Source organism: Streptococcus fermentans, assembly GCF_040888305.1.
In the GTDB taxonomy this organism is placed as follows: domain Bacteria; phylum Bacillota; class Bacilli; order Lactobacillales; family Streptococcaceae; genus Streptococcus; species Streptococcus fermentans.
This window is the reverse complement of sequence record NZ_JBFNFG010000005.1, coordinates 1-115,343: the sequence shown is the minus strand read 5'-3', so window position 1 is coordinate 115,343 and position 115,343 is coordinate 1. Positions and strand designations below refer to the sequence as shown.

Genomic DNA, 115,343 nt, shown 5'->3' with positions numbered 1-115,343 from the left:
ACTTTGATAGTCAAGATTTCGCGTGCACCGCTGTTGTCTGCGACTTTCAAACGAGTTTCTGTTTGAATCATTTCAGTTTTCTCCTTTCAGGTTTGATTAGATGATAACCGCTTCTTCAACGACTTCTACAAGACGGAAACGTTTTGTAGCTGAAAGCGGACGAGTTTCCATGATACGTACGATATCGCCTTCTTTGGCAACATTGTTTTCATCATGTGCTTTGTATTTTTTAGAGTAGTTAATACGTTTACCATAGACTGGGTGGTTACGTTTTGTTTCAACTACAACTGTGATTGTCTTGTCCATTTTGTCAGATACAACACGTCCAACAAGAACTTTACGATTATTGCGTTCCATTGAAATTTCTCCTTCCCTAGTCTATTATTTCGCTTCAGATTGAACTGTTTTGATACGAGCGATTTGTTTTTTAACTTCTTTCAAGCGAGCTGTTTGTTCTAATTGACCAGTAGCAGCTTGGAAACGAAGTTCAAACAATTCTTTTTTCAATTCGTTTTCGCGCTTCGCGAGTTCTTCTTGAGAAAGACCACGAAGTTCTTTAACAAATTCTTTTACTTCATTAAGTTTCATGCCTTCTCCTTATTCTGCTTCACGTTTTACGAATTTACATTTAACCGGCAATTTGTGGCTTGCAAGACGAAGCGCTTCGCGAGCGATCTCTTCAGATACACCTGCAACTTCAAACATTACTTTACCACGTTTAACTGGTGCTACCCAACCTTCAGGTGCCCCTTTACCAGATCCCATACGAACCCCGATAGCTTTAGCTGTGTATGATTTGTGTGGGAAGATTTTAATCCAAACTTTACCACCACGTTTCATGTAACGAGTCATGGCGATACGAGCAGCTTCGATTTGGCGGTTAGTGATCCAGTGGCTAGTTGTAGCTTGAAGACCGTATTCACCGAATGCTACTTCTTTTCCACCTTTAGCTTCACCGCGCATTTTACCACGGAATTCACGACGGTGTTTAACACGTTTAGGTACTAACATTGGTTATTTACCTCCTTTAGTGTTTTTACGAGCTGGAAGAACTTCACCACGGTAGATCCATACTTTAACACCAAGTTTACCGTATGTAGTGTCTGCTTCTTCCCAAGCATAATCGATATCTGCACGAAGTGTGTGAAGTGGAACAGTTCCTTCAGAGTATCCTTCAGCACGGGCGATATCTGCACCGTTCAAACGACCTGATACTTGAGTTTTGATTCCTTTAGCTCCAGCACGCATTGCACGTTGGATTGCTTGTTTTTGTGCACGACGGAAAGCAACACGTTGCTCCAATTGACGAGCAATTCCTTCACCAACAAGGTGAGCATCCAAATCAGGTTGTTTGATTTCGATGATGTTGATGTGTACTTGTTTTCCAGTCAATTTGTTAAGTTTAGCACGAAGTGCATCAACGTTAGCACCACCTTTACCGATAACCATACCTGGTTTAGCAGTGTGAAGTGAAACGTTAACTTTGTTTACTGCGCGTTCGATTTCAATAGTTGAAACAGCTGCGTCAGCAAGTTCTTTTTGAACGAATTTACGGATTGCAAGATCTTCATGAAGGTAATCCGCGTATTCTTTTTCAGCATACCATTTGGCATCCCAATCACGGATGATGCCGACACGCATACCAATTGGATGTACTTTTTGACCCACGATTTTACCTCCTTATTTTTCTGCAACAGCTACAGTGATGTGAGCTGTACGTTTGTTGATTGGTGAAGCTGAACCTTTCGCACGTGGACGGAAACGTTTCATAGTTGGTCCTTCGTTTGCGAATGCTTCAGATACTACCAAGTTAGCTTTATCCAAACCAAAGTTGTTTTCAGCGTTAGCTACAGCTGAGTTCAAAACTTTCAAGATGATTTCAGCAGCTTTGTTTGGAGTGAATGTCAAAATTGCGATTGCATCGGCTACGCTTTTACCACGGATGTTGTCAAGAACAAGACGTGATTTACGAGGTGAAACACGTACTGTGCGAGCCATTGCTTTAGCTGAAGTAATTTCTGCCATTTATGTTCTCCTTATTTTCTACGTGTCTTCTTGTCGTCTGCGGCGTGACCTTTGTAAGTACGAGTTGGTGCGAATTCACCAAGCTTGTGACCTACCATGTCTTCTTGGATGTAAACAGGTACGTGTTTACGTCCATCATAAACTGCGATAGTGTAACCAATGAAACTTGGGAAGATCGTTGAACGACGTGACCAAGTTTTGATAACTTTTTTCTTTTCGTCGTTAGCTTGAGCTTCAACTTTTTTCATCAAATGCTCATCGACGAAAGGTCCTTTTTTAAGACTGCGTCCCATTTTTATATTTTCTCCTTTAAATTTTGTACCACAGCGGCTTGCGCTCACAAGGAGCGCTACCGAGCTGGCGGAATTTCTAGTTGCTTAAGCGACTAGTTTTAAATTATTTCTCGTTGCGACGACGAACGATAAGTTTGTCAGATTTCGCTTTCTTGTTACGAGTTTTAAGACCAAGAGCAGGTTTGCCCCATGGAGTAGATGGTGCTTTACGACCAACTGGTGCTTTACCTTCACCACCACCGTGTGGGTGGTCGTTAGGGTTCATTACAGAACCACGAACTGTTGGACGGATACCTTTCCAACGGCTACGTCCTGCTTTACCAAGGTTTACAAGTCCATGTTGTTCGTTTCCGACAACACCAACTGTAGCACGACAAGTTCCAAGAATCATACGAACTTCGCCTGATTGAAGACGAACAAGAACGTATTTACCTTCTTGTCCCAATACTTGAGCAGAAGCTCCAGCAGCACGAACCAATTCACCACCACGACCTGGTTTCAACTCAATGTTGTGAACCAAAGTACCAACTGGGATGTTAGCAAGCGGAAGAGCGTTACCTACTTTGATATCAGCTTCAGGGCCTGAAACGATACGTTGACCGACTTCAAGACCTTTTGGAGCGATGATGTATGCTTTCACACCGTCAGTGTAGTGCACAAGAGCGATGTTTGCAGAACGGTTTGGATCGTACTCGATAGTTTTAACAACTGCTTCAACGTTATCTTTGTTACGTTTAAAGTCAACCAAGCGGTAGAAACGTTTGTGTCCACCACCTTGGTGACGAACAGTGATACGACCGTTGTTGTTACGACCAGCCTTGCTCTTCAAAGCAACAAGCAAAGTTTTTTCTGGTGTGCTTGTTGTGATTTCAGCGAAATCCAAAGAAGTCATATTACGGCGACCGTTTGTTGTTGGTTTATAAACACGAATTCCCACGATATTTCCTCCTTAGATTATTCAGCTTCAGCAGCGAACAACTCGATTGCTTTTGAATCAGCTGTAAGTGTGATGATAGCTTTTTTAGTTTTGTTAGTAAAACCAGTGTAACGTCCAACACGTTTAGCTTTAGGTTTTACGTTGATTGTGTTAACATTTGCAACTTTAACACCTTCGAAAGCAGCTTCAACAGCTTGCTTGATCAAAAGTTTGTGCGCACGTGTGTCAACTTCAAATACATATTTTCCTGCTTCAAGTTGAGCCATTGAGCTTTCAGTGATTACAGGTTTTTTGATAACATCATACAAATTCATTATGCAAGAACCTCCTCGATTTTAGAGATAGCTGCTTGAGTAACAAGAAGTTTGTCACTATTTGCGATGTCAAGAACACTTGCAGTTGTAGCAGTCGCAACTTTCACGTTTGGAAGGTTACGAGCTGAAAGAGCTGCGAATTCGTTTCCTTCTTCAAGAATAACAAGGACTTTAGAATCGATGCTCAAAGCTGCAAGAACTTTTGCAAATTCAGCAGTTTTTGGAGCTGTAAATTCAAGAGAATCAACGGCTACAAATTTGTTTTCAGCAACTTTTTCTGAGTAAACAGATTTTAGTGCAAGGCGACGAACTTTTTGAGGAAGTTTGTACGCATAGCTACGTGGAGTTGGTCCGAAGACGATTCCACCACCACGCCATTGTGGAGAGCGGATAGAACCTTGACGAGCACGTCCAGTTCCTTTTTGACGCCATGGTTTGCGTCCGCCACCTGAAACGGCTGAACGGTTTTTAACAGCGTGAGTTCCTTGACGAAGGCTAGCACGTTGGCTGATGATGACATCAAACACAACAGATTGGTTTGGTTCGATACCAAAGATTGCATCGTTAAGAACAACTTCGCCCGCTTGTTTACCAGTTTGGTCGAATAATGTTACATTTGCCATTTTGACTGTATTCCCCTTTCCTTATTATTTACCAGCTTTAACTGCTGATTTGATAGTGATAAGAGATTTCTTAGCACCTGGTACGTTACCCTTGATAAGGATAACGTTCTTTTCTGGAACAACTTGTACAACTTCAAGGTTTTGAATTGTTACACGGTCGCCACCCATACGTCCTGCAAGGTTTTTACCTTTGAATACGCGGTTAGGTGCAACAGGTCCCATAGAACCTGGACGACGGTGGTAGCGAGAACCGTGAGCCATAGGTCCACGTGATTGTCCGTGGCGTTTGATAACACCTTGGAAACCTTTACCTTTAGAAGTACCAGTTACGTCAACAACGTCTCCAGCTGCGAATGTTTCAACTGTGATTTCAGCACCAACTTCCAAGCCTTCAACGTTTTTGAATTCACGAATGAAGCGCTTAGGAGCCGTGTTAGCTTTTGCTACATGTCCTTTAGCAGGTTTGTTGCTCAATACTTCGCGTTTGTCATCGAAACCAACTTGGATAGCGTTGTATCCGTCTGTTTCAACAGTTTTAACTTGAAGAACAACGTTTGGAGTTGCTTCAATAACTGTTACAGGGATCAATTCGCCAGCTTCAGTGAAGATTTGAGTCATTCCCACTTTTTTCCCTAAGATTCCTTTTGTCATGAGAAAATAGTTCCTTTTCTATATTTTTTATTCAAAAAGTTTTTAACGAGCGTTTTTTATGCTCAAGTTATCAAGCTTTAGATTAAAGTTTGATTTCTACGTTTACACCACTTGGAAGATCCAATTTCATCAAAGCGTCAACTGTTTTTTGAGTTGGGTTAACGATATCGATCAAACGTTTGTGTGTACGCATTTCAAATTGTTCGCGAGAGTCTTTGTATTTGTGAGTCGCACGAATGATTGTGTAGAGGCTACGCTCAGTTGGAAGTGGGATTGGACCTGCAACTTCTGCACCTGTACGAGTAGCTGATTCTACGATTTTTGCAGCCGCTGTGTCAAGCGTACGGTGTTCGTAAGCTTTCAAACGGATACGGATTTTTTTGTTTGCCATCTTTTTCTCCTTTTCGTCTATTTAAGATAATAGGCTAGCTCCACAAGAAAACCGATGCGCGTTGCGTGGCAATGCAACCGAGCGTGTCGCAACCTCTTGCATCAAAGCTAAAGCTGTAATTTACAGCACCATAATAGAATAACACAAAGCCCCTGCGATTGCAAGGGATTTGACAGGATTTTTTTAATTTTTTAGATGAAACTGTTTTCTTATTCAATTTTAATGAATTTGCATATTTAAATGCTGGATTATCTGACTTTTCTTCTATATAATCTTAGTTTTAATTTGAAATTTATCATCTGATTGATCTATCAAGATATCTGCTCTTGATTCGGTTTCTTTATAGTATTGTAGATACTGCATCCGTCTCATCTGCTGACTAGCCAATATAAATTTTGTATCCCGATTTCTCACAGTCGTATCTCGAGCTAGTCGCCTTTTTAATTCGGTCTCCTCATCCGTGTAGAAACAAATGGTTTTGTCAAAGAATTCCTTGGGCAGAAAACCCACAGACATCCCTTCGACTATCAGAATTGGTTTTGCTCCCGATAAGACCTCACTAGCCTTCCAAGGTTCTTCTATTGTCAAGACATCCATACCCGCCTGCAAAGCGAGGATATCTCTTTGTAAACTTGCTAGCTCATGCGCTACTGCTAAACAAGCGGTCACTTTTTGGTTGGGAGTCTCCTTTGGCACCACTAAATGTCGTTCCGAAGTAATATAGGGATCTGTTTCTAGCAAATTTACTGTAGTAGAATCTAGGGATTGATATAATTCCTGAGCGAAAGTTGATTTACCTGAAGCCCCATGACCGTAGATCCCTAGCGTCCTAATTCTTCCCGAGTCTATTTCTGAGACCAGTTGCTCTATTAAGTCTTTTTTCTTCATTCTCTCTTCACCTGTTCATAGCTTTGCTTCCCATCATTAAGCTTGTCCCAAATAACTACTTTTCCACTTTGCAGAGATTTTTGCACATCTATAATCCGCTGATTAGAAGAGCCTCGGAACTGGAGCATGAGATTGCGCTTGCTTTTATCATAACGACCATCGACCAGGATATCAATCAACGACAAGAGTTCCAGTTTGTCTGGAGTCTCCAGCATCATTTCTTCCCAAGTGTAGCCCGTCCAGGACCAGATATCTTTTTCTGGCAATTCCTTACGAATGCGTTTTACGAGAGGTAAGATTATACCTGTATTGAGGAAAGGCTCTCCTCCTAATAAAGTCAATCCTTGAACATAGGGTTGGGCCAGATCTGCCATGATTTGTTCTTCTAACTCTGGCGTATACGGGATACCAGCATTGAAAGACCAGGTCGCAACATTATAACAGCCCTCGCAGTGAAACATACAACCTGCTACATAGAGAGAATTGCGCACCCCCTCTCCATCGACAAAGTTAAAAGCCTTATAGTCAATGATACGCCCTTGACTGAGTTCTTCACTCTTCCACTCGCCTGGTTTTGGTGTATTCCAAGTCATCCTTCTACTCCAACTCTATCCAATAGCGCTCCGTTCCATTACGAACATCCTCATAGACTCCACCGTTAGCTAAAATAACAGCTCGACTGGCAGGATTTTCCGTGCTACAAGTCACAAGCGCTCGTTTGATATTCTTTTTCTTAGCAATTTGTAGACCTTGTCGGAGGGACTCTTTGGCGTAGCCCTTGCCTCTTTCAGACGGGCGGATGGAATAGCCAATATGGCCTGCATGATTCAGCAAGCCCTCATTTAATCTCAGCCGTAGATTCAAAAAACCTAAAGCACGGTCTGATTCATCAAACAAAGCGAACTGAATTGATGGAACGCGATTTTCCAGCAACCCTATTCCCATTTCTTTATTTCGGCTAGTTTCTAGCCAGTCCTCGTAAGAGAAATTCTCAATATCCCAAAATCCGCCATTGTGGGTCGATTGGGTCTCTTCAAACTCCTCTATCATATCTACAACAGCTTCCTTATCCGCCAATGTCGGCCTGCGTAATATCATCTTTACCTCCAACTAAGAGAAAAGCGAGAGCGGACTCTCACTTTTTCTTATTCTTATTTAAAAATTGCTCTCTTAGGCTAGCCACTCGGTCTTTTTTATTGCCTCCACCTTTTGAATGTTTCTCGTGGAACCGTTGAACCAAGGCCTTGCCCTTATCGTCTAATTGATATTTTCCCATTCTATTTCTTTCTAACTTCTTACTTCATGTCCTGCTGTTTTAATAGTAGAACCGTTCATGTGTTTGACACGCGCAGCAATTTCCTTATGACGCCCATTAACCATCGGACGAGCTTGTGGATTCCCAAGATAACCACAGGTCCGTTTAACCACATCTACTGTTTTAGGATCGTTATTTCCACAGTTAGGACAAGCAAATCCTCTCTCTGTCGGCTCAAAATCTCCTTCAAAATCACACTTGTAACAGCGGTCAATTGGAGTATTGGTTCCGAGATAACCTACACGGTCATAAGCATAATCCCAAACAGCTTCCAAGGCCTTTGGATTTTGTTGAAGAACTGGATACTCACAGTAGTGGATGAAGCCACCTGATGCACCCGCTTCTGGATAAACCTTCTCGAAATCCAATTTTTCAAAAGGAGTTGGATTTTTGCGGACATCATAATGGAAGGAATTGGTGTAGTACTCTTTATCCGTTATATCTGGAATAGAACCGAATTTCTCTGTATCCAGGCGACAGAAGCGGTCTGTTAAACTTTCAGATGGTGTTGAGTAGATTGAGAAGTGGTAACCGTATTGGTCTGACCACTCTTCTACTCGATGTTTCATATCTCGAATGATATCAAGGGTGAATTCTTTAGCTTCTGGATTGGTTTCCCAATTGTTGCCAAAGAAGACTGTCGCTACTTCATAAAGTCCAATGTAGCCAAGCGAAACAGTAGCACGGCGATTCTTAAAGAGCTCGTCAACACTTTCTTCCTTACCAAGGCGGCGGCCAAAAGCACCGTATTGATAAAGGATAGGCGCATTAGCTGGAGTGGCTTCCTTGGTCCGCTCTACACGATAGACCAGTGCATCTTCTGCGATATTCATCCGCTCATTGAAGATTTCCCAGAACTTGTTCAGGTCGCCTTCAGACTCGAGGGCGATACGAGGAAGATTGACCGTCACGACACCTAGATTCATACGGCCAGAGTTAACTTCAACTCCATTTTCATCCTTCCATCCTTGAAGGAATGAACGACATCCCATCGGAACCTTGAAGGAACCTGTCAATTCGATAATCTTATCGTAAGACAAGACATCTGGGTACATCCGTTTAGTTGCGCATTCGAGCGCCAACTGCTTGATATCGTAGTTAGGTGAACCTTCCTCCAGATTAAGTCCTCTTTTAAGAGTGAAGATCAATTTAGGGAAGATAGCTGTACGGTGTTCTGATCCCAAACCCTTGATTCGAATGTTCAAGATAGCCTTTTGAATTTCGCGTTCAAAACGATTGGTTCCTAGACCAAAACCAAGAGAAGTAAAGGGTGTTTGCCCATTTGAAGTGAAGAGGGTATTGATTTCATACTCTAGAGATTGCATGGCATCATAGATATCTTTTTGGGTTTTCTTCCAGGCGTACTCCTCACGCTTGTCAGGTAGTACCCATTCCTCTGCATCTTTGAGGTGTTTTTGGTAATTTTTTTCTGCATAAGGAGCCAAGACTTCATCAATACGGTCTGCTGAACAGCCTCCATACTGACTTGATGCAACGTTGGCGATGATTTGCGATATCTGAGCAGTCGCAGTCTGAATAGACTTAGGACTTTCTACCTCTGCATTCCCAATCTTAAAACCATTTTCCAACATCCCCTTGAAATCAATCAAACAGCAGTTGGTCATCGGAGTGTAAGGGCTATAGTCCAAATCGTGATAGTGGATATCCCCTTTTTGGTGGGCATTAGCCACATGCTTAGGAAGCATTTGAAGACCGATTGATTTCCCAACAATCCCCGCCGTCAAATCACGCTGGGTATTAAAAACATCACTATCTTTATTAGCATTCTCATTGACAACTGCCTGGTCTTTGTTGAGAAGTTTATGGATACTGAAGTTGATATCTGTTGCTTTTGAGCGCTCAAAATCCCTTTGAGTTCGATAAGTGATATATTCCTCTGCCAAGGCATATTCTTTAGCTTCCAATAACTCATGTTCTACGATGTTTTGGATTTCATAAATTTTTACACCTTGAGGAAAGCGACTATGAATCTCAGCGACAATACGTTCAATCAAAGTACTTAGACGTTTTTCGACCAAAGGACTTACATCCATCACCTTTTCAGCAGCCTTGTGTAAGGCTTTATCAATCTTATCTACATCAAAAATGACGCGTCTACCGTCGCGCTTTTCAACAAATAAGGTTGGATCAGGGTTTGTTTTCTCTTCCAATACAATCATATCCAGGCTCTTTTCTTAAATATTCTTTCTTAAAGTATTATATCACTATAAAAATAAAAATCAATATCTAGTATTAAAATTCCTATTTTCATAAAATTTACACTAGATATTGATTATTTTATTTTAATTTGTAAAGTTTAAAGTCTTTGAATTCACTTTGAACTGGTTGGTAGCTTTCTGCTAGAAGCTGTTCCACTTCCGTCCAGAGAGCTGTTTTGGTATTGACCACAATCACTTTAGGCTGATTATCACGTAAATCATTGACAAGTTTGCTACGATTTGCATCAAGGCCAGTATATAATTTTGGTGATAGCAACTGACTAGCTGCTAAACGTTCACTAGTCTTATAACCATTAGTAAGATCATCCCATATATAAATACGATCGGTTGCCTGTGTTTGTCCTTTAACCGTAGTTTCCATACGAGCACGTTCTTGATATTGTTCTGAGTGAAAAACATAACGGGCTACCAGAGGAGTCAAAAATAGATAGGCCAAAGCTAAAACTGGCAAATAGACATTACCCTGAAGAAATACTGCCCATATTGAGGGTACTTCTCGATGTTTTCTACGACGATTAGCTCCTTCTAATTTCCCAGTTCGAATATGAGTCAATAAAAGAATGGACAAGAAAGGAAGAAACTCAGCTAGACGACTTCCATGGATCGGTTCGGTAGAGAAAATTTCTAAACAAGCTAACAATAGGATTGCTACTGAAGTAAAAATAGATAAGACGTATTGCTTGGTTGGTTTAGACTGGAAGAGTCCTGTAAATACGAGCCTTAATCCTCCAAGACCAATTGTTAACAATCCATAAAAAAGGAGGTTGTCCAGTAAGGCTGGATTGGACATAAATTTCAAACTATCTACTGGATAGAGGATCTGACTGATAGCATTCCCAAAACTCCCATTATAAGCCGTATAGTAACCAATTGGATAAAAGAAGAACGAGAATCCAAGACCAGCTGCAAAGAATTGATAAAGCCCATGAACCAAGCGACCACGCCCAATATTAAAGGCTAACAAAGCAAAGAATAAGACTAGAGCATATAAAGTTGTGACGAGAGGGGCAAAGAAGAAGGCAAGCGCCAAACTCATCCCGATACGTAAGAAACCTTTGTCATGATTATACTCTACCAAATACCTAGTTACTAAACTGAGAGCGTAAAACAGGAATGGAAGGGCCAAAATAGTGGCATAGCCACCGCCAAAGCTAAGTCCTCCAGCAAGAAGATAAAAGATGGTCAACACTTGTTGCGACTGCTTGTTCTCCTCCGTCAAGGTATAAGTTGAACGGAAAAGAAAAATCCCAGCACCCACTAGAGCAAGCCAAGTATAGGCTGCAAACAAAATACTACCCTTGCTTAGATACTGTAATAAGTAATAGAGAAGACCACTCGTTCCAAAATAGTCTGTGTAGATATCTCCCCCCTGGTGCATAGCCCATCCGATATAAAAATCTTGTGCCTGCTCTGGGCTAGTTAGTCCTAGCAAGAAAGGAAGAACTACAGATACAAGTACAACTAGAGTGCTCCAGATTAGGATCTTAAATAATGGTAAGGGAGCAAATGAACTAGGTTCATCCTCGAAGCGCTCCTCTTTCCCAACTAAATCATCCTGAATTCCCGTCCAAGATGGAGTTGGTTCCTCTTCTAATCTGCCATATACGTTCATTCATTCTCTCCTATGTTTTAATTTGTTCTAGTATATCAAAAAGTCTAAAGCTTGTCAGCCTGTGGTGGCCATTTGTCTAACTTTTGACAGAGACTAGCGAAGCGTTCAATCTCATAAAAACGATGATAGGAAGTATTTTTATAGTGGTCTAAAAAATTTTTTTCTTCTACCGTCAGCATGGTCATTCCTCCTTTTCTCTTTATTCGAAAATGGAGGACGATTCTATCAAAAAAGCTGAATTCCCAAAAGAGAATTCAGCACTTTGTCTTTAGTCAGCCTTTTTTTCTAAATTTTTTGAAATGCTTCGATTTTTACCTTCCAGATACACCATAAGAATGGAGATATCTGCTGGGTTAACCCCAGAAATACGGCTGGCTTGGCCGATGGTTTCTGGATTGATGAGTTTGAACTTCTGACGAGCTTCTGTCGCAATGGAATCAATGTCATCCCAGTCGATGTTGGCTGGAATGCGTTTTTCTTCCATGCGCTTCATCTTGGCAACCTGATCCATGGCTTTTGAGATGTATCCTTCGTACTTGATTTCCGTTTCAATCAATTCGATAATTTTGTCATCCAATTCTTCAGCAGCAGGTCCGATGAAGGCAACCACATCTTGGTAAGAAACTTCTGGACGACGGAGGAACTCCTTGGCAGTGACTGCATCAGTCAATGGTTTGAATCCCATCGCTTCGACCTTGGCATTGGTTTCCTTGACTGGCTTGAGTTTGATACTGTCTAGGCGTTTCATCTCATTGTCAAATTGGTTTTTCTTAATCTCAAATCGAGCCCAACGTTCATCATCCACAAGACCAATCTCGCGTCCCATCTCAGTCAAGCGCATATCAGCATTATCATGACGGAGAATGAGGCGGTATTCAGCACGACTGGTCAAGAGACGGTAAGGTTCAATGGTTCCCTTGGTCACCAAGTCATCAATCATGACCCCGATATAACCGTCACTGCGCTTCAAAATCAACTCAGGCTTGCCTTGGATTTTCAGAGCCGCGTTGATACCTGCGATAATCCCTTGGCCTGCTGCCTCTTCGTAACCAGATGTACCATTTGTCTGGCCAGCTGTGAAAAGTCCTGAGATTTTTTTGGTTTCAAGCGTTGCACGCAATTGATGAGGCAAGACCATGTCGTACTCGATAGCATAACCAGTACGCATCATCTCTGCATTTTCCAAACCTTTGATGGAATGTACCAAGTCACGTTGTACATCCTCAGGAAGGCTGGTTGAGAGACCTTGGACATATACTTCTTCTGTATTGCGTCCTTCTGGCTCTAGGAAGAGTTGGTGGCGTTCCTTGTCTGCAAAGCGTACAATCTTGTCCTCAATCGATGGACAGTAACGAGGCCCCACTCCCTTGACCACACCTGTAAACATAGGCGCACGGTGGAGGTTATTTTGGATAATCTCATGACTGGTACTATTGGTATAGGTCAACCAGCACGGTACTTGGTCTTTAACATAGTCCTCATCACGTGAAGTGTATGAGAAGTGATTAGGCGCTTCGTCCCCTGGCTGAATCTCTGTCACATCGTAGTTAATAGAGGAAGCCTTGACACGTGGAGGGGTTCCTGTCTTGAAACGACCGATTTCGAGACCAAGTTCCTTAAGATTGTCAGCGAGGTTAATAGAAGCTAGGCTATGGTTTGGTCCTGATGAGTACTTGAGATCTCCGATGATGATTTCCCCACGGAGGGCAGTCCCTGTCGTCACAATAACAGCCTTGGCAGCATACTCTTGATGAGTCGCCGTACGCACACCGACAACCTTGCCATCTTCCACCAAAATCTCATCAATCATAGTTTGACGTAGGGTTAGATTTTCTTGGTTTTCAACTGTCTTGCGCATTTCCTTAGAGTAGAGCTCCTTGTCAGCTTGCGCACGAAGGGCACGAACAGCTGGGCCTTTCCCAGTGTTAAGCATCTTCATCTGGATGTAAGTCTTGTCAATGGTCTTGGCCATTTCGCCACCAAGGGCATCCACTTCACGCACGACAATCCCCTTGGCAGAACCACCGATAGAGGGATTACATGGCATGAAAGCCAACATTTCAATGTTAATAGTCGCAAGCAAGACCTTACAGCCCATACGGCTGGCAGCCAAGGAAGCCTCGACCCCAGCGTGCCCCGCACCGATTACAATAATATCGTATTCTTCTGTAAAATTATAAGTCATTTCTTAACCTTTCAAAAATTTCTCGCAAATAGGGAACTAACTTCTCCTCCTCTAGAGCTTGATCCATAGTAACCCATTTAAAGTGTGTATGCTCTTCAGGATCTAATCTGATAATTGGCTTCTCCCCAACCCACTCTGCTTTATAAACTAAGCGAGTAAAGACAGTATCCTTAGAGGTATCCAGTTGACTATCTTCGTGAAGAAGTTTGAGCGAACTGCTGTCTAGCCTAACTCCCGCTTCTTCAACACATTCTCTAAGAGCTCCATCTCGCGGAAGTTCACCCTTTTCAACCCCACCACCAGGAATATCCCAGTAAGTCGGATAAACGTTGGGTTGTCCTCTTTTAATTTCCGAACGCTGAATGAGCAAATAATCACCACCACTATGAACAAGTACATGGGCAATAAGCTTAACCATCATTTTATCTCCTATTCATTAAGATGGATGTGTCGTAATTGTCCGTCCCAATTTGGTAGGGCTGTTTTTAAAAAGGCTGGAACCAGCTGAATACCCTCAAGTTTATCCAAGTCAATCCACTCACAGGGCTGCATTTTCTCATCTTCCTGCATGGTCAATGGGGCATCCTCAAGTAAATCCACTAAATAATGAAACTCGATGTTGTGATAATAAACGCCGTCTTCTTTAAAACGATTTTCAACCACGAAAGCTAGCTGCCCAGCTTGAGCTTTGACGCCCAATTCTTCCCTCACTTCGCGGACTACTGCATCTTCCGTTCTTTCATTGACTTGAATAGCGCCACCAATGGTGTAATACTGGTTCTTATCTTTGGTGACTAGAAGTTTACGATTTTGGACAATCAAGGCTGTCGCTCGAACACCAAAAACAGTGTTTCCCACCTTTGTCCGAAAGTCTTGTTGAGTCATTTTTGCCCTTTCCTTTAAACGACACAAAAACAGTCAAAACTCGTAAGAAGTGCAGAACAAAAAGCCTGCAATATCCATGAGCTTTGACCATCATGACTATTGTTAAAGTTATTTTATCAAATCAAATCGTTTTGTCAATGCAAATCACTATTTGAGCAAGGTCTGCACACTGACGATAATCATCTGTATTCCTATCGAGAATAGTAAAAGTCCCATCATTTTTGTTATAATTTTCATCAAATTTTCTCCCAAGAAGCCTGCAATTTGTTTTGCACTTCTTAACAGGAGATAAGTGATGACACATAGTAGAGCAAAAGCAACTACGGTCATCAGTTGATTCTGCAAACCTCCATTAGCCAGACTTAAAGCAGTTGTAATTGTACCTGGTCCTGCAAAAAGTGGCATTGCAAGAGGAGAAATAGCAATAGACATTGGATCTGAATTTACTGCTTGCTGCTCCATTCCTTTATAGCTGGGTGAATGATTACCATTAATCATATGATAACCGATAACGGCCACTAATATTCCACCAGCAATTCTGAAAGAAACAATTGTAATTCCAAATACTTTAAAAATGAAATCTCCTGAAAAGATAAAAACAGTTACAATAACAAAGGCAATCAAAAGACTCCTAAAAGCAATTTTTCGTGAAATTTTTTGACTATCATCTGCTACTAAAGCCATGTAAGCAGGAAGATTTGAAATTGGGTTCATTATAGCGAAAAATGCCATAAATGCATAAAAAAATTGAGAACTCATCGTTTTTACTTAACTCCAGTTAGACATACTGACAAACCTTGCCATCGCGGTAGGCATTATCAATCAAACCACCACCGAGACATTCTTCACCATCGTAAAAGACAACTGCCTGTCCTGGTGTAATGGCGCGTTGAGGTTCTGCGAAAATGACCTCTGCCTTGTCTCCTTTGACATGTACAGTCACCTTCGAGTCCGGCTGACGGTAGCGGAATTTAGCCGTACATTCGAGCGTAAATTCCTCTGGCATGTCACGAGTAAAGTGGACTTGACTCGCCTCTAGGCTAGTTGACATGAGCGAATCATGGTAGAAGCCTTGGCCGACATAGAGGATATTCTTGCTCAGGTCTTTTCCAACAACAAACCAAGGGGCATTGTCACCGCCGTGTTGTCCACCAATACCTAGGCCACCACGCTGACCAATCGTATAATACATCAGACCAGCATGTTCGCCCATATCACGTCCATCCACAGTCATCATGCGACCAGGCTGAGCTGGTAGGTAGTTGCTGAGAAATTCTTTAAAGTTTTTTTCTCCTATAAAGCAAATCCCTGTTGAGTCTTTCTTCTTAGCAGTTGCAAGGCCTGCTTCTTCTGCTAGTCTGCGAACTTCAGGTTTTTCCAAATGTCCCAAAGGGAACATAGTCTTTTGGAGTTGTTCTTGTGAAAGTTGGCTGAGGAAATAGGTCTGATCCTTGCCATTGTCCACGCCACGAAGCATGTGAACGATGCCATCCTCATCACGCGCCACACGGGCATAGTGCCCAGTCGCTACATAGTCTGCTCCCAAGGTCATGGCATAGTCCAAAAAGGCCTTAAACTTGATTTCCTTGTTACACATAACGTCTGGATTTGGCGTGCGTCCTGCTCTGTATTCCGCTAGGAAATACTCAAAAACGCGGTCCCAGTACTCTTTTTCAAAATTGACAGAGTAGTAAGGAATGCCAATCTGGTCTGCCACCGCAGCCACATCCTTGTAATCTTCGGTCGCCGTACAGACGCCGTTTTCATCTGTGTCATCCCAGTTCTTCATGAAGATACCGATCACATCGTAACCCTGCTCTTTGAGCAAAAGAGCCGTCACCGACGAATCAACACCACCACTCATCCCCACGACAACACGTGTTTTAGAGTTATCACTCATGGTAGTTCTCCCATCTATTCGTTTATTCACGATTGAAGGTCGTGTTTGCATCCACGATTGAAGGTCGTTTGAGCAGTTTTCATTATAACATGCTTGGTTGGAGAAGACAAGAAAGAGGCTGATAATCTACCAACCTCTGGTTTTATTGATAAAAACTTTAGTCATCATCGTCTCTATAAAAATATTTTCTATACACTCTTGATAATACCAAAATTAATGCCCATATCGTACTAAGAGCTATAATAATAGAATTTATTAGATTTATTTTAGTATGTCCAATCACTAGTCCAATAATTGGACTAGTAGACATGCTTAGATATAATAAAAATAACAAAAAATGACCTTCACCAATTCCTGCAAAAAAATGTTTCATTTTAAATATCCCAATTTTACCTTTCATTTTAATAATCCACTAGCAAATCTATTGACTTCTCTTTTTTTAAAAAAATCTTGACAGCAAATTTACTACACTTAATGCCACTAAAATTTCAATCGTTATAATTTCTCCAAGAGAAAAATGCAAACTGACAAAGTTCCTACTAAAACACTATACACCCAGCAAATAGAGAGTCAACAAAAATAAAACAACCGAAATTGGCAGAAAAGCAGCACGATTTGTTTTACAAAAAATGGCATAACAAAGACTACCTATCGAAAACGTCAGAATAACTTCAATAGTTATCTTTAGAGCAGGGTAATATATATTTTTAATAAAAAGAATTAAAAGGATAAAAAATACCAATGAACAAAGAACGGATTTGATATAAAATTTTAAATGAGTCATAATTTATTTTTTAGATTCTACCTACTATAGATAAAATCACCTTTCTTATTTTCTTCTCATGATATCCACTTTGTTTTCTATATTCTTATGATACAATATGTTTAATAGAATTCTATTAACTTTTTTCACGAAAAGGAGGAAATCATGCGCTATGATTTCGGGAAAGTATATAAAGAAATACGTGAGTCAAAAGGATTGACACAAGAAGAGGTCTGTGGAAATGTCCTTTCAAGAACCAGCCTTTCCAAGTTTGAAAGTGGCAAGGCAACTCCCAAATATGAAAACATGGAGTTTCTTCTCCGTCAAATCAATATGAGTTTTGAAGAGTTTGAATACATCTGCCATCTCTATAAACCGAGCCAGCGAACAGAAATCATGCAAACCTATCTCAATACGAGTTCCATCTTTGGTACCAGTAGTCTAGTCAATTTATTTGAAACATGCCAAGACTATCTTAAGATCCATCACGATCTCCCCATAGAGGAAATCAGAGATATGTTGGAAGTTGTCATTTATATCCGTCAACACGGAACAGGACAGCTTTCAATCCAAGTGGAACAAACGGTCAAAAAGCTTTGGGAAAAAATTGAAAAACAAGATACATGGTATGAAAGTGACCTAAAAATCCTCAATACCATCCTTTTCAGCTTTCCCATTGAACACCTCCATCTGATCACTGAACAAATCTTGCAACGCTTAGAAGTCTATAAAAACTATCAACATTTATATGAATTACGAATGGCAATCCTACTCAATCTGTCCACCATTTACTTGTACAATCAAGATAAAAATACCTGTCAACAAATCTGCTACACCTTACTAGAGGATGCTAAGAAAAAGAAAAGATACGATATTTTAGCTATCGCCTATGTTCGAATAGGTATTTGTACTAGTAATGATCATCTTATTCAAAAGGGCTTCTCCCTTCTGGAGTTAACCGATGAAACCTCAATGCTATCTCACCTCAAAAAGGAAGTAGAGACCTGTTATCAAGTAAAGGAAATATAAAAAAGTCGAGGAAATCCCTCGACTTTTGCATCTTATTCTGCTAGTTAGTTCTTAGTACCAACCGTTGTTAAGCCAGAAGTTCTTAGCAGCTGCCCATGAACCGTAACGTCCTGCAACGTAAGCATCTGCTACACGTTCTTGGTTTTCTGCTGAGTAGTCACCGTTCAAGTATGAATCTGTCAATTGGTAACGTCCGATGTAACGTCCGTTTGTAGCTGTGTAGCTACCGCCTGATTCTTTTTGAGCGATCCATTCTTTCGCTTCTGCTTCAGATCCGCTGACGGTTGAAGTTGATGCTGAAGTTTCTGTTGTAGCAACGGTTTCTTCTGCAACAGTTACACTTGCTGCTGGCGCTTCATAAGTTGTTGTTTCAGTAGCTGCAGGTGCTGCTACTGGAGCTTCTGCTGTCGCAGCTGAAGTAGTTGAAGTAGTTGAAGTTGCTGGTGCTTCACCATCAATAACCAATACTTGGTCTACATAGATCAAATGAATATCTTTAATCTTATTTTTTTCTGCCAATTTTTCAACAGTTGTATTGTATTTTTCAGCGATTCCTGATAGAGTGTCACCTGATTTTACTGTGTAAGTTGTTGTTTCTTGTGCAAAAGTAAGTGATGGTGCAAGGAAAGCAAGCGCTGCTGCTACTCCTACAAGTCCTGTTTTAATTTTGTTAGTTGTTGATTTCATATTAAAAGATTCTCCTTCTTTCTTATATTTCCATCATACCCTACTATTATTACTGTTTCTTGACGGTTTTATGTAGAAATGTTACAAGACTATGTTTTATTTCACTTAAATAGCCTCTTTTTGTTACAAAAGGCTTGATTTTATAGGCTTTATGGGGATTTTAGATATTTTATCATGGAATTGAGCGCTTGCATCTAATCTTTGATATAATAGAGTTAAGAATCTTTTTAAGGGGAAACAGATGCAATCACTTCGTTTTCAATCTGTCTTTGATATCATTGGGCCAGTCATGATTGGCCCATCTAGTAGTCACACGGCAGGAGCTGTTCGTATCGGTAAAATCGTCTCTTCTATCTTTGACGATACTCCAACCGAGGTCGAGTTCCAGCTTTTTAATTCTTTTGCAAAAACCTATCGAGGGCACGGAACTGACCTAGCCCTTGTCGCTGGAATCTTGGGAATGGACACAGATGATCCAGAAATTCCAAATAGTTTAGAAATTGCCCATAAGCGTGGAATCAAAATTGTCTGGACTATCCAGAAAGACAGTAACGCCCCTCACCCAAATACTACGAAAATCACTGTTAAGAATGAGCACAAGACCATCAGTGTGACAGGAATTTCAATCGGTGGTGGAAATATCCAGGTAACAGAGCTCAATGGCTTTGCCGTATCCCTCAACATGAACACCCCTACCATTATCATCGTTCATCAGGATGTTCCTGGTATGATCGCTCACGTAACAGAGGCCCTCTCTCGCTTTGACATTAACATCGCCCAAATGAATGTAACCCGAGAAAAAGCTGGTGAGAAAGCCATTATGATTATCGAAGTTGATAGTCGCAACTGTGATGAATCTATCGAAGAAATTCGCAAAATTCCTCATCTGCACAATGTCAATTTCTTTCAATAGGAGAAAATATGTTTTACTCTATCAAAGAATTAGTCAAACAAGCCGAACTTGATTTTCAAAGCAATGTTGCTGAACTCATGATTAGGACTGAGTTTGAATTGACTGGACGCGAGCGCGAAGAAGTCATCCTTCTCATGGAGCGCAACCTTGAAGTCATGAAGGCTTCTGTAGAACTCGGACTTAGCGAGAAGAAATCTCGTAGTGGCTTAACAGGTGGAGATGCTGCCAAGCTTGACCACTACATCAAAAAAGGAAAGACCCTATCAGACATCACTGTCTTGTCTGCCGCCCGTAACGCCATTGCCGTTAATGAGCACAATGCCAAGATGGGTCTTGTTTGTGCGACACCGACCGCAGGTAGCGCAGGTTGTCTTCCCGCAGTTCTCACTGCTGCTATTGAAAAGTTGGATTTAACTCATGAACAACAACTAGACTTCTTATTCGCTGCAGGTGCTTTTGGACTCGTGATTGCTAACAACGCTTCTATCTCGGGAGCCGAAGGTGGCTGCCAGGCCGAAGTCGGTTCAGCTTCAGCCATGAGTGCCGCTGCCCTAACTCTAGCTGCAGGCGGAACGCCTTATCAAGCGAGCCAGGCTATCGCCTTCGTTATCAAAAATATGCTCGGCCTAATCTGTGACCCCGTTGCAGGTTTGGTTGAAGTTCCTTGTGTCAAGCGGAATGCCATGGGAGCAAGCTTCGCCTTCATCGCAGCCGATATGGCTCTGGCTGGTATCGAATCAAAAATTCCAGTTGATGAGGTCATTGACGCCATGTATCAAGTAGGATCTAGCCTCCCAACTGCCTTTCGTGAAACTGCTGAAGGGGGGCTCGCTGCCACACCTACAGGTCGTCGCCTTCAAAAAGAAATCTTCGGCGAATAATTTCAAAATAACTAGGAGAGTATATGTCATCAATTTCCGCTATTTTTTTCGATTTAGATGGAACACTTGTGGATAGTTCTATCGGAATTCACAATGGTTTCACCTATACCTTTGACCAACTTGGAGTTTCTAGTCCTGGTGCAAAAACCATTCGAGGTTTTATGGGACCCCCACTAGAAACCAGCTTTGCTAGTTGTTTGCCGGCTGAGCAGATAGAGGAAGCAATCCAGCTCTATCGTTCTTATTATAAGGAAAAAGGTGTGTACGAAGCCCAACTCTTTCCACATATCAAAGATTTACTCGTAGAACTAGCTGAGCATTATCCTCTTTATATCACTACTACGAAGAATACACCAACCGCAGTTGACATGACTAGCAATTTTGGGATTGACCACTTTTTTGATGGCATTTATGGTTCAAGCCCTCAGGCCCTACACAAGGCAGATGTTATTCGTCAGGCTCTGGAAACTCATCATCTAGCGTCCGAAACGGTTGTTATTATCGGAGATACCAAGTTTGATATGATTGGTGCCCAAGAAACTGGCATTAAAAAACTAGCGGTAACCTGGGGATTTGGTGAGGAGAGAGACCTCATGGGCTATAATCCTGACTGGATTGCTCACCACCCAACAGACATTTTACACCATCTACAATTAAAACGTTAAACAAAAGACTCCCAGCCTAAAAGTTAGGTTTGGGAGCTTTTTGTCTGATCTTTAATGAGGAGAATGACATTCCCCGTATTCATCCAATTATTCAAAGGGGGTAGCTTCTTCGCTTTCAACTTCTTTAGGTCTATTGATTGTTACTATTTCTACTTCCTTACTTGGCATAGCTAGCAGAACTAATAGAGCAAGACGTCCAACCATTGGAACAAAGTAAAGGAAGATAAAGGCCCAGTGGAAACCTCCATCACGCAAACGGCGAATCCTCAACGCCAGAGTAGGCAATAGAAGGAGTAAAGCTAAAATGGCATAAATCATGCATATCAGGACAACTAAAGTAAAGTTCAGAGAAGGACCCTAGTTTATCTCTTTATTGAAGATAAGGATATACAGGAGTAGGAACAAGATATGATTCATCAACCAAACCCACCAGAAGTCAGGACGTGTTGAGCGTCCTACAAAATCTACATAACCTTTTAAAAAATTTATATAAGCCCTAAACAGGATATTTCTCCTTTTTAACAATGGTATACCAGCAAGCATCCACATAGTTTTAAAACACTCCCAAATCTATTTTTAGATATGGGAGTGTTAGATATTCGCTTAACAATATAGAAAAAACTCTAAAACAGATCCAATTGTAAAACCTGAACTTCTTAGTTTTTGTCTGATTCTTCGAATGGTGAAACTTCTACAATTTCTTCAGTTTCATTAATTGTTACTACTTCTACTTGTTTCGTTGGCATAGCTAACAAAGCTAAAAGGGCAAGAGGTCCAACCATAGGAATAAAAATGACAAAGATTAGAGCCCAGTGGAAACCAGCATCACGGAGACGACGGACTGTCAAAGCTAACATAGGTAACATTAAGGCTAGCCCGAAAATCATATAGATAATAGCAATGCCACCCAAGGCCATAAGAGCAGTCTCATTTCTTGGATTTGCTAGTGCCTTAAAATATGCTGAGTAAAAAGGGACAAGGAGGATCATGTTTGTTAACCAAATCCACCAATACTCTGAGCGTTTTGAACGACCTGTAAAATCTACATAACCTTTAAAGAAATTCTTATATGCGTTAATCATAAGTTACTCCCTAATTTTTTAATTCATACTCCATGAAAATTGAAAAGCAAATCAGAAAGTCAGTTATAAACCATATCTAAGTACAGTAAAACGACGCAGACCTTATTTACTTTGATTTTCAAATAGTATAAATTTAGTTTACCATAAATGTTCAACAATGACAAGTTCGTATAAAAATCGGTAAAGGACCATTCGTTATCATAAAAGGTATGATTCCACTTGCTTCTAACATGAAGCTAGGAATCATACCTTTTTCTTTTTTAATGAGTGTGAGTTGTTTCATTTGCAAAACCGATAATGGCTTGCTTCAACTCTGAACCTTGCAAGATACGGAATTCTTCAATCTTTTGATTGATGACTTCAAGTGGCATGACATTAACTTTACCAACAAAAATCTTATCCATGACTTGATTATCAACCAATTCAGTAGATACCAACAACTCCTCATAGAGTTTCTCACCTGGACGGATTCCCACTTCTACAATTGGAATTTCATTTTCAGTACGCCCGCTGAGAAGAACCATTTTCTTGGCCAAATCATAAATCTTAACTGGTTTGCCCATATCAAGAATAAAGACTTCTCCATCTTTAGCATAAGCTCCTGCATGGATCACCAAACGGCTAGCTTCTGGAATGGTCATAAAGTAACGAGTCATACGGAAGTCGGTCACAGTCACTGGACCACCCTCTGCAATCTGACGCTCAAATACTGGAATCACACTACCACGGCTACCAAGAACATTCCCAAAACGAACCGCACAATAGGTAGACTGGCTACGTTGGTTAAATCCTGTAACAATCAACTCTGCCACACGTTTGGTAGCTCCCATTACGTTTGGTGGATTAACAGCCTTATCGGTCGAAATCATGACCATCTTCGGTACCTTAGCAGCATCAACTGCTTTGGCAACATTATAAGTTCCGAGGATATTATTCTTAAAGGCTTCTTTTGGATTACGTTCCATCATTGGCACGTGCTTATGGGCAGCAGCATGGTAAACAATGGCTGGTTGGTACTGCTCAAATACTTGAAGCAAGCGATCGTAGTCTTGGATGTCTGCAATCACAGGAACATAGTCAATTCCTTGGAAGCTACGAATCAATTCATGATAGATCAGATAAATGGAGTTTTCCCCATGACCCAAGAGAACCACGCGCTCTGGATTAAAGCGACTAACCTGACGGCAAATCTCAGACCCGATAGAACCTCCTGCACCTGTTACTAAGATGGTTTTTCCAGTAATTTCTGAGCCTAGGCGTGACTCATCTAGTTGAATTTCTTTACGTCCCAAAAGGTCCGTAATATCGATTTTTTGGAAACCACCTACCTGAGGATGCAATCCTTGTACAACCGACTCAATCTTGGGCATCTTATAACACTTCAAGCCAAGTTGGTTACACATTTTTAGGATACGCTCATACTCGGATGGATCAAGAGAAGGAATCGCAACGATAACTTTTTCAATCTGATGACGTTTTGAGAGTTCTGGTAACTGTTCATAAGATCCTAAGACTGGGATTCCTCCTAGTTTTTGGCCTTTTTTCTTTTCATCATTGTCCAAAATACCCACTAACTCAAGATCACTCGTAGGATGCTGGTAGCTGTTCATAAAGAGAGCTCCACCGTCTCCCGCACCAATCAAGAAGGTACGACGATGTTCCCCTTCTCCATCACTCTTTTTACGTCTAGAATAGATCAACTGCCAAGTGATACGAGGGAAGAGAATTAAGAAGGTTGTCAATAAGATAAAGAGGACAATAAAGCGCACAGAAAAGAGTGGTAGAAAGGCGTAGCAAATAACATAAGACAAGACACTGCTGATACTTACTCCGATGAATATCTTCATAAAGTCTGTGATTTTGCTATAGCGACTAATACTAGCATTGAGACCCCAGAATCCAATCATGATTTGATAGAAAAGGAAGGTCAAGCTTGTATAGATGACATAGTCCACAGGAGCTGGATTGATCAATCCATAAAACAAGATATAAGAAACAATGATTGAGGAAATCATGCTGGCAGCATCAAAAATCCCCCAAAAGACTTGTTTTTGTTGTTTATTTAACACTTCAACCAGATCAATTACATAATCTGTCATTTTTTTATTCATGTGAATGGTATCCTCCTAGACAAAATCACATTTTCTAGTAATTACAAGATATTTTTTTAAAACTGATTAGCTATTTACTTTTTCTCAATAGTTTTAAAAAGATAAACTGTCGGACAAATCCTGGACAGAGGGCAACGACAACTTGGATTAACACACTTTTCAGATATTCACCATAAGAAATCTGTCCACGCGCGTGCATTCTTTGGCGTGCTTGGCGATAGAGTTTGAGATAGCGAAGGCCACCACGGCGTTCAAACATCCCCGCTCCCACGCGCACCTTACAAAGAATCTGATCCACATTTCCAGTCCGAGCACCAGCGCTAATCATATTGAGCCAAAGCAGGTCATCTTCCATATAAAGGCCATCCTCGTAGTTACCAGCCTTGAGAACCATTTCTTTTTTGAACATAACCGTCATATGATTAAAGGCACTTCTCATACGTTGGTAGGCAATGATATCCTCATGCTTAATCGGCACACGACGGTAAGACACAATCTCGTCAGGTTGGTCGATAAATTCTGCAATATGACCACCTAGCAGGTCCAAGTTTTCTTTTTCCATCAATTCGAACTGTTGTTCGAAACGGTCTTCAACAGCAATATCATCTGTATCCATACGAGCAATGACATCATATTGGCACTGTAAGACACCGTACTGAAGCGCCAAACCTAAGCCGCGATTTTGCTCAAGTGGACAACGTTTGATTGGAATACTTGACTGTGCTGTCAATTTATCCAAAACTTGATATAGTTCAGGTGTCAATGGACCGTCTTCAACGATAACCACTTCACTAGGCTTAAGCGTTTGATGTAAGATACTCTCTACCGCTTCTTCCAAAAAAGTAGGATTCTCTTTGATATAGACTGACATCAAGACACTAAATTTCCGATTTTCAGACACAGTTTTTCTCCAATGTATAGATTTTCTTCCACTATTTTATCACAAATTTTCCGACTTTCCTATTTTTATTTGAATCCCAGAAAAAAACTAGTAAATCTATCCTTCTTTTTTCCCCATGATTTCGCTCAACTAAGGAGCGGATTTTCTCACACCATCTTGACATCTATTGGAAAAAGCCTTAAAATAAGCTGTTATCAAAATCAGTTTGTTGAGGTTCACATGAAAAAACGATCACTCTTTTTTATTCTAGGAATTATCTTAATCGGAGCGGTCTTAAGAGCTCCTTTTACGGCCTTACCAACTGTTTTGGGAGATATTGCTCAAGGTTTAGGAGTTGAGGTCAGCTCGCTTGGGGTTTTGACCAGCCTTCCTCTCTTGATGTTTGCCCTTTTCTCCTCTTTTGCGACACGTTTGGCTCAAAAAATTGGACTTGAGCATCTTTTCACCTATAGTCTCCTCGTCTTAACCGTCGGTTCAGTGATTCGTATCTTCAATCTTCCCCTTCTCTATCTAGGAACCTTACTCATCGGAGCAAGTGTCGCTATTTTTAACGTACTTCTTCCTAGTATGATTCAAGCAAACTACCCGCAAAAGATTAGCTTCTTAACAACGGTTTATGTGACGACTATGGGAATCGCGACAGCACTAGCTTCCTACCTCTCTGTACCCATTACTCAGGCAACATCTTGGAAGGGGCTGATTCTCTGCCTGTCCATGGTCTGCCTGCTCACTTTAGCTGTCTGGTTCCCCAATCATCGTCACAATCATTTTCTAGAAGGGCATGAAGAGAAAAAAGAAAAAGATAATATCCTAAAAAGCAAGCAAGTTTGGGCTATTATTGTCTTCGGTGGACTTCAGTCCTTACTCTTCTATACCAGCATGACCTGGTTACCAACCATGGCCATCAGTGCAGGGCTAGCTCATACGGATGCCGGACTTCTGGCTTCTATCTTTTCTCTAATTAGCATTCCCTTCTCCATGACTATTCCAAGTTTAACGACGCGTTTGTCAAATCGTCACCGTCAAATCATGTTAACAATCATCTCTCTGGCTGGTATGTTAGGAATTGCCATGCTTCTATACCCGAGCAACAGTTTCTTGTATTGGTTGGTTGCCCATCTCTTGATTGGTACTGCCTGTAGCGCTCTTTTCCCTTATCTCATGGTTTGCTTCTCCATCAAAACCAGCTCTCCTGAAAAGACGGCCCAATTATCTGGTCTTGCCCAGACTGGTGGTTACATTCTAGCCGCCTTTGGACCAACTCTCTTTGGTTACAGTTTTAACATGTTCCAGTCTTGGGTTCCAGCGGTACTGATTCTTCTAGTAATTGATATCATCATGACAATCGCCCTCTTTATGGTGGATCGAGCGGATAAAATCCTTTAAAAAGTTTTTTAGAATTTGCTACAAATAAATACACTTTGAAAGCCAGATATCTGTCTGGCTTTTTTCTTTTAAAAAGGTTTGAAAGGCCTCCTCACAAGACTTTCGTTAAGCTAAAACATGCTATAATATACCTAGGGAGATTTATCGTTTAAATTTGATAAAGAAGACCATGATGGAAACAACTATACAATTTATCTCTCAATTGAAGGGGACTGTTTTGCCCCTAAAAACATCCCTGTAGATTCCTCTAACTTTTTAAATGATATACCATAGTTACGCTATTTCAACTTTTTTACTGGTATCCTAAAAAGTAAGGACGCAACTTCAATCATTAATCTGATAAAGCTAGAATATCTAACAATCAAACCTTCCAAGGAGGTTAAACTTTTGCATCATAAAATCCTTCAATTACCAAATTGAAGGATGGCTCAGTCATTGAGAAACCAGAAATCTATCTAAAATAAAATCTTAAAGAACTTTACTTGTTTTAACTCAATTACAAACAAGTATTTGTTTAAAAGTCTAAAAAGACTATTGAAAATGTAGTAACATTTAAGGAGAAATTTGTATGCTAGCAAAAGCAGGGGACGTCTATTGTGTTTACAATTTCCATCTAAAAAAATACATAGCTTGTCAGATAACCAAGATAGAAGAGGGGGAGAAAAAGCCACAGGCTGTCCTACTGTCATTAGACTGGTCAGGAGATCAACTTCTTAAAGAAGAAGAGCTAGCTTCTTTGAAGCTACTGTACATTGATTTTATGTACTGGGATAGAGGCTTGCATCTGAGTAATGTTGATATTCATGTGCCGTCAAATTATATTTTTATTGGGAATACAACACCATTAACAACTGAAAGCACCAATACTTATGCTATGTTTTGGGGGAATGGTTACGATATTTATAGGCAACTGAAATGGCAAGAAATCCCAAAAGAAAAAAGAGATTTATTTAAGAAAGCAGATAAAAGCAAGGAAAAGGTTTCATTTGTAGGAAATGAGTATCGTATTTCTAAACACAATATCAATGACGAGTGGACGCCTTTTGAAGACGCATTAGAATTAAAGGTCTTCCCTTGTTTATCTAAGTTAGAATTAACTAAATGGCACAAAAATATATATGAGTATTTGCAGTCGACTCCTTTTATTACTGAACTAGTTCTTGAAAATCATGGACAAACAAAACTGGATTTTTCTAAGACATCCATACATCGACTTTCCATTGATTTGACAGGTGTAGAGGAACTTAAATTGAACGATGATTTAGAGGAACTATTCTTATTAGGAGACATGAGCGACAATTGTCAGATACTTGTAAAAGACCATGGAGCCAGCTTACGATTACACCTTGATAACTCTCTACCCAAGGTGCTGGGATTAAAAGATTTAGGAGCTATCCATTGTTCTAACATCCTTGAAATAGACTTTGCACAAATCTTGAATAACTATCCAAATCTTAGGGAATTGAGATTGTGGGGGAAACCTGGTAATATTCTTAATTTCCATAAATTATCAGAGTTAAAAGAGTTAGTCAATTTTTCAACTGTTGATTTGTTTGGCTTTACTGCAGAGGATATCCCAAAACCAGAAGATTTACCTCAATTAAGCATGTTTTGGATGAGCAGCTTACCAGAAGATGCCGCTAAAGTAGCCAAAAAATATTATAAAAAACAGCAGGACAAGGGACTGAATCTTTGGATAACAAAACCTAGAAAAGCTGAATGGCTAGCCCAAAACCTAGATAATCCATTTCGCTCATGGGATGGACAAGAGAATATTTCAACCGCAAACGCAAAAAAAGCAGCCTCTCTGTATAGAAAGACTAGAGCAAGCCTTATAAAGCTTCTAGAAAATCCCAATGAGGATACTGTGAAACACATAGAAGTTCTCATAAGAGAATATACTCAAGGTTTCAATAAAATGGACAAACGTAACTGTTTTATTGAAACAATCGAGAGAGAGGATATCTATAGTGCCCTAGTTGAGATCTTAGATTTACTACCTGAAGATTTAGGAATGGACAAAGAAAAATTTATAGAAATCTTTGATGAGCTAAAGGATTTTTAAATGAGAAGCCTTTCTAGTTCATTCCTGAAACGGAGATTATCATGACTAACTTTATACAGACTATCACAGTAGAAAATCGGCAGGTCGACAAAGAAAATTACTTTACAATTGGCTACTCTCCTGAGATAGAAAAATCTTTACTGTGTGTTTATATTTCTTGGATTGCTGGTTACGAACGCTATTACGAGTTAGATGACGAAGATTTGGCTCTCTTTGAAAGGAAACGAGAAGAATTTCTCAAAAAATATGAAAAAGAAATCAAGGCTTATCGGACTGAAAGATTGATTGGTTCTGGGGCTCTGAGGGATTACAATTTCAGATCTTTGCCTGAGAATATCCTAGAAAACTTGGATAGCTATCCTCCATTTAACGGATATGTCTATCAAAACGGCATCCTCTGTGCCAAAATCAAGATTGAAGACAAGTATTTTTATCTTCCACCCATTTATGATGAGGATTGCAGATAAGCATTGCCTCAAAGTAATGCAAAACAGCCTCCAATCTTCTAGTTTTTACTAGGAGATTTTTTATATATAAAAATTTTACACATATTGCTTGACAAGGCTTACATTTAGATGTATGATGTATGTGTAGAATAATTATATATAAAATTTTTACATACTAAAAAAGGAGGTGCCCCATGTATTTTCCAACATCATCGGCCTTGATTGAATTTCTCATCTTGGCCATCCTAGAACAAGGGGATTCCTATGGTTATGAGATTAGCCAAACCATTAAACTCATTGCCAAAATCAAGGAATCTACCCTCTACCCCATCTTGAAAAAACTGGATACCAACCGCTATCTGACTACATACTCTCGCGAATACCAAGGTCGGATGCGCAAGTACTACTCCTTGACAGAAATCGGAGAGGAGCAACTCTTTGTCCTTCGAGAAGAATGGACACTCTACACTGACACTATCAACGGCATCATAGAAGGGAGCATTCGCCATGACAAGAACTGAATATTTGAATCAGCTTGAAGCCTATCTGATGAAGCTTCCTCAATCTGATCGCATCGAAGCCATGGACTACTTCAAAGAACTCTTTGATGATGCGGGTCCAGAAGGTGAGGAGGAGCTTATCGCTAGCCTTGGTAGCCCTAAAGAAGCTGCCCATGATGTCCTGACTACACTTCTTGATAAGAAAATCAACGAAGAAAATTCCAGTAAGAACGACCGCCATATTTTACGCATCGCTCTACTAGCCCTTCTTGCAGCTCCTATCGGAATTCCAGTCGGAATTGCTCTTCTCATGGCTATCATCGGGATTTTTATCGCTGCTGTCAGCGTACTTATAGCCTTCTTTGCTGTATCAGTAGCTGGACTAATCCTAGGAGGCGTTCTCCTATTTGAAAGCTTCTACGTTCTGGCTGAATCGACATCTGCTTTTATACTGATTTTTGGTGGAGGTTTACTAGCGATCGGAGCTTCGTCTCTAGTCTTACTAGCGACTTCCTATGTAGCACGTTTCTTTGGATTACTGGTCCTTCGACTTATCCAATGGATTCTTAATAGAGGAAAGAGAGGTGAAAGACATGCGTAAATGGACAAAAGGATTTCTTATCTTTGGTGTTGTTACTAGTATCATCGGTTTTTCTATGATGATCATCGGGATCCAAACAGATGGTGTCAGAAGCCTCCTTGCAATGTCTCAAAATCCAGTATTTGAAAGTCGAATGGAAGAGCTCGTTTTTGACCAAGATATTGAAAATCTAAACATTTCACTAAAAGAACATTCGCTCGTCATTACGGAGTCAAACGATGACAAGATTCACCTTCAGTATCACCCGACCATCTCTGAAAAAGAGAACCTTCAACACTCTATCAAAGAGAAAAGTCTTGAAATAACTGACACCAAGTCAACTACACGTCGCTCTATAGGTTCTAGTATCGAAGGTATTCTCTTTATCGCAAGCGGAATTTCTAGCCGCAATGATGAAGTTGTTCTCTCATTACCAAGAGGAAAAGACTTAAAAAATCTAACTGCCCAGGTAAACCATCGTATCCTTTCAATTGCTAATGCAAAACTCAGCAATGCCAAGATTCTGTCAAATGGATATCTCCTTCGTATCACTGATAGCGAGATTAAAAATAGCCAACTAACCACAGTTGGAATTGTCAATATATTTGAAACCAGTCTAACAGATAGCCGCATCCAAGCAGACCATGAACATATCTCTGCTGAGGATATTCAAGTACATGGTCGAGTGGAATTCGAGGCAAGAAAAGATATCTCACTCGAGTTATCTCAGAAGGAACTTGAGCGAATCAATGTTGAGTTTTCTGCTGAACATGGTGATATCTATCGCTGGCATCGAGACAGACGTGACATACATACGGGAGGTAGTAAAGGTGAAGCATTAGCGAACCCTTACAAAACAGAAAAAAAAGATACGCAAGATCTCCTCGTCGCAAAATCGAATCAAAGTATCTATTTCCCATAATAAGATCGCTTGCTTTCTTACAGAAATCATGAATAAAGACAACTAGTAGTTACTACTCAAAAATTAATCAAAAAAGGGAGGTCTATTATGACTCAAGAATGGTTTGAAAGTGCTGATTTCGAAAAAACAGCCAACAATGATAAAAAAGATAGCCCATCCGACTCAGTTCTCCTTGAAGAAGATGCAGAGACAAGAGAAGAGGCGCCAGTAGTTGAGGAAAATCCTCAAGCCAATCCAGAAGATAAGGAAACTAGTGAGGAAACTGTAGAGACTGAAGGGCTCGCTGAAAAATTAGAAAAGATAGACGAGTCAGAAGAACCTGTTAAAGAAGCTTCTCAGAAAAATCAATCTTTGACTAGCAAGTCTTTGGAAAGCCCATTTTTACCAGATTCTGCATCTACAAAAACAGCAGTATTTGCAGTTTTCAAAGAAGAACTGGCTGATCAGTGGGTTTGGCTACTAGGTGCTCTGAAAGAGCCGACAGCAAGCATTGATACAGATAAAAAACATAGTTATAATGCCTTTGCGCTACTGACTATCTTTTCTGCTCTTAGTTTCTTCTGTGCGATTTATCATATCAAGTATGACTACTACGGCCATATGGCGGCTATCAACTCTCATGCCGTCGAGCAGTTCCCTTCACTGAATCTCTTTTCTATCTTCTCCATCTTGGTAGCGACAAGCTTATTCTTCTTTTCTATCCTTATGGGTGGATTCGTGGTTAAACGTTTTGTCAATCAGGACAATGACTGGACACTGGAAAAAGCCTTGCAAGAGTACAGCAGACTCTTCGCCCTTCCTATCCTGCTCACGGGTATTGCGAGTTTCTTTGCCTTCTTTAATAGTCTACGTTTTGCGGCTCTTCTTTGCCTCATTAGCATTGGTCTGGTACTTCTTGCCAACCTTTATACCATCTCAAGACCAAGTAAAGATAGCCAAACTGACTCCTTCTATCGCCTTCTCTTAGCATTTCTAGTTAACGGTGGTATCCTATTTCTCTTCTTCCTAGCAGAAATGACTCTGGTTTTTGAATATCTACGAATCCTAGCTTTTATGTAAGATAAAGGTAGCGAGATAGAAAGATATTAGCTTTAGAGGATCATTACTATAAAATTTTAAAAACAAAAAAAGCGAACAAGACAGAATTCTGATAATCAGAAAACTAATCTTGTCCGCTTTTTAACTTTATAGAAACTTTTGTCACAGATTCCTTATTTATCTATTTGCTAAAGCTTCAAAATCCTCTCCTGAAACTGGTCCTACCTCTACTTGGTTGGCATCCAAATCCTGACAAAGTTCCTTTGGAAGAACTTCTAAAAAGGCTTGGTAATCCAGTCTAGCTACTGCTTCATAGTCTTCAGGCTTAGAACCATCTCCAGAGATTTTTACCAAGTCAATCTCCCAGATAAGTTCCTTGCCAGCCAACTGCTCAACATAAGGCACAGGAACAACAGGACCCTTTGGCAAAATAGTCTTAACCCCCTGAGCCAGATGATAGATGCCGTGAATCTTACCCTCACCATCTGGATAGAATTTGGCGCTGGCAGGATAAGCATCTGACTCTTGAACCTTTTTGACTAATGCTTCAAAACGTGCCAAGCCATCTTCTTCTAGGAAACTTTCTAAGTCCTTCTTATCAAAGTAAATAGTTGATAGAATTCCTTGACAGAAGACCAAATGAGCATCCTTATCAGCTAGATAGTTTTTAACAGTTTCTTGGAAATAGTCTTCCAAATCAAAGTCTGACAAACCTTCAACAGATTCACCAACCTTGCTAGACAAGGCTTGCAAGAGAGCTTCTACAATCACCCAGTCAGCTCTTGTAATTAAGTCAGGAACGATCACTTGATAGCCTTTTTGAGCATCTACATAACGAACTTTAAAGAGAAATTGAGATTTGCCTATGATTCCACACTCGATATACTCAAGGCGATTGAGGGGTTGACGAAGATAGACAGCATCATAACTATGTGACTCTAAGCCATCTACTAGGGCCAAGACTGACTTAGCTGTTAAAATCTCCTGTTGTCCTAAAATACTTTGTTTATTTGGAATAAAAAATGTTTTCACCATAAATGGTCTCCTTTGAAATCGTTTACATATAGTATACACCATTTTCCTGAAAGATGCAGAAACAAATTTAAGATTTTTTAGTCAAAAGCATAGAAAAACAGCCCGTCAGGACTGTCCTACTTTTATACAACTTCAGAATGATCCAAGTTCTCACCAATCGCTGCTAATCGCTCGATGACTTGATCTTGTGTCAATTCATGTTCCAAAACATAGCGATTACGTGGGTGAACACGGCACTCGTGCGAGCAGCCACGAAGGTATTTATCTTCGTTGTCTTCTGATGCCAAGATACGACGGTTACAAAATGGATTTCCACAGTTGACATAGCGTTCACATGGTGTTCCATCAAACCAATCCTTCCCTACAATGGTTGGATTGACATGGTTGACATCGACTGCGATACGCTCGTCAAAGACATACATTTTTCCATCCCAAAGTTCGCCTTGAACTTCTGGATCTTTTCCGTAAGTCGCAATTCCTCCATGCAATTGACCGACATCTTTGTAACCTTCACGTACCATCCAACCTGAGAATTTCTCACAGCGGACTCCACCTGTACAGTAAACAACGACACGTTTATCCATGAATTTTTCTTTGTTATCACGGACCCATTGTGGTAATTCACGGAAGTTGCGGATATCTGGACGAATAGCCCCACGGAAGTGACCAAGATCGTACTCGTAATCGTTACGTGTGTCAAGGACCACTGTATCTTCGTCTAGGAGAGCTTCTTTGAATTCTTTTGGAGACAAGTAAGCACCTGTTGTTTCAAGAGGATTGATGTCGCTATCAAAGTTCTCATCCTCTAAACCAAGGTGGACGATTTCCTTTTTGTAGCGAACAAACATCTTCTTGAAGGCTTGCTCACTTTCTTCGTCAATCTTGAACCAGAGGTCTTCCATACCTGGAAGGCTGTGAACGTAGTCCATGTATTTTTGCGTTGTTTCGTAGTCTCCAGAAACGGTTCCGTTGATCCCTTCGTCTGCGACTAGGATACGGCCCTTGAGCCCGATAGACTTACAGAAAGCCAAGTGGTCTGAAGCAAATTGTTCCGCGTTTTCGATTGGAACATATTTATAATAAAGTAAAACTCGAATATCTTTTGACATAAGATTGATTCTCTTTTCTAAGATTAAATTATCAGAATTTTTCATTCAACTATACCAGTATACTCCCCCAAGAAAGCGAATGCAATTTATTTGACTGAAAATTGAAAACAAGACCATTTTCAGATCTTGTTTTAACTAAATATTCGGTGAAGAAAGGTTAACAAAAATGGTAAGGTAGCTACGATATTATTAATCACATGGACTGCATAGCTAGGATAGATACTCTTGGTATAACGAGTTAATCCAGCACAACATACTCCAAATGTCGAAAAAACAAGAATATCTAAGAAATTTGGAAAGCTAGAAAAATGAGGAAGAGCAAACAAAACCGAAGGAAGAATCAGGTCAAGTCCAAGCTTCGAATCTTTAAAGAAGGCGTGTTGGAACAAACCCCTATAAATCAACTCTTCCATCAGAGGACCTAGGAAAAATAAGGTCAGGTAGAGACCCAACTCGGCAAAATTTGTCTCACTATAGCCGATTAGTACAGCCCAGCCCTCAGAGGTTGACTGTACATGTCTTGCCGTTTGAAAATTAAAAGATATGCAAAGTACAGTTACGAAAACCGTCAAAACTGTATACCATAGCCATTTTTTCTTTGGAATAACAAAAAGGTAGCCATATCCTGCCTTGGCTAAAATCCATATCATGAAGCCAATAAAGACAAGACTGATAAGATTTTTAATCCAGAAAAAATTGCCAATCTGAGAAGAAAATTGCCGGTAATTTTGAACCACCAGTGTTAGCTGAGAGAGTCCATATACGAAAAATAAGTAAGATAAGATTGCACTGATTTTAAAGAGTAGATGGTATTTTTTCATATGTCTGTATCCAATGTTATATGTAAGAGCAAATATCTAGATAGAGATACATATAATTATATGCAATTACCCTAAAAAGAATCACCACCTCATCTGGAAAAACCAGACAAGGCAGTGATCGCTCTTTTTAGGAATGAATACACGAAATCAATTGTTCTTAAGATTTTTTGTTTTTCAAGAATTCGTCGTATTGTTTTTGCATTTCATCCAATACTTTTTGGTAAGCACCTTCAGATTTAAGTTTTTCCATCAATTCTGGAATAGCTTTTTCTGGGTCTACAGTACCAGTGTTGATAGCTGTATCGAATTGTTGCATAGTGTTAGTGATAGCTGAGATTTCAGATTTCACGTTGTCAGTGTTAAAGATGAATCCAAGCGCTGGAGATTCTTTTGCAGTTTCCAAGTCTTTCTTAGATTGTGCAATTTGTTCATCTGTAACGTTTTCGTTGATGTAAAGGATCCAGTTGTTACCAGTGTTCCATCCTGACATGTGAGTGTTCCCTTTGTATCCATCAAGGACTTTAACACGGTTTTCTTTACCTGCTACTTTTTCCCAGTTCTTGCCTTCTGGTCCATAAACAAGTCCGTTCAAGAGTTCTGGGTTAGTGTTCAAGAGGTTCAACACTTCCATTGCTTTTTCTTTGTTCTTAGAGTTGTTTGAGATTACAAAGTTAGCAACTTGAGTTGTTTGGTTTTTCTTGATGAAGTTAGTAAATGGTTTGATTTGGATGTCTCTGTTAGCAACACGAGAAAGCAAGCTGCTACCGTAGTCAGCTGGTCCTACTGTTTCTTCACGAACAAGCCAAGTATCTTGAGTAAGGTCATATGTAGTTTCGCTTGTTGCTACGTCTTTTGGAATGTATCCTGCTTCATAGTATTTGTGAAGAGTCTTCAAGTGTTCTACGAAACGAGGAACTTCGTAACGGTTTACGATCTTAGTAGTGTCGCCTTCAAGGTCGATAACGAATGGAAGACCATTTGCAACTGGGTAGTCAAAGTTTTCTGATGGAATAAAGTTTTTACCAACAGCAAATGGCATTACATCTGGAGCTTTTTCTTTGATTTGTTTCAATACTGATTCAAGTGTTTCGTATGAAGTTACACCTGAGATATCGATTCCATATTTTTCAAGAAGTGGGCCGTTGAAGGCAAAGTTTTGTGAAGATGCAACGTTGGCTGCAACTGGTACAGAATAGATCTTACCGTTTACAGTGTTACCTTTGATGTAAGCTGGGTCAAGTGCTTTGTAAAGGTCAGCTCCTTCTTTCTTGTACAATTCTGTCAAGTCAGCATAAGCACCTTTTTGAGCGTTTACAACATAGTTATCTGCAAAGGCGATATCATAGTTTTCACCTGATGAAGTGATAACTGACATTTTCTTGCTGTAGTCACCCCAACCAAGGTATTGGATATCCAATTTAGCGCCAACTTTTTCTCCGATGATTTTGTTTGCATTTTCTAGCAATTCATCCAAGTTATCTGGTTTGTCACCGATTTGATACATTTTGATAACAGTCTTATCACCTGATGATGATGATTCAGCAGCTTTTTGGTTGTTTCCTTTAAGGTTTCCACAAGCTGCAAGGCTAGCAGCTAAAGCGACAAGGCTAGCAGATGCAAAAGCATATTTTTTCCAGTTTTTCATTATAAAAACTCCTTTTTTTATTTTTAAAGTTATTAACAAAATTAGATTCTTGATTTTCCTTTGCCAGAAAAATCAGAGTTAGAAAAGAAACATTGTTTCTTAAATATCCTTACTCTTTAACACCACCGATAGTCAAACCTTTTACAAAGTAGCGTTGGAAGAATGGGTAGAGGATCGCAATCGGAACAGTCGCAACTACGACCATAGCCATACGACCTGTTTCTTTTGGTAGGGCAACCGCAAGTTGTCCTGACATACCAACTGACTTAGCAATGTAATCCATGTTGTTTTGAATTTGCATAAGCAAATATTGCAACGGATACAAGTTATCACTCTTGATGTAAAGAAGGGCGTTAAACCAGTCATTCCAGAAGCCAAGCGCTGTCAATAGTGTGATCGTTGCGATACCTGGTAATGACAGTGGCAAACAGATTTGGAAGAAGATACGAGCTTCACTAGCTCCATCGATACGAGCTGATTCGAGGATTGCTTCCGGGATGGTTTTCTTGAAGAAAGAACGCATCAACATGATGTTAAATGGTGATAGAAGCATTGGAACAATCAAGGCCCAAATGGTATCACCAAGGTGAAGCAATTGTGTCACTACGATATAGCCTGGTACCAAACCAGCGTTGAACAACATACTAAGAAGAGCGAAGATTGTAAAGAATTTACGATACTTAAATGTTGAACGTGAGATGGCATAAGCGTAAGTTGTCGTGATAAAGACGTTTGTCAATGTACCGACAACTGTCACAAACACTGAGATAAAGAGTGCTTGTAAAATCTTATCTTTGAACTGAGCCAAAAACTCAAAACCATCTAAGCCAAACTGTGATGGGAAGAAGCTATATCCATATTGAACGATACTCTTCTCATCTGTAACTGAGATAATGATGACAAAGATGAAAGGCAAGATACAAGAGAAGGCCAGCAAACCAGAAATGATACTAAAGAAGATATCTGCTTTCTTGCTGAAGGAGTGTATGCCAACATTATCAATTTTTTCTTTTTGAATTTTTTTTGCCATATGCTCCTCCTTTCTAGAATAGTGCTGAGTTAGGATCAACACGTCTTGCAAGTAAGTTTGATAGAATAACCAGAATCAAACCGACGACTGACTGATAGAGACCGGCTGCTGATGCCATACCGATATCTGCTGTCTGAGTCAAACCGTTAAAGACGTAGACGTCCAATACGTTTGTTACGCTATAGAGCTGACCAGCGTTGTGAGGGATTTGGTAGAAGAGACCGAAGTCTGCACGGAAGATGTTTCCGACTGCAAGGATGGTCAATACTGTCACAAGTGGTGTTAACTGAGGGATGGTTACGTTGCGGATACGTTGCCATTTGCTAGCACCGTCCACTGTTGCTGCTTCGTAGTAGGTTGGATCAATACCCATGATTGTTGCATAGTACATAACACTACTGTATCCAAAGCCTTTCCAAATTCCTAGGAAGAGGAGAAGATAAGGCCAGATACTGATGTCAGCGTAGAAGTTAATCCCCTTCATGCCAAGAGCTTCTAAGGTGTGGTTAATAAGCCCTTTATCGATATTTAGGAAAGCATCTGTAAAGAAACTGATGATAACCCAAGATAGGAAGTAAGGGAATAACATAGATGTTTGGTAGATTTTAACCATTTGCTTAGAGCGAAGTTCACTAAGGATAATAGCGATACCAACTGACACGATCAAACCGATAAAGATAAATCCAAGGTTGTAAAGGACAGTGTTTCGAGTGATGACAAAGGCATCTTTGGAACTAAACAAGAATTTAAAGTTATCTAGTCCGACCCATTTACTATTTATAATACTGTGAACGAATCCTTCACCAGTCATATGGTAGTCTTTGAAGGCAACCACATTTCCAAATACTGGGATGTAGAAGAATAAAATCAACCATAATGTCCCTGGTAAAACCATTAAGAGAAAAATCCAATTATCTCTCAAAGTTTTTGAAAACTTGTTCATAATTTCCTCCCTTTTTATTTTTCTAAAACTTGATAATCTCACAATTTTTAGATTTGATAACGTTTACAAAAATAGTATACTCTTATTTTAAGGATAGTTTAAACTACTAATTATAGAAAAAACTCCACAAATTATTTTATGTGGAGAACTTTTTTATATAAGAATAGGTTTCACGAGAAACTTTCTTCCTGAATAGAGTTTTTCTAGGTTGTATAAATAGTCGAAGCTGTCGCAATAGTATGCCACTGGTTGGCTGTCGTTGCTGCGAAGTCCTTATCTGCGTAGAAGTCAGTAAATGGAAGAATTTCGACTTCTAATTCTTCGATGCGGTCAATTTGACCAGCCAAATAAGCCTCGATACGGCTTTCTGCTCGCTTAATTCGCTGCAAGAGCCCACCCATACGAATATCTACTGTATCCAAGCCAAAGACCTTGTTTTCTTTCAACCATTGCTGGCTAAAGAGCTTGTGGAAGTTTTCAATCTGGCTTCTGAGTTTTGGCAGTTCTTCTCTAGCGATTTGTTGCAAGCTGTCTTTATCATCCTCTTGATAAGCCTCACGAATGCGTCGTCCTACATCCACTTTACTGCTTAAAATAGCATTCAACTGGGCCTGAGTCTCAAAGAGATAGGCATAGTTCCCAGCTTTCTCTTTAATGTCAGAGAGAGTTTTAGCTGCTTGGGCAAAGTGAGGCTTGTCCTGTTCAGGAGTCATGTGCTTATCAAGAATTGGGCAAAGAACATCCTGATAAAAGACATAGCGGTTGGGGTTGATCCCGCTGAGATTACGTGGTAGGTCTGGTAAGAGGTTGGCAAGATCAAGTTGCATAAAGTCCTCAACTGATAGACCTGTATTAGTCTTGAAGTGATCTGACAAACGCTCTAAATCATTGCGATAGCTGAGTTCTGCCCAGATTTGTAAGCTCGGTAGGATCGAGAATTGGGCAGTTTCCCCACCATTGTCCCCCCAACCTGTCACGATGACTTCTTTGATCTGATTGGCACGGCAGGCTTTGTTTGCTTCAAGAGCAATGAGACGACTGAAATGGTTATGAGGGGTGAAACCAATCCACTTCCAAGCACCACCTGCAAAGGCGATATCCTGACTAATCTTGTGGTGATTACCGAAGTTACGGTTGTATTTTTCTTCGCTATCCTGATAATAATCCCAGTAAACCAAGGTCACACGGTCTTTTAGACGGTCTAGGTAAACGCGCGTTTCCTCTGGAATTTCCACATCACGGTCGTACTGGCCATCTGCTGACATGAGTTTGAAGAACATATCGCTCCACATCTGGCAGTGGAAACCATACTTGTCTGCAATATCCAGCACGCGCTCCAAATGTTGGCACATGAGGAGGCTACGGTCCACAACACCGTTTAAGATGAGATAGCGTCCCAAACCAACCAAGTGAGCTTCGTCCATGCCGATATTGACCTTGCGTGTTTGTAGCTTAGACAAAGTCGCAAACATTCCGTCAATCAAATCATAAACCTTTTCTTCACCGATGAGGAGAATGTCCTCTACATCACGAAGTTGCTGCACTTCTTTGACACCCCATTTGACAAAGGCTGATAAGTGAGCCAAGGTCTGGATGCATGGGACAAAAGTCATATCAAACTGATGAGCGTAGGCTTCAATTTCCTGTAACTCTTCAGCTGAGTATGCTCCACGGAAATAACCAAAGTAAGGTTGTCCCTCGATTTGATAAGTGTCTTCCATGTAGAGCTCAAAGGTTGAATAACCCATGAGAGCCAAGACTTCAATCATCTGTTTGGCAGATGCGACATTGAGCACGGCATTGCGCGAACAGTCCGCCATATAGGCTAAATCTTCATAGGCCGCCTGCTCTTCAATCTCTACCTTGTCCCCTTCTGCTAAAGCTGTTGCGAGCACAGACAAGGCACGGTAGAGTTGATGAGGTTTACGGTAGGTCAATTGATAGTGGCCACCCTCACCCTTGATAGAAATAGAAGCTTGGTCAGACTGAGCGACTGCCACTTCTACATCTGGTAGAGAAATGTGATTTTTTAATATTTCGATAGTTTGGACTTGTTTGGGACTAAGTCCTGTAAATCTTACCATTGGTTTTCCTCCTGTAACCAGTTGACAAGGGCACCGTAGAGATTAGCATCTGCGTGATAAGTGCAAGCTTGAATGACTGGAGCAATTGTATATTCTTCATATCTTTCCACAAAGGAGTCTACTGCTTTGTGCACACCCTTGATAAAATCAGGGTTCTGACTGATAGAGCCACCTAGGCTAATCACATCTGGGTCGATGAGATACTGGATATTGAGTAGCCCTTGAGCTAGATTACGATTCATACGCTCAATGGCTTCTTGGCAAAGGGCATTTCCTGCCGCAGCCTCTTGGTACACCTTGCGGCCATCCCAGTCAGATTGACCTGATTTTTCAATGACGTAACGAACCATATTTCCTGTTGATGCTAGTTGCGACCAGTTGTTGAGTTTTTCTGCTGGTTCGATGGTGGTCATGTAGCCAAACTCACCGCCCAAACCATGGCGACCACGGTGTAGCTTGCCATTGATAATCATAGCGCCACCGATTCCTGTCCCAATCACGACACAGGCTGCATTTTCAATCTCAGGATGAGCTAGCAGTTCACTAAGTCCAACACAGTTGGCATCATTTTCTAGATGGACAGGAAGCTTGTGATGAGCAAGCGCCTCATACCATGAAAAACCATGAATGTATGGAATAGCACTGATTCCCTCAATCACACCTGTTTCTTGATTAACGGCTCCTGGAACGCTCATAGCAATCCCACGATAGTCACGTTCTGACAAACGTTGGTCCACCCAAGCTAGCAACTCTTCCAGAGTCTCTGGAGTTGGTGTGCTAGCCTTATCTAAAATCTTTCCATCAGGAGTTAGACTGGCAAACTTAATTCCAGTCCCTCCAATATCAATGGTTGCAAGGGTCATGGCTTTCACCTGTAAAAAGGAGCGAATCAGCAGTTGGTTCTTACTTTTTCGCTCCTCCTTTCTGTTTATGTTTTCTTGTTGAAATTAAATTTCTTCTTTTTGAATGAATTCTGTACGAATTTCCTGTGATGCCAATAGTCCTGAATGAACTGGATATGGGCGTTCTAGCAAATCAAGAATAGTTTGTTGTTTTTCAGACACGCGGACATTTTCTTGACTCATATTGTAGTAACGAAGGACGTATCCTTCTTCATTTTCAGCAACTTTAAAGGCTGTTGGGCAGACTTGTGGCAAGTTCAGTGCTGCATGGTTGAAGAGACTACCTGTTGCAGCAACGCTACCTTCTTGTTTTGCAACTTGAAGAGCTGTAAATGGCACCTGGAAGGCTTTTGCACGACGGAAGGCTGAGAAGCGTTCCCCTGCTTGATGGCATTCTACTGCAAACTCAACTTCAATATCGCGCAAGCACTGGGCTTCTGGTGTTGGGAAGTAGCCCCAGTCACCTAGCTCACCTGAAGCACGGAGAAGGGTTACAGCCATGGTATCGTCCTCAAGGATTTCGTATTCGTGCAATCCTTTATTGGCTACTGTCACCCCTTTAACATCATCATACAAGCTGACAAAGGCTTGTTGGTGTTGTGGATTTTCAGGATTTTCCCAAGAAGCTGCTGGTTTATTTGGTCTTGTTACAACTTCATAGATGCTTTCAGAATCGTTACTTGGGCGTGTGTTATGAGTTTTGACCAAGAGACGAATGCGGTGGTCTTTGGCTGTATTGGTAAAGCGAGTCTTGAAGCGAATCTGTGGATTGTCCACAAAGACTGTCATCTCAGTTTCAAGAGGAATGGTTGTCAACTCTTCTGAACGACCTGCATCTCGTTTCATGAACTCGATGATACCTCTTTGCTCCGCATCCAATTTTTCATCTGCACTGACTGGAATGGTCAAGTCATGTTTGAGCAAAACCTTAGCATAGCGAGCATTGTTTTCTAAGACTTCATAACCTTTCAGTTGAGCGTAGATTGGCTCAGTTCCTTTCGGCTGGAAGTAAATGTACTCGTTACCGATATCTCCACGATCCTCAAATTGGATAAAGTCTTCGTAAGCTTCGTTTGTAGTCTTGTCGTAAACTGTAATTCCTTCATCTACACTCACAGTTACGAATGGTGTATCAATGACTCCATTTTGGTAAATACCATCACGGTGATTTACTTGACCTTCAACCAATTGGAAGCTTGTCCAAGAAAGCGGAGCAAGGTGGACTGGGATTGTCACGCGCACTTGACGTGCAATATATGGTTGGCGGAATTTATCCTTAGGTAAAGTATAACCAAAACTTGCTCCCAAGTCTTCAATCTTGGCTTCAAGGACATGGCCATCCAAATCTTCAATATGGTAGTCTGGCAAGGTCACAGCTGCCATCTTCTTGTAGCCTTCTGTTGGATGCAATTCTTTGAAATCACAAGTCACAACATCCACTACAACACTGACTGTATCAACCTTGTCATTTAAAGCTGTGTTGACAACGGTAAAGAGGTGATCACTTTGCGCTTCGTGAGTTGCTATTTTATGTTTCCACTCATTGAGAAGGTTACTCTTAACAAAATTCCCGACTTGATTAACCTTTGCAAAACGAGTTTCCATTTCACGGTGAACTTCGTCAATACTGCATCCACAGATACTATCATGTGGTGCATTTTGCAAAAGCACTTTCCAAGCATAGGTTAATTGATCCTTGTGGTTATGTCCACCAGTGATGATGGTCAAAGGTTCTACTACTTGCTCCAACAAATTGCTGTTTTCTTGGAAGGCTTGTTTGAGATAAATACGTGAAGAAGAGGTGTTAGCAAGAGTGTACCAACCATCTGTTTCTTGGCTAGTCAACTCACCTGTAACTGTTGATAGGTGTTCAGGAAGTGCACTTTCCACTGCTTGAACGTATTCATCAAAGGAGCTGTGAATAAAGGTCACGTCTGGGAAGAGTTCATTGGCCACACGAATAGCTTCACTAATATTTCTCTGTACTGGTTGGTGGTCACAACCATTCATCATCAACCATTGGTTAGTAGAAGCATAGTCACGTACGTCTGCCAATTTTTGTTTCCAGAAAGCCAAAGCTTCATCTTTATCCACTGGAATTTCGTTCCCGTTACTGTACCAGTTAGCAAAGAGAATACCAAGCACACGGCTACCATCAGCTCCCTGCCAGTACATTTCTGAAAATTGAGAGGTGAACTGCTCATCTTCAAGGACTTGGTTGTCAAATCCGATTGGCTTCACACCACGACCAAAGGCTGCTACGTGGATACCCGATTTTTGAAGGATTTGAGGTGCTTGCCCCATATTTCCAAAGGTATCTGGGAAGTAACCAATTTGAGTAGATTTGCCCCATTTGGCACATTCAGCTTGGCCAATCAAAGTATTGCGGACGTTAGCTTCGCTGGAGATCAAATAATCATCCTGCAAGATATAGAATGGACCAATCTTAAGCTTGCCTTCGTCGATATAGCGCTGCACCTTGTCGCGGTTTTCAGGGTGAATTTCTAAATAGTCATCAAGGACAATGGTTTGTCCATCCAAGTGGAAACTCTTGAATTCAGGGTCATTTTCAAAAAGATCAAACAGATTGTCAAAAAGTTCCACCAATTGCATACGGTGACTTTCAAACGGTAAATACCACTCACGATCCCAGTGGCTGTGAGAGATGATATGTACAACAACATTTTCCATGAGTAAAACCTCATTCTAACTTAAATTTTTAATGTTTTAAATATAAACTTGTAATTCTAACAAGAATCAGTGAAGCTAAAGCGTGCTCCTTATACTCAATGAAAATCAAAGAGCAAACTAGGAAGCTAGCCGCAGGCTGCTCAAAGCACTGCTTTGAGGTTGTGGATAAACTGACGAAGTCAGTAACCATACCTACGGCAAGGCGAAGCTGACGTGGTTTAAATTTGATTTTCGAAGAGTATTAGCGAATATCCAAGTAATCCAAAACCAATTCGCAGAACATCATGTTGGCCCATGAGAACCATTCGCGTGAGTAGAGGGTCGGATCATCTACGTGGAAGCTTTCGTGCATCACACCTGTTCCACCATCGCAGGCAACGAGCTGATCCAGCAAGAATTTTTTCTCAGCTTTATCGGTAGCTGTCAATCCTTGGATAGAAAGGGCAATCGGCCAGATATAGCGGTAGAAGGTATGTGAACTTCCGAGTCCACTTGCGTACTCTCCTTGGTAGAAGTATGGATTTTCAGGACTCAGAATGGTGCGACGAGTGGCTTGATAAACTTCGTCATTGACATCACAGTAACCCAGATATGGAGCAGCTAACAAACTTGGCACGTTAGGGTCGTCCATGATGCTAGCATTTCCTAAACCATCTATTTCAAAGGCGTAAATCTTTTCACCCTTGCTGTTAGTGGTGTAGGCGTAGTTTTCGATCCCTTCTTGAATCTCAGTTTGGAGACGTTTGGCATCAGCAATAATACTTTCGCTATCTACTAGATTTAATTCTGCAAAGATTTCCTGGACATAACCCAAGACAACCACTGCAAACATATTGGAAGGAATCAAGTAGCTATACTGACAGCAGTCATCACTTGGACGAAAGGCTGACCAGGTCATCCCTGTCACAGCAAAGTCTGGCCCAAAGCCGTCATTTACCAAGGTATCTTCCTTACGATCAGTATCACGGACGAAGCGATAAGGCGAATTCTTATGATCTTGTTCCACCGTCCAGAGATGAAGGATTTCCTTAGTCGCTGTAACAAAGGTTTCATCAAATTGACTAGTTTCTCCAGTTTCTTTCCAGAGAAGATAAGCCAACTGCAAAGGGTAGCAAAGCGAATCCACTTCATACTTACGCTCCCAAATCCAGCCATTGAGGTCTGTATGGTCTGTCTCGTGGTGCCCCTTCCAGTTCTCTTCAATGTTGAAGGAGTTGGCATAGGGATCTTTGAGAATCAAGGTCATCTGTCGTTTGACCAACCCAGCAATGGTTTGACGTAAACGAGGATCTCTTTTAGCCACATGGAGGTAAGGTCTCAGCTGAGCAGTTGAGTCACGAAGCCACATAGCTGGGATATCGCCTGTCAGTACAAAAGTTGAGCCGTCTTCCAAGATTTCAACTGTATTGTCTAAAGTGTCTGTATAGCAACGTTCAAAAATATCTACCCATTCAGGATGATCTTTAGCACGCTCTGCTACCTCATCTAGCCACTCTCTAACAATTTCTTTTGAATAAACCATAAACTATTTTGCCTCTTTCAAACAAATTTTCATTTTCAGTATATAGCTTTTAGTCCAGAAAATATATACACAAATGTTAGTCATTTTTCTACAAAATTGTTATATTTTGAAGTCGCTTTCTAAAAGTCTCCTTTTTCTGTTATAATGTAGAAAACTACTGAAGGAATTACTATGAAACCTATACTTGAAACCATTGATACGCGTTTTGGAACAGCCAGTAAACATGCTTTTTCACGGGGGAATACATTACCTTATACCGGTGTGCCTTTTGGCATGAATTACTTTGTACCCCAGACTAGTGACCAGGAAGGATCATGGTTTTTTGACCCCCATCTTCCTATCTTTCAGGGTATCCGACTAACCCACCAGCCTAGCCCTTGGATTGGCGATTACTCCTGGCTCTTGCTGACACCAATTACAGGAGAAATCAGCGGCGATACTCTCTTTCATCGTCAATCTTCTTATAATCTTGAACGTGCTATTTTTAATCCTCATTTTCTAAAGATTTTTTCTGAGCGTTATCAGATTGAAACGCAGCTAAGTCCTACTTGCTATGGAGCTTCTATTCATCTAAGACAGATACAAGGAAAAGCCCTCTCCCTCTATCTTCACGCAGCAGATGAACTGACAGTTGAACAAGTCGATAACCGAACTATGACCTTGAGACAAGAAGGTGAAACCGAAACCAATAAAAGCCCTCTCGTCATGTATACTGCTCTCGCATCCTCTAAGGATATTCTATCTATCAAGCAAGAGGGACAGGACTTGCGTATTGATTTCGCTGGAGCAGAAGATCAGGTTCAACTAGCAACTTCCTTTATTTCCAAAGAACAGGCCCTCTTTAATCTTCCTAAACAGGATTTTGAAGAAACAAAACAAGACGCCAAGACAAATTGGGAAAATCTTCTAGGTCGCTTTGATGTCGTGGAAACTGGTCCAGTAGACCGAACATTTTTTGACCACTGCCTCTACAGGCTTTTCCTCTTCCCGCAAACATTTTATGAGGTAAATGAGCAGGGTGAAAGCATCCATATGGACCTCGCTTCAGGAACAGTTAAACCAGGTCTTCTCTTTACCAACAATGGTTTCTGGGATACCTTCCGCACTTCTTTCCCACTCTTTGCCTTGATTATTCCGGAATACTATCGCCAATTTCTTGAGGGCTTCCTCAATAGCTATCGTGATACTGGATATCTGCCTAAGTGGCTTGCCCCTGACGAAAGAGGAATGATGCCTGGCACCTTGATTGATGGTCTGATTGCAGATAGTGCTTGTAAAGATATGGCGCCTGAACTTGAGGAGGAATTTCTCAAAGCTATGCTTGAAACTGCGACTAAGGCTGATCTAAAAGCTATCAACGGACGCCATGGTATGGCCCAATACCAAGAGCTAGGCTATCTATCTACAGATTTCCATGAAAGTGTCAGTCATACACTGGACTATGCCTATAGTGATTTTTGTATCTCTACTTGCGCAGCAAAATTGGGTCATGAAGAGCTAGCCCAAACCTATTCCCAATATGCTAAGAATTATCAAAACCTCTTTGATCCTGAGACAGGATATATGAGGGCGCGTGATGTAGATGGCAACTTCCGCCCTGACTTTTCTCCTTATAGTTGGGGCCGTGATTATGCTGAGTGTTCAGCCATCCAAGCCAGTCTCGGTGTCTTACACGATATTTCTGGACTTAGTCAACTAATGGGTGGAAAAGAAGTCTTTAGCAACTATCTCTTAAAATCTTGTCAAAGTTTACCGCTCTTTGAAACGACGGGTTATGGATATGAAATTCACGAGATGAGCGAAATGGCAACTGCACCTTTTGGTCAACTAGCCATTTCAAACCAACCAAGTTTCCATATCCCTTATCTCTTCCGCTATAGCAATTATCCTCAATACACCAGTCTCTTAATCAAGACTCTCCGTCAAAAAGCCTTTCGAGCTGGCTGGAATGCTTATCCAGGAGATGAGGATAACGGTAGTCTATCTGCCTGGTATGTCTGGTCTGCCCTTGGACTTTACCCGACCTGCCCAGGAAAAGCAAGATATGACCTTGGGATTCCACTCTTTGACCACCTTCGTGTCTATCTGGCAGATAAAAATCAGTGGCTTGATATTCGTACACAACAAAATCATGAACACTTCCACTTTGTAAAAAACTGTCAACTGGATGAGAAAGAAGTTCAGAGTATCCGTCACCAGGATTTGCTAGATGCTCAAACTCTCAACTTTACCCTCAGCTGGTTACCAAATCACTAATCGATCAAATCCCCTTGTCATGTACAAGGGGATTTTCTGATTTATAGTAAATCTTCCACAAAGTTATCCACAGATTGTGCATAACTTTCAATCAACTTTCAAATCAATTTCATGTACTTCCAAACGATTTCTCTCAACCATTTTTTTGACATTCTAAAGTAAAACACCCTCAATAGACTGTTCTATCAGTCTTTATAACCGACTAGCTTAGTACCCAACTCACACATTCTATCTCTTTTTTCTAAACTAACATTTGGAAAACAATTTTTTATTTCACAAAGTTATCCACAGATTGTGTATAACTTTTACTCAAGTACAAACTCCATCTGATAAATCCTCCTACATTTTTTATAGGAAATTTCGAATTATGTTAGGCGCTTTCAAAAAAACATGATATACTGATACTAATAGAAAAGGAGACATTATGAAAAAAGATCAACACCAACTTAATTGGCTGATGGTTTCTCTGATTGCCTTCAACATGGTTTGGGGGCTAGGAAACGTCGTCAACAACTATTCTCAACAGGGGATTTCAGTAGTCGTATCTTGGGTTTTAATCCTCGCACTCTACTTTATCCCATATTCACTCATCGTCGGACAACTAGGTTCTACCTTTAAGGAAAGCGGAAGCGGTGTTAGTGACTGGGTTGAAAAAACATCAACCAAACGTCTCGCCTACTTTGCCGCTTGGACCTACTGGGTTGTGCATATCCCTTATCTTGCACAAAAACCTCAAGGAATCCTGATTCCGCTTGGATGGGCCTTACAAGGTAACGGACAGTTTCTAAAACAGATTGACATCCACTGGATTGTTATTCTCTGTTTACTAATCTTTGGACTTTTCCTCTACCTTTCTACAAAAGGATTGACAACACTGAAAGTCATTGGTAGCTTGGCAGGAAGTGCCATGTTGATTATGTCTTTACTCTTTGTGCTTTTGGCTGTCGGTCTGCCTTTCATCAAGCCAGATATTCAGTTTGCGACACCACACATGGATCAGCTGAGCACCTACATTCCAAACTTTGATTTTTCTTATTTTACAACCATCTCACTACTGGTCTTTGCAGTTGGTGGTTGTGAAAAAATTTCCCCTTATGTGAATCAAACTCGCAATCCTGCAAAAGAATTTCCAAAAGGCATGATTGTCATGGCAATCATGGTAGGACTCTCTGCTATCCTTGGTTCAGTTGCAATGGGAATGCTATTTGATGGTAATAACATCCCTGAAGACCTCATGCGTAATGGTGCTTATCAAGCCTTCCAAATGTTAGGAAATTCTTGGGGAGTTGGAAATCTTTTCGTTGTGATTTACGCTCTTACAAATATGGTCGGACAAATCGCGGCACTTGCCTTCTCTATTGACGCACCATTACAAATCCTACTCAATAACGCTGACGAAAACTACATCCCAAGCTGGCTTCGTAAACGTACTGAAAAAGGTGTCCTCATTAACGGTTACCTCCTTACAGGTGTCCTCGTTAGCCTTATCATCATCCTTCCAATTTTTGGTATTCAGGAAATTGACGGACTTGTAAAATGGATGACCAACCTCAATTCTATCGTAATGCCAATGCGTTATCTCTGGGTATTCCTTGCCTACATGATGCTTAATCGCGCTTGGAAAACATACAAAAATGCCGAATACAAGTTTGTGAATAATCCTAAAATTGGCTTTGTTATCGGTACTTGGTGCTTCCTCTTCACTGCCTTTGCTTGTATCCTAGGTATGGTTCCAAAAATCAGCTATACTGAGAATCCAACTGCTTGGCAATTCTCTCTGCTTACAAATATCTTGACACCAATTATTCTGATTGGTCTGGGAGTTATTCTACCAGTACTTGCCAAAAAAGAACAAAAGAAACAAATCAAATAAATCCTACTATTAGCTAGATAGTTTCACTTTTGTCTTTCCCTGAAAGAAAAATCCCTTTGAACAGTAGCGTTCAAGGGGATTTCTTTTTGTCTAATAGTCTATTTTTTATTTGGCTTCATACCAAGTCACGCCTTCATTTTCATCAGCAATCAGGGGCACACTTAGTTGAATAGCTTCTTCCATGGTTTGCTTGACGAGTTTTTTGATGGCAGCTAATTCAGATTTAGGAACTTCAAGAACGATTTCATCGTGTACTTGTAGCAGCATCTTGGTTTTATAACCACCCTCTACCAAGGCTTTATCTAGCTGAATCATAGCGATTTTGAGAATATCTGCAGCTGATCCTTGGATAGGTGAGTTGATAGCTGTACGTTCCGCAAAACCACGAATGTTAAAGTTACGTGAATTGATATCTGGCAACTCACGGCGACGTTTGAAGAGAGTCTCTACATAACCTTTATCACGCGCCTCACGCACCACTTCATCCATGTAGTTTTTAATACCTGGGAAACGTTCAAAGTAGGTATCAATGTAAGCCTTAGCCTCTTTACGGCTGATGCCCAGATTATTCGATAAACCAAAGTCTGAAATTCCGTAGACCACTCCAAAGTTCACAGCCTTAGCATTGCGACGGTCGTTTGGAGTCACATCCTCAGGACATTCAATTCCAAAGACCCGCATGGCTGTTGAGGTATGGATGTCAGCTCCCTCTTGGAAGGCCTTAATCAAGTGCTCATCTTTAGAAATATGGGCCAAAACTCGTAGCTCAATCTGTGAATAGTCCGAGCTGAGAAGGACACTGTCCTCCCATTCTGGCACGAAAGCCTTACGAATGAGGCGCCCTTGTTCCAAACGAACAGGGATATTTTGCAAGTTTGGATCCACACTAGACAGACGACCTGTCTGAGTCAAATCTTGCACATAGCGCGTGTGAATCTTGCCATCAGCTAAAATCCAGTCCTGTAAGCCAATCACATAAGTGGATTGAATCTTAGCAATCTGACGGTAGTCGAGAATTTTCTTGACGATTGGGGCAATCGGAGCTAGACGCTCCAAGACATCTACTGCTGTCGAGTAACCTGTCTTGGTTTTCTTGGTATATTCTAGAGGGAGACCTAGTTTTTCAAAAAGAAGGACGCCCAATTGCTTAGGTGAATTGATATTAAACTCTTCACCAGCCAGCTCATAAATCTCTTGCGTCAGCTTTTCAATGACAAGCTCATTTTCAGCTTGCATCTCAAGAAGTGTTTCTTTTTTGACCTTAATCCCAGCGATTTCCATCTTAGCAAGGACAAAGGCTAGAGGTTGCTCCATGTCATAAAGGAGGTCCAATTGTCCGTTTTCGCTTAATTTTTCAAGTAAGACAGGCTCCGTCTCAACTAATACAGCAACCTTACGAGCCAAGTGTTCCAAGAGTTTCTCTCGCTCTGGGATAGCTTTTTTGACACCTTTACCGTAGAAGGTTTCATCATCGACTAGGTAAGTTTGACCATAGAGACTAGCAATAGTTGAAATTTCATTATTCTCGACAGTAGAGAGAAGGTATTTGGCCAAACGACTGTCAAAAGCAGGAGCCTGCAAGTCCAAACCAAAGCGATTTAAGAGGACTTTTGCTTTCTTAAAGTCGTATACTTTCAGAGGTGTTTTTTCTAGAAAATCCTTAAGAATCGGCTCCTGCAGAAGTTCCAGCTTATCTGTAGCATAGAGTTTGTCTCCGCAAGACCAGGCAAAGCCAATCAAGTCATCTGTATGGTAGTTTTCTCCAAAGAGTTCAAAGTGGAAGATGGAGTCCGCACTTAGCATATCTTGACTGAATTTGTCAACCATAGTAAAGTCCAAACTCTCAGCCACATCAGCTGATGATACATTTAAAGCCTGCTTGAGTTGTTTAAAGCCCATCTCATCGTAGAATTTCCCAAGATTTTCCACATCTGGACCGCTATAAACCAAATCATCCAGTCCAATCTCAATCGGCGCTTTCGTATCAATGGTCGCTAGTGTTTTTGACAGGAAGGCTTGTTCCTTGTCATTTATGAGATTTTCCTTCATCTTGGAAGCCTTCATGCCATCGATATTTTCATAAATACCTTCCAGCGATCCATGTTCAAGCAAAAGCTTGATCCCAGTCTTTTCACCAATCTTGGTCACCCCAGGGATATTATCAGACTTATCCCCCATAAGGGCCTTAAGATCAATAAACTGAGCTGGGGTAATCCCCATCTTTTCCATGAGATAATCCGGTGTAAATGCCTCAAACTCAGCTACACCTTTCTTGGAAATCTCAACCACCGTATGCTCATCCGTCAACTGAATTAAATCCTTGTCTCCACTGACGATAGTTACATCAAAAGATTCCTTTTCAGCCAAGCGACCCAGGGTACCAATGATATCATCTGCTTCATACTGGGCCAACTCATAATGGCGAATCCCCAGATGGTCTAGCAACTCACGGATAAAAGGAAATTGCTCCCGAAACTCATCCGGAGTCTTGGCACGACCACCCTTATAATCTGCATACATCTCTGTACGGAAAGTCGTCTTCCCCGCATCAAAAGCAACCAAGATATGACTCGGTTGAATACGCTCCAACAGATGATTTAGCATCAGGTGAAAACCGTAGATTGCATTGGTATGAAGTCCATTGTCATTTTTAAAACGATCCAGTTGCTGATAAAGCGCAAAGAATGCTCTGAAAGCAACTGAAGAACCGTCAATTAGTAATAATTTTTTCTTGTCCATACACCCATTATAAAGGAAAGCAGGGAAAAATACCATTAGGAAGAGCCCAAATGCTGAATAACACTTATGAGGCTGATTTTTCTACTCGAACTCCATCAGCATTAACTTGAAATCCATCGATAGTCGTATTTACTGCCAATTCTCCAGATGCATTTACATAATAATGTTTTCCTGAAACCTGGAACCACTGACTGGTTTTCATAGCTCCAGAACTTTCCAGATAATACCAAATGCCCTTATCCTTTAACCAACCTGTCTGCATTTCACCAGATGACTTCAGATAATACCAATTCGAACCATCTTTTAACCAGCCTGTCGTCATTCTACCATCAGCTTGCAAATGATACCAGTTCCCATTTATCTTCTTCCAACCGACTGCTTTTTGACCATTGTCATAGTAGTACCAACTTGTTCCCTCTTTTTCCCAACCATTTTTAGAACTACTTGTTTTAGTTAAGGGGATATAACGTCTGTTTCCACTTCGTGAAATATAACTAATCCATTTATATCCTTCTTTTTCAAAGGTTTGATCATAATGAACACTCATTCCAGCTTCGTAGTAATCAATGACAGTAGCTGTCAGTGTCGGCTGATCCATAATAGCTGATTTTTCTGTGAAGTGATGAGTATCACTGAATGCTAGTAGAGACTGATGATGCCCTACACTAGCATTCCCAACATCTTTAAAGTGAATAAAACCAGTCATAGAACTCGCCTTTACAATTCTACGATGATATGTTTCTGTATAATCATAATTGTACTCCTCGATTTCAATCATGTCTCCAATCACATTAGATACCCAGGCTACGTGACCGTACTGCCCTCTTGTACTCCAAGCAATCGCACCAATTGCTGGTTGCTGGTCCACCCGATAGCCTTCTTTTTGGGCTTGATAACCCCATTGATTAGCGTTCCCATAAGCAGCCGGTAGTTCAAAACCATTGACACTACTTAAACGAAAAGCAGCAAAAGAGGTGCATTGTCCCGAGTACATACGCCACTTATCAATTTTTTGACTTCCATTTTTATAATAATAGGGATAATCATCTCCTCGTGCCAGTGATCCATTGTTTGCCTGGTTGGCATGAACAGTTCCTCCACCAAACAAAAAAGCTCCTGCTAGTAATAGTGAAGCTGATCCTACAGCTGTCTTTCTGAGAAAAGTTCCCTTTTTATGTCCTGCTTTAGTAAATGTCATTCATTCTCCTTCAAATAATTAGATTTTTGAGGTTGACCTCATCTATATCATTCGAAAGAAAAAGAAAAAAGTGAGAAACTTCCCACTTTCATGATTATCCTTAATCTAAATAATGAATTAAGTTCTTTTCTGTTAAAATATCTGAATAGGTGAAAGATTCAACATAGACATTAGCCTGTTTGTCTCCTTCAACATTTCCAAACTCAACGATGAAGAGCGATGGATAAACCTCAATCAGTTTTCCTAAACGATTTTTTTGGCGTTTACGACCATTTTCTAAGGTCATTTCTACCACTTGTCCCTCATGCGCCTTAATTTCTTCTTTGATTTTTTTCATTTTAGCCACATCTGTAAATGCGTCTGTCATCTTGGTTCCTCCATCTTCGAAATACTTGAAAATTTATTATATTCTTTTTGGAAAATCAATTCTACCGTTCCGCGAGCACCGCTACGGTTTTTCTCGATAATCACTTCTACTTTATTATTTGGAATGCCTTCCTCTTCTTCACCACCACGCTCATAATAGTCATCACGATAGAGAAAAGCTACGATATCAGCATCTTGCTCGATAGACCCAGATTCACGAATATCAGACAAAACTGGTCTCTTATCTTGACGTTGCTCTACACCACGAGAAAGCTGACTAAGAGCTATAACTGGAACTTTGAGTTCTTTTGCTAAGATTTTCAACTGACGGGAAATCTCAGATACTTCTTGTTGACGATTTTCTCGACCAGTTCCAGTGATAAGCTGAAGATAGTCAATCAAAATCAAGCCTAGATTACCTGTTTCCTGAGCCAGTTTACGAGAACGAGATCGAATTTCTGTGATCCGAATCCCAGGTGTATCATCAATATAGATACTTGCATTAGCCAGATTACCCTGAGCAATCGTATACTTACGCCATTCTTCCTCGGTCAATTGACCCGTACGGATAGAATGTGACTCTACCAAGCCTTCCGCAGCCAACATACGATCGACCAAACTTTCAGCACCCATTTCCAGAGAGAAAATAGCAACTGTCTTATCGAGTTTGGTTCCGATATTTTGCGCAATATTCAAAGCAAAGGCTGTCTTACCAACCGCAGGACGAGCTGCCAAAATAATCAATTCTTCCTCATGCAGACCTGTCGTCATGTGATCTAAATCTCGATAACCCGTCGCAATACCCGTGATATCTGAAGTCTGTTGCGAACGAGCTTCTAAATTCCCAAAGTTGATATTCAATACATCGCGAATATTTTTAAAACCATTTCGATTGGCATTCTCACTGACGTCAATCAAACCTTTTTCTGCACGAGCAATAATTTCGTCAGCAGGTTGAGAAGCTTCATAGGCTAGGTTTACAGACTCTGTCAACTTAGCGATTAGGCGTCGAAGCATAGCCTTTTCTGCTACAATTTTAGCATAGTATTCCGCATTGGCAGAGGTCGGAACTGAATTGACAATCTCAACCAGATAAGACAAGCCTCCGATAGTTTGTAAATCACCCTGGCTATCTAGTATAGTCCGAACTGTGGTTGCGTCAATAGCATCTCCACGATCAGACAAATCAACCATAGCTTGAAAAATCAAACGGTGAGCATACTTAAAGAAGTCCTGTGAATCGATATATTCTCGGACAAAAACGAGTTTAGTCTCATCAATAAAAATGGCTCCCAACACAGATTGTTCTGCCAGAATATCTTGAGGCTGAACACGCAGTTCTTCAACTTCTGCCATCAGACTTTCCTTCCTTTTACAATATTGTCAACCAATCGTAAATTAAGCTTCCTTGACACGAAGATTGATTACACTTGTCACATCTTGATAAATCTTTACCGGAACATCAATCAAACCAACTGCTCGGATTGGTGATTGAACTTGAATGTGGCGTTTATCAATTTTAATACCAAATTGTTTTTGCAATTCTTCTGCAATTTTCTTGTTGGTAATAGATCCAAATGTACGTCCATCTGGACCAACTTTTTCAACAAACTCAACGATGGTTTCCTCTGCTTCCAGTTTCGCTTTAATTTCCTTAGCTTCTGCAAGCATCTCTGCATGTGCTTTTTCTTCTGATTTTTGCTTACCACGCAACTCACCAATGGCTTGAGCTGTAGCTTCCTTAGCAAGGTTTTTCTTAATTAAAAAGTTTTGTGCATATCCAGTTGGCACTTCTTTAATTTCACCTTTTTTTCCTTTACCTTTAACATCTGCTAAAAAGATTACTTTCATTCTTCTGACTCCTTTTCTTTTGTTTCATTAAAAATAACTGTTTTCAGTTTATCTCCTGCTTCTTGCAGGCTCATATCTGTCAAACGTGCCGCAGCTAAGTTAAAGTGACCACCGCCACCTAACTCTTCCATAATTCGTTGGACATTGATCTTACTTCTGCTTCGCGCAGAAATGGAGATTGCTCCTTGACTATTCTTAGCAAGTACAAAGCTGGCCTCTATACCAGACATAGCAAGCATAGCGTCAGCAGCCTTACTAATAACAACCGTATCGTACTCTTTATCCTCCAAAGCTTGAGCAACCAGGATTGATGGCTGCACCATTTGCCCTTGTAAAATTAACTCATTTACTAATCGATATTCTTCAAAATCAGTGGCCGAAATTTCCTGAATGACAATGCTATCACTCCCTCTCGTTCTGAGATAACTTGCAACATCAAAAGTTCGACTAGTTACCCGAGAGGTGAAATTTTTAGTATCCAACATCATTCCCCCCATAAGAACACTAGCCTGAATGCGACTCAAACGTTTCTTCTTAGAGTTTTGAAATTGAATCAACTCAGTTACAAGTTCACTAGCACTGCTTGCTCCACTTTCAATATAGGTAATAACCGCATTATCTGGAAAATCTTGATCACGACGATGATGGTCAATGACAATCGTCTGGGTAAACAAGTCATAAAACTCTTTGGATAAGGTTAAAGCTGTCTTAGAATGGTCAACCATCACCAGTAAGGAGCGTTTGGTAACCATTGTCATAGCCTGGCCTAAAGGAAGAAGTTTTGAAACACCCTCCTCTTCCAAATAGTTAACCGCTCGAGCAATATCTGGAGACATCTGTGTAGGTTCATAAATCACATAACTCTCTTCCAGTACATTACTCGAAAACAACTGCATTCCAACCGCTGATCCAAGAGCATCCATATCCAGATTCTTATGACCAACCACAAAAACTCGATCGACACTTTTAAGTTTATCTGAAATAGCTGTCATCATGGCACGAGTTCGTGTCCGAGTACGTTTAACAGATGCAGCTGAACCTCCTCCAAAGTAGATTGGATTTTTAGTTTCATCATTCTCTTTTACGACAACTTGGTCACCACCACGAACTTCAGCTAAGTTGAGATTAAGAAGAGCCACCTTCCCAATCTGATCATGATTCCCATCACCATAGGAAACTCCCATACTCATCGTTAGTGGTAAACTCCGTTGCTTGGCTTCTTCACGAAAGGTATCAATCACAGAAAACTTATCCTGCATCAAGTGACCAAGTACAGTGTAGTCAGTAAATAGATAAAACCGATCCATACTCACTCTACGAGAAAACATGGCATGTTTCCCAGCAAATTCTGAAACAAAATTTGCAACAAAACTATTGATATGACTAATGTCTGATTCAGACGTTTCATTTTCCAAATCATCATAGTTATCAACTGAGATAATCCCGATTACCGGTCTACTTGTCACAAGCTCAACAGTCGCCTCATACTCACCAGAAACATCAAAAAAGTATAAGACACCTGAATTTCTATCTAAATGCACTGCATAACGTTTCTCCCCAACAATGGCATAAGACCCTGGAGTAGAAATCGAACTCTTTAAAATCTTTTGAAATTGAGGAAAATCAATTTCTCCATCCTCAGTTGTCAAAATTAATTCCGCATAGGGATTGAACCATTCAATCTCACTGCTGTGCATATTTAATTTAACAACCCCGACAGGCATTTGCTCCAACAGAGCACTCAAACTATCCGTAGCCTGATGATTGACATACTGGATTTGCTCGATATCTGTTTTTTTGTAATATTTTTTCTGGAAATTAAATAGCAGAACATAGAATACAATAAATAAAAATAGACTTGCTATAGTGATAAGATTATCCTTTACTAACACAATCAAAATGGTCATAATCGTAAAGGTTACCATAGCAATCAGATACATAAAAAAGGGATTTATTTCATTTTTTTTCATTACAAACCTCTTGCGCATTATTATACCATAAATGTAGCCAAAATGCGACTTTTAAAGAGGAAACACTATTTTCAAATAATAGTAAAACATCCAAACTAAAAAGTGGTTTACACTAGTGTAAACCACTTTCAAAGACTAATTTTTTTGATTATTTAACTTCTAGAAGACCAATATCTCCATCTTCACGACGATAAATAACGTTTGTTGTTTCATCTTCAACATCTACATAGATAAAGAAGTCATGTCCCAATAAATCCATCTGTAAGATAGCTTCTTCCAAATCCATTGGTTTCAAATCAATTTGTTTTGAACGAACAACTTTTGGTTGTGCTACATCTAAGTCCTCAACTAAAGCATCTGTAAAGAGTTGACTTGTAGATACTTTATTTCTGTTCTTACGTTCAATTTTAGTTTTGTTTTTACGAATCTGACGCTCAATCTTATCTGTCACCAAATCAATAGAACCGTACATATCTTGAGAAATATCTTCTGCACGAAGAGTAATAGATCCAAGCGGAATGGTTACTTCTACTTTAGCAGTCTTTTCACGATAAACTTTCAAGTTAACACGCGCATCCAATTCTTGGTCTGCTTGGAAGTATTTTTCGATCTTTTCGAGTTTAGAAACTACATAATCACGAATTGCTTCTGTTACTTCTAGGTTTTCACCACGGATACTATATTTAATCATATAAGTACCTTCTTTCTAAACATATTTGTTTTTCTAATTATATTATAACGCTTTCATAAATTTTTTGCAAACTTTTTCCTCATCTTGCGAGGGAAAAAGTTTTAATATTCTGACAACCAGCCTCTAATAGCATACTTTTAAGACGATTCAAGGTAGTTCCAGTTGTATAAATATCATCAAAGAGTAAGATATTTTTGGGGGGCTTCACTCCATCTTTCAATAAAAATGGAAACTCTGTAAGTAAACGATCAGATCGATTTTTTGAAGAACTAGCCTCCACTTCTTTTTTAACCAAAATATCAAGATATGTTAACCCTGTCTCCTTCATCAGGCCTTCAACTTGATTAAAGCCTCTGCTTTTTAAACGCTGGTCACTCAGAGGAACAATCACAATCTGATAGTTCTTATACTTCTTTAACTCTTTTTGCAATATCTCAGAAAATATCTTTCTAAGAAGATAATCACCATCAAATTTATAGCGACTAAAATACTCTTTCATAGCCTGATTATAGGAATAAAGAGCTCTATGATCAACATTTACACCTTTTTTACACCAAAATTGACAATCTTGACAAATAGTTGACAAACCTTTTTTAAAACAACTCGGACAATGATTACCACCAATGCTCTCGAAAGACGAAATACAGGATTCACAGACTAGTTCCTCCTCCTTTTTAAAACAGAGCAGGTTAGTAAAGGTTATCTCTTTTTGCAAGTTTTTAGCACACAATAAACACTTCATACTCCTGCCTCCTGATTCATTTGTTTGATCTCCTTTATGGCTTTCTTAATGGACAGATTGGGTCCGTCATGGAAAAATATCAGTTCTCCAGTAGGACGATCCATGCTTCTTCCAACTCGTCCACCAATTTGTACTAAACTTGACTTGGTAAAGAGTTGATGATTGGCTTCCACCACAAAAACATCTACACGAGGGAAGGTAACTCCACGCTCTAATATAGTTGTGCTTATTAATATCGTTAACTTTCCATCTCGAAAGGCCTGTACCTGCTCTAATCGGTCTTCTGTGATTGAAGATACAAAGCCTATTTTCTCATTCGGAAACTTCTCCTGCAAAATTTCTTTTAGCTTTTCTCCCTTTTTAATCTCAGAGGCAAAGATTAGTAAGGGATAGGCCGTCTTTCTCTGTTTCTCAATGTAAAGTTTTAATTTTGGAGGTAAGCCATTTTTTTCTAAATATCTATTAAAATGCGATAACCAGATTGGCTTGGGAACAATGAGAGGATTTCCATGAAAGCGACGAGGTAAACTGAGACGCTTTAACTCCCCTTGTTTAACTTTTCTATCTAACTCATCTGTTGACGTTGCTGTTAAAAATATTCTCAATCCATTTTCCTTTACACAATTGTTGACAGCATGGTAAAGCACTGGATTATCAACATAAGGAAAGGCATCCACTTCATCCACAATCAATAAATCAAAAGCTTGATAAAATTTTAATAGTTGGTGAGTGGTTGCTACAACTAAAGGTGTACGAAAATAGGGATCCGACTCCCCATGTAGTAGCGCAATATCACATGCAAAATCATTTTGTAGTCGTTTATGGAGCTCTAGGCAAACATCAATTCGTGGACTGGCCAAACAAACAGCTCCACCTTGATCAATCACCTTGGCAACAACTTGGTAAATCATCTCTGTCTTACCAGCTCCTGTCACTGCATGTACCAAGGTAGCCTCCTTCTTATCTACCGCCTGAAGGAGTCCTTGTGATACCCGCTCTTGAAATGGAGTCAGTTGACCTGACCATTTTAGTACATCTTGCTGTGGAAACCTTTCTTGCGGAAAATAATAGAGTTTTTGATCACTTCTTATTCGCTTCATAATCAAGCATTCTCGACAATAAAAAGCACCAACAGGCAAATACCATTCTTCTTTTATCTGACTACCACAACGCTGACAATATTGTTGGCCCTTCTCTTTTTTTATGGATGGAATTTGTTTTGCTCGTTGTCTCTCCTCAAGACTTAATTCTTGTTCCGTAAAAAGGCGACCGAGATAATTTGGATTGACTTTCATATTTCTTTATTCGTAAAATGTAGAACTTTACGCTATTTTTTAGTACAATAAAATTATGGAATATAGAACTATAAAAGAGGACGGTCAAGTCCAAGAAGAAATTAAAAAATCACGCTTTATCTGTCATGCCAAGCGTGTCTATAGTGAAGAAGAGGCTCGTGATTTTATCACAGCTATCAAAAAAGAACACTATAAAGCTACTCATAACTGCTCTGCCTTTATTGTCGGTGAACGTAGTGAAATCAAGCGAACCAGTGATGACGGAGAGCCTAGTGGAACTGCTGGTATTCCTATGCTAGGAGTTTTGGAAAACCACAACCTTACTAATGTCTGTGTGGTAGTTACTCGTTATTTTGGTGGTATTAAACTAGGGGCTGGTGGTTTGATACGCGCTTATGCTGGTAGTGTTGCCCTAGCAGTTAAAGAAATTGGCATTATTGAAATCAAAGAGCAGGCAGGGATACAGATTCACATGACCTATGCCCAGTATCAAGAATATGGGAATTTTCTTAAAGAGCATAATCTCATAGAATTAGAGACAAACTTTACAGATCAAGTTGACACTATGATTTTCATTGATAAAGAAAAGAAAGACGGTATCAAGGCTGATCTCATTGAATTTTTCAATGGAAAAGTTACTCTAACTGACAAAGGTTTACGTGAAGTTGAAGTACCTGTAACCCTATCGTAAAGAAAGGAAATATCATATGGCTTTTGGAAGATTAATTCAGGGACTCGCTGGAAACTTCAGTGAGCAAAGTAAAGAAGCTCTTACCAAGGAGTTTGGACAATATTTATTAGAAAATGAAGAAATTCAAAGCGGATATAAACTCATTCGTGACTCAATTATCTTTACAAATATCCGAATCATCTTTACAGATAAACAAGGGGCAACCGGACGGAAGATGTTTATCAAATCAATTTTCCTCATGAACATCGTCAATGTTGAGATGGAAACTGCTGGACTTGGGATTGATGATAGCGAGATTACGATTACTTATTTAGAAAATGCCTTTTTAAAATCTCACAATGAGCATTTTAATTCTCACAAATTTGAATTTCCAAAGAAAACTGATATTGTACCTCTTTACACCTATCTATTTGACTTAGCTTATCATAATCGTTTGAATATGAATGGTTTGAATCACTGATATAAAAAAATCCTATCACTCCGATAGGATTTCTATATTTTACAAAAGTTAAAGTTAGCGTTATACTAGTAGCATCTTATATAAAGAGGTGCTAATATGGCAATTTATAACAATATCACAGAACTCATCGGTAGAACACCGATTGTTAAATTAAATAACATTGTACCAGAAGGTGCAGCAGATGTTTATGTAAAACTTGAAGCTTTTAACCCAGGATCGTCAGTTAAGGACCGTATCGCCCTAAGCATGATTGAAAAAGCAGAACAAGAGGGTAAACTCAAACCTGGTTCTACCATTGTAGAAGCAACTAGTGGGAACACTGGTATTGGTCTCTCATGGGTTGGTGCCGCTAAAGGTTACAAAGTTGTCATCGTTATGCCTGAAACAATGAGCGTGGAACGTCGTAAAATTATCCAAGCTTATGGAGCTGAACTAGTCCTCACTCCTGGTAGCGAAGGAATGAAAGGTGCGATTGCAAAAGCGCAGGAAATTGCTGCTGAGCGTGATGGTTTCCTACCATTACAGTTTAATAACCAAGCTAACCCAGAGGTTCACGAAAGAACAACAGGAGCTGAAATTCTAGCTGATTTCGGAGCTGATGGTTTAGACGCCTTTGTTGCCGGTGTTGGTACTGGAGGAACTATTTCTGGTGTTTCTCATGCTCTTAAGGCTGCTAATTCAAACATTCAAGTTTTTGCAGTTGAGGCAGATGAATCAGCAATCTTATCAGGTGAAAAACCAGGACCTCACAAAATTCAAGGTATCTCTGCTGGATTCATCCCAGAAACACTTGATACAGAAGCTTATGATGGTATCGTTCGCGTAACCTCAGACAATGCTCTCACACTTGGTCGTGAGATTGGCGGAAAAGAAGGATTCTTGGTAGGTATTTCTTCTGCAGCAGCTATCTATGCAGCAATTGAAGTTGCTAAAAAACTTGGAGCAGGAAAAAAAGTCCTTGCTCTCGCACCAGATAACGGTGAGCGTTACCTATCTACAGCTCTCTATGAGTTTGAAGTATAGTCTCCTAAATACACTAAGCCCTGAGTATGGGGCTTTTTGTTTACCTTCAAAGGGATTCCTCTGAGTTCCCCTCCAACAAAAGAAAAGGAAGCAGATTTGCTTCCTTACTTTTTATTAGTTATTCAAGGCTGCTGCCATTGTAGCTGCAACTTCTGCTTCAAAGTCGTTTGCAGCTTTTTCGATACCTTCACCAACTTCAAAGCGAGCGAACTCAACTACTGAAGCGTTAACTGATTCAAGGTAAGCTTCAACTGTCTTGCTGTCATCCATGATGTAAACTTGTGCAAGCAGTGTGTAAGCTTGGTCAACTTTAGTGTTGTCAAGCATGAAGCGATCCATTTTACCTGGGATGATTTTGTCCCAGATTTTTTCTGGTTTACCTTCTGCAGCCAATTCAGCTTTGATAGCTTCTTCAGCTTGAGCGATTACTTCATCAGTCAATTGAGCTTTAGATCCGTATGCCAAGTGTGGAAGAGCTGGTTTACCAACCATAGCACGGCTTTCATTATCTTGGTCGATAACGTGGTTCAATTGTGCCAACTCATCTTTAACAAATTGCTCATCCAATTCTTTGTATGAAAGAACTGTTGGTTTCATAGCAGCGATGTGCATTGAAATTTGTTTAGCAAGTGCTTCGTCTCCACCTTCGATTACAGAGATAACACCGATACGTCCACCGTTGTGTTGGTATGCTCCGAAGTGTTGTGCATCTGTTTTTTCAATCAAAGCAAAGCGACGGAATGAGATTTTTTCTCCGATAGTTGCTGTTGCAGACACATAAGCTGATTCAAGAGTTTCACCTGAAGGCATTGTCAAAGCAAGAGCTTCTTCGTTGTTAGCTGGTTTTCCTTCAGCGATTGCTTTAGCTGTTGCATTTACCAACTCAACAAATTGAGCATTTTTCGCAACGAAGTCAGTTTCAGCATTAACTTCAACAACTGCTGCAACGTTACCGTCAACATAAACACCAGTCAAACCTTCTGCAGCAACACGGTCAGCTTTCTTAGCTGCTTTTGCCATACCTTTTTCGCGAAGCAATTCAATCGCTTTTTCGATATCGCCTTCCACTTCAACCAATGCTTTTTTAGCGTCCATAACACCAGCACCAGATTTTTCACGCAACTCTTTAACAAGTTTAGCTGTAATTTCTGCCATTTTGATTCTCCTATATTTTTAAAAATAGGAGAGCCGGGCTAAGCCCCGCCCTCCTAGGTAATTACTATTTATTATGAATTAAGCGTTGTCGCCTTCTACAACTTCAACGATTTCTTCGATTGAGTCTGCTTGAGCTTCTGAAGCTGCAAATTCTGCTTCAACTGCTGCAACAGCATCTTCACCTTGGCGACCTTCAATGATAGCGTCTGCCAATTTAGCTGTAATCAACTTAACTGCGCGGATAGCGTCATCGTTCGCTGGGATGATTACATCAATATCGTCTGGATCAGTGTTTGTGTCAACCATCGCTACAACTGGGATACCCAATTTTTTAGCTTCTTTAACAGCGATTTGCTCTTTATGTGGGTCAACTACGTACATTACATCTGGGATACGAGGCATATCTTCGATACCACCCAAGAATTTTTCAAGACGTGCACGTTGTTTGTTAAGAAGTGCAACTTCTTTCTTAGGAAGAACTTCAAAAGTTCCATCTTCTTCCATACGTTTGATTTCTTTCAAACGAGCGATACGTTTTTGGATTGTTCCCCAGTTTGTAAGAGTTCCACCCAACCAACGGTGGTTGATGAAGTATTGACCTGAACGTACTGCTTCCTCAGCAACTGCGTCAGCTGCTTGTTTCTTAGTACCAACAAACAATACAACTGCATCGTTAGCTGCAGCATCACGCATGAAGTCGTATGCTTGGTCAGCGTATTTTACAGTTTGTTGCAAGTCGATAACGTGGATTCCGTTACGCTCAGTGAAGATGTACTTAGCCATCTTAGGGTTCCAGCGACGAGTTTGGTGACCAAAGTGCACACCAGCCTCAAGAAGTTGTTTCATTGAAATTACTGCCATGAGTATTTCTCCTTTTTGTTTTTTTCCTCTTCTTGATTTCAGCTTGCAAAACGACCCGAAGGCAACAGCTTCACAATTCATCAAGAATGAGTATTATCGTTTACACGACAAGTTACATTATAACATAGTTGAACCTTTTTTTCAAGTAATTGTGCTAGTTTTTATATTATCCAATAATGGTGTGATAGTTCAAATCGCCATTATAACAACATTTCTAAACTCAATAACTCTATTTCAAGGCTGTTTCTTACTGTGAATCCAGATTGTTTTATGTTATAATTATAGTGTAGATAATTAAACCGTATGTTGTTAGAGAGGTGTTTTATGGCTAAGAAAAACTTGAATTTAGATGAAGTTATGGCTTATATTGAGAAATTGCCGTTTACTCAATTCAAAAGCGTTGTAGAACATTACTCAAATACCCAAGACAGCGACTTCTCCGATACCCTTAACAAACTGACCGTTTCAAACTTTGAGCAACGGTTAGAGAGTTTAGAAGTAAATTCTTCATGTCCTACTTGCTCCTCTCACGATATAGTTAAAAACGGTCGTAAGAATAATATCCAACAATTCAAGTGTAAAGAGTGCAATAGGAGGTTTACTCGTTTTACAGATACTATCCTAGAAAAAACACGTTGGCATTGGGATATTTGGATTAAAGTCCTAGAAATGACAATTAACAGCTATTCCATACACGATATGATAAATGTTTTGACTAAAGACTATGGTTGCAAAGGTATCAACTACAAGACGGTATGGCTTTGGAGAATGAAACTAATACATACTCTAGCTGAAATGCCCATGCCAAAACTAACAGGCGTTGTGCAAGTTGATGAAACTTTTATCCGAGAAAGTCAAAAAGGAAGTCGGAAGCTAAAATCCACCATCGGAAATAGTGTCGAGCGTAAAGCTAGATATGGTCGCCAACCCTCTCAATATGGTGTTATGGGAGCAGAGTTTGCGACTGTTGTAACTGCTATTGATAATCGTGGTTATTGTGTTTGTAAGGTTGCTAGTCTTGGAAAACTGTCTCCTGAACTATTCTTTGATTTATTTGACCAACACTTTGATAACATCGCTTATTTATGTAGCGATGCCAATAGCGTGTATGAAGATTATTGTCAGTTAAGAAACACTCCACACTATGTTAGACCTTCAAATTTCTTAAAAATCATAGGTAACTACGGCTATATCATTCAAGCAACAGAAGAATTTGAAAAGAAAACCAACAAAAAGGTATTAGAACACCTCTACTATGAAGGGATAACAGACAAAATAACCAACCGTGGCGAAATCCTATTTGATACTTTTAACGATATAAAATACCAAAATGGACTTTCTCTTGCTCGTGTCAATGAACTGCATAATGAGATTAAGCAATATATCTACCGTGATATGACAAATGTATCAACAAAACACCTTCAAGATTATATTGGATTTTTCACTTATATCAGAAATTGGCGAACTACTAACGGTCATTACCCAACCTCACAGAATGATGCAGAAAATATCTTTATTGAGATTTTGAAAACAAAGAAAAACCTTACTTCAACCGAAGTAAGGCAAAAAGAATTATCATTACCAAAACCAAGTTCTCGCTATATGGAAGTATTGAAAGAAGAAACGGAAAAGGCTAGAAATGCCATTGATAACCCCTATTTCAAGTTTAACGAGGAAGATGGAGTATTATCATTCAATAAGCGTGAGTACCTCTTAGACTTGCCAAAAACACGCCTATACGCTATCGCTAAGGAATGTCGGATTCCTCGTTACAAGAAACTAGCTCATTGGTCGTTGGTATCAGTTATCTTGAAGCAGGATAATATTCAAGATATACTCTACCAACAACTCGCAAAAGACCGAAATAAACTCATAGATGAAGAAGATTTGGAAGTGATGCGGTCTAGTGGGTATGTGTTATAAGTTCTTGTCTATAAATGTAAGGGCTTCATCTTCCCCCTCTTCTATAGCAATTTCAACAGCCTTTTGTGCCAAACTATTCAATTCTATTGCTCGTTTCCTAAAACTAATACTACTCTTAACAGTATTTGAAATTTTTTGTTGACTGTGAGACTGGAGTTGTGGGATGAGTAGTGATTCTAGCTCTCCTTTTCCAATAGATGGCATTATAGTCCCTGAACATCGTTTTTTTAGAAGCGATTGCATTATTTCTGATTTTAACAATAATAATAGGTAGTAGGGAGATATATCTTCACTCCTTAAAACAAAGAAGCCTGTTGAACAGATAGCACCTTCAAATTCTTCTGTGATAACAGCACACTTTTCAATAGATCCTTCAAGGCTTGAAATCAAAACGTCACCTGTTCTAACCAACCTTCTCGCCCTACTTGGTAACTTAGAACCTATATCTTCTGTAAAGTCTTTTATCTCTCCATAATCTCCTATATTTGATAATTCTATATATTTGTATTTTTTCTGTGCTTCTGCTGAAAAAGATGCATCAATAATCTCGATATTACTATCAAAAATTGACCTTCCTAAAAAATTATCAAAAATATTGTTTTCGATTTTATCATATACAGGTTGATAATACTCGGCATCTAATCTATTAAAAGACTCAATCTCTTTCAAACTTTTAATAGATATTTGCTTTCTTTCTCTTTGTTTAGACAGACCACCAAATTCCAACAAATCTAGTAAGTTTCTTTCCGCATCTTTATATTTCTTTTTAGAAAGTTTTAAATAGTTATATGAATCAAAAATAATATCTTCTATTTTTTCTTGTAATATGCTACTAAATTGTGGTAACTTAATTTTCCTAAATTTTGCAGGACTAAAATTAGCTTGATTACTTACCAAAGAATATTTTTCAATTTCTTCACGCCCGTATTTAGAATTTAAGTAAGCGACTAATGTTGCTGAGTTTATAATTTTAGAATCAGGTCGAACTCTAAAAAGATAGGAAGCAAAGCCATAGTCATAATCTTCCGGAACAATCGAAGCCCTACCAACATATTTTGGATTTCCGTTTGTTCGACAAATTAAAACATCATTTTTTTTTAGCTTCAGATTAAAAAAAGTCTCTTGATCAATTTTGTCTGTATACTTTTGAGGTTCCCCAATAAAGAAGGAATCAAATTCATTAAGCCTTAAAATGGGAAAGCCCAATTTATCTTCATTTAATGTTTTAGAAGTGCCATATTGTGAAAAAGAAATAGCTTCACTAGCTTTTAGAGCTAATTTATTTTTGTTAGAATTCCAATATTCTGCTTCAATGCGGAAATCCTCATCACGACAAATTTTTTGAAAGTGTATTATTTTAAGTTTTGCCATTACAATCAACTCTCCTTTACAAAAGAGAGTCCTTCTTGTCTTGCAAATTCCAAAAAGGCTTCTGCAATACCATCCTGTGAGTAAAGATTATAAGGGTTTTTGTTCTCTAATTCTGGGTCATGATTGAAAAGGTCATGTTTTACAAAAATATGACCATGAGTATCTTTAATACGTTCTGTAAACTCATTGATTTCTTCTGAAACTTTATAATATTTCTTCCATTCGCTAGAGAGTTGATTGTACTCATCGTATGAAATAAGTTGATTATTGTTTTTCCCCAGAATAGGAGACTTCTTGTAATTATCTTTTTCAGATGAATCTAGCAACAAATATTCCTCAATAGAAAGCCTTTCAGGTTTCTCATCAGATTTTTTATTTTGCTTAATAACAAATTCAACATTCTCTAACTGCCAATGTCTATGGGTATTAAGGTCACCATATTCTTCTACAAATAAATCTCTTATGAAGCGTGTTTCGTCATCCTTGTTAGTTTTTTCTATTTTAGTAACCTTAGTCTCCGCTTGTATTTTATAATGCGATTTCCTAAAAGTCTTTTTACTACGTTCTATTTCATATTCTTGTTCTGAAATGACAGCACCATCACTTCTTCGAGTAATAACATTGATTGTTTCATACTCATAAAAAGTCCAAGTAACATAGTTTTCAGATACATAAATCTTATCTCCTGAACCATTTTTACTTGGTTCTTGCATGGTAGCAAAAAAGATAGGATAATCTATATTTCCATTTTCGTCTGCTTCTGGCTTAGGACAGATATTGGAATAACCACGAGTTTCATCAACCTCATTTGTCCACTTTTGAACAAATAATACACTTGTTTTTGTACTAGTATGTGGCTTGAATACATAGCCGTGTAAACCTACTACTCCTAAAAGTCGACAACGCTCTAAGATATAATTACGGATGTATTTCTCATCAGAATTATTGAATCGTCCCTGTGGCAGAACGACAGCCATTCTCCCACCAGGTTTCAAGAAATCAATATTTCTTTCGATAAACAAAACATCTCTACCGATAGTATTTTGCAAATCAGCTTTTTCATCCCCTTCTTTCCGTCCTAATAAATATTGTCTAAGTTGTTCTTTGTTTGTAAGTTTTCCAGCAAAAGGTGGATTCGCCATTACAATATCAAAATCAAATTCTTTGAATCGTTCACGGTCACTATCTGCTTTGGGATTGCGACTAATATTTTTTAGTCTATCAAAACCTTCTCTGTATTTATCAGACCATTCTTCATTTCTGACATAATCTTTTGTCCAATTTTCATAGTCCAAAGTATTTAATTCGATAACATTTGTGTGTCCATCGCCAGCAACGATATTTAACATACGACCAACACGGACACTTTTCTCGCTGAAATCCAGACCGAAGACATTATCTTTGACATAATCTTCTTCTCGCTGTGTACGTTTAGCGGTTGTAAATAGATTGTCTTTATTAGGGTTTAAGATGTTCCAAGAGTGGAATATCGTGTGCATCGGAAAGCCACAACTTCCAGCAGCTGTATCAATCATCTTTTCATCAGGGGAAGGGTTTAGCATTTTCACACACATATCAATAACATATCGTGGTGTGAAATATTGCCCCATATCTCCTTTTTGACCTTTGTTTACTAATTGCTCAAAAGCTTCATCAACCACTTCTAAATTTGAGTTGAACAATTTAACATTTTGAAGCTCCTTGACACACGACTTTACTGTTGCTTTCTGCATCTCTAGTTTTGAATTGGACGGAAAGACACCTGGCCATTTCTTCTTTGCTCGTTCATATAAGTCAGATATATTCTTGTAAACATCATCTGCCCTTTCTTGTTCTTTGGCTCTAAATTCCAAGGTTCGGAACTGTCTGTCATCAATTTCTTTGAGGCTTTTATTTCCGTAACGCATCTGATTTGAAATTGCATCTGCATCATCAGCAGATATTTTTTCATCATAAAGTTTTGTAAAAATTAACTTAAATAGCTCATCAAAAGCCTTATCACTAGAATCGTTCGCACCAAAACGCTGTTCTACTTCTGAAATAATTTCCTTCAATGTTTCATTATTTAGGCGGTCATAAATCATCAACTGTTTTAGAGTGAACCGCTGACCATTGACCCAATCGTCGATGCTTTCCTTATAACTAGGAAATGTAGTCAACGATAATTCATTATCAAAATCAGGAAATTTATAGAATTTTAATAAATTTCCACCATTTGCAATGACACCTATTTGAACTTGATTTTGCTTGCAATATGAAGCCATTTGTTCTTTAGGTGTTGAGAATTCATCTCCTTCAATTTTATTTTCATCAGTTACATTTGGTCGTTTAACTTCAATAATGGTTGAAATCTTCTTTTTCTTACTATTTTCATAAATCGCTATATCAATCCGTTTTTCTCTAATTTTTTCACGACCTGCAAATGTTGTCAAAACTTCAAAATCGAGTAATTCTTTTGGATAGCCATAAGTCTCAATGAGCTTATATGCGTATAGTTGTCTCACAATTTCTTCTGGTTTTAATTCAAAATAATCATTGTCCCTATTCATGCCTCGAACAATACACTCAACACCTGCTTTGCCGTCTTTACGGATTTTTATTTTATCATTTAGCCATTTAATTTCTTCTTTTGAAAAGTCTGTCAGCAAGTCATACTCGCCATTTTTTAGAATATCTTTAATTTCCACAATAAACCTCCTTAAACACTAAAAACAGAACTTACACGCTTAGTAGTAAATTCTGTCTTTCTTTTTGTAGCATAAAAAGAGGTTAAAGAAATAACCTTAATTTCTTGTCTTGTCTTGTCTTGTCTTGTCTTGTCTTGTCTTGTCTTGTCTAATGATTGTACCATCATTCTCTCCTTCGTCAAGCATTTTTCTTCTGAATTAGGCGTAAAACTTTTTGACCTTTTTCAGTAATTGCATACTTACCACGCTTATTTTGATAAGGGCAAACATAATCTCCCTCAATCAAGTCACGCAATAGTCTATTTGTTTTTAATTTTGACATGTGGTTGATGTCAGCTATCTCTTGTTGAGATAGGGGGATATAATAATCGCCTTTCACTTCGACTTGATTTTCCTTCAGCGACTTTAGCAGGCGGAAAGTATCATTTGCGAAAGGTTCAAGAGTAAATTCAACCATAAGTAACCCTCCTAACTTAATTATTATATCACAAAACAAAACCACATAAAAGGTCATATACATACACCGTAAAATATTTTGAAGTAAATTCTCAACGAGAAAACAACAAAAACTAGCCGTTTTTGGCATTTTCAGCTATCAATGGTTAGTTTTCTTGTTGTTATAAAGCCGTTTTAAGGCATCAGTTAGTTATCACTATCTAATTGGATAATATAAGCTAGTTTTTCCTTCATAACGTAACTTCCCAACTGAAATTTAAAAAAAATTTATCAACTTCAAATAAAAAACATCCCAACATAAATTGGTTACTGCTAAATGTGCAATAACCGCTTATGTTGAGACTCAGATAAATACAAAATATTTCGAGTTGATAACTTAAATATTTTGATATGAAAGAATCTACTTTATATTTTTTTATAGCAAGTATCATATCTTCATACTCTATGTTATCAAAAAAAACAATTACTAAAGATTGAACTTGCCAATAAGTCTTTGACTTTCTACTTGCTACTTCGAAGTTTCTTACGGATTTTATAGGCTATATTAAACAAGAAATACAATGAGCTAGTTGGGTAATTAAACTCACCAGCAAATTCCTCGATAGTGGGATTAAACTTAGATTTAAAATTAAATAACCCACCCTCTAAGTTGTTTTCAATTCCACCCATATTATGAGTTTCTGCCCCGCGTTCAAATGAATGTTGAGCAGTCTCAAACCATGTTGGAATAGCAGGTTGATAATGTCTAAATTCCTCATTCATTCCAGCATATAAGTTCTCAGAAGTTTTCCCAAATTCGATGGTCAAAGTTCCAGACAATGGAACAACACTGTTCCCTCTATCAATATGACTTTTAAGAAAAGAAATTTCTTCCTCTAATCGTTTTCTCTCTTGCTGATTCTCTTTTATTTTGCCTTCTTTCGTTTTATCAGTGAATTTCTGCGCTATTTTAAGATTTTTTTCCAGTTGCTGCTCAACTTCTTTCAGTCTATTAGGTAAATCTAAATAGCTCAGTGTGATAAAGGAATGATCAGGATAAGTAGTCAATAACTTCTGATAATAATCTTTTCCTCGTAAACTGATGTTCTTACGAGACTCTGTTTTCTTCATTAAAAATGAAAATTCATCTAATAAATCAAGTCCACCGAATTTCACTTCCAATCCTTTATTTCTTGCAGTTCGGATTGCCTGTCGAGTAGATTTGGACAGTTGATCCAGCGAGAAGTTTTCTTTATGAATATTAGCTTGAAAACGAGGTTGTATGTTTTCTGCCATATCCTTTGTCAATCCTGTCCAATGAACTTTATTTTTTTGCAATTCCTCAACAATTTCAAAAGTTTTAGAATTTTGAATAGTTTTTTGGTCGATCAGACTTCGACTGATAAAAAGGCTTGGATCAAATTTAACCATTATTGCATTGCTTTTTTTAGCAATTTTTTTCAATGTTAAAATCACAAATTTCAGAAGTTCTTTATCTTCATAATTAATAACTGGGCCTCTTGGAATATAGAACATGGAAAATCCTAATGGAAGAGGCTGAATTAAGATGTTCGCTACTCCAACTAGTTGATTCTCTTTATAAAATCCAACTCTCTCATTCCCCCAAGTATCCTTTATCTTGGCCCAATCACTACTCTGCAATAAATTCCCTTGAGGATGATTTTCTAAAAATAAATCCCACTCTTGAACATCAACATTCATTTTATAAGTAAACATAATTCCAGTACCAACTCTCTTAAAAACATATTATTTCGTTAGATAAACATACTTATCCTAGCTACATATCCGATAATTTTCATCCCATCTTTAATTCCATAATGACAAAAACATTCTGATGAAAATTTTTTATTAATACTATACAAAGGGTGAGATTAATAAAACCTCACCCTAAATTTAATAATAATTAATATATTAGTTTGGATAAATGTATCTTACAGTACCTCTTGATGCTGTCGGATTAAACCATCCACGATAATTTCCGATTGGTTGAGTTCCACTACCATCATAGTTACATTCAGAAACTTGAATACGAGTTGATGATTCAACTGCTGTAACAACTGCTACATGTCCGTATCCTCCATCATCCCATGAAGCAATTGCTCCAACTTGTGGTGTAGAACCTGTACGGAAACCTGCAGCCGCTGCACTTGCAGCCCATTGACCACCATTTCCCCAGTAATCGCCAGCCCATGGTGCTAAAGTTTTTGCTCCCCATGTACATTGACCTACTGGATAACTTGAAGCGTTTGAACTATAAGTTGGTCGTTGACTTACAGGAGTTGGTGCAGGTGTGTAACTTGAGTCATCATCTGATGATGAAGATGATGAAGAACTTGAAGTTGCTTGTACTTGTGCAGCAAAGGTTGTATTTGCTGAAGCAGCAACTGTTTGTTGTTGACTTGCTTGTTTAGCTTTATAAGCTGCTTCTGCCTCTGCTGCTGCTTTGGCTTCTGCCTCTGCTGCTGCTTTTTTCTCCAACAAGCTAGCTTTTTCATTTTCTGCTGTAGCTTTTTCAGCTGCAAGATTTAACTCAGCTACTTTCAATTCTGCTTGTTTTGTTGTCAAAGCTTGAGCATCGTCAGCAAGCGTTTGTTGGTTAGCAATGACTGTATTGATTGCTTCGTTGTTTGCAACTTGTTTTTCAGAAATAGCTTTCTTATCTTCTTTTTGTTGCTGCAACATTTTATTGTTTGCTGATACGATTTCACTCATAGCTGCTACACGAGAAATAGCTTCTGTAATTGAGTCAGAGTTAATAATCGTATTGATATAACTTGTAGCAGTTCCGTTCGTTTGTGCACTACGAGCTTGGTTTTCAAGTGATTCATTACGTGCTACGATATTTTTTGAAAGCTCTGCGATTTCACCTTCAAGTTTTTTAGATTCTTCTTGAAGTTTTTCGTTTTCAGATTGTAATTTTTCTTGCTCTGATTGAATAGCTGAAACTTTAGTTTGAATTTCGTCTACTTGTTTTTGAGCTTCTTTCTGTTGAGCTGTCAAGTTACTAATTTTACTATCTTGAGCAGCAATCTTTTCATCTGTTGTATTTGCTTTAACACTTGAAAGAACAGCTCCTTGTGAGACCAATACTGTACTTAACAAAAGTGATGCTAGGATTTTTTTCTTCATAAGTGTGAATACTCCTTCTTTTACGACAATACTAGTATATCAAAAAAAGGCCTAATAAATATTACGCCTTTATTACAGTTTTGTTTCTTTCTTATAGATATATTTTTTCAAAAATAAACTGAAAAATTAACATCCATAGACAGTTTAATATCATTGATGGAACTAGACCATAAACGATAAAAACTGTTATACTTTCAGCAGTTAAGCCAATCATTTGCGCTAGAAGAAAACTGCCAAATTCAAAAGAGAAAGTCATCATTAAAATAGCTAATAGTCGAGTCCATCTATTTGACAAAATAACTGAGTTGCTTTTATACACTATTGCTCCAATAATCACAAATAGAAGACTAGCGATTCCAATCAAATGGAAGAAATAAATATCGTATATAAGCCCTAGAACTAGGCAATAAGCTAAAAACAGATACTCCGATACTTCAATAGTTTCAAACAACAAGAAGATGAAGATAAAGTGGCTCACAATTTGAAAATGTGGAAAAAAACTATTTACAAATTGCCCTAAATGACTGTCTATTAAGACAACTATAGGCAAGAGTAAAAACATCCCTATCTGCTTCAACAGTCTCATGATGGATTCCCCACTAATTCTACGACTTTTAGGTTCATTGGATCAGCATTGAGTTTGACCATAACTTCTCTTGTTAGATAATCACTACTATGGGTAACTGATACAACCTCTCCTACGGGAATATCTGTTGTTTTAAAGTTGCCCAGACCTCCTGTTACTACCTTGTCTCCTTGACTGATATCACTACTACTATTTAACTGGCTTATTTTAAGCAAGTCTTTTTCTTTGTCGTACCCAATGATAATGCCATATATACTAGTAGAACCGTGTTGGATTTTAACGGATATTTTCTCCGTATTTTCCGCGTTGGTCAATAAGTTGACCACAGTAGAGTTATCTTCAACCTTTCCCACGCTTCCAATAAGTCCCCCACCAGCTATAACAAGCATATTGCTTGTCACGCCTTGTTGAGAACCTGCATCAATTGTCAACTCTTGTTTCCAGGTTGCAGGAGTTCTCATGATGACGTCAGAAGCAATTAACTTGGTTGCATTCAATTTTGACTTCATATCCAATAACTGACGTAGTTGCTCATTTTCTTCCTTCAGACTGTCTGCTTCATTCGTTTCCTTCTTCATCTGATAGAGTTCTTTTTTGAGAGTTTCATTCTCGTTATAGGTTCTGGTCAAACGACCTAAATCAGATTTTACGGAAGAAAGCCATTGAAAAGGCTTTTGCACTATTCTATCGACTAATGAAATTTCATCTCCAGCTTTTGTTACAACTGCACTTGATTGTGTTGTCACTAAAAAAACAGAAACTACTAGTATAACGACAAATAGAACAATGATATATTTTGATTTTTTAAAACGATTCATACCTCTACCTTATATTACATTCTAAGATTTTAGCAAAAATAGAATTGCACCCAATACACAAACAAATAATAGCGCTATACTGTCTCTGTTCATCCAATTCAACTGCCGGTACTGACTGCGTCCGTTCCCGCCTTGATATCCTCTAGCCTCCATGGCTGTAGCCAGAGAATCCGCTCTTTTCAAACTTGTAGCGAACAAAGGAATCAAAATAGGAATCATAGCCTTAACTTTTTGGATTATATTTCCTTCTCCAAAATCAACACCACGCGCCTTTTGAGCATTCATAATGCGAATCGTATCATCCATCAAGGTTGGTACAAATCGCAAACTCATAGACAACATGAGCCCAATCTCATGAACTGGAACCTTAAATCTTTTTAAAGGTCCAAGCAAGGATTCAACTGCTGTTGCCAAACTTAGTGGCATAGTCGTCAAGGTTAGCAAAGTTGAGAAAAAAATAATCAACACAAAGCGACAAAAAATGATTCCAGCCTGCTCAATACCATAGCTTGTGATTTTTATAAATCCCATCTCGAACAAGACGTGACCACCAGAGATAAAGAACAGTTGAAAAAGGGTTGTAAAAGCAATCAGAAAAAACATAGATCGCAAACCTTTTATAAAAAAAGATAAGGGAACTTCTGATAAAACAACAAATATGCCTGTTGCAATGAAGAGTATGAGATTTGTAATTGGATTATTGGCCCAAAAAGCGATAATGATCAATAAAATCATTGCTACTAACTTACTACGAGGATCTAGACGATGAATAATCGAATTTCCTGGTATGTATCGACCTAAAATCATATTATCCATTGATAAACTCCTTAAACTCCTCTATCGTTATCGGCAATTGTTCGAAAGAAATTCCTCTGTCAACTAGCCTTTGAGCAAATCGTGTGATTTTAGGAACACCCAATTGGATTTTTTCCATAAATTCGACATTTTGAAAGACAAGACTTGGTTTCCCACCCTTAACTAGTTTCCCTTTTTCCATCACATAAACTTGGTCAGCAAATTCGGCCACATCATCCATAAGGTGAGTTACTAAAACAATTGTTATGCCATCTTGATGAAGCTTTTTAAACAAGGTCATCAACTCTTTTCGACCAATTGGGTCCAAACCAGCTGTTGGCTCATCTAAGACCAAAATTCTTGGCTCCATTGCCAAAATTCCAGCAATAGCAACCCGTCTCATTTGTCCACCTGAGAGTTCAAATGGACTTCGTTCAAAGAGTGACTCATCGATTCCTACTAAAGCTAGTTTTTCACGCGCAATAGCTTCTGCCTCTTCTACAGAAACTCCAAAATTTTGAGGGCCAAAAGCCACATCTTTTAGGACAGTTTCCTCAAAAATTTGATTCTCTGCAAACTGAAACACCAACCCAACTTGTTTACGAATTTGACGAATTTGCTTATTGACAGATGTTGATGTAATCAATGTATCAAAGACACGAACACTTCCCTCTGTGGGAACTAGCAAACCATTTAAAAGTTGCAAAATTGTGGATTTCCCACTTCCTGTATGCCCAATAATAGCAGTATAGGAACCATCTTCTATGGTCAAACTGACATCTGACAAAGCAGCTGAGGCAAAGGGGGTTCCTTCCTGATAAGTATAACTAACATTGTCTAGAATAATTCCCATAAAGCCTCCTCAAGCTCCTCCTCGGTCAGGTAGTACTCTGGTAATTTCAAGCCACTGGTACGTAGTGATTCTTTTAATCGGTTTACAAAGGGTTGGTCTAAGCCAATTTGATCTAGATCCGCTCTAGAAAATAATTCTCTAGGGCTACTAGTTGATTCGATTTTCCCTTTTTTCATCACCAAAACTCGGTCACTCATGGCCACCTCGTCCAAATCATGTGTTATGGAAATCACAGTTATCTGATGATTTCGACGAATTTCCTGCACAATTTTAATTAACTCTAGCCGTCCCTCAGGATCCAACATGCTTGTAGCCTCATCCAAGATTAAAATATCTGGTCGCAAGGCAACAACGCCTGCAATGGCTACTCTCTGTTTTTGACCTCCTGACAAACGAGCAGGTTCTTTTTTAGAAAATCCAGCCATCCCAACTAAGGATAGGGCTTCTGTAACTCTACGCTTCATATCCTCAAGTGGAATTCCCTGATTTTCCAGTCCAAAAGCAACATCATCTTCCACAGTTGCTCCTACAAATTGGTTGTCAGGATTTTGAAAGACCATGCCAATTTTTCGGCGTTTGTCCCAGACGTTTTCTTCCGTCAAAAGATCTCCGTCTATCCAAATTTCCCCTGATTCGGCCTCAAGTAAACCGTCAATCAAGCGAACAGTCGTTGACTTGCCACTACCATTATGACCAACGATAGACAACCACTCTCCACGTTTCACGTGAAACGTAATATTATGAACATCGTAATGTTCTTGATCTGCCTGATATCGAAAAGACAGGTCTTTTATCTCAATAATCGATTCCATATCTAACGAAAGGTTCCTTTAAACAAATATGCGCTTCCCTTGAAATAATCATAACCAGAATAAACTGTGAAGAACAAGGCAATATAAAGAGTTATCTGACCAAGTACATTCCAGTGAAGTAGCAAGAATATTATCGCAAACATCTGACTAAATGTCTTGATTTTTCCAGGCATAGCAGCAGCTAGAACGGTACCTCCTGTTTCAACTAAGAGCAAGCGCAAACCAGTGACTGCAAGTTCACGGCAGATAATAACTGCTACCACCCAAGCTGGTGCCATCTTTAGACCGACCAACATGATAAAGGCTGACATGACCAATAATTTATCAGCCATTGGATCTGCAAACTTTCCGAAATTACTAACCACTTGCCATTTTCTAGCTAAATAACCATCTAGATAATCAGTGATACTGGCAATAGCAAAAATAACTGCTGCTATTTTATGTAACACTGGAGATGGTCCAACTGATAGAAGGAGAATAAAAATCGGAATAAATAAAATTCTACCAAGCGTAAGCATATTAGGAATATTCTCTTTTTTCATGTTATCCTTCCTTTAGTTTGAACTTAATGTTAGAGTAATCCAACCAGTTTGACCAGTTAATTTTGAAGTGTCAATTTCCTTATTATCAATTTTCACTGACACTCCCTTAACAACACCCAATGTTATGGTTACTGGAGATCCTTTAGAAATGGTTGTTTTAGCTGTTTTATTATTAGGTTCAAGAGTCACTCCTCCTGCTAAATCAGTATCCGAAACACTAATCCAGCTTGTTGCATCTGTAACAGATAATTGAAGCTCCGCAGAATCTTTAGATGTCTTATATTCCACTGATAAAGCATCTCCCTGGCCTGAAACAGTCAAAGTAGTTGCCTCGCTCGAACTTGATGAACTAGTAGCTTGACTACTACTTGATGCTACACTACTAGAGCTACTTGTTAAACTCACAACACTATAAGTTGCTGCAGAAGACGCAGTTGGTTGGGTTTGAATATAATTCCACACATAGTAGGTTACAAAAATTAAAATTGATAAAGAAAAAAGAACAAAGTAAAATAGCGGGAGAAATGAATTTTTCTTTCGATTAGACCGTCTACGTCCTGAAAGTTCAATCTCATCTACATCAACTTCTTCATAAGTAATCATACTTCCCGAATCATAGGCATCTAGAACGATATTTTCATCTAATTCAACAGCCCAAGCATACTTTCTCAAAAATGAACGAGCATAAAAAGTACTCGGTAGTTTGTCAAAATCATCTGACTCCATTGCCTCCAACAAATCCAGCTGAATATCTGTCTTTCTGTGCAATTCTTCTAAGCTCAGTCCTTGGTTAATTCTTGCAAGACGTAAGACCTCACCAATTGTTTTTTTTCTCATACTTAACATTCCTTCTTTCTAGTGTATTTTCTAGCGATTATATCGGGAAAATTGTACAATCAACCATATCGCTATTATCTATCAAATCATGTCCTGCTTCTAGAACATCTTCTAAAGTAATTTCCTGCAAAAGTTTAGGAAGGTCAAACAGGGTCGAGTCTGTCTCAGTTGGATGATACTGAGTAGCAATATATTCTAAGGAATCCATACTATGAAGAAATTCCCCATACATCTCAGTTTTTACAATATCCAAATGATCCTCTGTTACATCCTCATCTTTCATAAAATTGCGAATAGCTTTACGAAATTGATGAGAAAGTGCCACAGGTTCCTTTGTATCCATTGTCAACATCACAAAATGGAAACGATGATCTACTTCAATTTCTAAAGACAAGGAAGCATCCAGTTTACCAGACTCATATAATCTCTGAAATCTTTGTGAGGTCCAACCAAACATCATTGTGAATAACAATTTCAATAAAAGATGATAACGATACTGATCTCGATTTCCGATTTCTTTATTTCCTCTAATACCAATCGCTAATTTTGGAGAAGCCACGTCCATCCGTATACTTTCAGTAGTCTTTACAGGATGTAAAGGTATTTGTTCTCTTTTAAACTCATGTTTTTTCTCTTGAAGATAAGATTTCTTAGTAAAATAATCTTCAAGAAGTTCAAGTTTAAAATTACCGACCAAAAAGATATTACTATTGACAGGTCTGTAAAACTCTTTAAAGTTCTCTTTCAAATCCTCCAGGCAAATTGCATCAATTGAGTTTTCACTTCCAACAATATCTGAAGCTAATGGACTTTCTGGATAGAGATTTGCGAGAGTATTGAAAAATAGACAAGAATCTGGATCGTCCTGATACATTTCTCTTTCCTGTTGAATGATGTCCTTTTCGCGTTCCACTGATTCTTCAGTCATATTGAAGGTAGTGACAAGTTCATCAAGCAAATCTAAGCACTTTAGAACATTTTCAGAGGTCGAGAAAAGATAGCTAGTATTTGTAAAGCTCGTAAAGGCATTACTTTCAGCCCCTAGCTCTGTAAAAGCTGACATAACATCTCCAGAATCTTCTCTTTCAAAAAGCTTATGTTCTAAGAAATGAGCAAGCCCTTGAGGATATTGTTGCAAGCCCTTACCATCTACTATAAACCTTGTGTCAACAGAACCGACTTGGACACTCACAACTCCATAAACCTCGTTAAAATCCTTTTTAGGTAGTAAAGTAACTGTCAAACCATTTTCTAATCTAGTTTGATACAAAGTTTCTTTTACAGCAGGATAATATTTCTTTTGAAAAGTAGGTCTGGTCATTCTGCTCCTTCCATAAAATAAATAGCCTGCAACTTAAAACTATTTGCTGCTTCACAAATCGCTTCTCTATCAATTTGTTCAAGCTTATCGATTAAAGTTTTTGTATCAAGATTCGCTTTCCCAAAAAAAGTTGACAGATAATATTTATCGACAATAGAATCTTGATTATCCTGAGCTAGTAGTAAGGATCGACGAATCATTTGTTTGGTCTGATCAATTTCCTTATCTGTAAACTTGCCATTTTTTATGTCAATCAACTGATGATTCATCAATTTTCTTACTTTATTTCGATTTTGCCGATCGATTCCAGCAAACAATCGTAAAAATCCACTAAAAAGATCCAAATGACTCGATACAGTATAGGCCAGACCTTCCTTTTCTCGCACTTGGGTAAACAGTTTCGAATGAGGAAAGGCTCCTAAAAGACCATTGACAAGAAGCACTGCCATCTGTGCTTCATTACCATATGCCACTGAACTATGGTAGCCCATCTCTAAAACAGACTGTCCTAATCTCTTTCTAACAATACCTTCTCTAAGAATATTAGAATAGGGTTGTTGATATTGAATGTTTACAGCTGATTTACGACCTATTAAAGGAAATTTATGTAAAAACTCTAAAACTTCAATTTCATTAAAATCACCTAAGAAGAAAATATCTATTTGGTCTTCTTTTAGCATTTTATGATAGCTTGAAAAACATGTCTCTGGAGTCTCTTCTGAAATTCTAGAAATTAAATCTTTGGGAACTAGCTGCATTGATTCTTCTTGGAAAAACAATTGATCTAACTCTTTATGTGCAAAGAAGAATGGGTCTTCCAATTCTGATTCTAGCCTTGATAAGATCTGTTTTTTCTCGATGTCAAAAGCATTTTTCTCAAATCCATCCTCATCCGACAATGGTGTAAACAGAACCTGGTGTAGTAATTCTAAAATTTGAGAAGTTAATACGTTTTTCTTACTTAAAAATTCATCACGCACATAGGAAATACTCAAATCCACAAGATGACTTTGTCCTCTTCGATAGGCGTGCGCTGACAAATCAGTTCCATACAAGGTTGCTAAACGTTTTCTAAACAGTTGAGCAGTTGGATAACTTTGGTTGGCAGTTTCAAGCATACTGGCGCTTAACATGCGACTTGAAATTGAATCCAAAGACAATGGAGCTGTGAAACGCACAGTAATTTTATTAGTTTTAAATTTTTTTGATTGGATAAAATACACTGCAATTCCAGGTACTAACTCCATCGCTTACCTCCTTCTACATAGAGTTCTATTATACCATGAAAAGAGAAATTTTTCTTGTTCTCTTTATCCCTTTTAGAATTAAAATCGCTTTCATTTCTAACGAATTTACCTCTGCCATTTCAAGGTAAAATATGGTATAATACCAAAGATTGAGGTGAACAATGGAATACAAATTATTTGAAGAATTTATCACTCTCCAAGCTCTCTTGAAAGAACTTGGTATTATACACAGTGGCGGAGCTATTAAATCCTTTTTAGCTGAGCATCTTGTCTATTTTAATGGGGAATTAGAAAATCGTCGTGGGAAAAAAGTAAGAATCGGAGACTCTATCGACATTCCTGACATGAAAATCCAAATCATTCTGACGCAACCGAGCTTAGAAGAACAGGAAGAATATCTCCAAGAAAAACTTGAGAAAGAACGTGTGGCTAAACTTGTCAAAGAAATGAATAAGACGGTCAAAAAAAAGTCAACAAAAAAGACCCAGAAAGCTGAAACAAAAACTGCACCACGTTTCCCAGGTAGATAAGTATGTGGCTAAAAAACTTATCCATCAGGCAATTTAGAAACTATCAGGATACTGAGATTGAGTTTAATCCTAAATTGAATGTATTTGTTGGTCGAAATGCACAAGGCAAAACCAATCTTCTGGAAAGTATTTACTTTTTAGCTTTAACTAGAAGTCATCGAACAAAGACAGACAAGAATTTAATCCGATTTGAAGAAGAACAACTTCAAGTTTCTGGAATTCTTCAAAAACGAACGACTACTGTTCCACTTGAGGTTGACTTAACCCCAAAAGGTCGGATTACTAAAATCAATCACTTAAAGCAAGCTCGGCTATCTGACTATATTGGACACATGAATGTTGTACTATTTGCACCCGAAGATTTACAACTTGTCAAAGGAGCACCAGCTATCCGACGTAAGTTTATAGATATGGAACTAGGACAAATCAAACCCATATACTTGTCAGACTTGTCAAGCTACAACCATGTGCTCAAACAAAGAAATACCTACTTAAAGTCAGCGAATCAGATTGACGAAACCTTTTTATCTGTTCTGGATGACCAGCTAGTAGACTATGGTTGTCGAGTGATGGTCCACAGAGAAGAATTTATCAAAAAAATGGAGTCTTTTGGTCGTGAAAAACACTTTGATATTTCGAACCAATTAGAAGAATTGTCAATTTGTTATCAACCATCTGTAAACTTTACTGACAAGGAACACCTATCAGAATCTTTTTATGCAGCACTTCAAAAAAGTAAATCAAGAGATTTATTTAAAAAGAATACTGGAGTTGGTCCTCATCGGGATGATATGATTTTCTTAATCAATGGAATGGACGCAAGCTTTGGAAGTCAAGGGCAACATCGTAGTCTCGTTTTATCTATAAAACTTGCAGAAATAGAATTGATGGAGAGTATCACTAAGGAGTCTCCCATTCTTTTGCTTGACGATGTTATGAGTGAACTTGACAATACTCGTCAACTTAAATTATTAGAAACTATATCTCAGAATATTCAAACCTTTATTACGACAACTAGTTTAGAACATCTTCAAAACTTGCCTGATACCCTCAGTGTATTTACAGTAAACAAGGGTCAAATAATTGTAAATTAAAGTTTACAGTTTTATCAAAACAAAAAATCTCCTGTCAAACAGGAGATTTTTTTATTACATTGAGTAGTTTGGAGCTTCATTAGTGATTTGCACATCGTGTGGATGGCTTTCTTTTAGACCCGCACCAGACATTTCGATAAATTGAGCATTGTCATGCAATTCTTTAAGATTAGCTGCACCACAATAACCCATACCAGATCGGATACCACCAATCATTTGGAAGACGATATCAGCAGCAGCTCCTTTATAAGCAACACGTCCTTCAATTCCTTCTGGAACGAGTTTGTTTGCTTCATTAACAGAACCTTGGAAGTAACGGTCGCTTGAACCTTTCTTCATTGCTGCGATTGAACCCATACCACGGTAAGTCTTGAACTTACGTCCTTGGAAGATTTCAGTTTCACCTGGAGCTTCATCTGTTCCTGCAAACATTGATCCAAGCATTACTGCATTTCCACCAGCAGCAAGAGCCTTAACAATATCTCCAGAATACTTGATTCCACCATCAGCAATGATTGTTTTACCATATTCACGCGCCACTGCTGCAGCATCGTAAATAGCTGTAACTTGAGGAACTCCAACACCTGCGATTACACGAGTTGTACAGATTGAACCTGGTCCAATACCAACTTTAACAACGTCAACACCCGCATCATAAAGGGCACGTGCACCTTCAGCCGTCGCAATATTTCCAGCAATTAGTGTACGATCAGGGAAGTGAGCACGAATCTCAGCGATTTTGCGAAGAACACCTGCTGAGTGACCGTGAGCAGTATCAATAACAATGGCATCCGCACCTGCTTCAAAAAGTGCTTCTGCACGTTCAAATGTATCTGAAGTAACCCCTACAGCACCCGCAACAAGAAGGCGACCAAACTCATCTTTTGCTGCATTTGGGAATTCAATTACTTTTTCAATATCTTTGATTGTGATCAAGCCAGAAAGACGACCTTCTTCATCAACCAAAGGTAGTTTTTCAATACGGTGTTCTTGAAGAATGCTCTCAGCAGTTTTTAAGTCTGTACCAACTGGAGCAGTAACCAAGTTTTCACTGGTCATGTGTTTTGAAATTGGTTGGTTGTAGTCAGAAATGAAACGCAGATCTCGGTTGGTCAAAATACCAACTAACTTACGGTTTTCTAGAGTTTCAACCACTGGAACACCACTGATACGGTAACGTCCCATGAGTTCATCTGCTTCTGCAATTGTATGCTCTGGAGTCAAGAAGAATGGATCAATGATAACACCATTTTCAGAACGTTTTACCTTACGAACTTCATCTGCTTGTTGAGCAATTGACATATTTTTATGGATAACTCCAAGACCACCTGCACGAGCAATAGCAATAGCCATTTGGCTTTCTGTTACAGTATCCATGGCTGCTGTAATAATTGGGATATTTAAAGTCAAATTATCTGCCAATTTTGTTGTTAAATCCGCATCATTAGGCAATACATGACTCTCTGCTGGAATAAGCAATACATCATCAAAGGTAAAACCTTTTTTCAAAAATTTAGTGTCCCAATTAGACATTGAAGTTTCCTCTTTTCTTTCTTTTTGAGCTTGACGCTTTTTGTATTGTATCTATCATACCATTCTATGAAAATTTGTCAATTATATTGATAATAGATAATGTAAAAAAACTATCCCTTTAACTTTAAAGAAGAGATAGTTTTAGAGTTCATATTTTATCTATTAATGAAAGTAATTTAGCCCCATTGCTGCTTTTACCTCTGATAGTGTTTGGCCTGCAACTTCTCGAGCTTTTTCACTACCTTTTTGGAGCATATTATACACTTCACCCATATCTTTGGCATATTCAAGGCGACGTTCACGAATAGGACCAAGTTCTCTTTCCAAAATTTCAAGCAGGTAACGCTTGGTCTTAACGTCACCAAGACCTCCACGTTGATAATGCTCTTTCATGTCAGCAATTTCCAGAGAATCTTCAGAACGTCCGAAAACATCTAAGTAATGGAAGACCATATTTCCTTCAATCTTACCTGGATCCTCGACACGAATGTGATCTGGATCTGTATACATACTCATTACTTTCTTACGCAAAGTATCTGCATCATCTGACAAGTAGATACCATTATTAAGCGATTTAGACATTTTGGCATTTCCATCAAGACCAGGTAAGCGACCTGCTCCTTCATTTTCAGGATAAATCCCTTCTGGCTCTACCAAAACATCACAGTTGTAGGCATGATTGAAAGAACGCACAATCTCACGCGTTTGTTCAATCATCGGTTTTTGGTCTGTACCTACAGGAACATAATTAGCCTTGAAAGCTGTGATATCTGCTGCTTGAGCAACCGGATAAACTAAAAATCCAGTTGGAATGCTTTCTCCAAAGCCTTTCTGAGCAATTTCTGTCTTGACTGTTGGGTTTCGTTCCAAACGAGCCAAAGACACTAGATTCATGTAATACATAGACAACTCTGCCAACTCTGGAATCTGACTTTGGATGAAAATCGTTGATTTCTTCGGATCCAATCCCACTGCAAGATAGTCCAAGGCAACATTCCCGATAGATTCTACAATTGTTTGTGGATCTTTTGCATGGTCAGTTAAGGCTTGCTGATCAGCCAAAAAAACGAACATGTCATATTTATTTTCTTCTTGAAGGATAACACGATTTTTTAAGCTACCTACATAGTGTCCGATATGTAATTTCCCAGTTGGACGATCTCCTGTTAAAATAATGGGTTTATTCATCTTATTCTCCTTTGATATGGTCCTTTCAATTATAGCATTTTTTTGATAAAAAGACAGATAAATTTTTTTATCAAATAATTACGATTTCAACTACTCAGCTGTCAATTATTTGTAAACATCCTTTACAAATAATTGACAGATAAAAATTTGAATATTTGCTGATTTTCTAGTAAAATTAGAGTATTACATATAATAGGAGAAAAAAATTGCTAACAGTATCTGATGTTTCACTACGTTTTAGTGATCGCAAACTTTTTGATGAGGTCAACATCAAATTTACAGAAGGAAACACCTATGGTTTAATTGGTGCTAACGGTGCAGGTAAATCAACATTTTTAAAAATCTTAGCTGGTGATATCGAACCTACAACTGGTCATGTTTCTCTTGGACCTGATGAACGTCTTTCTGTGCTTCGTCAAAATCACTTTGACTATGAGGATGAACGTGTTATTGATGTTGTTATCATGGGTAATGAAAAACTATACAACATCATGAAAGAAAAAGATGCTATCTATATGAAAGCAGACTTTACTGATGAAGATGGAGTTCGTGCAGCTGAGCTTGAAGGAGAATTTGCTGAACTAGGTGGTTGGGAAGCTGAGAGTGAAGCTTCACAACTCTTGCAAAACTTGAATATCCCTGAAAATCTTCATTACCAAAATATGAGTGAACTAGCAAATGGAGATAAGGTGAAAGTTCTCCTTGCTAAAGCCTTGTTTGGTAAACCAGATGTTCTTCTTCTAGACGAGCCAACCAACGGTCTTGATATCCAATCTATTACTTGGTTAGAAGATTTCTTGATTGACTTTGATAACACCGTTATTGTCGTATCCCATGACCGTCACTTCTTAAACAAAGTATGTACTCACATGGCCGACCTTGACTTTGGAAAAATCAAACTCTATGTCGGAAACTACGATTTCTGGAAAGAATCTTCTGAGCTTGCTGCTAAATTGCTAGTAGACCGTAATGCAAAAGCAGAAGAAAAAATTAAGCAACTCCAAGAATTTGTTGCTCGATTCTCTGCTAATGCTTCTAAATCAAGACAAGCAACATCACGTAAGAAAATGCTTGATAAGATTGAGCTTGAAGAAATTGTGCCATCTAGTCGTAAATATCCATTTATCAACTTTAAAGCTGAACGAGAAATCGGTAACGATCTCTTGACAGTAGAAAATCTATCTGTCAAGATTGATGGCGAAACTATTCTTGACAACATCAGCTTTATCTTGCGTCCAGGTGACAAGACAGCTCTTATCGGACAAAACGATATCCAAACAACTGCTCTCATCCGTGCTATTATGGGTGATATCGACTATGAAGGAACTGTCAAGTGGGGAGTTACAACTAGTCGTTCTTACTTACCAAAAGACAATTCAGCTGATTTTGCTGGGGGTGAATCTATTCTTGACTGGTTGCGCCAATTTGCAAGTAAAGAAGAAGATGACAATACCTTCTTGCGTGGTTTCCTTGGTCGTATGCTCTTCTCTGGAGATGAGGTTAACAAACCTGTAAATGTCTTGTCAGGGGGAGAAAAAGTGCGTGTAATGCTATCGAAACTCATGCTTTTGAAATCAAATGTTCTAGTACTTGACGATCCTACTAATCACTTAGATTTGGAATCTATTTCAAGTTTGAACGATGGATTGAAAAACTTCAAAGAATCTATCATCTTTGCCAGCCATGACCATGAATTCATTCAAACATTGGCTAACCACATTATTGTCCTATCTAAAAACGGTGTAATCGACCGTATCGATGAAACCTATGATGAATTTTTAGAAAATGCTGAAGTACAAGCAAAAGTCAAAGAACTTTGGAAAGACTAAATAATACTTTAAAACTCAGTTGGATTAACCAACTGAGTTTTCTAACATTCTATGAGGTGACATGAAAACATTTTTCAGAAACTATTGGACCTATCTTATTTCTTTCATCATTCCCCTAGTGATTATGTTCGGAGTCTATCTTTCTCAAGGTATCTACTGGAATAGTGATACTTCACCTTTATTAGGGGATGGATTTCATCAATATGTTATTTTTGATCTTAATCTTCGTAATATTTTACATGGGAGTGATAGTCTATTTTATACTTTTACCAGCGGTCTAGGTCTCAATTTTTATGCCTTGTCCAGTTATTACCTTGGTAGTTTTCTATCTCCTCTTGTTTATTTTTTTGATGTGTCAAGCATGCCAGATGCAGTTTATCTTTCAACCTTGTTGAAATTTGGCTTGATAGGTCTGTCAACCTTTTTTAGCTTGAGTAAACTATTTAAAAATATACCAGCCCCACTTCGATTAGCTCTATCTACCTCATATGCTTTAATGAGCTTTACAGTTAGTCAACTTGAGATTAAAACCTGGTTAGATGTTTTTATTTTAATTCCCTTAATTTTAACTGGTTTACATCTACTCATAACGAAAAAAAAACGTATTCTATACTTTACAAGTTTGTCAATATTATTTATCCAAAACTACTATTTTGGTTATATGACTGCCCTGTTTTTAGTAGTTTGGTATTTTTGCCAACTTTCCTGGGATTTTAAAAGTCGCAAATATTCTTTCCTTGATTTTTTCCTAACATCCTTACTCGCTGGTTTAACAAGTTTCATCATGACACTCCCAACCTTGTTTGATTTAAAAACTCATGGTGAAAAACTAACCGCTATTACAAAAATAAAAACAGATGCCAGTTGGTATCTAGATCTATTCGCTAAACAATTTATTGGTGCTTTCGATACAACTAAATATGGTTCTATCCCAATGATTTTTGTTGGCCTCCTTCCTTTTATCTTAACAATTGTATTCTTTACATTAAAATCAATTAAGTTTCACGTGAAATTATGCTATGCAACTCTACTCATTATCATCATTGCTAGTTTTTATCTAGAAGCCTTAGATTTATTTTGGCAAGGAATGCACGCGCCAAATATGTTTCTTCATCGCTATGCGTGGATTTTCTCTACTCTTTTAATTTATATATCAGCAGAAGTTTTTAATAAAGTTAAAGATATAAAATTGTGGAACGTTTTATTCTCAATAACTTTACTTTTATCTGGCTATCTGGCAACCATTTATTTTAAAAATCATTATTCGTTTTTAACTAAATTAAATATACTCTTAACGCTTGAATTCTTAGTGGTATACTTACTGTTATTATTGGCACTTATTAAAAAACTGATTTCTCCAAAAATCTTTTCAATTCTTATTTTGATATTTACAATAAGTGAAATTAGTTTTAATACTTCATCTCAACTAAATGGAATTACTAAAGAATGGGGATTTGCTTCTCGTAGTACCTATGATAAAGATATTCCAAGTATGGAAGCTATTTTGGAGTATACCAAACAGCAACCAGATACATTTACACGAACTGAAAAGTTACAAACTCAAACTGGAAACGATAGCATGAAATTTAACTACAATGGCATCTCACAATTTTCATCTGTTCGTAATCGTTCTGCAAGTACAACGTTAGATAAGTTGGGTTTTAAATCTTCAGGTACCAACCTTAATCTTCGTTATGCAAATAATACTATCATTGCAGATAGTTTATTTGGAATCAGCTACAATATTTCTGAAGCCTATCCAGATAAATATGGTTTTCATCCAAGCTATCAAAAAGATAATCTAACCCTTTATAAAAATCAATTCGCTCTCCCAATTGCTTTTGCTACACAGTCTCTTTATAAAGATGTCACTTTTAATGACCATACTCTTGATAACCAAACTCAATTTTTAAATCAAATTGCTGGCTTAAATGAAGAGTACTTTTATCCGATAGATCATCATACAGACTCTGGTGACAGCGTGGTCAATCTAAACGGAACTGATACTGAAGATGCAACTATCAGCTACAGTATTGAAGTACCTGATAATAGTCAGGTTTACCTTTCCATGACCAAGCTAAATTTTTCAAATGATAAGAAAAAGCAAGTTGACATCATTATCAATGGTGAAAAAAAATCCTTTACCACAGATAATGCTTTTACATTTTTTAATCTTGGATATACAGAAAACAAACAAATTTTTGATATCCAGGTTAAGTTTCCAGGAAATGCTCAAGTATCATTTGAATCTCCAACTTTCTATCGTTTAGATACTAAAAAGTATACGGAAGCAATTAGTAAAATAAAAGAAAATCCAGTAGAAGTGAGCTCTTATAAAAATAAAGTCACTGTAAATTATAAGGTAAAGAATGAAACATCGATATTTTTCACAATTCCTTACGACCAAGGATGGTCTGCTTATCAAAATGGAAAAAAATTACAAATTCAACAGGCACAAACTGGATTTATGAAAATTGATGTTCCTGAAGGTGAAGGAACTATTACCCTTTCCTTTATACCAAAAGGATTTATTGCTGGTGCAAGTTGTTCTCTTATAGCCATTATTGTCTTTATTTTTTATGATATTCAAAGAAAAAAATATTCTAGATAAAAAAACTATCGACCGAATTGGTCGATAGTTTTTAATCTTCTTCAACTTTTTTAGGTTGGTAGGCAAGCATTCCTAAAGCAACAAAAATCATTATTGTAAAGATAAGAAAAATAATCTGACTATGAATATTGCCTGTCATAGAAATGGTTTGTCGTAAACCTGACACTGAATAACTCATTGGTAACCATGGGTTAATAGTTTTAAAGAATTGATTCGTTAAAGCTAAAGGATAAGTTCCTGCACTTGATGCTAATTGAAGGAGTAATAAAATTAAGGAGAAGAAGGCGCCTAGGCGAGAATTCCAGGTTGTCAATGCTGTTACCATCGCCATGAAAGCAAGACTGGTTAAAATAATCAAAGCAAAGGTCTTGAATTCGTGAACTGCAGTCAATCCGATTAAATGTACTCCACCATAAACTAATACTCCTGCCAAACCAGCAATGATACCGTTAATTTCAAAGCGAGACTTAAACCAAGCCCAGCGACTTTCTGGATGGCGCCCAGAAGGCAATTTAGCAAAAATCATATTAGTTGAAATAGCAGCAACAAAAAGAGCAACTGATATCATATATGGAGCCATGGCAATTCCATTAACTGCTACTTGATCCGTATCAGTTTTTGAAAGACTTAGAGGATCAGCTAGTAAATCTGCATTTGTTGGTTCAGTTGAAGCCTGTTTCAATTGCCCCTCAGCCTCTGTCAAACCTTGATTTAATTGACTTGAACCATCACTTAATTTTCCAAGTCCTGATTGTAGAATTTCTGATCCTTCAGCAAGTTGATCTGCTCCACTAGCTATTTTTTCAGAACCATTAGATAGTTGATTTGCACCAGAAACTAGCTGGTCTGATTTATCAGCTAATTGTTGAGAGCCCGCTTGTAATTGATTAAATCCAGCGGTTAAATCTGATGTTTTATTATTTACTTGGTTGACACCTGATGCAAGTTTATCAATTCCTGTTGCTAATTCTGGTGCATTCTCTGCTAATTTAGCAGTAGCACCTGTCAATGTTGAAGATTTTTCTGTCAACTGATTAGAACCTTGTAGCAACTTATTGAAACTTCCTGTCAAGTTCGAATTTTTCGAACTCAACTGACTTGCTCCTAAAGCTACTTGGTCTACAGATTTTGTATAGCTGTCAATACCAGATTCAAGAGTTTGACTAGCTGGCAATAACTGACCATCAATTGCTGTTTGAACCTGTGTTAATCCACTTGACAAACTTGTCAATGTTGAAGAAGCAGTTGGTAATAATTGACTTGAGTGATTCTTTAATTGAGTTAGACTATCTGTTTGAGTGGTTACATTTTCTAAAGAAGATTGTAACGTTTGAACTGTAGTTAAAATTGTTCGTGCTGACTCACTAGTAGAAGATGATGGATTAGAAACCACAGAAGTTATCTCTGCCTGTTTGTCAGGAGTTAAGCTTTGATAAGCACTAGTAGATTGAATAGCTGACAAAGTAGTTTCTTTTTCAGCTTGATTTGAAGTAATGATGCTTTGTGCTGAATTTGCAATCGTTGATAGACTACTAGAAAGCTGGTTTGTTACTTGTGTTATCTCTCCACTATCTGCTGTTTGAATATTTTGAATAGCTTGATTAAATTGCTCTAAACTAGTTGCTAATTGTTTAATCTGATCTTTTTGTTGGTTTGCCCCATCTAATTGAGTAGAAAGTTCTTGAATACCTTGATTAAGTTTTGTTAATCCTGTACGTAGAGTCTCTGATTTAGTAGAAATCTGATTTGCACCTGATGATAGACTTTGAACTCCATTTATATAAGTATCAATACCAAGTGAAAATTGATTTAATCCTGAATTTAATTGAGAAACACCACCTGTATAGGCTTGTGTGCCTGAATCAAGTTGAGTCAAACCTGATACCAGTGCCGGTGTCTGTGAATTCAGTTGGTTTATTCCATTGTCGATTTGTGAAATAGCGCTGGTATATTGATTTAAACCAGTATTAAAATTACCAAGACCAAGATTTAACTGATTTACACCAGCTGTATAGGTTCCTAAACCTGTAGATAATTGATCAGCACCATTAGAAAATGTGAGACTCGATTGAGCTAAGTTTTGAAGATTTATTGTTAAGGTTTGACTCCCATCCGAAAGTTGATTCGAACCATCAGCCAACTGTAAACTTGCATTTGCAGCTTGAGATAAACCAATTTTTAAATCACCCATCTTCTCAAATAAAGCTTTGGTATAAGATTGAGTAACATTAGTAGCCACAGTCTGTTTAATTTGTGTCATGGCAGAATCACTCATCTTGCTTGCAATAAAACTATGACCACTTGATGTCTGATAGTCAATCGTCATCTGTTCAGGATGATTTGTAAGGATAGAAGAAGATTTCTCAGAAAGATTACTTGGCAACGTTACGACCATGTAATAATCTCCATCCCGCAGTCCTCTTTCTCCCTCACCTTCATCTACAAAATGAAAATCCAGGATATTACTATCTTTTAAATTAGACACCATGTCTTCACCAATAGTGAGTTTTTCATCATTATAAGTAGCAGCTTGATCCTTATTAACAATTGCTACAGGTAACTCCGAAAGTTTACCATATGGATCCCACATTGATGATAAGAAAATGATATTGTAAAGAGCTGGAATTAAGGAAATTCCTATCATGACAACAATAAATGTCGGTTTTTTAAAGATTGCTTTCCATTCTTTAAACATATTGTCTCCTTTTTTAAACTACTTGTCTAAATTTTTGATATAATAGATTATACATAAAAAAATTAAAAAGACAAGATAAAAAAACTATTTTTGAACACATTGTCTAAAAATGTTCATATGGAGGGAACATGCAAGAAAGTAATAAACGATTAAAAACCAAGCGTATTATCGAAAATGCCATGGTAGAATTATTGATGGAACAACCATTCGATCAGATTACAACTGTTAAATTAGCACAAAAAGCTGGAATTAGCCGCTCCAGTTTCTATACTCATTACAAAGATAAATACGATATGATTGAACATTACCAAAGTAAACTATTTCATACCTTCGAATATATCTTTCAAAAACATGCTAATCAGAAACGAAATGCTATTCTAGAAGTATTTGAATACTTAGAATCAGAACCACTTCTAGCAGCTCTTTTATCTGAAAATGGAACCAAGGAAATTCAAAATTTCTTGAGAAATAAACTTCACATCCTACTGAGCACAGACCTTCAAAAACGTTTTATGCAACTCAAACTAAATGAAATAGAATTAGAATACAGTAGCGTCTACCTGACAAATGCTCTCTTTGGAGTCTGTCAAACCTGGATTGCCCACGGAAAAAAAGAAAGTCCACAAGAAATCACGGACTTTTTAATGAAAATGTTAAGGGATACAAATTAATAAAAAAGCTCTATAATATTTATAGGAAATTACCCCCCTATGAATATTATGGAGCCTATTTTGTTATTCTTATTAGGCTAAGGAAATACAATTTCCTTATACTCAATGAAAATCAAAGAGCAAACTAGGAAACTAGCCGCAGGCTGTACTTGAGTACGGCAAGGCGACGTTGACGTGGTTTGAATTTGATTTTCGAAGAGTATTAGTTTTATTTTCGGACACAAATCATTATTTATCCGTATGTTAGGTATGCCTCCCTTCATTACATCGGACAAAGAATCAAAAAAAGGAACACCAAATTAGTGTTCCTTTCATCTGACTCCGCCAGTAGGACTCGAACCTACGACATCATGATTAACAGTCATGCGCTACTACCAACTGAGCTATGGCGGATTAAATAGTCCGTATGGAATTCGAACCCGTGTTACCGCTATGAAAAGACGATTTCTTAACCAACGGACCCTCTACCTGTAGCAGATATAACCATTATATCAATTTATCAAAAATTGTCAATTACTTTTTTTGGTTTTTAGCCATTAGTTCTCTCAATTTTTTAGTTTTTAGGCGAGAGATAGGACAACGATGATCTTCATAAAATACAACTTCCATTTTTTTACGATCAATTTCTCTCACATTACCGATATTGACTAAAAATGACTTGTGAGCTAGATAAAAACGTTGGGTTTCCTTATCCTTTTCTTGAATATCTGTCATTGTTCCATAAAATTCTTTTGCAAAATTCTTACCTACAATTCGTAATTTATGAGAAGTTCCAGTTGTCTCAATGTAAAGAATATCATGATAAGGAATACAAAGATCATTTCCTTTATAACTATAATCAAAATAATCAACGACTGATTGGTTTTCAAGTAAAGTAGTTTTAGTGTAAAACACACAGTCGGCAACTCTATTTTTAAAAACTTGATCACTGGTTTCTTTATCAATGAAATCCAATGCTGAAACTTTGTATTTATAAGTCAAGGTAGCAAATTCAGATCGACTTGTAATAAAAACAATAATGGCATAAGGATTGCGGTGACGAATAAATTGAGCAACCTCAAATCCTTTTCTCTCAATTCCATTGATATCAATATCTAGAAAATAAAGCTGATTAACTTCATCATGCTCTACATATTCCATAAACTCTCTCACTTTTCCTGTTGTTTTATAAGAGATAGGAATATTTGTTTCCTTAGATATTTTATTCAAAGTTGTTTCCAACCTTACTTGGTGTTCTATAATATCTTCTAAAATTAATACTTTCATATCAGTTCCCTCTTAAATCTAATCACTTGTTTAAATACATCATTATCAATTTCTGTTTCTAAAATAACATTGTCATATTTTCCTAAAATTTCTTTAACATTATTGAGTCCAAGTCCTCTATGTCTTCCTTTAGTTGAAAATCCTAATTCAAATAAATCTTCAGATTTTACCTTTCTTTTTTTACAAGAGTTTTGGATAACAACTAGTGTTTCAAGATCCAATTTGATGATAGCTACCTCTAGTTGTTTTTGATAGCTTTCAACTGCCCCTTCAACAGCATTATTGAGCAGAACGCTCATCACGCGCACCAAGTCTAATAATTCCATAGACAAAGGTGTGATGATATCTTTTACCTCTAATGTGTACTCTACATCATTAGTTTTCGCATTGACAATAGATTGAGCAATCAAACTACGAAGTGCTGAATCCTCAATATTGTTCAAATCGAAATAGGTATACTTGTCTGAACGTAATTTTTGATTCGCCTTTACAAGAACTTCACTGTAAACTCTGTCAATTTCTTGTAAATCTTTACTTTCGATCGCCATTCTTAAGCTGACAAGCATGCCTGTATAATCATGGCGAAAACCACGAATTTCATTATATAAGGCAACAATCTCATCCGTGTAAGTTTGTAAGTGTTTTTGCTCAAACTTCTTTTGTTCCAATTCGATTTCTTTTTCTATCTGAACTTTGTGAGAATTCATGGAAAAGAAGGTCAAAAGTAGGCCAACAAAAACAATTGATGATAAAATACTTCCAAAACCATTTAAGTGACGAATCGTACTCACAATATCTGAAGTGAAAGAGACAACGTGTAGAAAAATAAATGCAAAGAGCACTTTCTTCAGAAAAGGATATAGATAGTCTTTATCAAAATATTTAAATTCGAGATGGAAATAAGACACAACAACTTTAATAACCAAATAAGTTAAGATCAGGATAAATAGAGAAAAATAATTGTTATACTTCAATGCAAACTCATCTCCTGTAATAGATGATAAGGTTACTGATAAAAAGTTATTAGTACTATTATATAAAAGAGAAAATAATAGACTGATAAAAATTCCCTTAGATTTCTCATACTTCTTAAATCCAACAAAGTAACCAAATAGGAGGAAAGGAAATAAAAATTTAGACAAACTAAAACTATCTAATTTCAAGAAATAGAGAATTATTTCCAATACTAATGGTATTAGAAATATATAAAGACTAAAAAAATATTGGTCTTTTCTAGTTGCTTTACAAACCCATTCATGAATTTTACTAATAATAAAAACATAAACAATAGCAATTACTAATCCGAATAAATTCATTATTTCCCACCTTTATTTTTACTTACTTTCTTTTTGGAAAAAGAAAATTATTTATTGTATATGGAGGTCTCCATTCCCCACCTCTGATTTTCTGCAATTCTTTTTCGTTCAATTCTTGGAAATCTTTCATCTGAGCAAAATCTGTATTCTTTTTCATAATATAAACTCCTATAATGTTTTTCTTGTAAATTAACTTACAAAAATATTATATAAAATCTACGATTCCTATAGAGAATTATTTCTCAAATGCTCAAATTTTATTCTGAAATGTCAAATTTTTACAAAAAAAGCTGGGATTTTTTCCCAGCTTACGATTTAACACTGATCCCAGCAGGATTCGAACCTGCGACCGTTCGCTTAGAAGGCGAATGCTCTATCCAGCTGAGCTATGAGACCTTACTAATCTATCTTATCAAAAAAAGCTAGCTTAGTCAATCATCTATTTATGATAGGGAGAGCCCTGTTGAATCGAAAACGCTCTATAAATTTGTTCTACTAAGACTAATCTCATTAGTTGATGAGGAAGCGTCAATCTACCAAAACTAATAGAGAGATTGGCTCTCTTTTTCACCTCTGGAGATAGTCCTAAACTCCCACCAATGATAAAAGTGATTGTTGAAAATCCATTGATAGAAGCTCTTTCAAGCTGCTTACTGAACTCTTCAGAAGAAAAAATTGTTCCTTCAATAGCTAAAACAACTACAAAATCACGTTCCCCTACTTTAGCAAGAATGCGATTTCCTTCCAACTCCAAAATCTTTTGATTTTCAGATTCGCTGGCCCGATCTGGCGTTTTTTCATCAGCCAACTCAATCATTTCTAGATTAGCAAAGCGTGAAATTCTCTTGGAGTATTCTGCTATGCCATCTTTGAGATATTTTTCTTTCAGTTTTCCAACTGTTACCACTTTAATTTTCATTCTTCTATTCTAACATATTCACACTCAATTTCACATCTTATTCACAGATAAGATTTTGAAAAACTTCAATAAATTCACAGTTTTTCGAAAGTTATCCACAGATTGTGAAAAACTTTTTTGTTTTTAAGCTTGGATTAAGCTAGCTATTTTATACTTTCATTGATAAAAAAACATGGAGGCTTCTATGAAAAACTTAAAAACTAGTTCCAAAAAATTGGGACAACTTTTATTAGTCATTCTCATTAGCTTTTTTAGTGGGGTTTTAGGTACTTTTACAACATTGCAGCTCAGTCAAAAACAAAATAGTGGTACGACAACTACAACGACTGTCAGCAAAACAGCTGTAAAAAATGAAAACTCAACTACACAGGCAGTCGATAAAGTTAAAGATGCTGTTGTATCTGTCATTACTTACTCATCAAACTCTCAAAATAGTTTACTCGGACCTGATGAAACTGATACAGATACCAATGCTGAACAAGTATACAGCGAAGGTTCTGGAGTCATTTATAAAAAGGAAGGGGATACTGCCTACCTTGTAACCAATACTCACGTTATTAATGGCGCTAAAAAAGTTGATATTCGTTTAGCAGATGGCACAAAAGTCCCTGGTGAAATTGTGGGTTCTGATACTTATTCAGATATTGCTGTTGTAAAAATTGCTGCAGATAAGGTCACTACAGTAGCTGAATTTGGTGATTCTAGTCAATTAACAGTTGGAGAAACAGCTATTGCAATCGGAAGTCCTCTTGGTTCTGAATATGCCAACACTGTGACTCAAGGGATTGTATCAAGTTTAAATAGAAATGTCTCTCTAAAATCTGAAGACGGACAAGCTATCTCAACCAATGCTATTCAAACAGATACAGCTATTAACCCTGGTAACTCTGGCGGTCCTTTGATTAATATCCAAGGCCAAGTTATCGGTATTACATCAAGTAAGATTGCCTCTAATGGTGGAACATCTGTCGAAGGTCTTGGTTTTGCCATTCCTGCAAATGATGTAATCAATATTATTAAACAATTAGAAAAAGATGGAAAAGTAACTCGACCTGCTCTTGGAATCCACATGGTTAACTTATCAAATCTTAGTACAACTGATCTTCAAAAACTAAAACTTCCTGGAAATGTTACTTCTGGTGTCGCTGTTCGTTCTGTTCAAAAAAATATGCCTGCCAATGGGCATCTGCAACAATATGACGTCATTACAAAAATAGATGATAAAGCTATTTCTTCCACTACTGAATTACAAAGTGCTCTATATAGTCACTCTATTGGAGACAGTATGACTGTTACTTACTACCGTGATGGTAAGGAAGAAACAACAACTATTAAATTAGATAAGAGTACTAGTGATTTAGATAAGTAATTTACAGATATGTAAAGTTGCTTTACAGAATATCTAAGTTGTGATAATGTAGAATTATGGAAGAATTTAAAATTGTTCAAATAAAAGATATTCAAAAAAATCCCTATCAACCTCGTAAGGAATTTTCAGAAGAAAAAATACAAGAACTGGCACAATCTATTAAGGAAAACGGCTTGATTCAGCCTATTATCGTTAGAAGATCTCCTGTACTTGGATACGAGATTTTAGCTGGAGAAAGACGATATCGTGCATCTATAGTTGCTGGTCTTTCCGAAGTTCCTGTCATTGTTAAGCAACTTTCTGATCAAGATATGATGCTTCATTCTATCATTGAGAATCTCCAACGAGAAAATTTAAATCCAATCGAGGAAGCTAAAGCATATCAGTCCCTAATTGATAAAGGTTTTACCCACACAGAAATTGCTGAAAAAATGGGGAAATCTCGACCTTATATTACAAACCTAGTTCGATTGTTAGGGCTACCTAAACATATCCTAACAGAAGTTGAAAGTGGGAAGCTTTCCCAGGCTCATGCTAGACTCCTCATTCAATTATCAAGTGATAAACAAGATAAACTCTTGAATCGTATTCAAACTGAAAATCTCTCTGTTCGACAAGTTGAACAAATACTACAAAAAACGAAGAAGAACAGCAAAAAAGAAAAAGATTACTTTGTCAAAGAGGAAGAGCAAACATTAAAAAAAATACTCGGATTAGAAGTTCATATTAAGCTACAAAAAAAAGATAGTGGTAAAATTACTATTTCTTTCCATAACCAAGATGAATACCAACAATTTATTAACAGCCTGAAATAAGGCTGTTATTTTAGTTTTCTTAACTAACATAGTTATCCACTGCATTTTAGTTTTTAAAAGCCCAGTATTTCAGAATTTTTCTTAGTTATCCACATTTTGTGGATAACATTTAAAAACATTGTTAATTGTTTTCCACAAGTTGTGGAAAAATAATCTTATCTATGGTAAAATGATTCTATCAATAAACCTTTTAAATTCTATAGTAAAGGAGGAGAAAATCATTGAAGGAAAAACAATTTTGGAATCGTCTTTTAGAACTTGCACATGATAAATTAACTCAGTCAGTTTATGATTTCTATATTTTAGACGCAAAACTGGTTAAAGTTGAAGAGAATACTGCAACGATTTTCTTACCCCGCGATGAAATGCAGATATTCTGGGAACGAAATATCAATGGAATGCTTTTAGCAGCAGGTTTTGAAATCTATGATACTGAAATAAAAGCTCATTATATCTTCACGAAAGTTGAAGAAGCTAGCTCACAAGTAGCTTTCGAGTCTGAAACTGTCAGCGACTATAAACCAAGTCAATCCACTATTCCATATTCTGAAACTGGACTCAAGGAAAAGTATACTTTCGATAATTTTGTTCAAGGGGATGGTAATGTTTGGGCTAAGTCTGCTGCTTTGGCTGTTTCTGAAGATCCAGGATTAACTTACAATCCTCTATTTATCTACGGAGGGCCTGGACTTGGAAAAACTCACCTGTTAAATGCCCTTGGAAATGAAATTCTGAAAAAGAGTCCAAATGCGCGTGTAAAATACATACCTGCTGAAAGTTTCATTAATGAATTTCTAGAGCATTTGAGACTTAATGATATGGAAAAATTCAAGAAAACTTACCGTAGTTTAGACCTCCTACTCATTGATGATATTCAATCACTTAGTGGAAAGAAAGTACAAACTCAGGAAGAGTTTTTCAATACATTTAACGCCCTTCACAATAATAATAAACAGATTGTTTTGACGAGTGACCGTAGACCTGAACACTTAGAAAGTCTGCCCGAACGTCTGGTCACGCGCTTCTCGTGGGGATTAACGACAGATATCACACCACCTGATTTTGAAACACGTATTGCGATTTTACAGAGTAAGACTGAACATCTCAACTATCATTTTCAGAATGATACACTCGAATATTTGGCTGGACAATTTGACTCTAACGTGCGAGAACTCGAGGGAGCACTCAACGATATCAGCCTAATGGCCAAAGTCAAAAAGATTAACGATATCACAGTTGATATTGCAGCTGAAGCTATTCGTGCTCGTAAACAAGACGTTAGCAAAATGATCGTGATTCCAATTGATAAAATACAGACAGAAGTTGGAAACTTCTATGGTGTTAGTGTCAAGGAAATGAAAGGAACTAGACGTGTTCAAAATATCGTTTTAGCCCGTCAAGTTGCCATGTATCTAGCCAGAGAAATGACTGATAATAGCCTTCCTAAGATTGGAAAAGAGTTTGGTGGTAAAGACCACACAACGGTCATTCACGCTCATGGAAAAATCAAATCCATGCTTGAAACAGATGATAATTTACGTATAGAAATTGAAAACATCAAAAAGAAAATTAAATAACTTGTGGATAACTTTTAAAAAAATCTCTTATTTATCCACATCTTTTAAACAAGGCTCTGTCCTTGAGTTTTCTTGATTACAAGTGTTTTTCCACAGATTTCACACACTCTATTATTACTATTATCCTTCTAATAATAAAAAGAATAAAGGAGAATCCATGATTCATTTTTCAATTAATAAAAACTTATTTTTACAAGCCTTAAATACAACAAAGAGAGCTATTAGCTCAAAGAATGCAATTCCTATCTTATCGACTGTAAAAATTGATGTTACCAATGAAGGAATTACCTTGATTGGATCAAATGGTCAAATCTCAATCGAAAATTTTATATCGCAAAAAAATGAAAATGCAGGTCTCTTGATTAACTCTTTAGGTTCAGTTCTACTGGAAGCTTCTTTCTTTATCAATGTTGTTTCAAGTCTTCCAGATGTAACACTTGATTTTAAAGAGATTGAACAAAAGCAAATTGTCTTAACTAGTGGAAAATCAGAGATTACTCTTAAAGGAAAAGATAGCGAGCAATATCCACGTATTCAGGAAATTTCTGCAAGTAATCCTTTAGTTCTTGAAACAAAACTTCTTAAAAAGATTATCAATGAAACAGCTTTTGCAGCTAGTACCCAAGAAAGCCGTCCTATTTTGACGGGGGTACATTTTGTCTTGAGCAATCATAAAGAATTAAAAACAGTTGCGACAGACTCTCACCGTCTTAGTCAGAAAAAGTTGACTCTTGAAAAAAATAGCGATGATTTTGATGTTGTCATCCCAAGTCGTTCGCTACGTGAATTTTCAGCTGTTTTTACGGATGATATCGAAACAGTGGAGATTTTCTTCGCCAATAATCAAATTCTCTTTAGAAGTGAAAATATTAGCTTCTACACACGTCTCTTAGAAGGAAATTATCCAGATACCGATCGATTGATTCCAACAGATTTCAATACAACAGTGACTTTTGACGTTGCTAAACTACGCCAGTCTATGGAACGTGCACGTCTTTTATCAAGTGCGACACAAAATGGTACTGTTAAATTAGAAATCAAAGAAGGAATTGTAAGTGCCCATGTTCACTCTCCAGAAGTAGGGAAAGTAAACGAAGAAATTGATACTGAAAATGTAAGTGGTGCTGATTTGACAATTAGTTTCAACCCAACTTACTTGATTGAAGCACTAAAAGCTTTGAATAGTGAAAAGGTAACAATCAGCTTCATTTCAGCAGTTCGTCCATTTACCTTGGTACCAGCTGATACAGATGAAGATTTCATGCAGCTCATCACGCCAGTTCGTACAAATTAATGGAAAGAGGTTGAGCCTAGCTCGCCTCTTTTATGATATAATCGAAAAAGAAAAAGGAGACTAACTATGTATCAAGTTGGAAATTTTGTTGAAATGAAAAAACCACACGCTTGTACAATCAAGTCTACAGGTAAAAAAGCCAATCGTTGGGAAATCACACGTTTAGGTGCAGATATCAAAATAAAATGCAGTAATTGTGATCATGTTGTCATGATGAGTCGCTATGATTTTGAAAGAAAAATGAATAAAATCATCGACTAGAAACACTGAATTAGAGGGTTAGCAAGTTTTCCCTTTTTGTGTTATAATATTGAAGATTGAAATGTGAACGGAGAATGAGAAATTATGGCTTTAACAGCAGGTATCGTGGGTTTGCCAAACGTTGGTAAATCAACCCTATTTAATGCAATTACAAAAGCAGGAGCAGAGGCTGCAAACTATCCATTTGCAACTATTGACCCAAACGTTGGGATGGTAGAAGTTCCAGATGAACGTCTACAAAAATTGACTGAAATGATTACTCCTAAGAAGACAGTCCCAACAACCTTTGAATTTACAGATATTGCAGGGATTGTAAAAGGTGCATCAAAAGGAGAAGGTCTTGGAAATAAATTCTTGGCCAATATTCGTGAAGTTGATGCCATTGTTCACGTGGTTCGTGCCTTTGATGATGAAAATGTCATGCGTGAGCAAGGTCGTGAAGATGCTTTTGTAGATCCATTAGCAGATATTGATACCATTAACCTAGAATTGATTCTTGCTGACTTAGAATCTGTTAATAAACGCTATGCGCGTGTGGAAAAGATGGCACGTACACAAAAAGATAAGGAATCAGTTGCAGAATTTAATGTACTTCAAAAGATTAAACCTGTCCTTGAAGATGGGAAATCAGCTCGTACTATTGAATTTACTGATGAAGAGCAAAAAGTAGTTAAAGGTCTTTTCCTTTTGACCACGAAACCAGTTCTTTATGTAGCTAACGTTGATGAGGATGTGGTTGGAGACCCAGAATCTATCGATTATGTGAAGCAAATTCGTGAATTCGCAGCAACAGAAAATGCAGAGGTAGTGGTTATTTCTGCGCGTGCTGAAGAAGAAATTTCTGAGTTAGACGATGAAGATAAAAAAGAGTTTCTTGAAGCCATTGGTTTGACAGAATCAGGAGTTGACAAATTGACTCGAGCTGCTTATCATCTACTAGGACTTGGAACTTACTTCACAGCTGGTGAAAAAGAGGTTCGTGCATGGACCTTTAAACGTGGCATGAAAGCTCCTCAAGCAGCTGGTATCATCCACTCTGACTTTGAAAAAGGATTTATTCGTGCAGTGACCATGTCTTATGACGATTTGGTAAAATACGGCTCTGAAAAGGCTGTAAAAGAAGCTGGTCGTTTGCGTGAAGAAGGAAAAGAATATGTCGTGCAAGATGGCGATATTATGGAATTCCGCTTTAACGTTTAATCAGTATTTAAAATAATGTCAATTAGGTTGGAAAAAAATTCCAACCCTTTTGACTTTTGAAAGGAAATATAAATGACAAAATTACTTGTAGGATTGGGAAATCCAGGAGATAAATATTTTGAAACTAAACATAATGTTGGCTTTATGCTGATTGACCAACTAGCAAAAAAACAGAATGTTACCTTTACACACGATAAGATTTTTCAAGCTGACTTAGCATCCTTTTTCCTTAATGGTGAAAAAATTTATCTGGTAAAACCAACCACCTTTATGAACGAAAGTGGAAAAGCTGTTCATGCATTGTTAACCTACTATGGTTTAGATATTGAAGATTTACTGATTATTTACGATGATCTTGACATGGAAGTCGGAAAAATTCGTCTTCGTGCTAAAGGATCAGCTGGTGGTCATAATGGAATTAAGTCGATTATTCAACATATAGGTACACAGGTTTTCAATCGTGTAAAGATTGGCATTGGAAGACCTAAAAAAGGAATGTCAGTAGTTCATCATGTTTTGAGTAAGTTTGATCAAGAAGATTATATTGGTATTTTACAGTCAATTGACAAGGTTGACGATGCTGTAAATTATTATTTACAAGAAAAAAACTTTGAAAATACGATGCAGAAATATAATGGGTAAGGAAATGGCATTAATCGATTTCTTTTTAGAGAATAAACAAATTCTATCTTGGCATAAGAACTTACCACAGCAACAAAGACAATTATTGCTAGGACTTTCTGGATCAGCAAAATCGTTAGCGATTGCTAGTAGTCTGAAGAGTCAGGATAAGGTTTTAGTGATGACTTCCACATATGGAGAGGCGGAGCGTCTGGTCAATGATTTAATCTCCATATTAGGTTCGGATCTAGTTTATCCATTTCTAGTAGATGATTCACCGATGGTCGAATTTTTGGTATCATCTCAGGAAAAGGTTTTTTCTCGGGTTGAAGCTTTGCGGTTTCTACGAGATGAGTCTCAAAGAGGGATTTTAGTTTGTAACGTCGCAGCTAGTCGAGTATTCTTGCCGAATCCTCAAGTTTTTGATGATAGTATCTTAGAACTTCAAGTGGGCCAGGAATGCGAACAAAGAGAATTAAAAAATCACTTGATTTCCCTTGGTTATAAGAGAGTTACACAAGTTCAAAGTCAGGGAGAATTTAGCCTTCGTGGAGATATTCTGGATATCTTTGAAACCTCTCAAATATCCCCTTACCGAATCGAATTTTTTGGAGATGAGATTGATGGTATTAGAAAATTTGACACTGAAACTCAATTATCAAAAGAGAGTCAAACTCAAGTACTAATCTATCCAGCTAGTGATATTTTGTTAACGCATGAAGATTATCATCGTGGCCAGAAATTTTTAGAACATGAGATTGATAAGGCACTTTCTCCGACTTTAAAGTCTTACTTAGAAGAAGTTTTTAGTTGCACGAAAGAGCAAGTTCTTCATGTAGATATTCGCAAGTTGTTGTCTGTATTTTATAAAAAACAGTGGACCTTGATAGACTATTTGAATCAAGTGCCTATTATCTTTGATGATTTTCAAAAAATCATGACCCAGTACGATGCTTTTGATAAGGAAACAGCTAGCTACTTTACAGAAGATTTACAAAACAGTAAAGCAGCATCAAGTTTACAATATTTTGCTGATGTAGAAAGTCAGTTAAAAAAATATGTACCAGCGACTTTCTTTTCAAATTTTCAAAAAGGGCTTGGAAATTTAAAATTTCATTATCTGTATCAGTTCAATCAATATCCTATGCAGGAGTTCTTTAATCAATTTTCTTTTCTGAAAGAAGAAATTGAACGTTACAAAAAATTAAAGTATACGATTGTTCTTCAATCAAGTAGCAATACTGAACTAAAGAAACTGTCAACGATTCTTGATGAATACGATATTAAAGTTGACAATAATGACGAAAGTGAAATCTGTAAAGGAACTGTCAATCTTGTTGAAGGAAATCTGCGACATGGGTTTCATTTTGTAGATGAAAATCTTGTATTTATCACTGAATATGAGATTTTTAAAAAGAAGATTAAACGGAAATATAGAAGACAAAATATCAGCAACGCTGAGCGATTAAAGGATTATAACGAGCTCCAAAAAGGAGACTATGTTGTTCATCAAATTCATGGTATTGGGCAATATTTAGGGATTGAAACGATTGAAATCAAAGGAATTCATCGAGACTACGTAAGTGTTCTATATCAAAATGGAGATCGTATCTCTATCCCTGTGGAGCAGATACAGACTCTTTCTAAGTATGTTTCTAGTGATGGTAAGGCTCCAAAGTTAAACAAATTAAACGATGGACGTTTTAAAAAAGCGAAGCAAAAAGTAAAGAGTCAAGTTGAAGATATTGCAGATGATTTAATTAAGTTATATGCAGAGAGAAGTCAACTTAAAGGTTTTGCATTTTCAAAAGATGATGAAGATCAGGTTGCTTTTGATGAGGCTTTCCCCTATGTTGAAACTGAAGATCAACTTCGAAGTATAGATGAAATTAAAAAGGATATGCAGGCTCCTCAACCTATGGACCGACTTTTAGTTGGAGATGTTGGTTTTGGTAAGACTGAGGTGGCCATGCGAGCTGCATTTAAGGCTGTCAATGATCATAAACAGGTTGTTGTTTTAGTGCCAACTACCGTTCTTGCTCAGCAACATTACAGTAATTTTAAAGAAAGATTTGAACAATTTGCTGTCAATGTGGATGTTTTGAGTCGTTTTAGAAGTAAAAAAGAGCAGACTGAGACACTTGAAAAATTGAAAAAAGGTCAAGTAGATATTTTGATAGGAACTCATCGAGTTTTATCTAAAGATGTTGAGTTTGCAGATTTTGGGTTGATGATTATTGATGAAGAGCAACGTTTTGGTGTTAAGCATAAGGAAGCTTTGAAGGAATTAAAAAAGAAGGTTGATGTCTTAACCTTGACAGCTACACCAATTCCTCGAACTCTTCATATGTCTATGCTGGGTATCCGAGATTTATCAGTCATAGAGACTCCTCCAACAAATCGATATCCTGTTCAAACCTATGTTCTGGAACAAAATGATCGTGTCATTCGTGATGCTGTATTGAGAGAAATGGATCGTGGTGGTCAAGTTTACTATCTTTACAACAAAGTTGACACGATTGAAAAAAAGGTTTCAGAGTTACAAGAACTGATTCCAGAAGCTTCGATTGGCTTTGTTCATGGACAAATGAGTGAAATTCGTTTGGAGAATATGCTACTTGACTTTATAGAAGGACAGTATGATATTCTTGTCACCACTACAATTATTGAAACAGGTGTGGACATTCCAAATGCAAATACTTTATTTATTGAAAATGCAGATCATATGGGATTGTCAACCTTGTATCAATTAAGAGGTCGGGTTGGTCGTAGTAATCGAATTGCCTATGCTTATCTCATGTATCGTCCAGATAAAACTTTGACAGAAGTTTCTGAGAAGAGATTAGAGGCTATCAAAGGTTTTACTGAACTGGGTTCTGGTTTTAAAATCGCTATGCGTGATTTATCCATTCGTGGAGCGGGTAATCTTTTAGGAAGTTCGCAGTCTGGTTTTATTGATTCTGTTGGTTTTGAGTTGTATTCTCAGTTGCTGGAAGAAGCGATAGCTAAGAAAAATGGAACTGACAAAAAACGTGAAAAAGGAAATGCAGAGTTAATTCTACAAATTGATGCTTATCTTCCAGATGAGTACATTTCAGATGAACGGCATAAAATTGAAATTTACAAGAGAATTCGTCAGATTGATAACCGTGTCAACTATGAGGAATTACAAGATGAGTTGATCGATCGTTTTGGAGAATATCCAGATGTGGTTGCTTACCTTTTAGAAATTGGATTAGCTAAAGCATATCTTGATAAAGTATTTGTCAATCGTGTTGAAAGAAGAAATAATAAACTTGTTATTCAATTTGAAAAAATATCTCAACAACTATTCTTAACTCAAGATTATTTCCAGGCTCTATCTCAGACAAGTTTGAAGGCCAATATTTCAGAAAATCAAGGTTTAATCGAAGTTATTTTTGATATTCGTAATAAAAAGGATTATGAGATTTTAGAAGGTCTTTTAACTTTTGGAGAATCATTAGCAAACATAAAAGAATCACATTAGGACTTATCTTTTTTCTTCTATAAAAGGTAGAAAAATGGTACAATAATAATTTGAGGTAATAAAAATGAGATTAGATAAATATTTAAAAGTATCAAGAATTATTAAGCGTCGTACAGTGGCTAAGGAAGTTGCAGATAAAGGACGTATCAAGGTAAATGGTATTCTTGCTAAGAGCTCTACAGATTTAAAAATCAATGACCAAGTTGAAATTCGTTTTGGAAATAAATTGTTGCTCGTAAAAGTGTTAGAAATGAAAGATAGCACTAAAAAAGAAGATGCTGCAGGTATGTATGAAATTATCAGTGAAACAAGGGTAGAAAACGATGTATAAAAAAATTGTACAAATGAATAATTCTTTTATTCAAAATGAACACCAACGTCGTAAATACTTGATGGAAGAACGACAAAGACGAAATCGTTTTATGGGCTGGGTTTTGATTTTGATTATGTTGTTGTTCATCCTACCAACCTATAATTTGACTCAAAGTTATCAGCAACTACTCGAACGTCGCCAACAGTTAGCCGATCTGAAAAAACAGTATCAAGAATTGAGCGATGAAAAAGATAAAGAATCAAATCTTGCAATCAAATTAAAGGACGAAACATACGCAGCCAAGTATTTGCGTGCAAAATATTACTATTCAAAATCATGGGAAGAAGTTTATACTATTCCGGACTTACTTCCTAGGTAATGTAAAATGGAAAATTTATTAGATATTATTGAACAATTTTTAAGTCAATCAGATGAAAAATTAGAAGAGTTAGCTCAAAAAAATCATCTGTTACGGTTACAGGAAGAAGAGGAAAAAAAGAATGCGTAAATTTTTAGTGATATTGCTACTTCCTATTTTTTTAAAAAGTGTCCAAGTAGTAAGCACTGAGAATCCAGTTATCATTCCAAACCAAGAAGTTTATTCCTTAACCCACGCTTCGTATCATTTTTACTATCAAGATGTTATAGAATCTCCAAAATTTTATGGTGAAACATCTGTTTATTCTACAGAAGATTTGATTAAAGAATCAGGAAAAATCAATGCAGATACAAAATTATCTGTTTTAGAATGGAGATTAAATAAACAAGGACAGCCTGTCTTTAAATTGTCTAATAATCAGTTTGTGATGGCCGATAAACGACTTTTATACGATAGTTCAATTGTCAACAATTTTTCTAAACGAGTGTGGTTAGAACCTGAATTTATTGTCTATAATAGCCCTTATGATAAACAAGAATTAAAATCTACTTTGGTACCCTATCAAGATGTTGAAGTAGATATGACTATTTTTGCTGGTGGGCATGAGTTTTTACATATCAAACAAACTGGTTGGATTTCGACGGATTATATTTCCAATGATGATAATAGAATCCAGAAAGTACAAGAGTTACTATCTGCAAATTATCAAAATGAACAGTTTTCTATTTATGTGAAACAATTGAGTACGGGTAAGGAAGCTGGGATTAATGAAGATCAAAAAATGTACGCTGCTAGTGTTATGAAATTGCCTTATCTTTATTATGTTCAAGAAAAAATCAATCAAGGTGATTACCAACTTGACACGAAATTAAAGTATGTTTCCGAAGTTAATGATTTCCCTGGTTCTTATAAACCTGAAGGAAGCGGAAATCTCCCTAAAACAGCAGACAATAAAGACTACACCCTCAAAGATTTAATCACAAAAACTGCAAAAGAATCTGACAATGTAGCTCATAATATTCTTGGTTATTATATTACGAATAAATCAGATGAAGCCTTTAGAAAAGAGATGGCTACTATCGCAGGTGAAGAGTGGAACGTAACAGAGAAGTTAGCTTCAGCTAAAATGGCTGGTCAAGTTATGGAATCTATTTATAATCAGAATGGTTTTGTTTTAGAATCTCTATCACAAACAGCTTTTGATAATCAGAGGATTGCTAAGAATATTTCTGCTAAGGTAGCCCATAAAATTGGAGATGCAGATGAATTTAAACACGATGTAGGAATAGTCTATACAGATTCTCCTTTCATTATTTCAATCTTTACCAAAAATTCTGATTATGATACCATTTCTAAAATTGCTAAGGATGTCTATGAGGTCCTAAAATGAGAGACCGAGATTTTTTAAATCATTTTCTAGAAAAAGGTTATTTTAAAGATCATTCACGAGTTGTACTAGCCTTGTCTGGTGGATTGGATTCGATGTTTCTTTTTCATCTCCTTTCAACTTACCAAGAAGAACTTGGGATTGAATTATTTTTAGCTCATGTAAACCATAAACAACGATTAGAATCGGATTATGAAGAATATGAATTAATAAAACTAGCTAAACAAGTTGGAGTTCAAATTTACGTAGCTCATTTTACTGGAGATTTTTCAGAAGCAAATGCTCGTCAATTTCGCTATAAATTTTTTAGGAAAGTAATGGGGAAAACTTCCTCTACAGCCCTTGTAACAGCTCATCATGCAGATGATCAGGTTGAGACGGTATTTATGCGAATGATTAGGGGTGTTAGATTACAACACTTATCAGCTATTAAAGAAAAACAAACGTTTGATAAGGGAGAGTTGATTCGTCCTTTGTTGTCTTTTTATAAGAAAGATTTTCCTAAAATTGAGCATTTTGAAGATTCAACGAATAAAGAAAATCACTATCTTCGCAATCGTATTCGCAACCTCTATCTGCCACAGTTAGAAAAAGAAAATGTTCAGGTAAAAAAAGCAATTTTAGAGTTTGGAAAAGAAGTTTCTGACTATCAAATTGCTCTGACTGAATTATCTCAAACAGTCAATGTGGAAGATTTAACTCAGTTTTTATCTTTTTCCGAAGCAACACAAAGAGTTTTACTACAACAATATCTTAGTCGTTTTGCTGATTTAAATGTAACAAGAAAACAATTTCAAGAAATTCATCATATTTTAAAAACTAAGAGTCAATATCGCCATAATATAAAAAATGGTTATGAACTTATAAAAGAATACCAGCACTTTCAAATTAGTAAAATCAGACCGAAGTCTGATGAAAAAAGTAGTGAATGTGTGTTAAACTATCAAAATCAAGTTTATTATGAAGGTTTTCTATTTTCATTTGGAATTCCTCTAAAAGGTGAAAATGTTCAACAAATAAATGTTTCCCGTGAAACATCATTGATTTTGCGGCATCGACAGCCAGGTGATTATTTGATAATAAATGGTCATCGAAAAAAAGTAAGGCGACTTTTTATTGATTTAAAAATTCCTAAAGAAAGACGAGAAAAAGCTATTATCATTGAGCAATTTGGAAAAATTTGTTCAGTTTTAGGAATTGAAATCAGTGATTTGAGTAAAAAAATGAAAAATGATATAATGAACACTGTACTTTATATAGAAAAAATAGATAGGTAAAATCATGTTAGAAAAAGATATCAAGAAAATTTTGATTTCACAAGATGAAATTACAGAAGCAGCTAAAAAATTGGGTGCTCAGTTGACAAAAGATTATGAGGGTAAAAATCCGATTTTAGTTGGAATTTTAAAAGGTTCTATTCCTTTTATGGCAGAATTGGTGAAATATATTGATACACATCTTGAAATGGACTTTATGATGGTCTCTAGCTATCATGGTGGGACTGTAAGTAGTGGTGTCATTAATATTAAACAAGACGTAACTCAAGATATTAAAGGTCGACATGTTGTCTTTGTAGAAGATATCATTGACACTGGTCAAACCTTGAAAAGTTTGAAAGATATGTTTACTGCAAGAGAAGCAGCGTCTGTGAAGATTGTTACCATGCTTGATAAACCAGAAGGTCGCACTGTAGAAATTGAAGCAGATTATACATGTTTTACAATTCCAAATGAATTTGTTGTAGGATATGGACTAGACTATAATGAAAACTATCGTAACCTTCCTTATGTAGGTGTATTGAAAGAGGAAGTTTACTCAAAATAGAAGGGTAAGTGTTTGAATGCAAAAACAAAATAATGGTTTCATAAAAAATCCATTCCTTTATTTGTTGATGATTTTCTTGCTAGTGACAGGATTCCAGTACTTTTTTGCTGGCAGATCCGCTGGTCATAGTCAACAAATTAAGTACTCAGAATTGGTTCAGGAAATCACTAACGACAATGTAAAAGAAATGACCTACCAACCAAGTGGTAGTGTTATTGAAGTGTATGGTGTCTACAAAACTGCTAAGACAGAGAAACAGGAAACGGGAATTCAATTTTTTACACCCTCTGCTACAAAAGTAGAGAAATTTACAAGTATTGTCCTCCCATCAGATACAACTGTAGCGGATTTGCAAAAGTTAGCAAGTGAACACCAAACACAGATTGAAGTGAAACACGAAAGCTCAAGTGGTATGTGGATTAACATCCTGGTTTCAGTAGTACCATTTGCTATCTTATTCTTCTTCCTCTTCTCTATGATGGGAAATATGGGCGGAAATAGTGGACGTAATCCAATGAGCTTTGGACGTAGTAAAGCTAAAGCTGCTAATAAAGAAGATATCAAAGTTCGCTTCTCAGATGTCGCAGGCGCAGAAGAAGAGAAACAAGAACTTGTTGAAGTTGTTGAATTCTTAAAAGATCCAAAACGATTTACAAAATTGGGTGCCCGGATTCCAGCTGGTGTTCTCTTAGAGGGGCCTCCGGGAACTGGTAAAACATTACTTGCTAAAGCAGTCGCAGGAGAAGCTGGTGTACCATTCTTTAGTATTTCAGGTTCTGACTTTGTAGAAATGTTCGTCGGTGTCGGTGCGAGCCGTGTACGTTCTCTCTTTGAGGATGCAAAAAAAGCAGCACCAGCTATTATCTTCATTGATGAAATTGATGCCGTTGGTCGACAACGTGGTGTCGGTTTAGGTGGAGGTAATGATGAACGAGAACAAACCTTAAACCAACTCTTGATTGAAATGGATGGTTTTGAAGGAAATGAAGGAATTATTGTCATTGCGGCAACAAACCGTTCAGATGTTCTTGATCCGGCCCTACTTCGTCCAGGCCGTTTTGATAGAAAAGTATTAGTTGGTCGTCCTGATGTTAAGGGTCGCGAAGCAATCTTGAAAGTCCATGCTAGAAATAAACCTTTAGCTGAAGATGTAGATTTGAAATTGGTAGCACAACAAACTCCAGGTTTTGTTGGTGCCGATTTGGAAAATGTATTGAACGAAGCAGCTTTAGTTGCAGCTCGTCGTAATAAATCAGTGATTGATGCTTCTGATATTGATGAGGCAGAAGATCGTGTCATCGCTGGACCATCTAAGAAAGACAAGACAGTTTCACAAAAAGAACGTGAGTTGGTTGCCTACCATGAGGCAGGACACACCATTGTCGGTCTAGTATTGTCAAATGCTCGTGTTGTTCATAAAGTTACCATAGTACCACGTGGACGTGCAGGCGGATATATGATCGCACTTCCTAAAGAAGACCAAATGCTTCTATCTAAAGAAGATATGAAAGAGCAATTAGCTGGCTTAATGGGTGGACGTGTAGCTGAAGAGATTATCTTTAACGTCCAAACAACTGGAGCATCTAATGACTTCGAACAAGCTACTCAGATGGCGCGTGCAATGGTTACAGAGTATGGTATGAGTGAAAAACTTGGTCCAGTACAATATGAAGGAAATCATGCCATGTTTGGTGCACAAAGCCCTCAAAAATCAATTTCAGAACAAACAGCTTATGAAATTGACGAAGAAGTTCGTTCATTGTTGAATGAAGCACGAAACAAAGCTGCTGAAATTATCCAGTCAAATCGTGAAACTCACAAGCTAATTGCAGAAGCATTATTGAAATACGAAACATTGGATAGTACACAAATTAAATCTCTATACGAAACAGGAAAGATGCCTGAAACAGTAGAAGAGGAATCACATGCACTATCTTATGACGAAGTAAAATCAAAAATGAGTGAAGAAAATTAATTATCTTAAATACTATAAACAGAGGAAGCGCAAGTTTTCTCTGTTTTTTTTTTTTTAAATTGAGGGAACTCGAATTTAAATCAAAGATTTCGATATATAGAAAACAAAATACAAGTTCACCTATGTCAATGCTCTCTTAGAAGAAATGATTCAAATTTTCTGAAAATAAGAATGGAACAGTTACTTGAGTAATATGAAGAAATGTTTTCAAAAAATGATATGTGCTTCATAAAAAAGAATTATTGTAAGAAAGCAGACGAACGATTTAAAGGCCACAAAGCCCTTCTCAGAGAGCTGAAGGAAGTAATTCAGGAGAAATGAAAAAAAGTTAAAAAAGGTGTTGACAAAGCAAAAAAAGTCGGTATAATAGTAAGAGTTGAAAATAACAACTCCGGTCCGTTGGTCAAGGGGTTAAGACACCGCCTTTTCACGGCGGTAACTCGGGTTCGAAGCCCGTACGGACTATAGTATGTACAGATGAAACACTAGATCAAAAAAATTAAAAAACGGTGTTGACAAAGCAAAAAAAGTCGGTATAATAGTAAGAGTTGAAAATAACAACTCCGGTCCGTTGGTCAAGGGGTTAAGACACCGCCTTTTCACGGCGGTA

General features: G+C 37.9%; 109 protein-coding genes, 3 tRNA genes and 1 pseudogene (1 of these 113 running past the window's edge). 38 read left to right on the top strand and 75 right to left on the bottom strand.

Features of this window, described 5'->3' with window-relative positions:
* The 25 genes from rplN to AB2B50_RS06100 all read right to left on the bottom strand — a co-directional run.
* Nucleotides 1–71 carry the beginning of a 50S ribosomal protein L14 gene (gene rplN / locus AB2B50_RS06220; RefSeq protein WP_000616548.1) on the bottom strand. The gene continues 298 nt to the left of window position 1, outside the view, so the window shows 71 of its 369 coding nt (coding positions 1–71); it begins with the start codon at nt 69–71; the stop codon falls past the left edge of the window.
* A 25-nt stretch (nt 72–96) separates the two neighbouring features.
* Nucleotides 97–357 (bottom strand): 30S ribosomal protein S17, encoded by a 261-nt coding sequence (rpsQ, locus tag AB2B50_RS06215; RefSeq protein ID WP_000440801.1) that lies wholly within the window; start codon nt 355–357, stop codon nt 97–99.
* A gap of 24 nt (nt 358–381) precedes the next feature.
* Entirely contained in the window at nt 382–588 is a 207-nt protein-coding gene (gene rpmC / locus AB2B50_RS06210; protein WP_000772918.1) for a 50S ribosomal protein L29, read from the bottom strand.
* A 9-nt stretch (nt 589–597) separates the two neighbouring features.
* Nucleotides 598–1,011, bottom strand: coding sequence for a 50S ribosomal protein L16 (gene rplP / locus AB2B50_RS06205; RefSeq protein WP_000960948.1), 414 nt, complete (start codon nt 1,009–1,011; stop codon nt 598–600).
* Nucleotides 1,012–1,014: 3 nt separating this feature from the next.
* Complete coding sequence (gene rpsC / locus AB2B50_RS06200) at nt 1,015–1,668, bottom strand: 30S ribosomal protein S3 (RefSeq protein ID WP_000529936.1); 654 nt, start codon at nt 1,666–1,668, stop codon at nt 1,015–1,017.
* A gap of 12 nt (nt 1,669–1,680) precedes the next feature.
* Entirely contained in the window at nt 1,681–2,025 is a 345-nt protein-coding gene (gene rplV, locus AB2B50_RS06195) for a 50S ribosomal protein L22 (RefSeq protein ID WP_000818137.1), read from the bottom strand.
* An 11-nt stretch (nt 2,026–2,036) separates the two neighbouring features.
* Nucleotides 2,037–2,318: a 30S ribosomal protein S19 gene (gene rpsS, locus AB2B50_RS06190; protein ID WP_000533766.1), complete on the bottom strand. Its 282-nt coding sequence runs from the start codon at nt 2,316–2,318 to the stop codon at nt 2,037–2,039.
* Nucleotides 2,319–2,421: 103 nt separating this feature from the next.
* The gene (gene rplB, locus AB2B50_RS06185; RefSeq protein ID WP_061863915.1) at nt 2,422–3,255 is read right to left on the bottom strand and encodes a 50S ribosomal protein L2; all 834 of its coding nucleotides are present in this window, start codon (nt 3,253–3,255) and stop codon (nt 2,422–2,424) included.
* A 17-nt stretch (nt 3,256–3,272) separates the two neighbouring features.
* Nucleotides 3,273–3,569: a 50S ribosomal protein L23 gene (locus AB2B50_RS06180; RefSeq protein ID WP_001055347.1), complete on the bottom strand. Its 297-nt coding sequence runs from the start codon at nt 3,567–3,569 to the stop codon at nt 3,273–3,275.
* Nucleotides 3,569–4,192 carry a 50S ribosomal protein L4 gene (gene rplD / locus AB2B50_RS06175; protein ID WP_000024549.1) on the bottom strand — a complete coding sequence of 208 codons (624 nt, stop codon included), beginning with the start codon at nt 4,190–4,192 and terminating at the stop codon, nt 3,569–3,571. The genes AB2B50_RS06180 and rplD overlap by 1 nt, the downstream gene beginning before the upstream one ends.
* A 24-nt stretch (nt 4,193–4,216) precedes the next feature.
* Nucleotides 4,217–4,843 carry a 50S ribosomal protein L3 gene (gene rplC / locus AB2B50_RS06170; RefSeq protein ID WP_000160197.1) on the bottom strand — a complete coding sequence of 209 codons (627 nt, stop codon included), beginning with the start codon at nt 4,841–4,843 and terminating at the stop codon, nt 4,217–4,219.
* A gap of 82 nt (nt 4,844–4,925) precedes the next feature.
* The gene (gene rpsJ / locus AB2B50_RS06165) at nt 4,926–5,234 is read right to left on the bottom strand and encodes a 30S ribosomal protein S10 (RefSeq protein WP_061863914.1); all 309 of its coding nucleotides are present in this window, start codon (nt 5,232–5,234) and stop codon (nt 4,926–4,928) included.
* 264 nt (nt 5,235–5,498) lie between these two features.
* Nucleotides 5,499–6,122, bottom strand: coding sequence for a uridine kinase family protein (locus tag AB2B50_RS06160; protein WP_320692752.1), 624 nt, complete (start codon nt 6,120–6,122; stop codon nt 5,499–5,501).
* On the bottom strand, nt 6,119–6,715 hold the full coding sequence (nrdG, locus tag AB2B50_RS06155) for an anaerobic ribonucleoside-triphosphate reductase activating protein (RefSeq protein ID WP_320692751.1): 597 nt from the start codon (nt 6,713–6,715) through the stop codon (nt 6,119–6,121). Before nrdG ends, AB2B50_RS06160 begins: the two co-directional genes overlap by 4 nt.
* 4 nt (nt 6,716–6,719) lie before the next feature.
* Nucleotides 6,720–7,220: a GNAT family N-acetyltransferase gene (locus AB2B50_RS06150; RefSeq protein ID WP_320692750.1), complete on the bottom strand. Its 501-nt coding sequence runs from the start codon at nt 7,218–7,220 to the stop codon at nt 6,720–6,722.
* A gap of 37 nt (nt 7,221–7,257) precedes the next feature.
* Nucleotides 7,258–7,398, bottom strand: a complete 141-nt coding sequence (locus AB2B50_RS06145) for a hypothetical protein (protein ID WP_000521609.1) — start codon at nt 7,396–7,398, stop codon at nt 7,258–7,260.
* Between the two features lie 11 nt (nt 7,399–7,409).
* Nucleotides 7,410–9,617, bottom strand: a complete 2,208-nt coding sequence (gene nrdD / locus AB2B50_RS06140; protein WP_320692749.1) for an anaerobic ribonucleoside-triphosphate reductase — start codon at nt 9,615–9,617, stop codon at nt 7,410–7,412.
* 118 nt (nt 9,618–9,735) lie between these two features.
* Nucleotides 9,736–11,289 (bottom strand): damage-inducible protein CinA, encoded by a 1,554-nt coding sequence (locus AB2B50_RS06135; protein WP_320692748.1) that lies wholly within the window; start codon nt 11,287–11,289, stop codon nt 9,736–9,738.
* Nucleotides 11,290–11,333: 44 nt separating this feature from the next.
* Nucleotides 11,334–11,468 carry a hypothetical protein gene (locus tag AB2B50_RS06130; RefSeq protein ID WP_277813588.1) on the bottom strand — a complete coding sequence of 45 codons (135 nt, stop codon included), beginning with the start codon at nt 11,466–11,468 and terminating at the stop codon, nt 11,334–11,336.
* A gap of 89 nt (nt 11,469–11,557) precedes the next feature.
* A complete protein-coding gene (gene mnmG / locus AB2B50_RS06125) occupies nt 11,558–13,474 on the bottom strand; it encodes a tRNA uridine-5-carboxymethylaminomethyl(34) synthesis enzyme MnmG (RefSeq protein WP_320692747.1) in 1,917 nt (638 codons plus the stop codon).
* On the bottom strand, nt 13,464–13,895 hold the full coding sequence (locus AB2B50_RS06120) for an NUDIX hydrolase (protein ID WP_301559925.1): 432 nt from the start codon (nt 13,893–13,895) through the stop codon (nt 13,464–13,466). Before AB2B50_RS06120 ends, mnmG begins: the two co-directional genes overlap by 11 nt.
* 8 nt (nt 13,896–13,903) lie before the next feature.
* Nucleotides 13,904–14,359 (bottom strand): NUDIX hydrolase, encoded by a 456-nt coding sequence (locus tag AB2B50_RS06115; RefSeq protein ID WP_320692746.1) that lies wholly within the window; start codon nt 14,357–14,359, stop codon nt 13,904–13,906.
* Between the two features lie 147 nt (nt 14,360–14,506).
* The gene (locus tag AB2B50_RS06110; RefSeq protein ID WP_049526536.1) at nt 14,507–15,118 is read right to left on the bottom strand and encodes a MarC family protein; all 612 of its coding nucleotides are present in this window, start codon (nt 15,116–15,118) and stop codon (nt 14,507–14,509) included.
* Nucleotides 15,119–15,137: 19 nt separating this feature from the next.
* Nucleotides 15,138–16,259 (bottom strand): tRNA 2-thiouridine(34) synthase MnmA, encoded by a 1,122-nt coding sequence (mnmA, locus tag AB2B50_RS06105; protein WP_320692745.1) that lies wholly within the window; start codon nt 16,257–16,259, stop codon nt 15,138–15,140.
* A gap of 157 nt (nt 16,260–16,416) precedes the next feature.
* Nucleotides 16,417–16,632, bottom strand: a complete 216-nt coding sequence (locus AB2B50_RS06100) for a hypothetical protein (protein ID WP_070458855.1) — start codon at nt 16,630–16,632, stop codon at nt 16,417–16,419.
* A gap of 555 nt (nt 16,633–17,187) precedes the next feature.
* Here AB2B50_RS06100 and AB2B50_RS06095 point away from each other — a divergent pair.
* Entirely contained in the window at nt 17,188–18,051 is an 864-nt protein-coding gene (locus AB2B50_RS06095) for a helix-turn-helix domain-containing protein (protein ID WP_320692743.1), read from the top strand.
* Nucleotides 18,052–18,102: 51 nt separating this feature from the next.
* Here the strand turns inward: AB2B50_RS06095 and apf are convergent, their stop codons facing one another.
* Entirely contained in the window at nt 18,103–18,738 is a 636-nt protein-coding gene (gene apf / locus AB2B50_RS06090; protein ID WP_320692742.1) for an aggregation-promoting factor, read from the bottom strand.
* A gap of 241 nt (nt 18,739–18,979) precedes the next feature.
* Between apf and sdaAB the strand changes: the two genes are divergently transcribed.
* The 3 genes from sdaAB to AB2B50_RS06075 are packed head-to-tail and all read left to right on the top strand — an operon-like array spanning nt 18,980 to nt 21,197.
* A complete protein-coding gene (gene sdaAB / locus AB2B50_RS06085) occupies nt 18,980–19,651 on the top strand; it encodes an L-serine ammonia-lyase, iron-sulfur-dependent subunit beta (protein ID WP_001191178.1) in 672 nt (223 codons plus the stop codon).
* Nucleotides 19,652–19,659: 8 nt separating this feature from the next.
* Nucleotides 19,660–20,532 (top strand): L-serine ammonia-lyase, iron-sulfur-dependent, subunit alpha, encoded by an 873-nt coding sequence (gene sdaAA, locus AB2B50_RS06080; RefSeq protein ID WP_075226748.1) that lies wholly within the window; start codon nt 19,660–19,662, stop codon nt 20,530–20,532.
* Nucleotides 20,533–20,555: 23 nt separating this feature from the next.
* Nucleotides 20,556–21,197, top strand: a complete 642-nt coding sequence (locus tag AB2B50_RS06075) for an HAD hydrolase-like protein (RefSeq protein ID WP_075226749.1) — start codon at nt 20,556–20,558, stop codon at nt 21,195–21,197.
* Between the two features lie 87 nt (nt 21,198–21,284).
* Here AB2B50_RS06075 and AB2B50_RS09740 read toward each other — a convergent pair.
* The 4 genes and pseudogenes from AB2B50_RS09740 to AB2B50_RS06055 form a co-directional block, all read right to left on the bottom strand.
* Nucleotides 21,285–21,740 (bottom strand): annotated as a pseudogene (locus AB2B50_RS09740) (DUF805 domain-containing protein).
* Nucleotides 21,741–21,853: 113 nt separating this feature from the next.
* Nucleotides 21,854–22,279: a DUF805 domain-containing protein gene (locus AB2B50_RS06065; protein ID WP_316107812.1), complete on the bottom strand. Its 426-nt coding sequence runs from the start codon at nt 22,277–22,279 to the stop codon at nt 21,854–21,856.
* A 260-nt stretch (nt 22,280–22,539) separates the two neighbouring features.
* A complete protein-coding gene (locus AB2B50_RS06060; RefSeq protein ID WP_320692740.1) occupies nt 22,540–24,390 on the bottom strand; it encodes a polysaccharide biosynthesis protein in 1,851 nt (616 codons plus the stop codon).
* Nucleotides 24,391–24,460: 70 nt separating this feature from the next.
* Nucleotides 24,461–25,291 carry a glycosyltransferase gene (locus AB2B50_RS06055; RefSeq protein ID WP_320692739.1) on the bottom strand — a complete coding sequence of 277 codons (831 nt, stop codon included), beginning with the start codon at nt 25,289–25,291 and terminating at the stop codon, nt 24,461–24,463.
* A 219-nt stretch (nt 25,292–25,510) separates the two neighbouring features.
* Here AB2B50_RS06055 and AB2B50_RS06050 point away from each other — a divergent pair, with 219 nt between their 5' ends.
* The 7 genes from AB2B50_RS06050 (at nt 25,511) to AB2B50_RS06020 (ending at nt 32,249) form a co-directional block, all read left to right on the top strand.
* Complete coding sequence (locus AB2B50_RS06050; RefSeq protein WP_320692738.1) at nt 25,511–26,677, top strand: CynX/NimT family MFS transporter; 1,167 nt, start codon at nt 25,511–25,513, stop codon at nt 26,675–26,677.
* Between the two features lie 568 nt (nt 26,678–27,245).
* The gene (locus AB2B50_RS06045; RefSeq protein WP_320692737.1) at nt 27,246–28,742 is read left to right on the top strand and encodes a gliding motility protein; all 1,497 of its coding nucleotides are present in this window, start codon (nt 27,246–27,248) and stop codon (nt 28,740–28,742) included.
* Nucleotides 28,743–28,783: 41 nt separating this feature from the next.
* Nucleotides 28,784–29,209 carry a hypothetical protein gene (locus AB2B50_RS06040; RefSeq protein WP_320692736.1) on the top strand — a complete coding sequence of 142 codons (426 nt, stop codon included), beginning with the start codon at nt 28,784–28,786 and terminating at the stop codon, nt 29,207–29,209.
* A gap of 173 nt (nt 29,210–29,382) precedes the next feature.
* A complete protein-coding gene (locus tag AB2B50_RS06035) occupies nt 29,383–29,709 on the top strand; it encodes a PadR family transcriptional regulator (protein ID WP_000273853.1) in 327 nt (108 codons plus the stop codon).
* Nucleotides 29,696–30,289, top strand: coding sequence for a DUF1700 domain-containing protein (locus AB2B50_RS06030; protein WP_269797844.1), 594 nt, complete (start codon nt 29,696–29,698; stop codon nt 30,287–30,289). The genes AB2B50_RS06035 and AB2B50_RS06030 overlap by 14 nt, the downstream gene beginning before the upstream one ends.
* The gene (locus AB2B50_RS06025; RefSeq protein WP_320692735.1) at nt 30,282–31,190 is read left to right on the top strand and encodes a DUF4097 family beta strand repeat-containing protein; all 909 of its coding nucleotides are present in this window, start codon (nt 30,282–30,284) and stop codon (nt 31,188–31,190) included. Before AB2B50_RS06030 ends, AB2B50_RS06025 begins: the two co-directional genes overlap by 8 nt.
* 87 nt (nt 31,191–31,277) lie before the next feature.
* The gene (locus AB2B50_RS06020) at nt 31,278–32,249 is read left to right on the top strand and encodes a DUF6574 domain-containing protein (RefSeq protein WP_320692734.1); all 972 of its coding nucleotides are present in this window, start codon (nt 31,278–31,280) and stop codon (nt 32,247–32,249) included.
* 156 nt (nt 32,250–32,405) lie between these two features.
* Here the strand turns inward: AB2B50_RS06020 and AB2B50_RS06015 are convergent, their stop codons facing one another.
* From AB2B50_RS06015 to AB2B50_RS05970, 10 genes are all read right to left on the bottom strand, one after another.
* Nucleotides 32,406–33,263, bottom strand: a complete 858-nt coding sequence (locus AB2B50_RS06015; RefSeq protein ID WP_320692733.1) for a DUF4299 family protein — start codon at nt 33,261–33,263, stop codon at nt 32,406–32,408.
* 122 nt (nt 33,264–33,385) lie between these two features.
* Nucleotides 33,386–34,372, bottom strand: a complete 987-nt coding sequence (gene trhO / locus AB2B50_RS06010; protein WP_320692732.1) for an oxygen-dependent tRNA uridine(34) hydroxylase TrhO — start codon at nt 34,370–34,372, stop codon at nt 33,386–33,388.
* Between the two features lie 131 nt (nt 34,373–34,503).
* Nucleotides 34,504–35,193: a CPBP family intramembrane glutamic endopeptidase gene (locus AB2B50_RS06005; protein ID WP_320692731.1), complete on the bottom strand. Its 690-nt coding sequence runs from the start codon at nt 35,191–35,193 to the stop codon at nt 34,504–34,506.
* Between the two features lie 157 nt (nt 35,194–35,350).
* Nucleotides 35,351–36,838, bottom strand: coding sequence for an ABC transporter substrate-binding protein (locus tag AB2B50_RS06000; protein ID WP_320692730.1), 1,488 nt, complete (start codon nt 36,836–36,838; stop codon nt 35,351–35,353).
* Between the two features lie 109 nt (nt 36,839–36,947).
* Nucleotides 36,948–37,868 carry a carbohydrate ABC transporter permease gene (locus AB2B50_RS05995; protein WP_006149055.1) on the bottom strand — a complete coding sequence of 307 codons (921 nt, stop codon included), beginning with the start codon at nt 37,866–37,868 and terminating at the stop codon, nt 36,948–36,950.
* Nucleotides 37,869–37,881: 13 nt separating this feature from the next.
* Complete coding sequence (locus tag AB2B50_RS05990; protein WP_049530327.1) at nt 37,882–38,811, bottom strand: ABC transporter permease; 930 nt, start codon at nt 38,809–38,811, stop codon at nt 37,882–37,884.
* Between the two features lie 203 nt (nt 38,812–39,014).
* Nucleotides 39,015–40,895: a beta-N-acetylhexosaminidase gene (locus AB2B50_RS05985; RefSeq protein WP_320692729.1), complete on the bottom strand. Its 1,881-nt coding sequence runs from the start codon at nt 40,893–40,895 to the stop codon at nt 39,015–39,017.
* Nucleotides 40,889–41,758 (bottom strand): ROK family protein, encoded by an 870-nt coding sequence (locus AB2B50_RS05980; protein WP_320692728.1) that lies wholly within the window; start codon nt 41,756–41,758, stop codon nt 40,889–40,891. Before AB2B50_RS05980 ends, AB2B50_RS05985 begins: the two co-directional genes overlap by 7 nt.
* An 84-nt stretch (nt 41,759–41,842) precedes the next feature.
* Nucleotides 41,843–44,488, bottom strand: a complete 2,646-nt coding sequence (locus tag AB2B50_RS05975) for an alpha-mannosidase (protein WP_320692727.1) — start codon at nt 44,486–44,488, stop codon at nt 41,843–41,845.
* A 241-nt stretch (nt 44,489–44,729) separates the two neighbouring features.
* Nucleotides 44,730–46,010: a glycoside hydrolase family 125 protein gene (locus tag AB2B50_RS05970; protein ID WP_320692726.1), complete on the bottom strand. Its 1,281-nt coding sequence runs from the start codon at nt 46,008–46,010 to the stop codon at nt 44,730–44,732.
* A gap of 171 nt (nt 46,011–46,181) precedes the next feature.
* Here AB2B50_RS05970 and AB2B50_RS05965 point away from each other — a divergent pair, with 171 nt between their 5' ends.
* Both AB2B50_RS05965 and AB2B50_RS05960 read left to right on the top strand, forming a co-directional pair.
* Nucleotides 46,182–48,266, top strand: a complete 2,085-nt coding sequence (locus AB2B50_RS05965) for a GH92 family glycosyl hydrolase (protein WP_320692725.1) — start codon at nt 46,182–46,184, stop codon at nt 48,264–48,266.
* Nucleotides 48,267–48,690: 424 nt separating this feature from the next.
* Nucleotides 48,691–50,139 (top strand): APC family permease, encoded by a 1,449-nt coding sequence (locus tag AB2B50_RS05960; protein WP_320692724.1) that lies wholly within the window; start codon nt 48,691–48,693, stop codon nt 50,137–50,139.
* Nucleotides 50,140–50,244: 105 nt separating this feature from the next.
* Here the strand turns inward: AB2B50_RS05960 and polA are convergent, their stop codons facing one another.
* From polA to AB2B50_RS05915, 9 genes are all read right to left on the bottom strand, one after another.
* Nucleotides 50,245–52,878: a DNA polymerase I gene (gene polA / locus AB2B50_RS05955; RefSeq protein ID WP_320692723.1), complete on the bottom strand. Its 2,634-nt coding sequence runs from the start codon at nt 52,876–52,878 to the stop codon at nt 50,245–50,247.
* Between the two features lie 64 nt (nt 52,879–52,942).
* Complete coding sequence (locus AB2B50_RS05950) at nt 52,943–54,076, bottom strand: CHAP domain-containing protein (RefSeq protein WP_320692722.1); 1,134 nt, start codon at nt 54,074–54,076, stop codon at nt 52,943–52,945.
* 100 nt (nt 54,077–54,176) lie between these two features.
* Nucleotides 54,177–54,443: a Veg family protein gene (locus AB2B50_RS05945; RefSeq protein ID WP_000128621.1), complete on the bottom strand. Its 267-nt coding sequence runs from the start codon at nt 54,441–54,443 to the stop codon at nt 54,177–54,179.
* A complete protein-coding gene (gene dnaB, locus AB2B50_RS05940; RefSeq protein WP_000852500.1) occupies nt 54,440–55,798 on the bottom strand; it encodes a replicative DNA helicase in 1,359 nt (452 codons plus the stop codon). Before dnaB ends, AB2B50_RS05945 begins: the two co-directional genes overlap by 4 nt.
* A 42-nt stretch (nt 55,799–55,840) precedes the next feature.
* Nucleotides 55,841–56,293, bottom strand: a complete 453-nt coding sequence (gene rplI / locus AB2B50_RS05935; protein ID WP_000864204.1) for a 50S ribosomal protein L9 — start codon at nt 56,291–56,293, stop codon at nt 55,841–55,843.
* Nucleotides 56,290–58,263: a DHH family phosphoesterase gene (locus tag AB2B50_RS05930; protein ID WP_320692721.1), complete on the bottom strand. Its 1,974-nt coding sequence runs from the start codon at nt 58,261–58,263 to the stop codon at nt 56,290–56,292. Before AB2B50_RS05930 ends, rplI begins: the two co-directional genes overlap by 4 nt.
* A gap of 148 nt (nt 58,264–58,411) precedes the next feature.
* Nucleotides 58,412–58,954 carry a ribosome hibernation-promoting factor, HPF/YfiA family gene (gene hpf / locus AB2B50_RS05925; protein ID WP_045762429.1) on the bottom strand — a complete coding sequence of 181 codons (543 nt, stop codon included), beginning with the start codon at nt 58,952–58,954 and terminating at the stop codon, nt 58,412–58,414.
* Between the two features lie 79 nt (nt 58,955–59,033).
* A complete protein-coding gene (locus tag AB2B50_RS05920) occupies nt 59,034–59,696 on the bottom strand; it encodes a ComF family protein (protein WP_320692720.1) in 663 nt (220 codons plus the stop codon).
* Nucleotides 59,693–60,991 carry an ATP-dependent helicase ComFA gene (locus AB2B50_RS05915; RefSeq protein ID WP_320692719.1) on the bottom strand — a complete coding sequence of 433 codons (1,299 nt, stop codon included), beginning with the start codon at nt 60,989–60,991 and terminating at the stop codon, nt 59,693–59,695. Before AB2B50_RS05915 ends, AB2B50_RS05920 begins: the two co-directional genes overlap by 4 nt.
* A gap of 55 nt (nt 60,992–61,046) precedes the next feature.
* Here AB2B50_RS05915 and AB2B50_RS05910 point away from each other — a divergent pair, with 55 nt between their 5' ends.
* The 3 genes from AB2B50_RS05910 (at nt 61,047) to cysK (ending at nt 63,165) form a co-directional block, all read left to right on the top strand.
* The gene (locus AB2B50_RS05910) at nt 61,047–61,682 is read left to right on the top strand and encodes a YigZ family protein (RefSeq protein ID WP_320692718.1); all 636 of its coding nucleotides are present in this window, start codon (nt 61,047–61,049) and stop codon (nt 61,680–61,682) included.
* 16 nt (nt 61,683–61,698) lie between these two features.
* The gene (locus tag AB2B50_RS05905; protein WP_320692717.1) at nt 61,699–62,142 is read left to right on the top strand and encodes a PH domain-containing protein; all 444 of its coding nucleotides are present in this window, start codon (nt 61,699–61,701) and stop codon (nt 62,140–62,142) included.
* A 96-nt stretch (nt 62,143–62,238) separates the two neighbouring features.
* Entirely contained in the window at nt 62,239–63,165 is a 927-nt protein-coding gene (gene cysK, locus AB2B50_RS05900) for a cysteine synthase A (protein ID WP_320692716.1), read from the top strand.
* Between the two features lie 114 nt (nt 63,166–63,279).
* Here the strand turns inward: cysK and tsf are convergent, their stop codons facing one another.
* Together tsf and rpsB are read right to left on the bottom strand one after the other, a co-directional pair.
* A complete protein-coding gene (tsf, locus tag AB2B50_RS05895; protein WP_320692715.1) occupies nt 63,280–64,320 on the bottom strand; it encodes a translation elongation factor Ts in 1,041 nt (346 codons plus the stop codon).
* Between the two features lie 78 nt (nt 64,321–64,398).
* Nucleotides 64,399–65,181, bottom strand: a complete 783-nt coding sequence (gene rpsB / locus AB2B50_RS05890) for a 30S ribosomal protein S2 (RefSeq protein ID WP_000268462.1) — start codon at nt 65,179–65,181, stop codon at nt 64,399–64,401.
* 324 nt (nt 65,182–65,505) lie between these two features.
* On the opposite strand from rpsB, the gene AB2B50_RS05885 reads away from it, so the two are divergent.
* On the top strand, nt 65,506–67,104 hold the full coding sequence (locus AB2B50_RS05885) for an IS1/IS1595 family N-terminal zinc-binding domain-containing protein (RefSeq protein WP_320692714.1): 1,599 nt from the start codon (nt 65,506–65,508) through the stop codon (nt 67,102–67,104).
* On the opposite strand, the gene AB2B50_RS05880 is transcribed toward AB2B50_RS05885, so the two are convergent.
* From AB2B50_RS05880 to yfmF, 15 genes are all read right to left on the bottom strand, one after another.
* Nucleotides 67,099–68,475: a restriction endonuclease subunit S domain-containing protein gene (locus AB2B50_RS05880; RefSeq protein WP_320692713.1), complete on the bottom strand. Its 1,377-nt coding sequence runs from the start codon at nt 68,473–68,475 to the stop codon at nt 67,099–67,101. The genes AB2B50_RS05885 and AB2B50_RS05880 overlap by 6 nt on opposite strands.
* Nucleotides 68,476–68,480: 5 nt before the next feature.
* On the bottom strand, nt 68,481–71,162 hold the full coding sequence (locus AB2B50_RS05875) for a restriction endonuclease subunit M (RefSeq protein ID WP_320692712.1): 2,682 nt from the start codon (nt 71,160–71,162) through the stop codon (nt 68,481–68,483).
* 11 nt (nt 71,163–71,173) lie between these two features.
* On the bottom strand, nt 71,174–71,326 hold the full coding sequence (locus AB2B50_RS05870) for a hypothetical protein (RefSeq protein WP_320693307.1): 153 nt from the start codon (nt 71,324–71,326) through the stop codon (nt 71,174–71,176).
* A 14-nt stretch (nt 71,327–71,340) separates the two neighbouring features.
* Entirely contained in the window at nt 71,341–71,619 is a 279-nt protein-coding gene (locus tag AB2B50_RS05865; protein WP_115904784.1) for a helix-turn-helix domain-containing protein, read from the bottom strand.
* Nucleotides 71,620–72,119: 500 nt separating this feature from the next.
* The gene (locus AB2B50_RS05860; RefSeq protein ID WP_049503297.1) at nt 72,120–73,334 is read right to left on the bottom strand and encodes an aminoacyltransferase; all 1,215 of its coding nucleotides are present in this window, start codon (nt 73,332–73,334) and stop codon (nt 72,120–72,122) included.
* Between the two features lie 195 nt (nt 73,335–73,529).
* Complete coding sequence (gene pcsB / locus AB2B50_RS05855; RefSeq protein ID WP_320693306.1) at nt 73,530–74,747, bottom strand: peptidoglycan hydrolase PcsB; 1,218 nt, start codon at nt 74,745–74,747, stop codon at nt 73,530–73,532.
* Nucleotides 74,748–74,838: 91 nt separating this feature from the next.
* Nucleotides 74,839–75,333 carry a rod shape-determining protein MreD gene (gene mreD / locus AB2B50_RS05850; protein ID WP_320692709.1) on the bottom strand — a complete coding sequence of 165 codons (495 nt, stop codon included), beginning with the start codon at nt 75,331–75,333 and terminating at the stop codon, nt 74,839–74,841.
* Nucleotides 75,330–76,151 (bottom strand): rod shape-determining protein MreC, encoded by an 822-nt coding sequence (mreC, locus tag AB2B50_RS05845; RefSeq protein ID WP_320692708.1) that lies wholly within the window; start codon nt 76,149–76,151, stop codon nt 75,330–75,332. Before mreC ends, mreD begins: the two co-directional genes overlap by 4 nt.
* A 21-nt stretch (nt 76,152–76,172) precedes the next feature.
* On the bottom strand, nt 76,173–76,967 hold the full coding sequence (locus AB2B50_RS05840; protein ID WP_320692707.1) for an energy-coupling factor transporter transmembrane component T family protein: 795 nt from the start codon (nt 76,965–76,967) through the stop codon (nt 76,173–76,175).
* A complete protein-coding gene (locus AB2B50_RS05835) occupies nt 76,960–77,799 on the bottom strand; it encodes an energy-coupling factor transporter ATPase (protein WP_070458186.1) in 840 nt (279 codons plus the stop codon). Before AB2B50_RS05835 ends, AB2B50_RS05840 begins: the two co-directional genes overlap by 8 nt.
* The gene (locus tag AB2B50_RS05830; RefSeq protein WP_320692706.1) at nt 77,784–78,611 is read right to left on the bottom strand and encodes an energy-coupling factor ABC transporter ATP-binding protein; all 828 of its coding nucleotides are present in this window, start codon (nt 78,609–78,611) and stop codon (nt 77,784–77,786) included. Before AB2B50_RS05830 ends, AB2B50_RS05835 begins: the two co-directional genes overlap by 16 nt.
* Nucleotides 78,612–78,613: 2 nt before the next feature.
* A complete protein-coding gene (pgsA, locus tag AB2B50_RS05825; protein ID WP_049530373.1) occupies nt 78,614–79,153 on the bottom strand; it encodes a CDP-diacylglycerol--glycerol-3-phosphate 3-phosphatidyltransferase in 540 nt (179 codons plus the stop codon).
* A gap of 12 nt (nt 79,154–79,165) precedes the next feature.
* Complete coding sequence (gene rodZ / locus AB2B50_RS05820; RefSeq protein ID WP_320692705.1) at nt 79,166–79,990, bottom strand: cytoskeleton protein RodZ; 825 nt, start codon at nt 79,988–79,990, stop codon at nt 79,166–79,168.
* A gap of 37 nt (nt 79,991–80,027) precedes the next feature.
* On the bottom strand, nt 80,028–81,311 hold the full coding sequence (yfmH, locus tag AB2B50_RS05815; protein WP_320692704.1) for an EF-P 5-aminopentanol modification-associated protein YfmH: 1,284 nt from the start codon (nt 81,309–81,311) through the stop codon (nt 80,028–80,030).
* On the bottom strand, nt 81,308–82,558 hold the full coding sequence (gene yfmF / locus AB2B50_RS05810; RefSeq protein WP_320692703.1) for an EF-P 5-aminopentanol modification-associated protein YfmF: 1,251 nt from the start codon (nt 82,556–82,558) through the stop codon (nt 81,308–81,310). The genes yfmH and yfmF overlap by 4 nt, the downstream gene beginning before the upstream one ends.
* Nucleotides 82,559–82,719: 161 nt before the next feature.
* On the opposite strand from yfmF, the gene yaaA reads away from it, so the two are divergent.
* Nucleotides 82,720–83,088, top strand: coding sequence for a S4 domain-containing protein YaaA (gene yaaA, locus AB2B50_RS05805; RefSeq protein WP_320692702.1), 369 nt, complete (start codon nt 82,720–82,722; stop codon nt 83,086–83,088).
* Between the two features lie 2 nt (nt 83,089–83,090).
* Nucleotides 83,091–84,182 carry a DNA replication/repair protein RecF gene (recF, locus tag AB2B50_RS05800; RefSeq protein WP_320692701.1) on the top strand — a complete coding sequence of 364 codons (1,092 nt, stop codon included), beginning with the start codon at nt 83,091–83,093 and terminating at the stop codon, nt 84,180–84,182.
* 54 nt (nt 84,183–84,236) lie between these two features.
* Here recF and guaB read toward each other — a convergent pair whose 3' ends face one another.
* Nucleotides 84,237–85,715, bottom strand: a complete 1,479-nt coding sequence (guaB, locus tag AB2B50_RS05795) for an IMP dehydrogenase (protein WP_000073399.1) — start codon at nt 85,713–85,715, stop codon at nt 84,237–84,239.
* Between the two features lie 162 nt (nt 85,716–85,877).
* Nucleotides 85,878–86,903: a tryptophan--tRNA ligase gene (gene trpS, locus AB2B50_RS05790; RefSeq protein ID WP_320692700.1), complete on the bottom strand. Its 1,026-nt coding sequence runs from the start codon at nt 86,901–86,903 to the stop codon at nt 85,878–85,880.
* A gap of 206 nt (nt 86,904–87,109) precedes the next feature.
* On the opposite strand from trpS, the gene AB2B50_RS05785 reads away from it, so the two are divergent.
* Nucleotides 87,110–88,732, top strand: a complete 1,623-nt coding sequence (locus AB2B50_RS05785) for an ATP-binding cassette domain-containing protein (RefSeq protein ID WP_320692699.1) — start codon at nt 87,110–87,112, stop codon at nt 88,730–88,732.
* Between the two features lie 61 nt (nt 88,733–88,793).
* Nucleotides 88,794–91,343, top strand: coding sequence for a YfhO family protein (locus AB2B50_RS05780; protein ID WP_320693305.1), 2,550 nt, complete (start codon nt 88,794–88,796; stop codon nt 91,341–91,343).
* Nucleotides 91,344–91,374: 31 nt separating this feature from the next.
* Here AB2B50_RS05780 and AB2B50_RS05775 read toward each other — a convergent pair whose 3' ends face one another.
* Nucleotides 91,375–94,038, bottom strand: coding sequence for a YhgE/Pip domain-containing protein (locus tag AB2B50_RS05775; protein WP_320692697.1), 2,664 nt, complete (start codon nt 94,036–94,038; stop codon nt 91,375–91,377).
* 128 nt (nt 94,039–94,166) lie between these two features.
* Between AB2B50_RS05775 and AB2B50_RS05770 the strand changes: the two genes are divergently transcribed.
* The gene (locus AB2B50_RS05770; protein WP_320692696.1) at nt 94,167–94,709 is read left to right on the top strand and encodes a TetR/AcrR family transcriptional regulator; all 543 of its coding nucleotides are present in this window, start codon (nt 94,167–94,169) and stop codon (nt 94,707–94,709) included.
* A 319-nt stretch (nt 94,710–95,028) separates the two neighbouring features.
* Here AB2B50_RS05770 and AB2B50_RS05765 read toward each other — a convergent pair.
* From AB2B50_RS05765 to rlmH, 6 genes are all read right to left on the bottom strand, one after another.
* A tRNA-Asn gene (locus AB2B50_RS05765) sits at nt 95,029–95,102 on the bottom strand.
* A 120-nt stretch (nt 95,103–95,222) separates the two neighbouring features.
* Nucleotides 95,223–95,975, bottom strand: coding sequence for a competence system response regulator transcription factor ComE (gene comE, locus AB2B50_RS05760; protein ID WP_320692695.1), 753 nt, complete (start codon nt 95,973–95,975; stop codon nt 95,223–95,225).
* On the bottom strand, nt 95,972–97,291 hold the full coding sequence (gene comD, locus AB2B50_RS05755; protein WP_320692694.1) for a competence system sensor histidine kinase ComD: 1,320 nt from the start codon (nt 97,289–97,291) through the stop codon (nt 95,972–95,974). The genes comE and comD overlap by 4 nt, the downstream gene beginning before the upstream one ends.
* Before the next feature lie 22 nt (nt 97,292–97,313).
* On the bottom strand, nt 97,314–97,448 hold the full coding sequence (gene comC / locus AB2B50_RS05750; RefSeq protein WP_320692693.1) for a competence-stimulating peptide ComC: 135 nt from the start codon (nt 97,446–97,448) through the stop codon (nt 97,314–97,316).
* A gap of 165 nt (nt 97,449–97,613) precedes the next feature.
* Nucleotides 97,614–97,687 (bottom strand) — tRNA-Arg (locus AB2B50_RS05745).
* Nucleotides 97,688–97,730: 43 nt separating this feature from the next.
* On the bottom strand, nt 97,731–98,210 hold the full coding sequence (gene rlmH / locus AB2B50_RS05740; protein ID WP_320692692.1) for a 23S rRNA (pseudouridine(1915)-N(3))-methyltransferase RlmH: 480 nt from the start codon (nt 98,208–98,210) through the stop codon (nt 97,731–97,733).
* Nucleotides 98,211–98,394: 184 nt separating this feature from the next.
* Here rlmH and AB2B50_RS05735 point away from each other — a divergent pair, with 184 nt between their 5' ends.
* From AB2B50_RS05735 to AB2B50_RS05660, 16 genes are all read left to right on the top strand, one after another.
* Nucleotides 98,395–99,579: a S1C family serine protease gene (locus AB2B50_RS05735; RefSeq protein ID WP_320692691.1), complete on the top strand. Its 1,185-nt coding sequence runs from the start codon at nt 98,395–98,397 to the stop codon at nt 99,577–99,579.
* 56 nt (nt 99,580–99,635) lie between these two features.
* Complete coding sequence (locus AB2B50_RS05730; RefSeq protein ID WP_320692690.1) at nt 99,636–100,394, top strand: ParB/RepB/Spo0J family partition protein; 759 nt, start codon at nt 99,636–99,638, stop codon at nt 100,392–100,394.
* Nucleotides 100,395–100,615: 221 nt separating this feature from the next.
* Nucleotides 100,616–101,971, top strand: a complete 1,356-nt coding sequence (dnaA, locus tag AB2B50_RS05725) for a chromosomal replication initiator protein DnaA (RefSeq protein WP_320692689.1) — start codon at nt 100,616–100,618, stop codon at nt 101,969–101,971.
* A 157-nt stretch (nt 101,972–102,128) separates the two neighbouring features.
* Complete coding sequence (gene dnaN / locus AB2B50_RS05720) at nt 102,129–103,265, top strand: DNA polymerase III subunit beta (protein ID WP_049503816.1); 1,137 nt, start codon at nt 102,129–102,131, stop codon at nt 103,263–103,265.
* Nucleotides 103,266–103,331: 66 nt separating this feature from the next.
* Complete coding sequence (locus AB2B50_RS05715; RefSeq protein WP_006150549.1) at nt 103,332–103,526, top strand: DUF951 domain-containing protein; 195 nt, start codon at nt 103,332–103,334, stop codon at nt 103,524–103,526.
* Between the two features lie 84 nt (nt 103,527–103,610).
* Nucleotides 103,611–104,726: a redox-regulated ATPase YchF gene (gene ychF, locus AB2B50_RS05710; protein ID WP_320692688.1), complete on the top strand. Its 1,116-nt coding sequence runs from the start codon at nt 103,611–103,613 to the stop codon at nt 104,724–104,726.
* Nucleotides 104,727–104,798: 72 nt separating this feature from the next.
* Nucleotides 104,799–105,368, top strand: coding sequence for an aminoacyl-tRNA hydrolase (gene pth / locus AB2B50_RS05705; protein WP_070458224.1), 570 nt, complete (start codon nt 104,799–104,801; stop codon nt 105,366–105,368).
* Nucleotides 105,361–108,855, top strand: a complete 3,495-nt coding sequence (mfd, locus tag AB2B50_RS05700) for a transcription-repair coupling factor (RefSeq protein ID WP_320692687.1) — start codon at nt 105,361–105,363, stop codon at nt 108,853–108,855. Before pth ends, mfd begins: the two co-directional genes overlap by 8 nt.
* Before the next feature lie 64 nt (nt 108,856–108,919).
* Entirely contained in the window at nt 108,920–109,186 is a 267-nt protein-coding gene (locus tag AB2B50_RS05695) for an RNA-binding S4 domain-containing protein (RefSeq protein ID WP_001234970.1), read from the top strand.
* Nucleotides 109,179–109,547, top strand: a complete 369-nt coding sequence (locus tag AB2B50_RS05690) for a septum formation initiator family protein (RefSeq protein ID WP_070458225.1) — start codon at nt 109,179–109,181, stop codon at nt 109,545–109,547. Before AB2B50_RS05695 ends, AB2B50_RS05690 begins: the two co-directional genes overlap by 8 nt.
* A 6-nt stretch (nt 109,548–109,553) precedes the next feature.
* Entirely contained in the window at nt 109,554–109,676 is a 123-nt protein-coding gene (locus tag AB2B50_RS05685) for an SP_0009 family protein (protein ID WP_000429332.1), read from the top strand.
* The gene (locus AB2B50_RS05680; protein WP_070458226.1) at nt 109,669–110,937 is read left to right on the top strand and encodes a serine hydrolase; all 1,269 of its coding nucleotides are present in this window, start codon (nt 109,669–109,671) and stop codon (nt 110,935–110,937) included. Before AB2B50_RS05685 ends, AB2B50_RS05680 begins: the two co-directional genes overlap by 8 nt.
* Nucleotides 110,934–112,211 carry a tRNA lysidine(34) synthetase TilS gene (tilS, locus tag AB2B50_RS05675; protein WP_070458227.1) on the top strand — a complete coding sequence of 426 codons (1,278 nt, stop codon included), beginning with the start codon at nt 110,934–110,936 and terminating at the stop codon, nt 112,209–112,211. The genes AB2B50_RS05680 and tilS overlap by 4 nt, the downstream gene beginning before the upstream one ends.
* 4 nt (nt 112,212–112,215) lie before the next feature.
* On the top strand, nt 112,216–112,758 hold the full coding sequence (gene hpt, locus AB2B50_RS05670) for a hypoxanthine phosphoribosyltransferase (RefSeq protein WP_000890189.1): 543 nt from the start codon (nt 112,216–112,218) through the stop codon (nt 112,756–112,758).
* 16 nt (nt 112,759–112,774) lie between these two features.
* Nucleotides 112,775–114,733 (top strand): ATP-dependent zinc metalloprotease FtsH, encoded by a 1,959-nt coding sequence (gene ftsH, locus AB2B50_RS05665; RefSeq protein WP_320692686.1) that lies wholly within the window; start codon nt 112,775–112,777, stop codon nt 114,731–114,733.
* A gap of 393 nt (nt 114,734–115,126) precedes the next feature.
* Nucleotides 115,127–115,198 (top strand) — tRNA-Glu (locus AB2B50_RS05660).
* Nucleotides 115,199–115,343 lie beyond the last annotated feature (145 nt).

What these genes read in the sequence shown, in the direction of transcription:
- AB2B50_RS05770 (WP_320692696.1), top strand. Translation starts at nt 94,167, where the DNA reads ATGCAAGAAAGTAATAAACGATTAAAAACCAAGCGTATTATCGAAAAT.
- AB2B50_RS05995 (WP_006149055.1), bottom strand. Translation starts at nt 37,868, where the DNA reads ATGGCAAAAAAAATTCAAAAAGAAAAAATTGATAATGTTGGCATACAC.
- AB2B50_RS05920 (WP_320692720.1), bottom strand. Translation starts at nt 59,696, where the DNA reads ATGAAGTGTTTATTGTGTGCTAAAAACTTGCAAAAAGAGATAACCTTT.
- rpsS (WP_000533766.1), bottom strand. Translation starts at nt 2,318, where the DNA reads ATGGGACGCAGTCTTAAAAAAGGACCTTTCGTCGATGAGCATTTGATG.
- AB2B50_RS06035 (WP_000273853.1), top strand. Translation starts at nt 29,383, where the DNA reads ATGTATTTTCCAACATCATCGGCCTTGATTGAATTTCTCATCTTGGCC.
- comD (WP_320692694.1), bottom strand. Translation starts at nt 97,291, where the DNA reads ATGAATTTATTCGGATTAGTAATTGCTATTGTTTATGTTTTTATTATT.
- recF (WP_320692701.1), top strand. Translation starts at nt 83,091, where the DNA reads ATGTGGCTAAAAAACTTATCCATCAGGCAATTTAGAAACTATCAGGAT.
- AB2B50_RS05980 (WP_320692728.1), bottom strand. Translation starts at nt 41,758, where the DNA reads ATGACCCTTGCAACCATTGATATTGGAGGGACTGGAATTAAGTTTGCC.
- AB2B50_RS06180 (WP_001055347.1), bottom strand. Translation starts at nt 3,569, where the DNA reads ATGAATTTGTATGATGTTATCAAAAAACCTGTAATCACTGAAAGCTCA.
- AB2B50_RS06000 (WP_320692730.1), bottom strand. Translation starts at nt 36,838, where the DNA reads ATGAAAAACTGGAAAAAATATGCTTTTGCATCTGCTAGCCTTGTCGCT.
- AB2B50_RS05905 (WP_320692717.1), top strand. Translation starts at nt 61,699, where the DNA reads ATGGCTTTTGGAAGATTAATTCAGGGACTCGCTGGAAACTTCAGTGAG.
- AB2B50_RS06150 (WP_320692750.1), bottom strand. Translation starts at nt 7,220, where the DNA reads ATGATATTACGCAGGCCGACATTGGCGGATAAGGAAGCTGTTGTAGAT.
- tilS (WP_070458227.1), top strand. Translation starts at nt 110,934, where the DNA reads ATGAGAGACCGAGATTTTTTAAATCATTTTCTAGAAAAAGGTTATTTT.
- dnaN (WP_049503816.1), top strand. Translation starts at nt 102,129, where the DNA reads ATGATTCATTTTTCAATTAATAAAAACTTATTTTTACAAGCCTTAAAT.
- rpsQ (WP_000440801.1), bottom strand. Translation starts at nt 357, where the DNA reads ATGGAACGCAATAATCGTAAAGTTCTTGTTGGACGTGTTGTATCTGAC.
- AB2B50_RS05830 (WP_320692706.1), bottom strand. Translation starts at nt 78,611, where the DNA reads ATGGAATCGATTATTGAGATAAAAGACCTGTCTTTTCGATATCAGGCA.
- AB2B50_RS05975 (WP_320692727.1), bottom strand. Translation starts at nt 44,488, where the DNA reads ATGGAAAATGTTGTTGTACATATCATCTCTCACAGCCACTGGGATCGT.
- AB2B50_RS05880 (WP_320692713.1), bottom strand. Translation starts at nt 68,475, where the DNA reads ATGGCAAAACTTAAAATAATACACTTTCAAAAAATTTGTCGTGATGAG.
- AB2B50_RS05885 (WP_320692714.1), top strand. Translation starts at nt 65,506, where the DNA reads ATGGCTAAGAAAAACTTGAATTTAGATGAAGTTATGGCTTATATTGAG.
- trhO (WP_320692732.1), bottom strand. Translation starts at nt 34,372, where the DNA reads ATGTCAAAAGATATTCGAGTTTTACTTTATTATAAATATGTTCCAATC.
- AB2B50_RS06075 (WP_075226749.1), top strand. Translation starts at nt 20,556, where the DNA reads ATGTCATCAATTTCCGCTATTTTTTTCGATTTAGATGGAACACTTGTG.
- AB2B50_RS05915 (WP_320692719.1), bottom strand. Translation starts at nt 60,991, where the DNA reads ATGAAAGTCAATCCAAATTATCTCGGTCGCCTTTTTACGGAACAAGAA.
- AB2B50_RS05985 (WP_320692729.1), bottom strand. Translation starts at nt 40,895, where the DNA reads ATGGTAAGATTTACAGGACTTAGTCCCAAACAAGTCCAAACTATCGAA.
- cysK (WP_320692716.1), top strand. Translation starts at nt 62,239, where the DNA reads ATGGCAATTTATAACAATATCACAGAACTCATCGGTAGAACACCGATT.
- AB2B50_RS06025 (WP_320692735.1), top strand. Translation starts at nt 30,282, where the DNA reads ATGCGTAAATGGACAAAAGGATTTCTTATCTTTGGTGTTGTTACTAGT.
- comC (WP_320692693.1), bottom strand. Translation starts at nt 97,448, where the DNA reads ATGAAAAAGAATACAGATTTTGCTCAGATGAAAGATTTCCAAGAATTG.
- polA (WP_320692723.1), bottom strand. Translation starts at nt 52,878, where the DNA reads ATGGACAAGAAAAAATTATTACTAATTGACGGTTCTTCAGTTGCTTTC.
- AB2B50_RS06160 (WP_320692752.1), bottom strand. Translation starts at nt 6,122, where the DNA reads ATGAAGAAAAAAGACTTAATAGAGCAACTGGTCTCAGAAATAGACTCG.
- AB2B50_RS06045 (WP_320692737.1), top strand. Translation starts at nt 27,246, where the DNA reads ATGCTAGCAAAAGCAGGGGACGTCTATTGTGTTTACAATTTCCATCTA.
- nrdG (WP_320692751.1), bottom strand. Translation starts at nt 6,715, where the DNA reads ATGACTTGGAATACACCAAAACCAGGCGAGTGGAAGAGTGAAGAACTC.
- rplC (WP_000160197.1), bottom strand. Translation starts at nt 4,843, where the DNA reads ATGACAAAAGGAATCTTAGGGAAAAAAGTGGGAATGACTCAAATCTTC.
- AB2B50_RS06030 (WP_269797844.1), top strand. Translation starts at nt 29,696, where the DNA reads ATGACAAGAACTGAATATTTGAATCAGCTTGAAGCCTATCTGATGAAG.
- apf (WP_320692742.1), bottom strand. Translation starts at nt 18,738, where the DNA reads ATGAAATCAACAACTAACAAAATTAAAACAGGACTTGTAGGAGTAGCA.
- AB2B50_RS06095 (WP_320692743.1), top strand. Translation starts at nt 17,188, where the DNA reads ATGCGCTATGATTTCGGGAAAGTATATAAAGAAATACGTGAGTCAAAA.
- AB2B50_RS05865 (WP_115904784.1), bottom strand. Translation starts at nt 71,619, where the DNA reads ATGGTTGAATTTACTCTTGAACCTTTCGCAAATGATACTTTCCGCCTG.
- sdaAA (WP_075226748.1), top strand. Translation starts at nt 19,660, where the DNA reads ATGTTTTACTCTATCAAAGAATTAGTCAAACAAGCCGAACTTGATTTT.
- guaB (WP_000073399.1), bottom strand. Translation starts at nt 85,715, where the DNA reads ATGTCTAATTGGGACACTAAATTTTTGAAAAAAGGTTTTACCTTTGAT.
- yfmH (WP_320692704.1), bottom strand. Translation starts at nt 81,311, where the DNA reads ATGACCAGACCTACTTTTCAAAAGAAATATTATCCTGCTGTAAAAGAA.
- AB2B50_RS05930 (WP_320692721.1), bottom strand. Translation starts at nt 58,263, where the DNA reads ATGAAAAAAAATGAAATAAATCCCTTTTTTATGTATCTGATTGCTATG.
- trpS (WP_320692700.1), bottom strand. Translation starts at nt 86,903, where the DNA reads ATGAATAAACCCATTATTTTAACAGGAGATCGTCCAACTGGGAAATTA.
- AB2B50_RS05780 (WP_320693305.1), top strand. Translation starts at nt 88,794, where the DNA reads ATGAAAACATTTTTCAGAAACTATTGGACCTATCTTATTTCTTTCATC.
- pgsA (WP_049530373.1), bottom strand. Translation starts at nt 79,153, where the DNA reads ATGAAAAAAGAGAATATTCCTAATATGCTTACGCTTGGTAGAATTTTA.
- AB2B50_RS06130 (WP_277813588.1), bottom strand. Translation starts at nt 11,468, where the DNA reads ATGCTGACGGTAGAAGAAAAAAATTTTTTAGACCACTATAAAAATACT.
- AB2B50_RS05680 (WP_070458226.1), top strand. Translation starts at nt 109,669, where the DNA reads ATGCGTAAATTTTTAGTGATATTGCTACTTCCTATTTTTTTAAAAAGT.
- AB2B50_RS05990 (WP_049530327.1), bottom strand. Translation starts at nt 38,811, where the DNA reads ATGAACAAGTTTTCAAAAACTTTGAGAGATAATTGGATTTTTCTCTTA.
- mnmA (WP_320692745.1), bottom strand. Translation starts at nt 16,259, where the DNA reads ATGAGTGATAACTCTAAAACACGTGTTGTCGTGGGGATGAGTGGTGGT.
- AB2B50_RS05715 (WP_006150549.1), top strand. Translation starts at nt 103,332, where the DNA reads ATGTATCAAGTTGGAAATTTTGTTGAAATGAAAAAACCACACGCTTGT.
- AB2B50_RS06020 (WP_320692734.1), top strand. Translation starts at nt 31,278, where the DNA reads ATGACTCAAGAATGGTTTGAAAGTGCTGATTTCGAAAAAACAGCCAAC.
- rplD (WP_000024549.1), bottom strand. Translation starts at nt 4,192, where the DNA reads ATGGCAAATGTAACATTATTCGACCAAACTGGTAAACAAGCGGGCGAA.
- AB2B50_RS05910 (WP_320692718.1), top strand. Translation starts at nt 61,047, where the DNA reads ATGGAATATAGAACTATAAAAGAGGACGGTCAAGTCCAAGAAGAAATT.
- sdaAB (WP_001191178.1), top strand. Translation starts at nt 18,980, where the DNA reads ATGCAATCACTTCGTTTTCAATCTGTCTTTGATATCATTGGGCCAGTC.
- rplV (WP_000818137.1), bottom strand. Translation starts at nt 2,025, where the DNA reads ATGGCAGAAATTACTTCAGCTAAAGCAATGGCTCGCACAGTACGTGTT.
- mreC (WP_320692708.1), bottom strand. Translation starts at nt 76,151, where the DNA reads ATGAATCGTTTTAAAAAATCAAAATATATCATTGTTCTATTTGTCGTT.
- AB2B50_RS06065 (WP_316107812.1), bottom strand. Translation starts at nt 22,279, where the DNA reads ATGATTAACGCATATAAGAATTTCTTTAAAGGTTATGTAGATTTTACA.
- AB2B50_RS05965 (WP_320692725.1), top strand. Translation starts at nt 46,182, where the DNA reads ATGAAACCTATACTTGAAACCATTGATACGCGTTTTGGAACAGCCAGT.
- AB2B50_RS06100 (WP_070458855.1), bottom strand. Translation starts at nt 16,632, where the DNA reads ATGAAACATTTTTTTGCAGGAATTGGTGAAGGTCATTTTTTGTTATTT.
- mnmG (WP_320692747.1), bottom strand. Translation starts at nt 13,474, where the DNA reads ATGACTTATAATTTTACAGAAGAATACGATATTATTGTAATCGGTGCG.
- AB2B50_RS05840 (WP_320692707.1), bottom strand. Translation starts at nt 76,967, where the DNA reads ATGGATAATATGATTTTAGGTCGATACATACCAGGAAATTCGATTATT.
- ychF (WP_320692688.1), top strand. Translation starts at nt 103,611, where the DNA reads ATGGCTTTAACAGCAGGTATCGTGGGTTTGCCAAACGTTGGTAAATCA.
- nrdD (WP_320692749.1), bottom strand. Translation starts at nt 9,617, where the DNA reads ATGATTGTATTGGAAGAGAAAACAAACCCTGATCCAACCTTATTTGTT.
- mfd (WP_320692687.1), top strand. Translation starts at nt 105,361, where the DNA reads ATGGGTAAGGAAATGGCATTAATCGATTTCTTTTTAGAGAATAAACAA.
- AB2B50_RS05860 (WP_049503297.1), bottom strand. Translation starts at nt 73,334, where the DNA reads ATGTTTACTTATAAAATGAATGTTGATGTTCAAGAGTGGGATTTATTT.
- AB2B50_RS05950 (WP_320692722.1), bottom strand. Translation starts at nt 54,076, where the DNA reads ATGACATTTACTAAAGCAGGACATAAAAAGGGAACTTTTCTCAGAAAG.
- AB2B50_RS06005 (WP_320692731.1), bottom strand. Translation starts at nt 35,193, where the DNA reads ATGAAAAAATACCATCTACTCTTTAAAATCAGTGCAATCTTATCTTAC.
- pth (WP_070458224.1), top strand. Translation starts at nt 104,799, where the DNA reads ATGACAAAATTACTTGTAGGATTGGGAAATCCAGGAGATAAATATTTT.
- rpmC (WP_000772918.1), bottom strand. Translation starts at nt 588, where the DNA reads ATGAAACTTAATGAAGTAAAAGAATTTGTTAAAGAACTTCGTGGTCTT.
- ftsH (WP_320692686.1), top strand. Translation starts at nt 112,775, where the DNA reads ATGCAAAAACAAAATAATGGTTTCATAAAAAATCCATTCCTTTATTTG.
- AB2B50_RS05970 (WP_320692726.1), bottom strand. Translation starts at nt 46,010, where the DNA reads ATGGTTTATTCAAAAGAAATTGTTAGAGAGTGGCTAGATGAGGTAGCA.
- AB2B50_RS05960 (WP_320692724.1), top strand. Translation starts at nt 48,691, where the DNA reads ATGAAAAAAGATCAACACCAACTTAATTGGCTGATGGTTTCTCTGATT.
- hpt (WP_000890189.1), top strand. Translation starts at nt 112,216, where the DNA reads ATGTTAGAAAAAGATATCAAGAAAATTTTGATTTCACAAGATGAAATT.
- AB2B50_RS06050 (WP_320692738.1), top strand. Translation starts at nt 25,511, where the DNA reads ATGAAAAAACGATCACTCTTTTTTATTCTAGGAATTATCTTAATCGGA.
- pcsB (WP_320693306.1), bottom strand. Translation starts at nt 74,747, where the DNA reads ATGAAGAAAAAAATCCTAGCATCACTTTTGTTAAGTACAGTATTGGTC.
- tsf (WP_320692715.1), bottom strand. Translation starts at nt 64,320, where the DNA reads ATGGCAGAAATTACAGCTAAACTTGTTAAAGAGTTGCGTGAAAAATCT.
- AB2B50_RS06060 (WP_320692740.1), bottom strand. Translation starts at nt 24,390, where the DNA reads ATGAATAAAAAAATGACAGATTATGTAATTGATCTGGTTGAAGTGTTA.
- rpsJ (WP_061863914.1), bottom strand. Translation starts at nt 5,234, where the DNA reads ATGGCAAACAAAAAAATCCGTATCCGTTTGAAAGCTTACGAACACCGT.
- rplI (WP_000864204.1), bottom strand. Translation starts at nt 56,293, where the DNA reads ATGAAAGTAATCTTTTTAGCAGATGTTAAAGGTAAAGGAAAAAAAGGT.
- AB2B50_RS06145 (WP_000521609.1), bottom strand. Translation starts at nt 7,398, where the DNA reads ATGGGAAAATATCAATTAGACGATAAGGGCAAGGCCTTGGTTCAACGG.
- AB2B50_RS06110 (WP_049526536.1), bottom strand. Translation starts at nt 15,118, where the DNA reads ATGAGTTCTCAATTTTTTTATGCATTTATGGCATTTTTCGCTATAATG.
- rlmH (WP_320692692.1), bottom strand. Translation starts at nt 98,210, where the DNA reads ATGAAAATTAAAGTGGTAACAGTTGGAAAACTGAAAGAAAAATATCTC.
- hpf (WP_045762429.1), bottom strand. Translation starts at nt 58,954, where the DNA reads ATGATTAAATATAGTATCCGTGGTGAAAACCTAGAAGTAACAGAAGCA.
- rpsB (WP_000268462.1), bottom strand. Translation starts at nt 65,181, where the DNA reads ATGGCAGTAATTTCAATGAAACAACTTCTTGAGGCTGGTGTGCACTTT.
- rodZ (WP_320692705.1), bottom strand. Translation starts at nt 79,990, where the DNA reads ATGAGAAAAAAAACAATTGGTGAGGTCTTACGTCTTGCAAGAATTAAC.
- dnaB (WP_000852500.1), bottom strand. Translation starts at nt 55,798, where the DNA reads ATGGCAGAAGTTGAAGAACTGCGTGTTCAGCCTCAAGATATTCTGGCA.
- AB2B50_RS05870 (WP_320693307.1), bottom strand. Translation starts at nt 71,326, where the DNA reads ATGGTACAATCATTAGACAAGACAAGACAAGACAAGACAAGACAAGAC.
- AB2B50_RS06040 (WP_320692736.1), top strand. Translation starts at nt 28,784, where the DNA reads ATGACTAACTTTATACAGACTATCACAGTAGAAAATCGGCAGGTCGAC.
- AB2B50_RS05685 (WP_000429332.1), top strand. Translation starts at nt 109,554, where the DNA reads ATGGAAAATTTATTAGATATTATTGAACAATTTTTAAGTCAATCAGAT.
- AB2B50_RS05730 (WP_320692690.1), top strand. Translation starts at nt 99,636, where the DNA reads ATGGAAGAATTTAAAATTGTTCAAATAAAAGATATTCAAAAAAATCCC.
- AB2B50_RS06120 (WP_301559925.1), bottom strand. Translation starts at nt 13,895, where the DNA reads ATGATGGTTAAGCTTATTGCCCATGTACTTGTTCATAGTGGTGGTGAT.
- AB2B50_RS05735 (WP_320692691.1), top strand. Translation starts at nt 98,395, where the DNA reads ATGAAAAACTTAAAAACTAGTTCCAAAAAATTGGGACAACTTTTATTA.
- AB2B50_RS05945 (WP_000128621.1), bottom strand. Translation starts at nt 54,443, where the DNA reads ATGACAGACGCATTTACAGATGTGGCTAAAATGAAAAAAATCAAAGAA.
- AB2B50_RS05690 (WP_070458225.1), top strand. Translation starts at nt 109,179, where the DNA reads ATGTATAAAAAAATTGTACAAATGAATAATTCTTTTATTCAAAATGAA.
- AB2B50_RS06115 (WP_320692746.1), bottom strand. Translation starts at nt 14,359, where the DNA reads ATGACTCAACAAGACTTTCGGACAAAGGTGGGAAACACTGTTTTTGGT.
- rplP (WP_000960948.1), bottom strand. Translation starts at nt 1,011, where the DNA reads ATGTTAGTACCTAAACGTGTTAAACACCGTCGTGAATTCCGTGGTAAA.
- AB2B50_RS05775 (WP_320692697.1), bottom strand. Translation starts at nt 94,038, where the DNA reads ATGTTTAAAGAATGGAAAGCAATCTTTAAAAAACCGACATTTATTGTT.
- mreD (WP_320692709.1), bottom strand. Translation starts at nt 75,333, where the DNA reads ATGAGACTGTTGAAGCAGATAGGGATGTTTTTACTCTTGCCTATAGTT.
- AB2B50_RS05695 (WP_001234970.1), top strand. Translation starts at nt 108,920, where the DNA reads ATGAGATTAGATAAATATTTAAAAGTATCAAGAATTATTAAGCGTCGT.
- AB2B50_RS06015 (WP_320692733.1), bottom strand. Translation starts at nt 33,263, where the DNA reads ATGGTGAAAACATTTTTTATTCCAAATAAACAAAGTATTTTAGGACAA.
- yaaA (WP_320692702.1), top strand. Translation starts at nt 82,720, where the DNA reads ATGGAATACAAATTATTTGAAGAATTTATCACTCTCCAAGCTCTCTTG.
- comE (WP_320692695.1), bottom strand. Translation starts at nt 95,975, where the DNA reads ATGAAAGTATTAATTTTAGAAGATATTATAGAACACCAAGTAAGGTTG.
- AB2B50_RS06135 (WP_320692748.1), bottom strand. Translation starts at nt 11,289, where the DNA reads ATGAACGTATATGGCAGATTAGAAGAGGAACCAACTCCATCTTGGACG.
- yfmF (WP_320692703.1), bottom strand. Translation starts at nt 82,558, where the DNA reads ATGGAGTTAGTACCTGGAATTGCAGTGTATTTTATCCAATCAAAAAAA.
- AB2B50_RS05835 (WP_070458186.1), bottom strand. Translation starts at nt 77,799, where the DNA reads ATGGGAATTATTCTAGACAATGTTAGTTATACTTATCAGGAAGGAACC.